This window comes from Enterobacter asburiae (assembly GCF_024599655.1).
In the GTDB taxonomy this organism is placed as follows: domain Bacteria; phylum Pseudomonadota; class Gammaproteobacteria; order Enterobacterales; family Enterobacteriaceae; genus Enterobacter; species Enterobacter asburiae_D.
Map to the genome: position 1 here is coordinate 2,973,272 of NZ_CP102247.1, position 112,832 is coordinate 3,086,103.

A 112,832-nucleotide genomic window follows, 5' to 3' on the forward strand; every position below is an offset into this window, starting at 1 on the left:
TACGGCGTGCTGGCGCTGATGACCAAAGTGGTTGCCGGCTCTAACCTGCAGGACATCATTAAGCTGGGCAGCTTCGTTGTCGCCTCTTATCTGGGCCTGGGCATTATGTTCGTGGTGCACGGCATCCTGCTGGGCGTGAACGGCGTCAGCCCGCTGAAATACTTCCGTAAAGTCTGGCCTGTGCTGACCTTCGCCTTCACCAGCCGTTCCAGCGCAGCCTCTATTCCGCTGAACGTTGAAGCGCAAACCCGTCGTCTGGGCGTGCCTGAATCCATCGCCAGCTTCTCTGCCTCCTTTGGTGCCACCATTGGTCAGAACGGCTGTGCGGGTCTGTACCCGGCGATGCTGGCGGTGATGGTTGCGCCAACCGTGGGTATCAACCCGCTGGATCCGGTTTGGATTGCCACGCTGGTCGGGATTGTTACCATAAGCTCCGCAGGCGTTGCGGGTGTTGGCGGCGGTGCAACCTTCGCCGCGCTGATTGTGCTGCCTGCGCTGGGTCTCCCCGTGACGCTGGTCGCGCTGCTGATCTCCGTTGAGCCGCTGATCGACATGGGTCGTACCGCGCTGAACGTGAGCGGCTCCATGACCGCCGGTACGCTGACCAGCCAGTGGCTGAAGCAGACCGACAAAGCGATTCTGGAAAGTGAAGACGACGCCGAGCTGGCGCACCGTTAATCACTTTAGAAATAAAAAAACCGCCTGATGGCGGTTTTTTTATGGCTGTTATTCTTCAACCTCTTCATCCTGGCGGATCTGCATCGCCCACCGCTGCGCCGATTCCGGCACCGTAAACGTGGGTGAACGACGGAAGTGTTCGCCGATCAGCACAAAGGCCACATATTTCCCCCGCAGCTGCCAGACATCGCGAAAACCCTCCACTTTCAGGGCATGGTCAGGCGGCGCGGGCTCAACGCGGGGCACATAGCTAATAACCTGGCGGTTTTGTTGACGAAGAGGTTTCATAAGCGACTGGTTCACTAAAGCAAATTCTTGAAGCAGGAAAATTCTATGATAGCCGATCCTGCTGCCTTCCGTCGCGCTCCGAGTGGGTGGGATGGCTCCTTTCGCTAATGACGGCATGTGAAAACTCTTAGTTCGCGAGCCATCTCGCGACATTGTTCTATCCTTAATAGGGTTTTTAGCAATGGATAAAGGAGAAGCGTGCAATGTCGAACAAAGATAAAACACATCAATCACCGATTCATGGCACTGAGGAATCTCAACCGGGTATGGACTCTCTCGCCCCTGCTGACGGCTCTCACCGCCCCTCCCCTGGCCCTTCCGCACCGGGCGAACAGCCTACCGCGCCGGGAAGCGTGAAATCGCCGGACACGGGAAACGAGAAGCTGAAATCGCTTGAGCCACACCGTAAAGGCGGCGAAGGTTTTGCGCTCACCACCAATCAGGGCGTGCGCATTGCTGACGATCAGAACTCCCTTCGCGCAGGCGCGCGCGGGCCAACCCTGCTGGAAGACTTTATCCTGCGGGAAAAAATCACCCATTTCGACCATGAGCGCATTCCGGAACGCATCGTTCACGCGCGCGGTTCCGCTGCGCACGGCTACTTCCAGCCATACAAGAGCCTGAAAGCGATCACCAAAGCGGACTTCCTCTCCGACCCGGACAAAATCACTCCGGTATTTGTGCGCTTCTCCACCGTACAGGGCGGCGCCGGTTCGGCAGATACGGTTCGGGATATCCGCGGCTTTGCCACCAAGTTTTATACCGAAGAGGGTATTTTCGATCTGGTGGGCAATAACACCCCGGTGTTCTTCATTCAGGACGCGCATAAATTTCCTGACTTTGTCCATGCGGTAAAACCGGAGCCCCACTGGGCCATACCGCAGGGACAAAGTGCGCACGACACCTTCTGGGACTACGTCTCCCTGCAGCCTGAAACCTTACACAACGTGATGTGGGCGATGTCAGACCGCGGCATTCCGCGCAGCTATCGCACCATGGAAGGGTTTGGCATCCACACCTTCCGTCTGATCAACGCCGAGGGTAAAGCCACGTTTGTGCGCTTCCACTGGAAGCCGGTGGCGGGTAAAGCCTCGCTGGTATGGGACGAGGCGCAGAAGCTGACCGGGCGCGATCCGGACTTCCATCGCCGCGAGCTGTGGGAGTCCATTGAAGCGGGCGACTTCCCGGAATACGAACTGGGCCTGCAGCTCATACCGGAAGAGGACGAATTTAAGTTTGATTTCGATCTTCTTGACCCGACGAAGCTGATCCCGGAAGAGCTGGTGCCGGTTCAGCTGGTGGGTAAAATGGTGCTCAACCGTAACCCGGATAACTTCTTTGCCGAGAACGAACAGGTCGCGTTCCACCCTGGGCATATCGTACCGGGGCTGGATTTCACCAACGATCCGCTCTTGCAGGGACGTTTGTTCTCGTATACCGATACGCAGATCAGCCGTCTTGGCGGACCGAACTTCCACGAAATTCCAATTAACCGCCCAACCTGCCCGTACCACAACTTCCAGCGCGACGGGATGCACCGTCAGGATATTGATACCAACCCGGCTAACTATGAGCCGAACTCCATCAACGATAACTGGCCGCGTGAAACCCCTCCCGGGCCGAAACGCGGTGGATTCGAATCGTACCAGGAGCGTATCGACGGCAACAAAATTCGCGAGCGCAGCCCGTCGTTCGGCGAGTATTACGCCCACCCTCGCCTGTTCTGGAACAGCCAGACGCCGATTGAGCAACAGCACATTATCGGCGGCTTCAGCTTTGAGCTGAGTAAAGTGGTGCGTACCTACATTCGCGAGCGGGTGGTCGATCAGCTGGCGCGCATTGATATTCAGCTCGCCCAGAGCGTTGCGGATAACCTGGGTATTACGCTGACCGATGAGCAGCGTAATCTTGCGCCGCCGAAAGAGGTTAACGGCGTGAAGAAAGATCCGTCCCTGAGCCTGTATGCCGTGCCGGGTGGCTCGATTAAAGGCCGCGTGGTCGCCATCCTGCTGAACGACAACACCCGCGCCAGCGACGTGCTGGGGATCATGCAGGCGCTGAAAACCCAGGGCGTGCATGCGAAACTGCTTTATTCCCGCATGGGGGAAGTGACCGCCGATGACGGCTCCGTGCTGCCGGTGGCGGCAACCTTTGCCGGGGCGCCATCGCTGACCGTCGATGCGGTGATTGTGCCGTGCGGGGATATTGACAGCCTGCTGAATAACGGTGACGCCGTGTATTATCTGCTGGAAGCCTATAAGCACCTTAAACTGATCGCGCTGTCCGGCGACGCGCGACGGTTTAAGGCGCAACTGAAGGTGGCCGATCAGGGTGAGGACGGTATTGTCGAGGGCGACAATGTTGACGATGCGTTTATGACGAAGCTGTTTGATTTGCTCGCGGCGCACCGCGTCTGGTCACGCAGCAGTAAGATTGACCTGATCCCGGCGTAAAAACCATTCCCGGTTGTGCGGCCTGATGCCCTCACCCCGCCCCTCTCCCACGGGAGAGGGAGAAAACAATAAAAACGGTAACCCAGGTTACCGTTTTGCTTTTACCTCGCCACCCGGCACCTCTTACAGATCCCCAAACGTCCCCAACCGATACCCACGCTCGGCAATCGCATACTTCAGCGACGCCGACGTCAGCACGTCCAGCTCCGCCAGACGCGGCCAGCAGTAGGCGCTTTTCCGCACGGTATTATCGACAAAAGCAGGATGCGCCATGACCTCCAGCGACTTTTCCCCCCGCGCGGCGGAATCATCCAGCACCTTCAGGAACAGCGCTTCGTCGATCTCGTCGCCGTAAAATGCGCTGCTGAACCCCTCTGTGGTTGTCACGTCGCAGGCGGGCACACCACTCGCCTCACGATCCACGCGCATCGCCACGCCTTTGCGCTGAGCAAACTCCGCGACAATCGGGAAAATCACCGGGATCATGTGCACGTGGTGATGGCTGTCGATGTGCGTCGGCGCCTTACCAAACACATCAACAAAGCGGTTGAACTGACGCTCCAGCTCGCCGGCAATCTCTTCAAGCGGCAGAGCATCCTGCTCCGCCAGTTCCCAAATCCACTTGCCCAGCTGTCCGTCGCGCGTCAGGCCCGGCATTGGCGAAAGCGGCATCCCGAGCGTCAGCACAAAATGCATGCCGACGCTCAGCTCCGGCACCTCGCGGCTCAGCTGCGCCGCGTGTTCAACCGCCTCACCATTCACCAGTGCCGTGGTAGAGGTCACAACACCCCGACGACAGGCTTCAATAATGCCGTAGTTCTGGCCTTTCGAGAGGCCAAAATCATCAGCATTAACGATCAGCAGGTTTTCCATTGCGCGTCCTCTTAGTGGTGTTTGAACTTCAGCTTCTCGATCGTGGCGGCAAAGTTCGGCAACCATTTTTCATGCGCCAGGATCATCTCACTGGCCAGCTGCTCCGCATCGCGGTCGGAATGCACCAGCGGGCTAAGGTTCAGCGCCAGAAGCACGTCATTGAGCTCGCCGCTCAGCGCCGCATTGCTTGCCGCCACTTCAAAGCCTTTGATGGTGTGGATTAGGCCCATGACCTTATCATCGAAATGGGTGATGCGTGGATGCGGTTTAGCGCCATCGCGTCCCAGGATGCAGGTCATCTCAACCGCCCAGTCCGCCGGGATATTGTCGATATGGCCGTGGTGCGGCACGTTGACATAGTGCTCCGCCTGCTTGTCGTTGTAGATGGCGTTAATCACCTCGCACGCCGCATCGGAGTAGTAGGCCCCGCCGCGCTGCTCCAGCTCTTTCGGTTTGACGTTCAGGTTCGGATCTTTATACAAATCGAACAGCTGCTTCTCGACTTTCTGAACGATCTGCGCGCGCGCGCCGCCCTTATAGTACTCGCCCATTTCGATGGCCAGCATCTCTTTCTGCTTGAAGTAGTAAAGCAGGTACGAGCACGGCAGCAGGTTCAGCGAGCGGATCAGCCCTTCGCTGAACGGCAGGTCAAAGATGTTTTTCACCGATGCCGCCGTCAGGCGACCGGAAGCCACGCCGCCGAGCAGTTCGGCAAAGCGCGATTTTCCGTTCACGATAACGTCTTTAATGAACACCATGTGGTTCAGGCCGAACAGGTCGATAGAGAGATCGTCGCTGTCGGTCAGCGCCAGCACGTCGCGGATAAACATCTTCATACCGATCGGAATATTACAGACGCCGATAAAGCGTTTGAAACCGGTATGACGATAGACCGCCTCGGTCACCATCCCGGCCGGGTTGGTAAAGTTAATCACCCACGCGTTCGGGCAGATCTCCTGCACGTCTTTGACGATGTCGAAAATCACCGGAATGGTACGCAGACCTTTGAACAGGCCGCCCGCGCCGTTAGTTTCCTGCCCGAGATAGCCGTGGCTCAGCGGAATACGCTCGTCCAGCTCTCGCGCTTTCAGCTGACCCACGCGCAGTTGGGTGGTGACGAAATCTGCATCTTTCAGCGCCAGACGGCGGTCCAGAGTTTTATGCACGGTCAGAGGCACGCCCGCTTTCTCCACCATGCGCTTGCACAGGTCGAAAATAATATTCAGCTTCTCCTGGCCTTCCTCAACGTCCACCAGCCATAATTCGCTGACCGGTAATTCATGATAACGTTTCAGGAAACCTTCAAGTAATTCCGGGGTATAGCTGCTGCCGCCACCAATGGTTACGACTTTTAATTTCTTCTGCATAATATCTCCCTTAGCGTATCAGGTTAATCGCCTGCAAGGTATAGCGTACTCTTCCCGCTATTTGGGCAAGCCATTAAAGCAATATTTGTGGCGGGTAATCCGCCGAAAGTTAATTAATTACCGTTAAATTTTTCCGGTAACTGTTCGGTGTGAATGAAGTCAGTTTCTTAAAGGTCTTAATAAACAGGCTGGGACTGCTGTATCCTGACTCGTACGCAATATCGGTAACAGAGTAGTTGGTAATTTCCAGCTGTTTCTTGGCAAAATTAATGCGGATTTCATTAATAATTTGCACGGGTGTTTTACGATAATAGCGCTGCGTCGCACGGGTCAGATATTCCTGGGATTTTCCCGACAGGGACACCATATTTTCCAGCGCATTTTCGCTGAACTGGCCTTTATCGTGCATCAGCTCAACGGTGCCGCGCAGCCATTGCGGAATATCATCCGTCACCTGCTGCTCTTCACGATGGTGGCGCAGCCGGTTCATCACGTAGAAGGTCACCGTTTCAATAAACTCATCAAATTCATTGTCGCGGAAGTTAAGCGAGGCGATAACCGTTTCAATCCAGGTCATAAACTCGTTTTTGACACGATAGACCTGGGAGGCCACGAAGCAGAACGGCACCAGCGGCAGATAGTGCTTCTCAAAGAAGCGTCTGCTGACGCCCACATTCAGAATACGGGTGGCACCAAATTCGTAAAAGCTCTGGTGATAAGACCCCATCGGCAGGAAGACAAAATCTCCTCGCTCAAGCAGGACGCGCTTACCGTTGATCTCCTGGTAGTAGCGGCCGGTCAGAACAATCGTGAATTCGTAGTAGTCATGCTGGTGCAGACCACTGGCGCTCTCCGTTTTGTTGTAGATAACCACGTGAAAATTTTTGCCGTTAAACAGCTGCTGCTCAAGTGCGGTTTTAATTTCCATCGTGCTGACCTCCTGCTACTCAGTCTGACTTAGTGCATTTTCTCGTGAAGCTCAATGAGCTCCGCCACCAGCTCACGCGCCAGCATCGAGGTCATCAGGTGATCCTGCGCGTGGACCAGCACCAGGCTGACCTTCATCTTCCCTTCGCCCTGGTCGCTTTCAATCAGCTTTGTCTGCACCAGGTGCGCTTCGTTGAGCGCCGTGCGGGACTGTTCCATCATGGTTTTCGCGGCGACGAAATCCCCCTGCTTGGCCTGCTTCAGCGCGGCATAGGCCAGGCTTCGGGCCTGTCCCGAGTTGATGATAAGCCCCATCACCACTTCTTCGAGATCGTTCTCGACGGCTTCGTCTGCGACAATACTATCCAAATCTAACATTTTTAAGCTCCTTGTGGCTGGCGCGGGCTTCCCCGCGCCGGTCAATCTTAGAATTTCAGTGAGAGGGCGATATCCTCTTCGCTCTCTTCTTCATCAATAATGGTGGCTGCTTTGTTGGCAATCGCCACAAACGGCATGTACAGCAGGGTAGCAATCCCGAGGTTGAATATCGCCAGCAGGAAGGCCGCGACGCTGCCGTTGGTGTTGAAGAAGGCACCCAGGCCCGCCGGCATGGTCCACGGCGCAATGTTGGTGACCGGTGGAATAATGCCCAGGTAATACGCCGTCAGGGTAATGGCGGCCAGCAGCGGCTGAATCAGGATGAACGGAATGAACATTACCGGGTTCATGATGATTGGCAGACCGAACAGAATCGGTTCGTTAATCTGGAAGATGCCTGATGGCAGCGCCAGCTTCGCGACCTGACGATAGTCGGCACGACGAGAGACAATAAAGACCGCGATGATCAGACCCAAGGTCGCCCCGGTACCGCCCAGGAAGATATAGGAGTCAAGCATCGGCTTCGCCCACACATGGAAGGTTTTACCCGCTGCCAGCGCCGCGTCAACGGAGCCGTACTGCTGGTAAAGCGCAACGTTTTCCAGTGCCCAGGGGGTCATAATTCCGCTGTCCAGCGCGGCCAGTGCCAGTGAACCATGCACGCCAAAGAACCACAGCAGAGAGGTGAAAATCACATACGCCCAACCGACCACGCCACCCATCGACGCCAGCGGCGTAGAGATAGAGTCCATGATGATCTGGTGGAAGTTTGTGCCCCAGTGGGAGAGCGCCCAGGCGATAATCCCCATGATGGAGAGAATAATGAAGCCTGGAATCAACGCGGAAAATGAACGAGATACGGAAGCCGGTACGCTATCCGGCAGGCGGATAACCCAGTTGCGACGGATAATAAAGGTGAACATTTCTGCCACCACCAGGCCGATAACAATACCTGAGATGATGTTGGCCCCACCCAGCCAGTTGGCGCCAACGGCATAGGCTTCACCCACGCTATATGGCGTCACGGTCATAAAAGCGGCGATGGATAATAACCCGGCAGCCAGCGGATCCACTTTACGCTCTTCTGCCAGTGCCATCCCAATAAAGAAAGGCGCCATCAGCGACATAATCCCCAACGTACCGTTATAGACGTTGCCGCCGATGGCTTTAAAACCATTAAGGGTTTCAATAGTGGAAGCGTCTAACCGAATTCCTAATGAATAAAAGAAGGAACCTTCACCAAAGCTCAGAAAAACGTTGTTAATTAAAACGAACATGGCCCCGGCCAGCGTCAACGGCATTAATTTAATAAAGCCGTTTTTGATGGCGTTAACGTGAGGCTGCTTTCCTATTTTAACAGCAAAAGGAAGGAGTACCTTTTCAAGTGAAGCGATGACTTTACTCATAGGAAAATACCCTTAAATGCCGTAACGCATGTTACGGCGTATTGTGTGTGAAATAACTCTTTGACGGGAAAAATAAAAATTAATTAGCAGCTTTTTTAATTGCTGCCACAGCAGCTTTAAGAACACCTAAACCATCAATCTTGCCGTACAGCCCCGAGTCGATCACTTCGACCGGTTTATTCGGTAACAGTCGTTGAATTTCGGGCAACATATAGGCAATTTGCGGCCCCAGTAAAACGACATCGGCTGTCTGGCCTTTTTCGCCCGCCAGCGTCTCTGGAAACGCTTCAATCACCACAGGGACTTCATACTTTTCAGCCTGCGCACGCATCTTTGACACCAGAAGCGACGTAGACATGCCCGCTGAGCAGAACAGGTAGATATGTTTCTTTTCCATCGTGATTTCCCTCTTGTATGACTACCTGCCATCGCGCTATCACTCGACTCGCTGTCCCGGCAGACAGGTAGCTTGCGTACTGTTGTTTATCGTTGGAGTGAGTATACGCAATGGTACAGACAGGGGATAATTCTGGATAGGCTCAAATTGTCTCTCATTGACCTGGCTTGTTGACTCCCTTCACATTTCGGGCAAATAATTCGCGCAAAGAAATAAGATTTTCTGATACATAAAAAAACCGGCCCGTGGGCCGGTTTGTTAACATCTTCAGGCAAGCAGGGTTACTGCGCCTTAGGTGCCTGTGGATCGGTGTCGTATTCAGCACAGGTCTGATAGCCGGAGTTGATCACATGACCGGTATCATCCAGGGCGACGAAGTAGGTTTCTGCCTTACCATCACGTTGACCCAGGATATAGGTCTGGCAGGTTCCCTTCGCATGAATCATGGTCACTTCAGAAGAAGGTTTACCGGCAATCGCAGCCACCTGCGAACGGGTCATCCCTTTTTTGACGTCTTTTACTACGGGCTGCGTAAACTGATCCTTGGTGCGATCGTAAGCCGTACACCCTGCCAGCATAGTCAGTACCGCCGCTGCGCTAAGAATTCCTGCTACGTTCTTGTTCATATTCCGTCCTCTTGTTTATCAGCGTGTTATCTAAGCATGGGATAAAAAGTACTATTGTTCAACTTTGTGAATTACGCCAGACGAATTTCGGAAAATTCTAATAAAACAACGATAACCTGCTAAATCGGCGCAAATTAGCGCACTCGAAACTGTGATCCTTGTCGTTTCTCGCCCAAAGGGTTAGTTTTAACAGCTAACACATTCTGTTTATGTACTGCATATGGAGGGCGTGATGGCTCTGCAACAAGAGATTATTCAGGCACTGGGCGCGAAGCCTACGGTAGATGCACATGAAGAGATCCGCCGCAGCGTGGATTTTTTAAAGTCGTACTTAAAAAAGAACGCGTTCCTGAAATCCCTGGTGCTGGGCATCAGCGGCGGCCAGGATTCTACCCTGACCGGTAAACTCTGCCAGATGGCGATTTCAGAGCTTCGCGAAGAGACGGGCGATGAGACACTGCAGTTTATCGCGGTGCGCCTTCCTTATGGCGTACAGGCGGACGAGCAGGATTGCCAGGATGCGATTACCTTTATTCAGCCTGACCGCGTGCTGACCGTGAATATTAAGGGCTCCGTGCTGGCAAGCGAGCAGGCGCTTCGCGAAGCGGGCATTGAGCTGAGCGATTTTGTCCGCGGCAACGAGAAAGCCCGCGAGCGCATGAAAGCGCAGTACAGTATCGCCGGGATGACCAAAGGCGTCGTCGTCGGCACCGACCATGCGGCAGAAGCGATCACCGGTTTCTTCACCAAATACGGCGACGGCGGCACCGACATTAACCCTATCTTCCGTCTCAACAAGCGTCAGGGTAAGCAGCTGCTCGCCGCGCTGGGCTGTCCTGAGCATCTTTATAAGAAAGCGCCGACGGCGGACCTTGAAGACGATCGCCCTTCCCTGCCGGATGAAGCGGCCCTTGGCGTCACCTATGACAACATTGATGATTATCTGGAAGGTAAAAAGCTGGATGAAGGTACCGCGAAAATCATCGAAGGCTGGTATCTGAAAACCGAGCACAAGCGCCACACGCCCATTACGGTGTTTGACGACTTCTGGAAGAAATAGCCAACATTTTTGCCCAGCGGCGCTTCGCTTGCAGGGCCTACGGTTTCGCGCTGTTGTAGGCCGGGTAAGCGCAGCGCCACCCGGCTCTTTTTTAACCAAACCGTCTCTGCTACACTGTATACCTGAACAGTATATGGAGCAGTATGTGAGCAGGCGTCAATCCGCCCCGCGTCTTGAGTTTGAAGCGGCGGCTATCTACGAATATCCCGAACACCTTCGCCCCTGGCTTGAGGCGCTGCCTAAACAGCCGGGCGTGTACATCTTTCACGGCGTAAGCGACACCCTGCCGCTTTATATCGGCAAGAGCGTGAACATTCGCAGCCGGGTGTTATCCCATCTTCGTACGCCGGACGAGGCCGCCATGCTGCGCCAGTCGCGACGCATTACCTGGTTCCAGACGGCGGGAGAAATGGGCGCGCTGCTGCTGGAGGCGCGGTTGATAAAAGAACAACAGCCGCTGTTCAATAAGCGCCTGCGCCGCAACCGTCAGCTCTGCTCCCTGCAGATCAACGATGGCAAGCCGCAGGTCGTCTACGCGCGCGACGTCGATTTTTCTCATGCCCCGAATCTCTATGGGCTGTTCGCCAATAAGCGCGCCGCACTCCAGGCGCTGCAAACGCTGGCGGACGAGCGACAGCTTTGCTACAGCCTTTTGGGTCTGGAGGCAACCACCCGCGGACGCGCCTGTTTTCGATCCGCGTTGAAGCGCTGCGCTGGTGCCTGCTGCGGGAAAGAGAGCGTTGAGGCGCATCACGCCAGGCTCCTTAGCGGTCTGGCGGCCATTAGCGTAAACTGCTGGCCGTGGGAAAGCGCCGTTGCGCTAAAAGAAGTGGGCGAGGCAATGACCCAGTATCACATCGTCAACAACTGGCTCTGGCTGGGCGCCGTCGACGACATCAGCGATGCGGCTACCCTGCTGCGCACGCCAGCCGGATTTGACCACGATGGCTACAAAATCCTCTGTAAACCGGTCCTGGCCGGAAAGTTTGAGATAGTTGTGCTCAATGACCCGGCAGCCACGTGATTTCGCTGAACAATAAGGTGCCCTGAGCCTCCAGCAGACGCAGCGTATGGGCCCCCTCCTCCCAGCTGGCGCCCTGATCGGCCGTCAGCAGTTTATCCCCCAGCTGCCACGCCCCGCTCAGCACAAACGCCACGCCCCCGCGTGAGCCAAAGGTGGTAAAGGTTCGGTCAGCAACGCGCACCTTCGCCTGGCAGCAGTCGCGCCGGGTCATGATGTTAAAGTCCATCGCCATCCGCCCATCACAAAGCAGCGCTTTCACCGGCAAATCGCCGGCAAAACTGTAGGGCTGATGATGCTTCAGGGTATGGAAGAACGCCTGGCCCGCATCCAGCGTCACCTCTCCCCCTTCCAGCAGGGTAATCACCCGATCGACACCGGGAAACGAGGAGAATTCGCCGTTGCTGGCGATAGTCGCGATACTGGCACGCCAGTGAAAATCGCGCGTCGCGGGAGGGAAGCAGCAAATCTCACGCGTTTCGCCAGCACCATTGCGCCAGAGGCTGACCGGCATCTTACGGATATCAAAGAACTCCATCACCACTCCTGAATGGCACAACCCGTGCCAGGGCAAGGATATCGCTATCGTTGCTGTCTTGTTTGTTATCGTTGGGTATTCACAGAAACAGTATCGGCAGCAGAGCGGACAGGCCTTAGCGGAACGTTAATAAAAATTCTAACGCCATGACTCTGCAAACATTCTCTGAAGCAACTACAGGAGGATACCGCGCTGGCGGCGGCAGGCAAGAGGGCAGGAAAGAAAAACCGCCGGTCCTGTCCACAGCGGTTGCGCTTTTGTGGACAGGATCCCGGCGGTCTTAAGAGTGTGAACCGATTATTCGGTTGGTGCTGGCATTTTACCTTTCATCGCCGGACGTTCTGTCAGACGCTTCTCAAAATTCGCATTAAATTGTTTTTTCTGTTCCGGAGTCAGAATGTTGTAGATCTTGTTCTGGGTTTCCATGTGAGCCAGCATGCGCGCTTTGTGCTGCTCGGCCATTTTGTCGATCTGCGCTTCGGCTTTCGCCTTATCGAAGCTGTCGCTGGCGATGATGTCATGCATCGCACGGCGCTCTTCAAGCGGAGGACGTTTCATCTGGTCGCGTTCACCTTTTCTGATGTCGCGGATCTGCTGCTTCTGCGCATCCGTCAGGTTGAGATCCTTAAACATCATCATCTCGTTGTGCATACCCGGACCTTTATGATGCATCATCATTTTGCCTTCAGCAGGCGCGGCAGTCGTAGTGGTCGCAGTATCTGCGGCGAACGCCATGCTGGTAGCGCCCAGAGCCAGGGTAGAAGCAACAAACAGTGCAGTAAACTTACGCATAATTTATTTCCTTTCTTTCAGTTATTCTTCGGCGCTATGCCGTGTTGACGAGATTAACTTTACGGGGTTTATCGTCAATTAGTCAGAGCAACGGTAAAACAATGAAAGTGTAAAAAACAAATTTTCGTCAAATGTGGAGGAAATAAGGATAAAGCGTGGAGAGTTGCAACAAAAAATATTCAATGCGATGATTTTAAAGAAATTTAGCAGAAGTATAGCGAAGTGCAGATCAATAATAAAGCAATTCACCAGGAATATTCTGCAAAACAAGCGCAAGCGCTTTAATCGTTAAGAAAAGTTTTTTGCTTCCCCCTCCCGGATGATGAGAGGGGAAAGGTTCAGGATATTTTTTCCAGCATCAGCCCGGCCCGCAGGCCAAACGCGACGGTGGGGTTAGGGAATAAGACATACTCGGTGGTTTTCTGCACCTCGTAACGTTCCTCGCCATCCTCAGCCAGCAGCGCCCCTTTGCGGAACGGGGTGAAGTTCAGGGTGTGCGCGGCCATGTGGAGCAGGAAAGCATCGCTGCGGCGCGTGATCTGCTGTACGACACGATAGCGCTCAACGGGCTGATGCGTGTGCTCGGGAGCCTTTCCTCCCAGCAGCGCCCGAAGGGCGAGATGCGTAGGCGCAAAGCGGGTCAGATCGTTCTGGCCAAACGGTAGCGCTTTTCCCAGCTCCAGCGTGCAGGCCAGCGCAGCGAAACGTTCACAGGTGAAATGGGTAAACGTTCCGCCCGGCGACTGATGAAACACCAGCGCCTCCAGCCCGGCGTCACCCAGCCAGCTCAGGAACGCTTCATCCCACGGCTGACTGCGCTGCGGCAGAACGCCGAAGCGAACGTGGTAGGACGCGCGGATTGCCGTATGCAGATCCAGATGCCAGCGCGCCGGTCCCGCGGCGGCAAAAAACGCGGTAACGACGTTCTCCAGCCACTCTGCCCGCGCCGTTTCATCGCTCTGAGGAAACTGCGACCAGCGGCCGCCGAACATGCGGTTAATGTCGCTCACCAGATACCGTTTGTTTTGCGCCAGCGCAGGGGGATTGCCGAGCACCACCAGCACGCGGCACTTCAGGGCGATCTCATTGCGGTACAGCGCACGCAGCAGCATATCAACAATCTCAACGGGCGCGGTTTCATTCCCGTGGATACCCGTTGAAAGCAGCAGCGAGAGATCGCTTTTTACGGTCGGCGTCAGCTCAAGCACCCCGCGCCCCAGCCACCGCCAGCGAAATGAGGGGCCGTCCCCCTCTTTCTGTTCCGGCGTCTCATCGGCCAGGGTCAGCGCCAGTAAATTGTCCATATCCACTCCTTTAGCGCTGGAACGGGTAAACCGATCCCAGCTGCAGGATTGTCGATAACGCGTCCAGCGCCTCGCGCCCTTCACGCAGAAGCTGCGGGTCAACCAGATCCGCTTGCGTCAGACGATCGCGATAGTAGCGATCGACCCAGTCATTCAGCCGCGTAAAGAGCGTATCGTTCATCATGACCGCTGGGTTCACTGCCTGCATTTCGTCCTGGGTCAAGACCACGCGCAGACGCAAACAGGCTGGACCACCGCCGTTGGCCATGCTTTCGCGCAGGTCAAACACGCGCAGCTCGTCAATCGGGTTATCGGCCTTGACCAGCTCCGTCAGGTAGCGCCACACGCCTTTGTGATCCCGGGACTCCTGCGGCAGGACCAGCATCATGCTGCCATCGTCACGGCTGAGCAGCTGGCTATTGAACAGATACGTTTCTACCGCGTCCTGCACGCTCACCGCCTCCGTGGGCACCTGGATTGGCGTGAAGCCGCGTACGCGCTCATGCAGCGTGGCGAGCAGCGTCTCCTGATGGGCAAACGCCTGCTCGTGGCAGAACAGCACCTGGCGGTTAGAGACGGCAATCACGTCGTTATGGAACACGCCCTGATCGATCACATGCGGGTTTTGCTGGGCAAAAATCACCTGGGAAGGATTGACCTGGTTCAGGCGGGCAACCGCCTGGCTGGCCGCCAGCGTCTGACGAGCAGGATAACGGGTTGGCGCGGCGTGGCCCCCCTCTTCTCGCCCGTAGATAAACAGCTGCAGGCTCGGGTCGCCATAGTCGCCCCCCAGGCGGTTATGGTTGGCCGCGCCTTCGTCGCCAAACATCGCCACCTGCGGCAGGGCCTGATGCACCTCGAAATGGGCGTCATGGTTGAAAATGGCGCGCAGCACGCGCTCGGTGGTTTCCGCTTCGGTGGCGCGGTGGAATTTATTGTTCAGGTTCGCCACCGTCAGATGAACTTTGCCATCCAGCGTGTCGGCTGACGGCGCGACGGTCGCGGCGTTTGCCACCCACATAGAAGAGGCAGAGCTTGCCGCGGAGAGCAGGTGCGGCGTCTGCGTACCCGCTTTTTCAACCACCTGCTCATCAGTACCGCTAAAACCGAGCTGACGAAGGACTGCCACGTTCGGTCGTTCCTGCGGCGGGATCACCGCCTGCGGGAAACCGGCATCCGCCAGCGCCTTCATTTTTAGCAGCCCCTGCTTCGCCGCCAGCTTCGGGTTCGAGACCTGAAAACGGTGCTTCGTCGAGGCTTCATTCCCAAAAGAGAGACCGGCATAGTGGTGCGTCAGCCCCACCAGCCCGTCAAAGTTAACCTCACGCGCTTTCATGACGATCCCCTCCGGTAAAATCCAGCCCCGGATTAAGCGTCTCCGGCAGCGTCAGCGCCGGGGTTTCCAGGCTCGCCATCGGCCACGCGCAGTAATCGGCGGCATACCACGCGCTGGCGCGATGGTTGCCCGACGCGCCCACGCCGCCGAACGGCGCGGTGCTTGCCGCGCCGGTCAGCGGTTTATTCCAGTTTACAATCCCGGCGCGCGCTTCCAGCAGCAGTTGGTCAAACTTCTCGCGATGCGGTGAGATCAGCCCGCTCGACAGGCCATAGCGGGTGTTATTCGCCATCGCAATGGCCGCATCGAAATCGTCATAGCGCCAGACGCACAGCAGCGGGCCAAAGACCTCTTCATCCGGCACGTTGCTCGCGCCGCTCATCTCCACGATGCCCGGCGTCAGCAGCGAGGCACCCGGCTGAACCTGCTTCGGCTCCAGCAGGGTTTTCGCGCCGCGCGCGACGTGGTTCTGCCAGGCCTTCAGCACGTTCAGCGCGGCCTGTTCGGAAATCAGCCCGCCGATAAACGGCTGCGGGTCAGCATCCCACGCGGCAGGCACCAGACGCGCGCTCACTTCTACCAGACGCTTCAGGAAGGCATCCCCCTGCGCGCCGCGCTTGACCAGCAGGCGGCGGGAGCAGGTACAGCGCTGTCCGGCGGTGATAAAGGCGGACTGAATCGTCAGGTGCACCGCGGCGTCGATATCGTCAGGATCTTCCACAATCAGCGGGTTGTTGCCGCCCATCTCCAGCGCCAGAATTTTCTCCGGCTGCCCCGCCAGCTGGCGGTGCAGCTGATAGCCCGTACCGGCGCTGCCGGTGAACAGCAGGCCGTCGATATCGCTCAGCGCGCTCAGCGCCTGACCGGTTTCCCGCCCGCCCTGCACCAGGTTCAGCACGCCCGGCGGCAGGCCAGCCTGTTCCCACAGCTTAACCACCGCCTCGCCGGTGAATGGCGTGAGCTCGCTCGGTTTGAAAATAACGGTATTGCCCGCCAGCAGCGCAGGCACAATGTGGCCATTCGGCAGGTGTCCCGGGAAGTTATACGGGCCAAACACCGCCAGCACGCCGTGCGGACGGTGGCGCAGCGTGGCCGCGCCGTCCGGCATGTCGGTATGCTGTTCGCCGGTGCGGGTGTGGTACGCCTTAATCGAAATGGCGATTTTGTTGATCATCGCCGTCACTTCGGTTGTGGCTTCCCAGCGCGGTTTACTGGTTTCAGACGCGATGATGCGCGTCAGTTCGGCCTTGTTTGCCTCCAGCAGCCCGGCAAACTTTTCAACAATTTCCTGGCGCACGGCGAAAGGCTGTTTTGCCCACGCCGGAAACGCGCGGCGAGCGGCCTGGCAGGCCTGTTCTACCTGCCCGATGCTGGCGTCATGCCCCTTCCAGAGCACCTCTTTTCCAACCGGATTGGTTTTTACGCGCTCTTCGCCTTCGCCCGTGACCCAGTCACCGTTAATCCATAATGTCATGCTGTTTTCTCCTCAGGGCAGAGACGCACCAGGCGAACCGTATCGCCGGCGTTACATTTCAGGGCATCCAGTTCTGCAGCCGTCAGCACCAGACGTTCACATTTCGGGTTGGTACGCACCAGCATGGCGCGGAAATTGGCGTAATTTTCGTTCGACACCAGACAGGCGGGCCAGTCACCCGGCGCGGGCTGACCTTCAGAGACCTCAACCAGACGGCTTTTACGGATCGCGCGCACGCGGTCGATGTCGCACTCAAGCGTTGGGCCGCCGTCAAAGATGTCGACATAGTTCCGGTAGCGGAACCCCTCTTTCTCCAGCACCGCGCGGGCGGGCGCGGTCTGGGGATGGACTTCGCCAATCACCGCCTGCGCTTCCGGGCTGAGGAAATGGGTATAGATAGGATGCTTCGGCATCAGCTCGGCAATAAAGGCTTTCTGGCCGGTGCCGCAGAGATAGTCCGCCCGGCTGAACTCCATCGAGAAGAAGCGCTCGCCCAGGCTCTCCCAGAACGGCGAGTAGCCGGTGTCGTCGATCACGCCGCGCATCTCTGCGACCACTTTTTCGTTAAAGCGATCGCGGAAGGCGGCCATAAACATAAAGCGCGATTTGGAGAGCAGGTAGCCGTTGCCCTCTTTGCGCCACGCCGGGTCGAGGAACAGCGTGCAGAGCTCGCTGGCGCCCGTGTGGTCATTGCAGAGAAACAGCGTGGGCAGCGCGTTATAGACGTTCAGCTCTTTCGAGGCGTGAACCATAGTGCCGACGCGGTAGTTGTACCACGGGTCGTTAAGCCCGACGGCCACTTCAATGGCGCAGATCCCGGCCACGGTCCCCGTGTCGGTGTCTTCCAGCACGAACACATACCCCTGTTCGCTTTTTGGCAACGTCCCCTGCCAGGTTTGCAGGGCGCGCTCAATGCGCGCCGACAGCGTTTTTTCATCGGCAGGAAGCGAGGTCAGCCCGCCTCCCGTCTTACCGGCAAGCTGCATGAGCCCGGCGATATCGCCACGCTCAACGGGACGGATGACCATCATGATGACACCCCGGATTTCACTTTTTCACACGCCAGCGCAAAACGGTCCAGACCGGTTTGCACCTCTTCCTCGCTGACGATCAGCGCAGGCGCGAAACGCACCACGTTGGCACCGGCAATCAGCACCATCACGCCCACTTTTGCCGCTTCCTGTGAAATAAGTTTAGCTTTCCCGGCAAACTCGGCGGTGAGCTCGCAGCCGATTAACAGCCCCAGACCGCGAATTTCTTTAAACAGCCCCGTTTTGCCGTTGATGGCATTAAGGCGCTCGACAAACCAGTCGTGACGCTGCTTAACGCCCTTCAGCACCTCAGGCGTGTTAATGATGTCGAGAACCTGGCCGGCGACGGCGGTTGCCAGCGGGTTGCCGCCGTAGGTGGTGCCATGGGTGCCCACGGTCATCACGCTGGCGAATTTATCGGTGGTCAGCATCGCCCCAATCGGGAAGCCGCCGCCCAGCGCTTTGGCGGTCGACAGCACGTCCGGCGTCACGCCGTAGTGCATATAGGCATACAGCTCGCCGGTGCGGCCCACGCCGGTCTGTACTTCGTCGAAAATCAGGACCGCGTCGTGGCGATCGCACAGCTCGCGCAGCCCCTGCAGGAAGGCTTTTTGCGCCGGAAGCACGCCGCCCTCGCCCTGCATCGGCTCGACGATCACCGCGCAGGTGGTGTCGTTAATCAGCTCGCTGGCGGACTGCAGATCGTTATAGATGCCGTGGCGAATATCCGGCGGCAGCGGGGCGAAATCCTGCGAGTAGGAAGGCTGGCCGCCCGCGCTGACGGTAAAGAGCGTGCGCCCGTGGAAGGCATTTTTAAACGCCACGATGCCGCTCTTATGGGTACCAAATTTATCGTGCGCATATTTGCGCGCCAGCTTCAGCGCCGCTTCGTTGGCTTCCGCCCCCGAGTTACAGAAAAAGACTTTTTCGGCAAACGTCGCGTCGATCAGTTTTTTGGCCAGGCGCAGCGCAGGCTCGTTGGTAAAGCCGTTGCCGGTATGCCAGAACTTCGACGCCTGGTCATTGAGCGCCTGACGGAGCGCAGGGTGCGCATGACCCAGCGCGTTGACCGCAATCCCACCTGCAAAGTCGATATACTCTTTACCCTGCTGATCCCACAGGCGCGAGCCTTCCCCACGAACCGGAATAAAAGCCGCCGGAGCGTAAACCGGCATCATCCATTCATCGAAATTTTCACGCGTAATTGACAGAGACATAGCGACCTCATCCGGTAAATAAAAAGTTATTTGAATGTTAAATAATTGAGTGTTTGCACTGTGAATGTAGATTGCAGCCTTCGTGCCAGCCAGCGATAAAAATGCATAAACGGGTTGGGGTAACAGAATATCAACAAGTTACGATATGGAGTTATTCACTGTTAGTGCATAAAAAGTGAATATTTTTACGACAAGCGGCGCTTTGCCGCATGAAAATCAGAAAGAGTATGCACAGGCCAAATATAATTCTGGAATTGTGATCGCTCGCGAAATTTATCGGTCATTTACGCCCTGTTTGAGGGCGAGGCGCGTCAGAATGGTGCAAATATTGCACCACCGGCATTATCTGTCGCAGTTATTGGTCTAACCCGGTAACAGTTGACGCAAATTCTGCTACCATCCATGCACTATTCACCTTGCACTGGCAGCGACTATGAAATTTGTCTCTTTTAATATCAACGGCCTGCGCGCCCGCCCCCATCAGCTTGAAGCTATCGTTGAACAACATCAGCCAGATGTGATCGGCCTGCAGGAGACCAAGGTTCACGACGACATGTTCCCCCTCGAAGAGGTGGCGAAACTCGGCTACAACGTCTTCTATCATGGGCAGAAAGGCCATTACGGCGTTGCGCTGTTGACCAAAGAGACGCCAGTTTCCGTGCGCCGTGGGTTTCCCGGCGATGACGAAGAAGCACAGCGCCGCATCATCATGGCGGAGCTGCCTTCCCCGCTGGGTAACATCACCGTGATTAATGGTTACTTTCCCCAGGGCGAAAGCCGCGACCATCCGACCAAATTCCCGGCCAAAGCCAAGTTTTATCAGGATCTGCAGAACTACCTGACCACCGAACTGAACAAAGACAATCCGGTGCTGATCATGGGTGATGTGAACATCAGCCCGACCGATCTGGATATTGGCATCGGTGAAGACAGCCGCAAACGCTGGCTGCGCACCGGGAAATGTTCTTTCCTGCCGGAAGAGCGCGAGTGGATGCAGCGCCTGCTGGACTGGGGCCTGGTGGATACCTTCCGTACCGCTAATCCGGAGACGCAGGACCGCTTCTCCTGGTTTGACTACCGCTCAAAAGGCTTTGACGACAACCGCGGCCTGCGTATCGACCTGCTGCTGGCCAGCTCACCGCTGGCAGAGCGCTGCATCGAAACCGGGATCGACTACGAGATTCGCAGCATGGAAAAACCGTCTGACCATGCGCCGGTGTGGGCTAAATTCAAGCTGTAATGACGCGTGAACATTCGAAAAATCGCTTTCCTGTGCGCCCTTCTGGGCGCATTTATTCTGACGTTTGTCATGCTTCCTCCAGGCACGCTCTCCCTGGAAGGGATTAAAACCCACCAGCAGGCACTCCTCTCCTATGTTGACCACTCGCCGCTGCGAAGCGCGCTGATCTTTTTTGCGCTCTATGTGGCGGTCTCCGCCCTGTCGATCCCCGGCGCGGCGATCCTCACCCTGCTGGGCGGGGCGTTATTTCCCCTGTGGGAAGGCACCGTGCTGGTCTCGTTTGCCTCCACGCTCGGGGCCACGCTTGCGATGCTCGCCAGCCGATATCTGCTGCGCGAATGGGTCCAGCGGCGGTTTGCTCAGCAGATGAAAACGGTGAACGCCGGTATGGCGCATGACGGCGCGGGCTATCTTTTTGCCCTGCGCCTGATGCCGCTGTTCCCGTTTTTCCTGGTGAATTTGCTGATGGGGCTGACCCGCATTGGCATATATCGCTACTGGTGGGTCAGCCAGGTCGCCATGCTGCCCGCGACGGTTGTCTTTCTGAACGCCGGGCGCGAGCTGGGGAAAGTGGCGTCGCTACGCGATATTTTGTCGCCGGGCATGCTAATCGCCTTTACACTACTGGGGTTATTGCCGCTGGCCACGCGCCGGCTGTTTTCCCGTTATCTCCCGTCTGCTAAAAAGTGAGGCATTATGCGCCGTGTGCGTTTTTGCGCGTTTCTGACCGGTCTGCTGCTGGCAGCCCCCCTGTGTGCCGCCGAGGGCTGGCACGCAATCCAACAACAGGCCAAAGGCCAGACCGTCTGGTTTAACGCCTGGGGCGGCGATCCGGCGGTCAACCGCTACCTTGAGTGGGTCAGCGGTGAGATGCAAACGCACTACGCCATTACCCTCAAAATCGTCCCGCTGGCGGATGCCGCCGACGCGGTAAAACGTATTCAGACCGAAGCCGCGGCAGGGCGTAAGACCAACGGCTCGGTCGACCTGCTGTGGGTCAACGGCGAAAACTTCCGCACGTTAAAAGAGGCGAACCTGCTGCAAACCGGATGGGCGCAGACGTTGCCAAACTGGCGCTATGTCGATACCCGTAAACCCGTCACGGAAGATTTTGCGATTCCCACCGACGGGGCGGAATCGCCGTGGGGCGGCGCGCAGCTGACCTTTATCGCCCGCAAAGCCAGCATGCCGACGCCGCCGGAGGATCCTCAGGCGCTGCTGGCCTACGCGCAGCAGCACCCGGGCAAGGTCAGCTATCCTCGCCCGCCCGATTTTACCGGCACGGCATTTCTTGAGCAGCTGCTTCTGACGCTCACCGATCGCCCTGAGGCGTTACAAAAAGCGCCCGATGCAACGTTTGAGCAGGTGACGGCGCCGCTCTGGGCCTACCTCGATAAGCTGCACCCGCTGCTGTGGCGCGAAGGCAAAGACTTCCCTCCTTCCCCTGCGCGGATGGATGCCCTGCTTGCCAGCGGCAGTCTGAACCTGTCGCTGACCTTTAACCCGGCGCATGCGCAGCAGAAAGTGGCGAGCGGCGAACTGCCTGCCGACAGCTACACCTTTGGTTTCCATAGCGGAATGCTCGGCAACGTCCATTTTGTGGCTATCCCGGCCAATGCCGGCGCGAGCGCAGGTGCGAAAGTGGTCGCTAATTTCCTGCTGTCGCCGCAGGCGCAAATCCGCAAGGCCGACCCGGCCGTCTGGGGGGACCCGAGCGTACTGGATGCGAAAACGCTGCCCGAAGGTGACGCGAAACAGCTGCGGGCCCATACGCCTCAGGGGCTGCCGCAGGTGCTTGCCGAGCCGCAGTCCGCCTGGGTGAACGCGCTGGAGCAGGAATGGCTGCGTCGTTACGGCACCCGCTGAGCGGGCTTGTCTGGCTGGCAATGGCGGTGATTTATCTGCCGCTTCTGCCTGCCAGCGTCATGCTGTTCTCACCGGCGTTTTCCGTGACAAACTGGCAGCAGCTGCTGAACGACCCGCAGCTGCCCCAGGCGACCGTCGCCACGCTGGTCTCAACGCTCATCGCCACGCTGGGGGCGTTGCTGATTGCCCTTTTCCTCATCTGCCTTTTGTGGCCCGGTCAACGCTGGCGACGCCTCTCTACCCGTCTGCCGTGGCTACTGGCGATCCCTCACGTGGCGTTCGCCACCAGCGCGTTGCTGCTGTTTGCCGAGGGCGGTCTGTTTTATCAGGTCTGCACCGTCTGTTCGCCGCCGTTTGACCGCTACGGTGCCGGGCTGGGCCTGACGCTCGCGGTCAAAGAGAGCGCGTTCGTGCTGTGGGCCATTTACGCCGTTCTGCCGGAACAACGGCTCGCGCAGCAGAAGATCGCCCTGCAAACTTTTGGCTACGGACGTATTCAGACGCTCAGCTGGCTGATCCTCCCGGCGATCGCCCCTGTCCTCGGCGCGGTGATGCTGGCCGTGCTGGCATGGTCACTCTCGGTCGTGGATGTGGCGATCGTTCTCGGGCCCGGCAACCCGCCCACCCTGGCCGTGCTGGCCTTTCAGTGGCTAAGCCAGGGCGACGCCGAGCAGCAGGCAAAAGGGACGCTGCTGTGCCTGCTTCTCCTTATGATGCTGGCCGCGCTTGCCGCCCTCGGGTACGGCCTCTGGAAAGCATGGCGTCGCACGATCCCGGACCTCGCGGGGACGCGCCCCCGGTCTCCACTCGTCCTGCCTGAGCGGGCATTCAGCGGATTACTTCCCGCGTGCGGCATCCTGTGCGCCGCGGTACTGCTGATGCTGGCGCAAGGAGGCGACGTGGGTCCCGTGGGGACCAGCCTCTCCTTCGGCCTGCTGTCGAGCCTGATCGCCCTCATCGTCATTTTTCTCTGGCTGGAATGGGGACCGCAGCGCGGCGCAGCGTGGGTGTGGTCACCGCTCGCCCTTCCGGCGCTGCCGCTCGTCACCGGGCAATATTTTATTGCTTTGCGTCTGGGACTCGACGGGCACTATGCCGCCGTGCTCTGGAGCCATCTGCTGTGGGTGTTGCCGTGGATGCTGCTGGTTCTGCAGCCCGCCTGGCGGCGGATCGATCCCCGGCTTATCCTTACCGCCAGAACGCTCGGCTGGCGACGGGCGAAAATATTCTTACTGCTGAAATGCCCCCTGCTGGTGCGCCCTGCGCTGCTGGCCTTTGCCACGGGCTTTTCCGTCAGCATGGCGCAATACATGCCGACGCTCTGGCTTGGCGCGGGGCGTTTCGCCACGCTGACCACCGAAACCGTCGCGCTCAGCAGCGGGGGCAGCATCCCCGTTCTCGCCAGCAGGGCGCAGGGATTGCTGCTGGTCACGGGCACGGTGTTCGGTCTTGCCGCCCTGTTATCCCGGCTCGCGGGCCGCTACCGTCAAGGATTACGATAATGCTGAAGGTAAACCATCTCACCATCGAACCGCTTTTCCGCGAGGTCAGTTTTTGCGTTCCCCGCGGGGAGATCGTTACCCTGATGGGGCCGTCCGGCAGCGGCAAATCGACCCTTTTTGCGTGGATGGTCGGCGCGCTGTCAGGCGATTTTCAGGCCCGGGGCGAACTGTGGCTCGACGCGCGTCGCTGCGACGGTCTTCCCGTTGAATCCCGCGGGCTGGGCATCCTCTTTCAGGACGCGCTGCTGTTTGAACAGTTCAGCGTCGGGCAAAATTTGCTGCTGGCGCTGCCTGAGCGGATCGTCGGGCGCGCGCGGCGGGACGCGGTCGAGCAGGCGCTGGATTCCGCCGGGCTGAGCGGTCATTACGCCAGCGATCCGGCCACCCTCTCTGGCGGGGAGCGTGCTCGGGTCAGCCTGCTGCGGGCCCTGCTCGCAGAGCCGCAGGCGCTGCTGCTGGACGAACCGTTCAGCCGCCTCGATAAAACGCTGCGCACGACGTTTCGGACATGGGTATTTGACGCCGTCCGCGCGCGCAACATCCCGGCGGTGCTGGTCACGCACGATGAGGACGATATTCCACCCGGCGGCGAGCTGATTGAGATCTCTCGCTGGCAATAATGTGCTAACGCAATGTTTTCCATTTCCGGAGAGACGACAATGCCCCCCTCTTTTACTGACGTCAGGTTATTCGATGAAACGTGTTTCTCAACTGACCGCGCTGGCCCTGCTTTGCGGCCTCGCTTCCTTTTCCTCTCTGGCGGCTGATATGGCCAACGCGATGACGCTGTCTCAGCTTCAGGCGCAGCACGGCACGCCTGTCGACACCCGCCCCAGCGCGTTTTACAACGGCTGGCCGCAGACCCTCAGCGGCCCCTCCGGGCATGAACCCGCCGCACTCAACCTTGCTGCCGCCTGGCTGGGCGCAATGAGCGACGAGCAGATTGCGAGCTGGGCAAAACAGCATCAGCTTACGCCTGCGACGGCCATCGCCCTGTACGGTGACGAGAACGACAACCAGGCGGTGAAGTCCCGCCTGGAGAAAGCCGGATACCGCCACGTCTCGCTGCTCAGCGACGCGCTGCAGACGCCCGACCGCCTTCAGCGCCTGCCTCACTTTGAACAGCTGGTTTACCCGCAGTGGATCCACCGCCTCCAGCAGGGTAAACCCGTGACCGCCGCACCGTCGGGTGACTGGAAAGTGATTGAAGCCGCCTGGGGCGCACCGAAGTTTTACCTGCTGAACCACATTCCCGGCGCGGGCTACATCGACACCAACGAGGTGGAAAGCGAGCCGCTGTGGAATAAAGTCTCCGACGACCAGCTGAAAGCGATGCTGGCGAAGCACGGGATCCGTCACGATACCACCGTCATTTTGTATGGCCGTGACGTTTACGCCGCCGCGCGCGTGGCGCAGATAATGCTGTATGCGGGCGTGAAGGATGTGCGCATTCTCGACGGCGGCTGGAAGGCGTGGTCAGATGCAGGCCTGCCGGTTGAACGCGGCACGCCCGGTAAAGTAACGCCAGCCCCCGATTTCGGCGCGCCGATCCCTGGCCAGCCGCAGCTGATGGTCGATATGGAGCAGGCGCGCGGGATGCTGCACCGTCAGGATGCCTCCCTGGTCAGCATTCGTTCGTGGCCGGAGTTCATCGGCGAAACCAGCGGCTACAGCTACATCAAGCCAAAAGGTGAAATAGCCGGTGCCCGCTGGGGTCACGCGGGCAGCGACGCGACCCATATGGAAGACTTCCATAACCCGGATGGCACCATGCGCAGTGCGGACGATATCGCCGCCCAGTGGAAGCGCTGGAATATTCTGCCGGAACAGCACGTCGCGTTTTACTGCGGCACCGGGTGGCGGGCGTCAGAAACCTTTATGTACGCCCGGGCGATGGGCTGGAAGAATGTTGCCGTCTATGACGGCGGCTGGTACGAATGGAGCAGTCACCCGCAAAACCCGGTCACTACCGGCGCGCGCGGGCCAGAGAGTGCGCTCTAAGGGTTGAGTGACTTCAGCGTCACATAGCCGCTCCAGATGCGCGTTGTGGTGGTCAGCCAGCACAGCGCGCCGAATACCCACGCGAATAGCGCAAAGTGCGCCGGGAAGAGGCAGCACAGCACGAACAGCGCGATGGTCTCCGTCCCTTCCGTTAATCCACCGATGTAATAAAACGACTTGTGCGCATAGCCGGGGTTGTCGATGTCGTGCTTCGCGGCCAGCACGGCAAACGCCAGAAAGCTGCTTCCGGTACCGATAAACGCAAACAGCAGCCAGGCGGCCGCCAGCGCATTTTCTGCGGGAGCCGCGAGCGCAAAGCCAAACGGAACCAGGGCGTAGAACAGAAAATCGAGCGCGATATCGAGAAATCCCCCCGCATCGGTCAGCCCTCTCCTCCGCGCCAGCGCGCCGTCCAGGCCATCCAGCAGGCGATTAAGCACGATGGCGACCAGCGCCGCCGGATACCAGCCGAGGGCCAGAAACGGCAGCGCCAGCACGCCGACGGCAAACCCGGTCAGGGTGACTCTGTCGGGCGTGATGCCCGGCTTATCCAGCGCGGAAACCAGACGATTCAGAGCGGGCTTAACCCGCGGGTGCAGGTGACGGTCAAGCATGGGGAGTCTCGTTAAACGTGGCGCACAGCCCCTGCGCCGGAATATCCAGCGCGGTGTTAAAGCGGGCGGAGAGATTCTGAAACGCAATGAGCGCCGTCATCTCGGTGATGTCCTCGTCCGTGAAGTGGCGTTTCAGCGCCGTTCTGATAGCCTCATCCGCCCGGGGCGGCGTGGCGGTTACCGCCTCGGCGTAGGCCAGCGCCGCGCGCTCCTGCTCGGTGAACAAGGCAGAGTCATGCCAGTTGCCCACGGCCTGAACCTTATCCAGCGCGCCGCAGCGCTCGGCCAGCCGCAGGCTGTTGGCATCAATACAGAAAGCGCAGTGACAGAGCTGGGATACCCGCGTCATGAGCAGCGAACGAAGCACGGGCGTCAGGCGCGCGCGACGGCGCTCCAGAAAACCGACAAACAGCGCCACCAGCCAGAACAGACGCGGCATGCGCCCCCACCAGCGGGTGGGATTCAGCACCGCGCCAAAATGCTTTTTCTGCATGGCGGCAATCGGTTTAAGGCTGGTGGGAAGGGATTCGAGGGGGGCAACCCAGGCGGTGGTCTCTTTCACCTGATTCTCCTGATTACTGGACTCTGAGAAAGGGCACGATAATATGTCTTTTTTCGCTATCAATTATTGACGACCATGCTGAAAACACTCGATGTCGTTGCCGCCATCATCGAAAAAGACGGCAATATTTTACTGGCGCAGCGCCCTGCCCATGCCGACCAGCCGGGAATGTGGGAATTTGCAGGCGGTAAAGTCGAGGCCGGTGAAACCCAGCCAGAAGCGCTTATCCGCGAGCTGCGTGAAGAGTTGGGCATTGACGCCCTGCCGGGGCAATACGTGGCAAGCCACCAGCGGGAAGTTTCGCAGCGGTTGATCAACCTGCATGCCTGGCACGTTCCTGCTTTTCGCGGCGAGCTCACGGCGCACTACCACAGCGCGCTCGCGTGGTGTACGCCGGAAGAGGCGTTTGGCTACGCCTTAGCCCCCGCGGATATTCCGCTGCTGGAAGCGTTTATTGTTTTACGCGACGCCAGACCAGCGGGTTTGTGCTGATGGCGCGCTCGTCGCGCTGGCACTGCAGCAGAATACCGTCCGCTTTCACAACGGCCCCTTCCGAGTAGTTCTGATTCTGATAGATACAGCACTGATTGCAGGGTTGCACCGTTTGATTCTGGCCGCTGGAGCTAAACACTTCCGGCGGCACATTCACCTCCACGTCCGGGCGAATGCGGTCAGCCTGCGCGCCTGCGGTAAAGATCAAGCATAACGCGGTGAGTAGATAACGTTTCATAGACACATCTTCCTGTAGTTCCTTGATAAAGACTATAACGGTAAACCCGAGCGGAACCTTTAATTTATCTCTTCATCGCTTTTGGTTATGACGCCCGCGCTCTCATTAATTTCCCTTTCGGCATACATTTCTGCTTGCCTCACAAAGCGGTACGGGTGGTATAGTCAAAAAAACAACACAAATCGCATAAGTAATACACATAAAATACGATAAGAGGTTCTTATATCTATGGATCAGACACGCTCACTGGAAAGTTTCCTTGCCCATGTTCAACAGCGCGACCCGCACCAAAGCGAGTTCGCGCAGGCCGTACGAGAAGTTATGACCACCCTGTGGCCCTTCCTTGAACAAAACCCGCGTTATCGCCAGATGTCGCTGCTTGAACGCCTTGTCGAGCCAGAGCGCGTAATCCAGTTCCGCGTGACGTGGGTTGACGATCGCAATCAGGTACAGGTTAATCGTGCGTGGCGCGTACAGTTTAACTCGGCCATTGGCCCGTTTAAGGGCGGCATGCGTTTTCATCCGTCCGTAAACCTGTCGATTCTGAAATTCCTCGGCTTCGAGCAAACCTTTAAAAACGCGCTCACCACGCTCCCGATGGGCGGCGGGAAAGGCGGCAGCGATTTCGACCCGAAAGGCAAAAGCGAAGGCGAAGTGATGCGCTTCTGCCAGGCGCTGATGACTGAACTCTACCGCCACCTTGGTCCTGACACCGACGTGCCTGCCGGTGATATCGGCGTGGGCGGACGTGAAGTGGGCTTTATGGCCGGGATGATGAAAAAGCTCTCCAACAACAGCGCCTGCGTCTTTACCGGCAAGGGGCTGTCGTTTGGCGGGAGCCTGATCCGCCCGGAAGCGACCGGATACGGCCTGGTTTACTTCACCGAGGCCATGCTCAAGCGCCACGGTTTAGGCTTTGAAGGCATGCGCGTCGCGGTGTCCGGCTCCGGTAACGTGGCCCAGTACGCGATTGAGAAAGCGATGCAGTTTGGCGCTCGCGTGGTGACCGCCTCTGACTCCAGCGGCACGGTGGTGGATGAAGCGGGCTTCACGGCAGAGAAACTGGCGCGCCTGTGTGAAATCAAAGCCAGCCGCGACGGTCGCGTGGCGGATTATGCCCGGGAGTTTGGCCTGACCTACCTCGAAGGTAAACAGCCGTGGGGCGTGCCGGTGGATATCGCCCTCCCATGCGCCACGCAGAACGAGCTGGATGTTGAAGCCGCGCGTACATTGATTAGCAACGGCGTAAAAGCGGTGGCCGAAGGGGCGAACATGCCGACCACCATCGACGCGACGGACCTGTTCCTGGAAGCGGGCGTGCTGTTTGCTCCGGGCAAGGCTGCTAACGCGGGCGGCGTGGCGACCTCTGGCCTCGAGATGGCGCAAAACGCCGCGCGTCTCGGCTGGAAGGCGGAGAAAGTGGATGCGCGCCTGCACCATATCATGCTGGATATTCACCATGCCTGCGTGGAGTACGGCGGCGAGGCATCGCAAACCAACTACGTGCGCGGAGCGAATATTGCCGGGTTCGTGAAGGTGGCGGATGCGATGATTGGGCAGGGTGTGATTTAAGGTTTCGCTGCGTTCTCGCCCTTGTAGGCCCGGTAAGCGTTAGCGCCACCGGGCTTTTTTCCGGCCGCAGAGCTGCTTTTCGCCGGGTGGCGGCTGCGCCTTACCCGGCCTACGGTTTAAGAGGCTGCCGCGCTCTTTTTCTTTTTAAACGGTTTCTTCGCGCCGCTACCGGGTGCAACCATCCCTCTGAACGTTTTCACCGGCGTGCTGCGCGCCTGATCGATCAGCTGATAAAGCGTCACGACCAGCGGCTGCATAAAGTCCTGGTAGCGGCACTGCTTCTCGCTGATCTGCGTCAGCACCGATTCCCAGTGCGCGGTCATGTCCGGCCTGGCGGCCAGCTCCGGCAGAGAGTGGATTAGCGCGCGTCCCGGCTCCGTTGAGTGGATGTAGCGTCCCTTTTTCTCCAGGAAGCCGCGCTTAAAGAGCAGCTCGATGATCCCCGCGCGGGTAGCTTCCGTCCCCAGACCGTCGGTGGCGCGCAGGATCTTCTTCAGATCTTTATCCTGCACAAACCGGGCGATCCCGGTCATCGCCGACAGCAGCGTCGCATCGGTGAAATGGCGCGGGGGCTGGGTCTGACGTTCAACCACTTCGCCCTTCTCGCACAGCAGTTCGTCATCTTTAGCGACCACCGGCAGCGGCGTGCCGTCGTTTTCTTCGTCGCGCTCTTTATTCCCCAGCAGCGTGCGCCAGCCTGCCTCTGCGAGGAAACGCGCTTTGGCGATAAATTTGCCTTTGGCAATCTCAAGCTCAATCACGCACTTGCGGAATACGGCGTCCGGGCAGAACTGCATCAGGTACTGACGGGCGATCAGGTTATAGACCTTCGCTTCGTTATCCGTCAGGTTGACGCTGCTGGCGCGCGCCGTCGGGATAATCGCGTGGTGGGCATCCACCTTTTTATCATCCCAGCAGCGGTTATGGGTGTCCGGGTTTACCGCCGGCTGCGGGAGCAGATCCGGCGCGTGCACGCCGATGGCGTTCATCACCGAGTGGCGTCCGGCAAAGTGCTCTTCCGGCAGATAGCGGCTGTCCGAACGCGGATAAGTGATGAGCTTATGGGTTTCGTAGAGCTTCTGACAGATATCCAGCACGTTCTGCGCGCTCAGGCCAAACTTTTTGGCCGCCTCAATCTGCAGGGCCGACAGCGAAAACGGCAGCGGCGCGGGTTCTGATTCCCGTTTATCGTTATAGCTGGTGACGATTGCGGGCTGCCCGGTAATGCGGTTAACCACATGATCGGCCAGCGGACGATGGAGCAGGCGCCCCTCTTCATCCTGGTACGATTCGCAGGCATCGCTCGGCTGCCAGACGGCGGTAAAGCGTTCGTCTTTAGGCGTGACGATATGCGCTTTCACCTCAAAGAAATCTTTAGCGACGAAGTTCTCAATCTCTTCGTCACGACGCACCACCAGCCCCAGCACCGGCGTCTGCACGCGGCCCACGGAAAGTACGCCCTGATAGCCCGCGTTGCGCCCAAGAATGGTGTAGGCGCGGGTCATGTTGATGCCGTACAGCCAGTCGGCGCGGGCGCGGGCTAAAGCCGAGACGCACAGCGGAATAAACTCGCTGTTGGCGCGCAGGCGCGAAATTGCCCGCTCGACGGCCTGCGGGTTGAGGTCGTTAATCAGGCAGCGCTGCACCTGCTGGCGCTTTTCCGGCGCCAGCTCAAGATAGTCCAGCACCTCATCCACCAGCAGCTGACCTTCCCTGTCCGGGTCACCCGCGTGCACGATTTCAGCGGCGTCATGGAGAAAGCGCTTGATCACGTTGAGCTGTTTGGTGACCGAAGGCCGGGGCTGCAGGCGCCATTTTTCCGGCACGATGGGCAGATCGTTCAAATTCCAGCGGGCGTAGCGGCTGTCGTAGACATCCGGCTGCGCCTGCTCAAGCAGGTGACCAATACACCAGGTGACCACCTGCCCGTTACCGCATTCGATAAAGCCGTCACCTTTGCGATGCGGTTTAGGCAGCACGTCGGCGATGGCGCGGGCCAGGCTCGGCTTTTCGGCAATAAACAACCGCATCGAATTAACGGATCTCAATCATCGGTCGACCACCGCGCGCGGTCACCAGCTCGCCGATCGCCGTCAGGGTGATGCCGAACTCGGCGGCAGTGGCCTGTACCTCGGCTTCGGATTCCGGCGTGACCGCCAGCAGCAGGCCGCCGGAGGTTTGCGGATCGCACAGCAGGTTGCGCCACTCCTCAGGCATCTCGCCCATCAGGTGACCGTAGCTGGCGAAGTTGCGCTGAGTACCGCCCGGGACCGCGCCCTGAGCAATATACTCCTCCACGCCCGGCAGCTTCGGCACGTCCTGATACCAGACCTGCGCCTGCACGCCCGCGCCCTGACACACTTCAGAGAGGTGCCCCAGCAGACCAAAACCGGTGACGTCGGTCATCGCCTTCACGCCGTCGATATTGGCAAACGCCGCACCGGCGAGGTTCATCTGGCACATGACTTCCGTTGCCAGACCTTTGTGCTCCGGTTTCAGCAGGGATTTTTTCTCAGCCGTAGTCAGCACGCCAATGCCCAGCGGCTTGGTAAGGAACAGTTTGCAGCCCGCCTGCGCGGTGCTGTTGCGCTTCACGCGTTCGGTCGGCACCACGCCGGTGACGGCCAGACCGAAGATCGGTTCGGGCGCATCAATAGAGTGACCACCGGCCAGCGCAATCCCCGCCTGCTGGCAGGCAAAACGACCGCCATCAATCACTTCACGGGCCACTTCCGGCGGGATGGTGTTGATCGGCCAGCCCAGAATGGCAATCGCCATGATCGGCTTACCGCCCATGGCGAAGATATCGCTGATGGCGTTGGTAGCCGCAATGCGACCGAAGTCGAACGGGTTGTCGACAATCGGCATAAAGAAGTCAGTGGTGCTGATAATGCTGGTGCCGTTACCTAAGTCATAAACTGCAGCATCGTCACGCGTTTCATTGCCGACAAGCAGGTTCGGGTCGACAAACTTCGCCTGTTCACTGTGCAGGATGGTCTCCAGCACTTTCGGGGAAATTTTACAACCGCAACCGGCTCCGTGGCTGTACTGCGTTAAACGAATGGTTTGCTCGCTCATGGACGTCTCCTGTCATCTCAATCGCGCTATGGTAGCGCTCATTCCATAAAGAGGTAAGTATGACTGTCTGAATTCTGCGGCAGATGCTCAGAATCCAGACAGTTTAGCGTGCGTTATCAGAAACGGCTGACGAAAGGCGTGGTGTCCGGCACGCTGATGGTGCTGGAGGCTTTAAGCTGTGGGGTGCCGAGATAGAGGAAGCCGACAATTTTATCGTGCTCGCCACAGACGAACCCATCACGCACGACCGAACTTTCGGTCAGCGGCCCGGTGCGCCAGATGCCATTGAAGCCCTGCGCGACGGCGGCCATCTGCATTGCCATCACCGCGCAGCCTGCGGACATTTCCTGCTCCCAGACCGGCACCTTATGGTCAGCCTGGCATTTCGCCACGACAGCGATAATCATCGGGGCGCGGAACGGAGCATTGCGCGCCTTGTCGATACCTTTCTCATCCTGCCCGGCGGCAACCGCGCCCTGCTCCAGCAGTTGGCTAAAACGATCGCGGCCTTCGCCTTCAATCACAAAGAAGTGCCACGGCTGCAGCGTACCGTGATCGGGGGCACGCATGCCGGCACGCAGAATGTTCTCCAGCTGCTCGCCTGCCGGGGCAGGTTCGGCCAGACGGGAAGCGCTACGGCGGTTAACAAGCAGTTCGAGTGCGTCCATTGGTTAACTCCTTTCTTGAAATTTACTCACAAAATTAACACGGCGGCAGATTTTGTTACAGCCTGGCAGGCGATTCCTGCTGACAAGTGGCGGTTGGGTCATTACGATAACCCAACATTACCGTCCAGTGGCGACGGAAACAGTCATTTTCTGGTTAGGGAGAATACATGCGAACCCTTTGGCGAATCTTTGCCGGTTTCTTTAAATGGACGTGGAGACTGCTCAACTTCGTCCGCAACCTGGTGATGAACATCTTCTTCATCTTCCTGGTTCTGGTTTGCGCGGGCATCTGGATGCATATCAGCAATGCGAATCAGGCGCAGCATTCAACGCGCGGCGCGCTATTACTCGATATCACCGGCGTTATTGTTGATAAGCCGTCCACCAGCAGTCGCCTGAGCGTGATTGGTCGCCAGCTGTTTGGCGCAACCTCAGATCGTCTGCAGGAAAATTCCCTGTTTGATATCGTCGATACCATCCGCCAGGCCAAAGACGACCGTAACATCACCGGGATCGTACTGGATCTGAAAGATTTTGCCGGAGGCGATCAGCCTTCAATGCAATACATCGGTAAAGCGCTGCGCGAATTCCGCGACAGCGGCAAGCCGGTGATTGCCGTGGGCGACAGCTACAGCCAGGGACAATATTATCTGGCGAGCTTCGCCAATAAAATCTGGCTCTCCCCGCAGGGCACGGTGGATCTGCACGGCTTTGCCACCAACGGCCTGTACTACAAATCTCTGCTCGACAAGCTGAAGGTCACCACCCACGTCTTCCGCGTCGGCACGTATAAATCAGCCGTCGAGCCGTTTATCCGCGACGATATGTCCCCTGCCGCCCGTGAAGCGGACAGCCGCTGGATTGGCGAGCTGTGGCAGAACTATCTGGGCACCGTTGCCGCCAACCGCCAGATTACGCCTGAGCAGGCGTTCCCGGGCGCAAAGGGCGTGCTGGAAGGCCTGCGTAAGGTTGACGGTGATACCGCGAAATATGCGCTGGATAACAAACTGGTTGATGCCCTGGGCACCAGCGCCGAGATTGAAAAATCCCTGAGCAAGCAGTTTGGCTGGAGCAAAGAGGATAAAAATTACAGCGCCATCAGCATGTATGATTACTCGACGAAAAAGCCGGATGACAGCGGTGACAGCGTAGCCGTGGTGTTTGCCAACGGCGCCATCATGGACGGTCAGGAGACCCCGGGTAACGTGGGCGGAGATACTACCGCGTCACAAATCCGCGATGCTCGCCTGGATCCGAAAGTGAAAGCGATTGTCCTTCGGGTGAACAGCCCTGGCGGCAGCGTCAGTGCCTCTGAAGTGATCCGCGCTGAACTGGCCGCGGCGCGCGCCGCCGGCAAGCCGGTCGTCGTATCCATGGGCGGAATGGCCGCCTCCGGGGGTTACTGGATCTCAACGCCAGCCAACTACATCGTGGCTAACCCAAGCACGCTGACCGGCTCGATTGGCATCTTCGGGGTGATCAACACCGTGGAGAACAGCCTGGATTCCCTGGGCGTGCATACCGATGGGGTGGCCACCTCTCCGCTGGCGGATGTGTCGGTGACCAAATCTCTGCCGCCGGAAGTCTCTGAAATGATGCAGCTCAGCATTGAGAACGGCTATAAACGCTTTATCACCCTGGTCGCGGACTCGCGTAAAAAGACGCCTGAGCAGATCGACCAGATCGCACAGGGCCACGTCTGGACCGGCCAGGATGCGAAGAGCAACGGTCTGGTGGACAGCCTGGGCGACTTCGATGACGCGGTGAAGAAAGCCGCCGAGCTGGCGAAGCTCAAGCAGTGGCATATCGAGTATTACCAGGACGAGCCGTCGTTCTTCGATATGGTCATGGACAGCATGTCCGGCTCGGTACGCGCCATGCTGCCGGAGGCGATGCAGGCTTACCTGCCTGCGCCGGTTGCCACGGCGGCGAAAGCGATGAAGGCGGAAAGCGATAAGCTCGCGGCCTTTAACGATCCACAGAGTCGTTACGCGTTTTGCCTGACCTGCGCTAACGTCCGTTAAAAACCGTCCCCTCTTCCCGCGAAGAGGGGATTTTTTTCTTTTGAAGAACAAGAACTCACTACCATGCAGAAGAAATCGATTTATGTAGCCTACACCGGCGGTACCATCGGTATGCAGCGCTCTGAAAACGGCTATATCCCTGTCTCCGGCCACCTGCAGCGTCAGCTTGCGCTGATGCCAGAATTCCACCGTCCGGAAATGCCTGACTTCACCATCCACGAATACGAGCCGCTGATGGACTCCTCCGACATGACGCCGGAAGACTGGCAGCACATCGCGGATGACATTAAAGCCCATTACGACCAGTACGACGGCTTCGTGATCCTGCACGGCACCGACACCATGGCGTTTACCGCCTCGGCGCTCTCCTTCATGCTGGAGAACCTGAGCAAGCCGGTTATCGTCACCGGGTCGCAAATCCCGCTGGCTGAGCTGCGCTCAGACGGGCAGATCAACCTGCTGAACTCCCTCTACGTTGCGGCGAATTACCCGATTAACGAAGTGTCGCTGTTCTTTAACAACCGTCTGTATCGCGGCAACCGCACAACCAAAGCTCATGCCGACGGTTTTGACGCCTTCGCCTCCCCTAACCTGCAGCCGCTGCTGGAGGCCGGGATTCATATCCGTCGTCTGGGCACGCCGCCTGCGCCGAACACCGCCGGCGAGCTGATTGTGCATCCGATTACTCCGCAACCGATTGGCGTGGTTACCATCTATCCGGGTATCTCTGCGGACGTGGTGCGTAACTTCCTGCGTCAGCCGGTGAAAGCGCTGATTTTGCGCTCCTACGGCGTCGGCAATGCGCCGCAGAACGGCGAATTCCTGAAAGAGCTTCAGGAAGCCAGCGAGCGCGGAATTGTGGTCGTGAACCTGACCCAGTGCATGTCCGGAAAGGTCAACATGGGCGGCTATGCCACCGGTAACGCGCTGGCGCATGCGGGTGTTATCAGCGGCTTCGATATGACCGTTGAGGCAACGCTGACTAAACTTCACTATTTACTGAGTCAGGATCTGGACATTCAGTCCATTCGCAGCGCGATGATGCAAAACCTGCGTGGCGAGCTGACCCCGGACGAATAAGGAGTGCTCATGAAGCAACGCGCCCTGCTACTGGTCGATTTGCAAAATGATTTCTGCGCGGGCGGTGCGCTGGCCGTCGCCGAAGGTGACAGCACCGTTGACGTGGCAAACACGCTGATGGACTGGTGCAAAGCCCGCGGCGAAGCGGTTGTTGCAAGCCAGGACTGGCACCCGGCGAACCACGGCAGCTTTGCCAGCCAGCACGACGTCGAGCCTTTCACTCAGGGGGAACTCGACGGGCTGGCGCAAACCTTCTGGCCGGATCACTGCGTACAGCAGACGGAAGGCGCGGAGCTACATCCGCTCCTGAATCAGAAAGCCATCGACGCGGTGTTCCACAAAGGTGAAAACCCGGCTATCGACAGCTATAGCGCGTTTTTTGATAACGGGCATCGCCAGAAAACGGCGCTGGACGCGTGGTTACGTCATCACGAAATCACGGAGCTGATTGTGCTGGGCCTGGCGACGGATTACTGCGTGAAGTTTACCGTTCTGGACGCGCTCCAGTTAGGTTACACCGTCAGCGTCATCACCGACGGCTGCCGCGGGGTGAACATTCACCCGCAGGACAGCGCTCAGGCGTTTATGGATATGGCTGCGGAAGGCGCGACGCTGTATACGCTCGAAGACTGGCTGGAGACGCAGGCGTAAGTCTTTTAAGCCGGGTGGCGGCTGCGCCTTACCCGGCCGACCTTTCCCCGTAGGCCGGGTAAGGCGCAGCCGCCACCCGCAATTCCCCTCTCCGATCCCCATAAAGTGAACTCCCTCGCATCCTTAGCGAAGCGGCAATGCTATTCTCTTTAGGCTGTTTTTTCGCCACGCCTTTTCCGTGGCGTGGTTAATTTTATTAAGTCAAAGAGGAACTTGTATGAAACGTTTGCCCTTGCTGGCAGCATTACCCCTGCTTTGCGCGTCAGTTGCCTCCGCCAGTACCCTGATGTCAGTGGGCTACTTTAACGGGGGTGGCGATGTCACCGCCGGACCGGGTGGCGATATCAATAAATTAGACGTTCGCCAGATCACCCACCTGAACTACTCGTTTGGTCTGGTCTATAACGACGAAAAAGACGAAACCAACGCTGCGCTAAAAGATCCGGCGAAACTGCATCAGATCTGGCTATCGCCAAAAGTCGCTGCCGATCTGGCCCTCATCCCTACCCTGCGTAAGCAAAACCCGAACCTCAAAGTGCTGCTTTCCGTTGGCGGCTGGGGCGCGCGTGGCTTCTCTGGTGCAGCGGCAACCAAAGAGACGCGCGCGGTGTTTATCCGCTCCGCGCAGGAGATTGTCGACAAATACGGCCTGGACGGGATCGATCTCGATTGGGAGTATCCGGTCAACGGTGCCTGGGGTCTGGTCGCAAGCCAGCCCGCCGACCGGGATAACTTCACCGCCCTGCTGAAAGAGATGCGTACGGCGTTCGGGCATAAAAAGCTGGTGACCATTGCGGTAGGCGCGAATGCGGAAAGTCCGAAAAGCTGGGTGGATATTAAAGCCATCGCGCCCCTGCTCGACTACATCAACCTGATGACCTACGACATGGCGTACGGTACGCAGTACTTCAATGCCAACCTGTATGACTCCAGCACCTGGCCGACGGTGGCTGCCGCAGACAAATACAGCGTGGATTTTGTGGTGAATAACTATCTGGCCGCCGGGCTGAAGCCGCAGCAGATGAACCTCGGGATTGGTTTCTATGGCCGCGTACCGAAACGCGCCGTTGAGCCGGGTATCGACTGGACGAAACCGGATGCGCAAAAAAATCCGGTTACCCAACCCTACTTCGGGCCTCAGGAGATCGGGTTGTTCAAGTCACTCGGCTATGACCTGACCAAAGATACCTACGTGAAGTACAACGATATCGTGAAGAAGCTGTTGAACGATCCGCAGAAGCGCTTTACCGAGCACTGGGACGACCAGGCGAAAGTGCCGTGGCTCTCGGTGAAGGGTGCCGATGGCAACGCGCTGTTCGCGATTTCGTATGAGAACCCGCGTTCCGTTGCGATCAAAGCGGACTACATCAAAGAGAAAGGTCTCGCCGGAGCTATGTTCTGGGAGTACGGGGCTGATGACAACAATCAGTTAGCGAAGCAGCTGGCGGAGTCGCTCGGTATCCCGCATAAGTAGTAAGACAATCAAGCCCTCTCCCCGTGGGAGAGGGTTGGGTGAGGGCATCAACCCGCACCGTTATTGCATTTTCATCGTCGCAATCGGCTTCGGCGTGATGCCGAAGTCTTCTTTCAGCTCGCGCTTGCTCTTCATCACCATCTGGCCTTGAGTGTCGATGGTCATGTGCTGCGCGTCGGTGTTATTGCGCGCCTGCCACAGCATCACCAGCTGCAGGCTGTTCTCTTTTTGCTCCGGCGTCAGCGCGACGCCATCGGGCCATTTTCCCAGCTCTACGGCGGTCACCAGACGCTGATAAATCTCCGGCGTCATACCGCTAATCATGTCATCAATATTCACAATCCCGCCCTTTTAAAGGAATAATTTGCTGAATCGTTTTTTCAACCCTTCACCTGGTCGCCGTTTTCGTCGTCAGTGAAGCTCATTGAGGCTGAGTTCACGCAAAAACGCTCGCCCGTGGGCTGAGGGCCATCCGGGAAGACGTGCCCAAGGTGCGCATCGCAGTTGCCGCAGCGAATTTCCGTGCGCACCATGCCGTGCGACGAGTCGGTCAGGTAGCGGATGGCCTCATCGCTCACCGGCTCGTAGAAACTCGGCCAGCCGCAGCCAGAATCAAATTTCGTTTGTGAGTTGAACAGCGGCGCATCACAGACCAGGCAGTGGTAGACGCCGTCTCGCTTGTTGTGCAGTAAACGCCCGGTGAACGGCGGTTCCGTCCCGTGATTCTGCGTCACGTAAAACTGCATTTCTGTGAGGTTTTTTTTCAAATCTTCAGGGTTACGTTGGTTCGACATATGCTTACATCTCGCTGTAGAAACAGACATCTTTTAACCCGGATTCTAACAAAACATTAACACCCTTGCGTGCACTTTTGATCTAAACTTATGTGTCGCGAAAAGGCGGTCAGGCAATTGTGATCATGCTCACATTTTTATCCTGCGAGGCCTTTAAAATCCCGGCGCAGCCCCCATATGGGTGCAAGCTCAAAGGGAAAGTGAGGCGAGTCAGTCGCACAAACGTTAGTCACAGGATTGATTTGTCGCAATGATTGACACGATTCCGCTTGACGCTGCGTAAGGTTTTTGTAATTTTACAGGCAACCTTTTATTCACTAACAAATAGCTGGTGGAATATATGACTATCAAAGTAGGTATCAACGGTTTTGGCCGTATCGGCCGTATTGTTTTCCGTGCTGCTCAGAAACGTTCTGACATCGAAATCGTTGGTATCAACGATCTCCTGGACGCTGAATACATGGCGTACATGCTGAAGTACGACTCAACTCACGGTCGTTTCGACGGCACCGTTGAAGTGAAAGACGGCCACCTGGTTGTTAATGGCAAAACCATCCGCGTTACTGCTGAAAAAGACCCAGCTAACCTGAAATGGAACGAAATCGGTGTTGACGTTGTTGCTGAAGCAACCGGTATCTTCCTGACCGACGAAACTGCACGTAAACACATCACTGCGGGTGCGAAGAAAGTTGTTCTGACTGGTCCTTCCAAAGACAACACCCCAATGTTCGTTCGTGGTGCAAACTTCGAAACTTACGCTGGCCAGGATATCGTGTCTAACGCATCCTGCACCACCAACTGCCTGGCACCGCTGGCTAAAGTTATCAACGACAACTTCGGCATCATCGAAGGTCTGATGACTACCGTTCACGCAACCACCGCTACTCAGAAAACCGTTGATGGCCCGTCTCACAAAGACTGGCGCGGCGGCCGTGGCGCGGCTCAGAACATCATCCCATCCTCTACCGGTGCTGCTAAAGCTGTAGGTAAAGTACTGCCAGAACTGAATGGCAAACTGACTGGTATGGCGTTCCGCGTTCCAACTCCTAACGTATCCGTTGTTGACCTGACCGTTCGTCTGGAAAAAGCTGCTTCTTATGAAGAAATTAAGAAAGCAATCAAAGCTGCTTCCGAAGGCGCAATGAAAGGCGTTCTGGGCTACACCGAAGACGACGTTGTATCTACCGATTTCAACGGCGAAATCTGCACTTCAGTATTCGATGCTAAAGCTGGTATCGCACTGAACGACAACTTCGTTAAACTGGTATCCTGGTACGACAACGAAACCGGCTACTCTAACAAAGTACTGGACCTGATCGCTCACATCTCCAAATAAGTTGAGATGAGTGCTTGATCCAAAAAGGCGACTTCGGTCGCCTTTTTTTATTTATAAGACAGAGGATTGCTTAATGATTAATAAAATTTTTGCACTTCCGGTAGTCGAACAACTTACCCCTGTGCTCTCCCGCCGTCAGATTGACGGTGCCGACGTTATCGTCGTTGACCATCCGCGCGTCAAAGCGTCCGTGGCGCTGAACGGCGCCCACCTGCTTTCCTGGAAACCGGAAGGCGAAGCCGAAGGTTTGTGGCTGAGCGATGCGACCTCCTTCAAAAAAGGGGCGGCTATTCGCGGTGGCGTGCCGATCTGCTGGCCGTGGTTCGGCCCGTCCGCACAGCCGGGTTTGCCGTCTCACGGTTTTGCCCGCAACCAGCAGTGGACGCTGAAAGCGCATAACGAAGATGACAACGGCGCAGTGCTGACCTTTGAGCTGCAGGCTAATGATGAAACCCGCGCCCTCTGGCCGCACGATTTCACCCTGTACGCCCGCTTTAAGCTGGGTAAAACCTGTGAAATCGAACTGGAAGCCCACGGTGAGTTCGAAACCACCGCCGCCCTGCACACCTACTTCAACGTGGGTGATATCAGCGCCGTGAAGGTGAGCGGTCTTGGCGATACCTTTATCGACAAAGTGGATAACGCCAAAGAAGGTAAACTGAGCGACGGCGTACAGACGTTCCCTGACCGTACCGACCGCGTCTACCTGCACCCGGAAGCGTGCAGCGTGATCCACGACGGCGCGCTGAACCGCGCAATTGAAGTGGTCCATCATCATCACAGCGACGTGGTGGGCTGGAACCCGGGTCCGGCGCTGTCCGTCAGCATGGCCGACATGACGGATGAAGGGTATAAAACGTTTGTCTGCGTGGAAACCGCCTGCGTGAGCACGCCGCAAAAAGCGAGCGACGAAAAACCGTCTCGTTTAGGGCAGACAATTAAGATTGTGAAACGCTAAGGCATTTCACCTCCCCCGCTTCACTGCACCACATTAAAGCAAACGGGGCGCAAGCGCCCCGTTTTAATGCATGAATTGCACGATAGTAGTGCGCAATCAGAACTTGTAGCTCACGCCGACAGAGAAAATACCCGCCCAGGATTTGTCGACCATCGGGCTATCCTTCACTTCGTCGCTCAGTCGCTCATAGCGGCCGGTACCGTACACGCTCCAGTCGCCAAGGAAGTTGTAGCTCGCGGTCAGCTCCAGGTAAGGATCCCAGCCGTCATCTGCACTATAACTTTTCAGACCACTGCGGCGGGACTCGTTTTTAGAGACGCCATAGTAGTAGTCGTTGTAGTTCTCGCTGTTGTATTGCACACCGATACCCGGCGTCAGAGTCAGCCCACCGTTGGTATAGCGGTACAGCCACGCCAGATCCCAGATAAAGCCGTTGCTGTTATCCAGCGTATCACCCGCCAGGGCCGTACGCAGGAAGCCATACTGGGTGTTATGCACGTATGAGAGCCCGGCCATCATCGAGCTTTTACGCTTGTCGAGCTGGCGAAGCGCGTGGCTGTCGCTGTCACCCGGCTTGAAGTGCGTTGGATCGTAGTAGGCCATGATGGAGAGCTTATCGGCCTTATCGTTCCAGAGATAGTAGCCGCCGCCGAGCCCGCGGAACCAGACGTTATCGCCTTCATAGGTGATAACGGGAACAGGATACACATCACGGTCATACTGTTTGTACGGGCTGTTAATGACGCCAACACCCGCGCCAACCGTCCACTGACTTTCCGCCTGTGCGGTGTTCACTGCGGTCGCGGCAAGGATGCCCAATGCCAGAAGTTTGAGTTTGGTCACAATCCATTCTTTCCTGTAGTCAAATAATCAGCGGATGAAGTGTAACCGCCATTCCCGTACATCCCAAAATTTTTTGCCTGCTAATCAGTCTGATTAACCCGTTATTTTTAACTTTTCAGATGACAGCCCGCTTTCATTTATATGACCACTGAATGAAAAACGTGCATTTGTCTTATAACGACAGTGGAAATTTTTGGATGAGTTATTGATATGTCATTGAAAGTAGATTTTCTGGGCATGCAAGTTTTGCAAATGCCATCTACGCTTTAATTTAAGAAGAGTTTTCCTGAACACCTGCGGTTCTTAGCGTCTGACCTGGCACACAGGTTGCTGCTCTGGCAGTGAGGTGCGAGAGATTCTCTTCCGGGAGCCTCCACTACTCATACGAACGGCTCTTATCCTGTGCTAAAAAACGAAAGGACGGCATGCCATGAATATATTCGATCACTATCGCCAGCGCTATGAAGCTGCCAAGGACGAAGAGTTCACACTGCAGGAGTTTCTTACCATCTGTCGGCAAGATCGCAGTGCCTATGCCAATGCGGCAGAACGGCTATTAATGGCTATTGGTGAGCCAAACATGGTTGACACTGCCCTGGAGCCTCGGCTTTCCCGTCTCTTTTCGAATCGGGTGGTCGCCCGATACCCGGCGTTTGAAGAGTTCTATGGTATGGAAGATGCCATCGAACAGATTGTCTCCTATCTGAAGCATGCCGCTCAGGGTCTGGAAGAGAAGAAACAGATCCTCTATTTACTTGGCCCGGTGGGTGGCGGTAAATCCTCGCTGGCTGAACGCCTGAAGTCGCTGATGCAGCGCGTGCCTATCTATGTACTGAGCGCCAACGGTGAACGCAGCCCGGTGAACGACCATCCGCTGTGCCTGTTCAATCCGCAGGAAGATGCGCAGATTCTGGATAAAGAGTATGGCATTCCGCGTCGCTACCTTGGCACCATCATGTCGCCGTGGGCGGCAAAACGCCTGCACGAGTTTGGTGGCGATATCACCAAGTTCCGCGTGGTGAAAGTCTGGCCATCTATCCTTGAACAGATCGCCATCGCCAAAACAGAACCCGGTGATGAGAACAACCAGGACATCTCGGCGCTGGTGGGTAAAGTCGACATCCGCAAGCTGGAAAACTTCGCGCAAAACGATCCGGATGCCTACGGTTACTCAGGCGCGCTGTGCCGCGCGAACCAGGGGATTATGGAATTCGTCGAGATGTTTAAAGCACCGATTAAAGTGCTGCATCCTCTGCTGACGGCGACCCAGGAAGGCAACTACAACGGGACGGAAGGTATCTCCGCCCTGCCGTTTAACGGGATTATTCTCGCCCACTCGAACGAATCTGAATGGGTGACCTTCCGTAATAACAAAAACAATGAGGCCTTCCTTGACCGCGTGTACATCGTCAAGGTGCCTTATTGCCTGCGGATCTCCGAAGAGATCAAAATTTACGAGAAACTGCTTAACCACAGTGAGCTGGTGCATGCCCCCTGCGCGCCCGGCACGCTGGAAACGCTGTCACGCTTCTCCATCCTTTCGCGTCTGAAAGAGCCGGAAAACTCCAGCATCTATTCCAAAATGCGCGTCTATGACGGTGAAAGCCTGAAAGATACCGACCCGAAAGCGAAATCGTATCAGGAGTACCGCGATTACGCTGGCGTCGATGAGGGGATGAACGGTCTGTCCACGCGTTTCGCGTTTAAGATCCTCTCCCGCGTCTTTAACTTCGACCATGCGGAAGTGGCGGCCAACCCGGTTCATCTGTTCTACGTGCTGGAGCAGCAAATCGAACGCGAGCAGTTCCCGCAGGAGCAGGCTGAACGCTACCTTGAGTTCCTCAAAGGTTACCTGATCCCGAAATACGCCGAGTTCATTGGCAAAGAGATCCAGACGGCCTACCTGGAATCCTATTCAGAATACGGGCAGAACATTTTCGACCGTTATGTCACCTATGCTGACTTCTGGATCCAGGATCAGGAGTACCGCGACCCGGATACCGGCCAGCTGTTTGACCGTGAATCCCTGAACGCGGAGCTGGAAAAAATCGAGAAGCCTGCCGGGATCAGCAACCCGAAAGACTTCCGTAACGAGATTGTGAACTTCGTCCTGCGCGCAAGAGCGCATAACAACGGGCGCAATCCGAACTGGACCAGCTACGAGAAGCTGCGCACGGTCATTGAGAAGAAAATGTTCTCCAATACCGAAGAGCTGCTGCCGGTGATCTCGTTTAACGCCAAAACCTCAACCGATGAGCAGAAAAAGCACGACGATTTTGTCGACCGTATGATGGAAAAAGGCTACACCCGCAAGCAGGTCCGCCTGCTCTGCGAATGGTATCTGCGCGTGCGTAAATCGTCTTAAAACAAGTGCCCGGTAGCGGTTAGCGCTTGCCGGGCCTACAAAATGCAAGTTGGCAAATGCAGTACGGGGGGCATATGACCTGGTTTATTGACCGGCGTCTTAACGGCAAAAACAAGAGCACGGTGAACCGCCAGCGCTTCTTGCGTCGTTATAAAGCGCAAATTAAACAGTCTATCTCCGAGGCCATCAACAAACGCTCGGTGACCGACGTCGACAGCGGCGAGTCTGTCTCCATCCCCACCGATGACATCAGCGAACCGATGTTTCATCAGGGGCGAGGCGGCCTGCGCCATCGCGTACACCCAGGTAATGACCACTTCGTTCAGAACGACAGAATTGAGCGCCCTCAGGGCGGCGGCGGTGGTTCAGGAAGCGGTCAGGGACAGGCCAGCCAGGACGGTGAAGGCCAGGACGAATTTGTCTTCCAGATTTCGAAAGATGAATATCTCGACCTGCTGTTTGAAGACCTGGCGCTGCCGAATCTGAAAAAGAATCAGCATCGTCAGCTTAATGAATATAAAACCCATCGCGCGGGCTATACCGCCAACGGCGTGCCCGCCAATATCAGCGTCGTGCGTTCGTTGCAGAATTCGCTGGCGCGACGAACGGCGATGACGGCGGGCAAACGGCGCGAACTGCGCGAGCTGGAGAGCAGCCTGAAGGTCGTGGAAAACACGGAACCGGCGCAACTGCTGGAAGAGGAGCGCCTGCGTAAAGAGATTGCAGAGCTGAGGGCGAAGATCGAACGGGTACCGTTTATCGACACCTTTGACCTGCGCTACAAGAATTACGAAAAAAGGCCTGAACCCTCCAGCCAGGCGGTGATGTTCTGTCTGATGGACGTGTCAGGCTCGATGGACCAGGCCACCAAGGATATGGCGAAGCGTTTTTATATTCTGCTCTACCTGTTCCTGAGCAGAACCTATAAGAACGTGGAGGTGGTCTATATCCGCCACCACACTCAGGCGAAAGAGGTGGATGAACATGAGTTCTTCTACTCGCAGGAGACCGGCGGAACCATCGTATCAAGCGCCCTGAAGCTGATGGATGAAGTGGTGAAAGAGCGTTACGACCCGTCGCAGTGGAATATTTATGCCGCGCAGGCGTCGGACGGTGATAACTGGGCCGACGACTCACCGCTGTGTCACGAGATTCTGGCGAAGAAAATTCTGCCGGTAGTGCGTTACTACAGCTATATCGAAATCACCCGTCGCGCGCACCAGACCCTGTGGCGGGAGTATGAACATCTGCAATCGATGTTCGATAATTTTGCCATGCAGCATATCCGTGACCAGGATGATATTTATCCGGTCTTCAGAGAGCTTTTCCACAAGCAATCTTCTACCAGCAACGCATAACCCAACAGCCAGCGAACCCGCTGGCTGTTTTCTTTCGACCCCGCTCATCCCGTGCTAATGTAGAACGCTGCATACTGGATTATCACCGGGAAATCGTTATGACTGACGACGTTATTGGGGCAGGAACCCACCAGCAACTGATTACCTTACTCACCGAGCAGGGCGCGCGGTTTCGCGTCATGGAGCACGAGGCGGTCGGGAAATGTGAAGCGGTAAGTGAAATTCGCGGGACCGATCTGCGGCAAGGCGCTAAGGCCCTGGTCTGCAAGGTGAAGGGAAACGGTGTAAAAAAACACGTTCTGGCGATCCTCGCCGCCGATCTGCAGGCTGACCTGAGCCAGCTTGCCAGCCATTTTGGCGGGCTGAAGGCTTCCCTCGCCAGCCCGGCCGAGGTCGATACCCTGACGGCCTGCGTTTTCGGCGCTATCCCGCCCTTTAGCTTCCATCCTGATTTGGCACTGGTTGCCGACCCGCTGCTGTTCGAGCGTTTTGACGAAATCGCGTTTAATGCCGGCCTGCTGGAGAAATCCGTGATTATGGATACCCAGGATTACCTGCGCATCGCCCGTCCTGAGCTTGTGAACTTCCATAAAGCATAACCGCTATGGCTGGCGACCCTGTCAGCCTTTTCTTTCCAGGAACAGCACGGAGGCGACGAGAATAACGGCAATAGCGAAAAACGATGAGGAGATAATCAGCGTTTCAACAAACATGTGATCGTTCATGATGGCGACCCCTTTTGCGATATCTGCCTCCGTTTTAATCCGCGTAAATGACAAGGTTATGACAACAATAAAATCTTTTTAAAGCTGTCCTGCGTCGCGTTTGCGCGTACTGTAAGCAGGTTAATTATTTTGGCAAGGATTCCCTATGTTTGACCCTACTCTGCTCATTCTCCTGGCACTCGCCGCGCTCGGCTTTGTCAGCCATAACACCACCGTCGCCATCTCGATTCTGGTGCTGATTATTGTTCGCGTGACCCCGTTAAATAGCTTTTTCCCGTGGATAGAAAAACAAGGCCTCACCATCGGGATCATCATTTTAACCATCGGGGTAATGGCACCCATCGCCAGCGGTACGCTGCCCGCCTCAACCCTGCTGCACTCGTTTGTAAACTGGAAATCGCTGGTAGCGATCGCGGTGGGGATTTTTGTTTCGTGGCTGGGCGGACGCGGCGTTACGCTGATGAGCAGCCAGCCCTCGATAGTGGCGGGTCTGCTGGTGGGCACCGTTCTGGGCGTGGCGATCTTCCGCGGCGTTCCGGTGGGGCCGCTGATTGCGGCAGGCCTTGTCTCTCTGTTTATCGGGAAGTCGTAGTCAGGCTGGCCATATAGCGCGCCGGCGTCTGGCCCAGTCCCTTTCTGAACATGGTGATAAACGCGGTGGTAGAGTCATATCCCAGTGACTGTGCCACCTGCTGTACCGATTTCCCACTAATCAAATGCTGTAACGCCACGATCAGCTGCAGCTGGTGACGCCAGCGGCGAAAGCTTAAGCCGGTCTCTTTCACCACCAGCCGCGCCAGGCTGCGTTCGCTCATGGCGAAGTGGCTCGCCCACTGCGCCAGCGTCTGCCAGGCGGCAGGCTCTTCCGCCATTTTCTCGCTCATCAGCCGAATTTTAGGATGGGGCGACACGGGCAGCTGCAGATGCTCCTGACGCTGGAGCGGCAGCTCGTCAAACAGGACGTCCACCAGGCGCGATGTGGCCGCAAGAGGCAGCTGTTCACGCGATTTTTCCGCCAGGGATAAAATCAGCTCCCGCACCAGAGGAGAGATTTTCAGGGTGCAGCAGCGCTCGGGCAAGCTTGCCGCCCCCGGCTCAATGAACAGAAAGCAGAGCTGCGCGCCCGGCGTAGCCCTGTTGCTGTGCGGCATTTGGCCGGGGATCCAGACGGCGTACTGGGGCGGGACCATCAGCATGGCATTTTCCACTTCGCAGGTGATCGCGCCTCCGAGGGCCAGAATTAGCTGCCCCTTACGGTGATGATGTCGGGGAATATATTGTTCCTCCGCCACCACGCGGATGCGAAACGCGACGGCCGCATCGTGCTGGCTATCGGGATCATAGCCGTCCAGTCCCAGACCAATCATCAGTTTGTCCGATTTTAGCGATAAACTGTCATTTTAGCCTGATTTCAACCGCTGAGAAAATCGGTATTGTGTGCCCTCGCTTGAACGTATGAGAACATAATGACTACTGCTATTCGCACCTCAGGAAAACACGGCGCGCTGTTGATTGCAGGCATCCTGATGATTGCCACTACGCTTCGCGTCACCTTTACCGGCGCAGCCCCGCTGCTCGACACTATTCGTCTTGATTATGGCTTAAGCACGGCGCAAACCGGTCTGCTGACCACCCTGCCCCTGCTGGCTTTCGCCCTCATCTCGCCGCTCGCCGCAGGCGTTGCCCGACGTATCGGCATGGAGCGCAGCCTGTTTATCGCTCTGCTGCTGATTTGCGCTGGAATTGCACTTCGCTCGCTGCCTTCCGCCGCGCTGCTTTTCATCGGAACCGCGGTCATTGGCTGCGGTATTGCGCTCGGGAACGTGCTGTTACCCGGATTAATTAAACGTGACTTCCCGGGCCAGGTGGCACGACTCACCGGGGCCTATTCCCTGACGATGGGCGTCTCGGCGGCGTTTGGATCAGCGATGATTGTTCCCCTGGCGCAGGGGAACGCGGGCTGGCATGGCGCCCTGCTGATGCTGATGGCGTTTCCGCTGGTCGCGCTGCTGCTCTGGTTACCCCAGTGGCGTCAGAAACACGTTGCAGCGGTAACGAGCGCTGGCGCGCTGCATAATCGCGCCATCTGGCGCTCGGCCCTCGCCTGGCAGGTGACGCTCTTTTTGGGGATTAACTCGCTGATTTACTACGTGATCATCGGCTGGCTGCCGGCGATATTGCTTAGCCACGGCTACAGCGAAGCGCAGGCCGGATCGGTGCACGGGCTGCTGCAGCTGGCCACGGCCGTGCCGGGGCTTGCCGTGCCGCTGGTCCTCCACCGTCTGAAAGATCAGCGGGTCATTGCAGGCGCAGTGGCGCTGCTGTGCGCGGTAAGCGCGGCGGGGCTGTGGTTTATGCCTGACATGGCGGTGATGTGGACGCTGGTGTTTGGCTTTGGTACAGGGGCAACGATGATCCTCGGCCTGACGTTCATCGGGTTGCGCGCCAGCTCCGCGCACCAGGCCGCGGCGCTCTCCGGCATGGCGCAGTCGATTGGCTATCTGCTCGCCGCCTGCGGCCCTCCGCTGATGGGTAAAATTCACGATAGCGCGGGAGACTGGCGGATACCGTTACTGGGCTGCGCCCTGGCCGCCGTGATAATGGCTGTTTGCGGCGTGCTCGCCGGGCGAGATCGGGAGATCGCGCCCCGTTAAATCCAGAGGCAGACCACCGGGTCTGCCTTTTCTTACCCGCGCGCAGAATTGTAGGCCGGGTAAGCGCAGCGCCACCCGGCAAGAGAAGCGACGACGTTATGAATCGCGCGCCGCGCGCAGCATCGCCTGCACCAGCACGACCGGGCGTCCTTCCAGCGCACTACGCTCATGCTGGAATAAGGTGATCACGAAGAACGGGTGCGTAACCAGTTCTGCGGCGCGAATTTCCCCCTGTTCGTCCCAGCCCGTAACGTGCATATCACCGCTTTCCAGCGCCTGTGCAAATTCTGGCGACACGCCATAGTTACAGTGATACCCCTCTTCAATTTCCGGCTTGCCGTACGCTTTTGCGATCAGCGTATTTTTGCGCAGCTCAATGGCATCGGTTTTCTCCACCAGCGAGCAGGCCAGCGGCGCAATCACCATGGTGCCTTCGCTATCCGTCTCAGCATGTGCCGCATCAGCCCAGCCCAACACATTGCGGGCATACTCAATCAGCGCATGCTGGAATCCGCCGCAGGTGCCAAGGAACGGAATGCCGTTTTCACGGGCGTAGCGCGCGGCGATAAAAGCGGCCTCGGTGTTTTTATAGGGGCTGGCGGGAACCAGCCAGATGGCATCGTAGCCCACCAGATCTTCAGGGCTTGTCAGCTCCGTGGTGGCAAGCCAGTCGTAATCGGCGGTGAGGTCAAGGACTGCGGCGGCGTCGTCAATGGCCAGCGGGATCGCCTGATGCGCAATAACACTGGGATTGTAATCGCCAACCAGCGCAATGCGCAGCGTCGTTTTAACCGGGAGGTGTTCCATGAAAGGTTCCTTATGCCAGAGTATTATCAGATAACATAAGGAACCTCAGACTACCGATCTTCTGCAATTATCACAATACCTTAAATTGGGAGGGTGGAATCATGATTCAATGCAAACGCGTGTACGAACAGGCAGCTCCGGACGACGGCTATCGGGTGCTGGTGGACAAGCTGTGGCCGCGCGGGGTCAAAAAAACGGACCTCGCGTATGATGAATGGTGCAAAACGCTCACGCCCTCGAATGAACTTCGCAAGGCCTTCCATAGCGAAACCATTGATTTCGCCGCCTTCAGTAAGGCCTATCGGGAAGAGCTGGCGCAGCACGCTGACGAGGGAAGGCGTCTGGCGACGCTGGCGAACAGGCAGACCGTCACCCTGCTCTTTGCTGCCAAAGACACGAAGCAAAATCACGCCCTGGTATTAGCCGACTGGCTGCGCCACCTGTGATCAGCCGATCGTCAGCTCATCGAGGATTTGCGGCGCTTCATCGGGGGTGAGCGGCATCAGATGTTCGGCACGGACAAACGCAAAGCCGTGCTGATTGTCAAAGGCGTAAACATCACCCGTCACCAGCCAAAGCGCGCGATCCGCAGTTGCGGGGAGTTGCGTCATCACGCCGTTGACCGGGTTAACGAAACGCAGGCCGGGCTGGCACAGGCCAAACAGCTCAACAGATTTACCAATATTGCGACGGCCTGACGCCGTGCGGGCACCCACGATCATCGCCATGCTGCCCGGTTTAAGCTGAAACATACTTCTCTCACGATAACGGTAGCCAGGGACTGGCTAAGAATAATCCTAAAGAGAAGTGTATCGCAGGCAATATACGTCTGTCACCTGGTGGGTTGCGGATGATCGCGACGGTAGAGCGTCCATTCATCAATCACTTCGCCCCCCGGGAGTTTGCACTCCGTGCGTACGCCCTGCGGGCTTTGAACCGGGATCTGTTCTCCGCCTTTCTCCAGACAGTACACGGAGGCCGGGTTCGCCATACCGATAGCGTGCGGCGGTTTCGGGGCATCGGGTGGGGTCGTTTTAGCGGTGCAGGCAGCCAGGGGAAGCGCCAGCGCCAGAAGCAGATATCTCATCTCATTGATCCTTTTCACATCATTACAGTCTAAGGGTAACGGCTCATCGCCGCTTTCTCCATGATTTCTCCATTTTAACTGCACTTTTCAACACTATAGTGAGGCGTGTTCTCGATATGACCAGAGAACATCATTCCGTAATCAAGATGTCTTTGCCCCGGTCTCAACAACGGGGCCTTTTTTCTCTCCTGCAGCCCTCTCCCTGCATATATTAAATTTTCTATATTCATGTTTTACTATGCCTGAAGTCTAAAAACTCAGCATAACATGCAGATGCAGACGTCTTCTGCCTGGGAGTCATTCTACGTCATGTCGGATATTATCCTTGCCCGTGTTTCAGAAACCCTCGCCACTGAACAATCCCTTGAAGGTCTCGTTCGCCAGCTGCTGGAGATGCTGGAGATCGTGACGGACATGGAGTCGACTTACCTCACCAAGGTAGATATCGAAGCCCGACTGCAGCATATCCTTTACGCCCGCAACAGCAAGCAGATGACAATCCCGGAGGGACTGAGCGTTCCGTGGGATGAAACCTTGTGCAAGCGCGCGCTGGATAGCGACACCGTATTCAGCAACGACGTTCCCGAACGCTGGCCGGAGTGCGAGGCGGCGAAAGCGCTCGGTATCACGACCTATATGAGTATTCCTGTCCATCTTGCGGATGGTTCGCTCTACGGAACGCTCTGCGCCACCAGCACGGCCAGAAAGCCGCTTAGCGAGCGCGGTGAACAGGTTCTGAAGCTATTCGCCGGGCTGATTGCCCAGTCCATTCAGAAAGAGTCGCTGGTGACCCAGCTTCGCGAAGCCAATGCGGCCCTCATCGCGCACTCTTACACGGATGCCCTTACCGGTTTACCCAACCGTCGCGCCATTTTTGAAGACCTGACCACGCTGTTTTCGCTGGCACGGCACCTTAAACGTAACACCGTCATCGCGTTCATCGATCTGGATGATTTTAAGCTGATTAACGATCGCTACGGCCACGAGGCTGGCGACCAGTTCCTGATTGAAGTGGGTAAGCGTTTGACGGAAGAAAAAAAGCAGGACGATATCATTGGCCGGCTGGGCGGCGATGAGTTTCTGGTGGCGTCGTTGAGCACATCCCACGATGAAGGGGATACCACAGAGATAACCCTGCTCAAAACGCGTCTCAGCGCCTGTATTGCCGGTGAATACTGGCTGGGTAGCATCAACCTTATCTACCCCGGTGCCAGCCTCGGCGTTATCGAAGTGGACCCTCGGGTAACCGATCCGGACAGCGCATTACGCGACGCGGATGTCGCGATGTATCAGGATAAGAAAGGAAAAAGCAAAACACGCTTTCTCACTATGGATTAACCCCGTACACTCTACGGCGTTATAGAAACCGAAACAGGTGATGGTATGAGAATAGGGATCCTCTTCCCGGTCGTTATTTTTATAACGGCGGTGATTTTTTTAGCGTGGTTTTTTGTCGGTGGTTACGCGGCGCCGGGGGCATAAATGAGAAAAACGACCCTCATTATGCTGATCGTTGCCCTCGCGGCGTTTGCCGGCACGCAGCTTGGCTGGTGGTAAACCCGCCATGTAAAAAAGGCCGCCATCTGGCAGCCTTTTTTAACGCGTTAAGGATCAGCTTTTGATTTTTCTGTAGATAAACAGAACAACCAGCGCACCGATCACCGCAACGGCGAAGCTGCCGAAGTTAAAGCCATCGACTTTGCCAAAACCGAACAGCGTACTGATCCAGCCGCCAACTACCGCGCCGATAATACCCAGTATTACGGTGACGATAAATCCACCGCCATCTTTGCCCGGCATGATCCACTTCGCCAGAATACCCGCAATAAGCCCAAAGATAATCCAGGATAAAATTCCCATAACTTTCCTCTCTGTATGGTTTTTGTCATTAAATCAACGACACAAAAAAGAATAGCACAGGATTTCAGAAAGGAAATTTGTGATAGGCATCACAATGAGAGAGTGCGCAATTATTCATCAACAAAAAGGGCGCGCCACATAAACTGTAGGGTTGCATCTTTTGTTGAGAAAGATTATCTTTCTCAACACTGAATAGTTGAGCGAAACACTCAGGTATTCAGTACGACATTGCTCACATTGCTTCCAGTATTTCTTGCCCACTTTTAAGTGGGCTTTTTTTTTTCATACCCCAACAAACGCGTATCGGTTACGTCCTGCGCGTTTTGCCTGGTAGAGCGCCTGGTCAGCGGCAATAATGATATTCTGCTGGCTGCCCGCGATGTCGACCGCTCGCGCGGTAGAAATTCCGACGCTTACCGTCACCCGCCCGAAGGGGCTGAAAGCATGTGCGATTTGCAGAGAAAACACGTTGCGTATAATCGTCTGCGCCAGTCGAAGCGCCTCCTGGATATCCGTATCCGGCAATATCAGCGCAAACTCCTCTCCGCCATATCGCGCCACAATCTGATTATCGCGGGTAAGGCTCTTCCTGAGACTGTTTCCCAGCAGCGCCAGACACCGGTCCCCTTCCGGATGGCCGTAGTTATCGTTGTATTTTTTGAAGAAGTCCACGTCCACAATCAGTATCGAAATCGGTGCGTCATGCGCGGCACAAATCGCGATTTCCGAGAGGATTTTTTCATCAAAAATACGACGGTTGTAAAGCCCGGTTAGCGCATCCTCAGAAGCGATAATCTTCAGCGCCTTGTTATCTCTGGTTTTTCTGGATAAGTCGGAATACAGGAAGTATGACGCGACGATGAGTACCGCAGTGAAAACGAAAATGAGTACCGCCAGCTGAATGGCCTGCTTGCGCCACGGAGCGAGGGCCTCATCAATGCTGACGGCCACGGTGGTGACCAGCCCGTAGCGTCGGTTTTTTTCATAGGCATAAATGCGTTCGATTTTATCAAACCGCGAAATGGAACTGGCTATCCCGGTATTTTGTACCTTGAGGTATTTCCTGAAGAGCGGTGAATCAGAAACGATCGTGCCGATATAGGTATTTTTAAAAGGATAACGGACCAGCAGCACGCCTGACTCGGTTGTTAAGCCAATGACCCCCGCGTGACCAATATTAATCTGCCCGTAGAGCGCGAGAAAATTCTCGATCCCCAGCGTCACCACCACAACACCATTGAATGCCCCGGTGTGGGTTTCAAGGCGGCGACTAATGGTGATGACCCATTTGCCATTGGTTCTGCTGACTACGGGCTCGCCAATAAAAATCTGCTGATTGTTATTTTCTTTGTGATAGATAAAAAACTCTCTGTCCGAGCCTTTGCGCGGGCCCGTAAACGTTTCGTGTAATGCGGTAAAGATATCGCCCCTGGCATCGTAAACAACCACATTATTAATCTGGGAAAGAAGATTGTCCTGATTATTTATCATCCACTGAATATGGGTCGCCTGTTGCGGCGTCATGCCATAAATTTCGATTATGTCGGAAACGGTAGTAATTAACATTTCACTCTGGCGCATAATCCCTTCGGTATAGACATCAAGGGTATGGCTCAGGTTAGCGACGCTGGTATTAATTTGCTGGATTGACTGCTGCCTGGACGTTGCAATTTGGACGGCAAGCGACAGCGAGATGATCAATGAGACAATGATGACGGTAATGGTTGTTGTGTAAAAAGTATTTTTCACATGCACGAGCTTTTCCACCTTATCACGCCTGACATCCCTGGCTGACAACTCTTGTCACTGTAACAAAGCTCAGGATAAGAGGAAAATGAATTGCACTTAAGCGTACAACAGAGGCTCGTCTTAATTTCGTTTTACAAACTTACCGTCTCCCGGGGCTTAGATAAAATGACTTTAATAAATTCGATATAGGAGACGGGCTTACCAAAATAATAACCCTGCAACAGGGTAATCTCATTACGGTTGAGATACTCCAGCTGCGCTTTCGTTTCTACGCCTTCAGCCACAATGCGCAATGAGAGTTTTTTCGCCAGGTCAATGACGCAGTCCAGCAGGATCGTTGAATCCTTTTCATCTGAAACCCGGTTCACAAAGCTTTTATCAATTTTAATATAATCAATGGCAAGCGCATTAAGGCATGAAAGACCTGAATAGCCTGTACCAAAATCATCCAGCGCAATGACAAAACCGGCGTTATGCAGCATGTTAAGGTTTTTCACCAGGTGAGGATTATCGATCAGCGGTTCACGCTCGGTCACCTCGAGAACCAGTTTGACTTCTTTGCCCTGAAATCCCTTTCCGAAGACGCGACAGTCACCAATGAAGGAAGGTGCATTGATGTGTCTGGCGCTGACGTTCACCCCGATATGAAACCCGTCCGGTAGCTTAGGCAAAAGCGGCTTAAGCTGTGTCACGACCTTCGCCATCAGCCCTTTGGTTAGCGGAATAATCAAACCGCTACGTTCGGCAATAGGAATAAAAACATCCGGTGGGATAAAGCCTGACTTTGGATGCTTCCATCTTGCCAGGACTTCAACGCCATACAGCCCGCCGGTATCGCCGTTCACGATCGGCTGGTAATACGGCACGATCTCCCCCTGCAAAATGGCCTTACGTAAATCGTCTTCAAATGAGGTGCTTTTCCCCTTGTAACGGCGGATCAAAATGCCCACCGCCACCGATAGCGCAAGAATAAGCAGTATCAGGCTCCATCCCTGTTGCAGCAGCCGCGTCAGGCTAAAAAAGGCAGGAGGTTGCCAGGCCAGGCTAAAGGGGAATTGCGTTGAGGCCGTAATCGCCCCCGCCCAGGAGGCGGCTTTCCAGCCGGTAATATCACCCTTGCGCCCAAGCATGCTTTCGCCGACAACCAGCCCCAGATCTACGCTGTTTGATGCGCTCGCGATAACGTCCCGCAAATGTGCATCACTCACGCTGACGATGACGCGCCCTGCCGCAACCGGCATCTGGAAAATAAGCACCGGAATGCCGTTCACCAGCCGATTGCCGGGTAACAGCATCAGTTTTTCGACAGGTAGCGTCTCCGGATGAATAATCAGCACGCCATTCCCGGGAAGGGATGTACAGATAATTTTACCCTGCTGCTGAATCATGATGGCGCGCAGATGCGGTTTTAGCGCGGCCTCTGTCCCCAGCGCCAGCTGTCCGCTACGGGTACACCCTTCGGCCGCAACATACTTCGCCGTGTTGGCCGCGCTGACGGCCTCAGCCAGAATGTTTTCTATTTTTTGGGTGCTTGCCGTGGCGGTATGACTATTATTAAGCTTCGCCATCTGCCATAGCTGCCAGTTAATAATCAGAATGCCGCTCAGAAAAAGAAACAGAGCGCTAAGAATAGGGATCATCACGTTGCGCACGATGTTTTCCTTAATAGAAAAAGCAAGCATGAATGTTCTGGGAGAAGAGCCTGTGCTAACCCGGTAATGCTTATAACAATGAAAATAGCTTAGCTGAGAATTGTCTTAAAAAACTGATGCTTTCGTATGAGTTCACCTGCCCGAATTTACTCACATGACGTGACTATCAGGCTTGTGCCTTGCCCTGGCTGTGTTAAGATTTGTGAAATCAGGGAGCGGACAGGATAACCGGGAAATGAAAAAGCTCATTGCCGTTGCGATCGTTTCAACGCTTCTGGTCATTCTGTCTCTTTATGCGGTCAATGCTGTTATCGTGGGGCAGCAGAAGAGCAAACAGCGTGAGATATCCCATACCCTATTACGTTATTCAGAAGACCTGTCCCAAAGCGTGGCGATGGCCCTTAAAAGCATCACTACGCAGGGATGTGATAAAACCAGCCTTGATAGCTACAGGCAAATAACGCTGAATAACTATTATTTTGACGATATCGGTTTTATCGAGAAGGGAAAAATAGTCTGTACTGCCTTTTGGGGTAAACTTGCAGCACCCGTTGCGCTTCCTGCAGAACTGCATAAAACGCCGAGAGGCTTTCTTCTGGCGCAGTTTTCCAGAAAAGATTTTTTCACGGGCAATGCGGCAATTTATAATAATATTATTATCTTCACCACCCGCTATGCTTACGATAAATTCACCCCGGTTACGGCAAGCTATTCTCTGAGTACCACGACCAAAGACTTCGGCAGAGTCTTTTTTTCAACCGTCCCTGAGTTAACGCAGCAGAGCTGGCTGCATTCGAAGCTGTTTACCCTGACCCTGACGCAGTGCAGCGCCCTCTGGGACCTGTGCGTCATCGTGAAGCATCACGACGCCGGGCTGGCCTCGTTACCCCCGTTTATCTTTTCCTTTCTCGCCGTCATTCTCTATTTTATCTGGGTCGCGATAACGTTATTTATCTTCCGCATCTATGAAGACCGTTTCTCTCTGGAACGCACGCTGATCAAAGCCGTCATCACCAATACCATCAGCGTTAACTACCAGCCTATTATCCGCATTCACGATCAAAAAATCGTGGGCGTCGAAGTTCTGTCGAGATGGCGCGATCAAAAGCACGGGGACGTCTCTCCGGAGCTGTTTATCCCATTAATTAAAAAGATTGGTCTGTATAAAAAATATTACAGTAATATTATCGAGAAATCCCTTTCAGATATTGCCCCACTGGCGATTAAACACCAGCTGATCGTCTCCATTAACGTTGGGCGGACGGAAATTGAAGATGGGCAGTTTATTAACATTTTGCGCCGTGAATGTTTAGCCAATCACCTTCCCCTTTCCCTGATGAAGGTCGAACTTTCCGAGAAAGCCGTTTCCACGGCAGATATCCTCGAGGGGTTTTGTCAGGAGCTCAAATCGCTCGGCGTTAAAATATCAATAGATGATTTTGGCGTGCAAAATTCAAACCTCGCCCGCCTGTCGCTGCTTGAATATGATGAGATCAAAATCGATAAGTCGCTGGTGGACGGCATCAGCGAGCATTATAAGCAAAATATCTTTGCTATCTTCAGCGATGCCCTCGCAAGATTAAATAAGACCCTTGTTTTCGAGGGCGTGGAAAATGAAATTCAATATCGCTTTATTGCGAGCCGATATCCCGATGCGCTGATTCAGGGATGGTATTTTTCAAAAGCACTCACCCGCAGCGAGCTGGCGAAGCGACTCACCGGGGTCGCACCGTAACCAGAAGCCTTGCGTATCCATTTTTTTCCAGTCGGGCATTTCCATTTTTTACGCAAAAACATATAGTCGTCACAATCAGACGGTAGATTACCCTGAAGCACACTCATATTTTGGTTAAAAACGTGAAATTATCCTTACTGTTCCCAGTGGTACTCTTTTGTCTGACCGTTATTTTCGCGCTGTTCATCGACGCCCCCGCTTCGCATATTCTGCGGAAAAAATGCATGTGGTCCGATAGCGTGATGCTGAGCTGTATTGCTAAGCATCAGCATAACGGTTTTTAAAGCAGACTATTCATTTCCCCACTGATTGAGGAAATTCGCAATATCATCAATGCGACCCGCACGGATCCCGGCTTCAGCGGCCATCTCCTGCTGAGCCTCCTCGCTGATTTCCTCATTATTCGATAAACGGGTGAGCAGCAGCTGGAAATAATGCGCCAGCGCGTCGAGTTCTGACTCCGCGACTTGCTCTGCGGCTTCCGTCGCATACTCATCGGCAATGTCATAATATTTCAGTGGGATATCGTTGTTCATAACTGTCTCGTCATTAACCTGTAAAGGTAAAGCCATCAGTATATCGGACGCCTTACCTCAACCAAAGCATTGCTTCAGATGAGTAACGCAAGCAGCGCTGCGAGCGCGGGCGCGGCCTGTACATACAAAATTTTTCGGCTGGCGGTGGCTGCGCCAAAGAGCCCGGCGACCAATACGCAGGCCAGGAAGAAGATGGCCACCTGAATCCCCTTTTCGCCGAGCCAGAGGCTCCAGAGCAGACCGGCCGCCAGAAAACCGTTATACAGCCCCTGATTTGCGGCCAGCATGCGGGTGTCGCGCGCAAAGTCGGGACGCAGATTAAAGGCCTTGTGCCCGGTTTTGGTGTTCCACAGGAACATTTCCAGCACAAGGATATAGAGATGAATTAACGCAACAACCGTGATAAGAACCGTGGCTAACATCGTGCTGTCTCCCGCAGGCAGAGGCAAAAAAAACGGGAACCCTCAGGCCCCCGCTCTTGTTTAACCCAGAATCTGGATTACATGTTCGCGATAATCGCGTCGCCAAACTCTGAACATTTCAGCAGTTTAGCGCCTTCCATCAGACGTTCGAAGTCATAGGTAACGGTTTTCGCGTTGATCGCGCCTTCCATACCTTTAACGATCAGGTCTGCGGCTTCGAACCATTCCATGTGGCGCAGCATCATCTCTGCGGACAGGATGATAGAGCCTGGGTTCACTTTGTCCTGGCCTGCGTATTTTGGTGCAGTACCGTGGGTCGCTTCGAACAGGGCGCACTCGTCACCGATGTTCGCGCCAGGGGCGATACCGATACCGCCAACCTGCGCTGCCAGGGCGTCAGAGATGTAGTCACCGTTCAGGTTCATACAGGCGATTACGTCGTATTCAGCAGGACGCAGCAGGATCTGCTGCAGGAACGCATCGGCGATCACATCTTTAATGATGATCTCTTTGCCGGTGTTCGGGTTCTTGATCTTCTGCCATGGGCCGCCGTCGATCAGCTCACCGCCGAACTCTTCGGTCGCCAACTGGTAGCCCCAGTCTTTGAACGCGCCTTCGGTGAACTTCATGATGTTGCCTTTGTGAACCAGAGTCACAGAGTCACGGTCGTTAGTGATTGCATATTCGATGGCTGCACGCACCAGACGTTTAGTACCGTCTTCAGAGCATGGCTTGATGCCGATACCGCAATGCTCAGGGAAGCGAATTTTCTTCACGCCCATCTCTTCGCGCAGGAATTTAATCACTTTTTCTGCGTCAGCAGAGTCCGCTTTCCATTCGATACCCGCGTAGATGTCTTCTGAGTTTTCGCGGAAGATAACCATATCGGTCAGTTCAGGGTGCTTAACCGGGCTAGGGGTGCCCTGATAGTAACGAACCGGACGCAGACACACGTACAGGTCCAGCTCCTGACGCAGTGCCACGTTCAGGGAACGGATACCGCCGCCAACTGGCGTGGTCAGTGGGCCTTTAATAGCAACGCGGTAGTCGCGGATCAGATCCAGCGTTTCTGCTGGCAGCCAGACGTCCTGGCCATAAACTTGAGTAGATTTCTCACCGGTGTAAATTTCCATCCAGGAAATTTTACGCTCGCCTTTGTAGGCTTTCTCAACAGCGGCATCAACCACTTTCAGCATTGCCGGGGTAACGTCTACACCGATACCGTCACCTTCGATGAACGGGATAATCGGATTGTGAGGAACGTTAATCTTGCCGTTTTGCAGGGTGATCTTTTTACCTTCCGCCGGAACAACTACTTTGCTTTCCATTAACCTCTCCTTCGAGCGCTTCTGGTTGTTACTGATCTTATGTTAATAAATTGTAATGAGCCCTTCGATAGTACCTGATTGTCCTGCGCCATGAAAGGTCTTCGTTATTAGGCTATAATGCGGCAATTGATAACGCCTGAAAATACCATGAAGAAAACTTCTTTTACAAAACACCGGGTTGAGCGATTCAGCTCGCGACAACCCGCCAGAAGACCGCAGGAAACCCAGCCGAAGCGGGTTATTTTGTTCAATAAACCCTACGATGTTTTGCCGCAGTTTACCGATGAAGCCGGGCGCAGCACGCTGAAGGACTATATTCCCATTCAGGGCGTCTACGCAGCCGGGCGTCTGGACCGCGACAGTGAAGGCCTTCTGGTCTTAACCAACGACGGCGCTTTACAGGCGAAGCTCACGCAGCCCGGAAAACGTACCGGTAAAATTTACTTCGTCCAGGTGGAAGGCGAGCCGGATGACGCGACGCTGGCAGCGCTACGCAGCGGGGTGACGTTGAACGACGGCCCAACCCTGCCGGCAGGTATTGAACGCGTGAATGAACCGGAGTGGCTGTGGCCGCGCAACCCGCCGATTCGCGAACGCAAATCCATTCCGACAAGCTGGCTCAAAGTTACCCTTTATGAAGGCCGCAACCGCCAGGTTCGCCGCATGACCGCGCACGTCGGCTTCCCTACCCTGCGTCTGATTCGCTACGCTATGGGTAGCTACACCCTGGAAACGCTGGCAAACGGCGAATGGCGCGACGTTACCCCTTAAGGAGTCACTATGTTTAAACCTCATGTCACGGTTGCCTGCGTGGTCCACGCCCGGGGTAAATTCCTTGTTGTCGAAGAGAGCATCAACGGCAAAGCGCTGTGGAACCAGCCTGCCGGACACCTTGAAGCCAATGAGACCCTGCTGCAGGCAGCGAAACGCGAGCTGTGGGAAGAGACCGGCATCCACGCTGACCCCCTGCACTTTATCCGTATGCACCAGTGGATCGCGCCGGATCACACCCCGTTCCTGCGTTTTTTATTCGCCGTGGAGCTTAGCGAAACGTGCGCCACTGAGCCGCAGGATGACGATATCGACCGCTGTCTGTGGGTCACCGCCGACGATATCCTGAACGCGCCAAACCTGCGCTCGCCGCTGGTTGCGGAAAGCATTCGCTGCTGGCAGTCTGCTGGCCGCTTACCACTGGATGTCATCGGCGCATTTAACTGGCCGTTTACAGAGGGTGTCAATGGTGGGGGGGCGTGATAGAATACGCCGCCTTGAAGTTCAATGTCGTGAGTATTCCATGTCAGATAACAGCCAGAAAAAAGTGATCGTCGGCATGTCCGGCGGTGTCGATTCCTCCGTTTCCGCCTACCTGTTGCAGCAACAGGGCTATAAGGTGGAGGGCCTGTTCATGAAGAACTGGGAGGAAGATGATGGCGAGGAATACTGCACCGCCGCTGCGGATCTCGCCGACGCGCAGGCCGTATGCGATAAGCTCGGCATTGAGCTGCACACCGTTAACTTTGCCGCAGAATACTGGGACAACGTTTTTGAACTGTTCCTGGAAGAGTACAAAGCAGGCCGTACGCCGAACCCGGATATTCTGTGCAACAAAGAGATCAAATTTAAAGCCTTCCTGGAATTCGCCGCGGAAGATCTGGGCGCAGACTACATTGCGACCGGTCACTACGTGCGTCGTGCAGATGTGAATGGCAAAAGCCAACTGCTGCGCGGTCTGGACGGCAACAAAGATCAGAGCTACTTCCTCTATACGCTGAGCCACGAGCAAATCGCCCAGAGCCTGTTCCCGGTCGGGGAGCTGGAAAAGCCGCAGGTGCGTAAAATCGCCGAAGAGCTGGACCTGATCACCGCGAAGAAAAAAGACTCTACCGGCATCTGCTTCATCGGCGAGCGCAAATTCCGCGATTTCCTGGGACGTTACCTGCCTGCACAGCCGGGTAAAATTGTCACCGTCGACGGGGAAGAGATTGGCCAGCATCAGGGGCTGATGTACCACACGCTCGGACAGCGTAAAGGACTGGGTATCGGCGGGACCAAAGAAGGCAGTGAAGATCCGTGGTATGTTGTCGACAAAGACGTCGAAAACAATATTCTGGTTGTTGCCCAGGGTCACGATCATCCGCGTCTGATGTCCGTTGGCCTTATCGCGCAGCAGCTCCACTGGGTCGATCGTGAGCCGCTGAAAGGCACGCTGCGCTGCACGGTGAAAACACGCTACCGTCAGACCGATATTCCTTGCACCATTACCGCGCTTGATGACGATCGCATTGACGTGCGTTTCGACGAGCCGGTCGCCGCCGTCACCCCGGGTCAGTCCGCTGTCTTCTACAGCGGTGAGATCTGCCTGGGCGGCGGGATCATTGAACAGCGCCTGCCGCTGCCTGCTGTTTAATACGATTGCACACATAAAGGAGACCGTGTGGCGAAGAACTACTATGACATCACCCTGGCGCTGGCGGGAATTTGCCAGTCAGCCCGTCTGGTGCAACAGCTGGCGCATCAGGGTCATTGCGACGCAGATGCCCTGCACGTTTCACTGAACAGCGTTATCGATCTCAACCCCGGCTCGACCCTGGGCGTGTTCGGCGGCAGTGAAACCAATCTTCGTCTCGGTCTTGAAACTCTGCTTGGCGTGCTTAACGCCAGCAGCCGTCAGGGATTAAACGCGGAGCTGACCCGCTACACGTTGAGCCTGATGGTGCTGGAGCGTAAGCTAAGCGCAGCAAAAGGCGCGCTCAATACCCTGGGCGATCGTATTGCCGGGTTACAGCGTCAGCTCGACCATTTTGACCTGCAGTCCGAAACGCTGCTCAGCGCCATGGCCGGCATTTATGTTGACGTCATCAGCCCGCTGGGCCCGCGTATTCAGGTCACCGGATCCCCTGCCGTTCTGCAAAGCCCGCAGGTACAGGCAAAAGTGCGCGCGTCCCTGCTGGCAGGGATCCGCGCCGCCGTGCTGTGGCACCAGGTTGGCGGTGGCCGCCTGCAGTTAATGTTTTCTCGTAATCGCCTGACCACTCAGGCAAAACAAATTCTTGCTCATTGTTAACCTCCCGGAGTTGCGAATTATGGAATTATCCTCACTGACCGCCGTATCCCCTGTCGATGGACGCTACGGCGATAAAGTCAGCGCGCTGCGCGGGATCTTCAGCGAATATGGTTTGCTGAAGTTCCGTGTTCAGGTTGAAGTACGCTGGCTGCAAAAGCTGGCCGCCCAGGCAGCAATCAAGGAAGTTCCTGCTTTTGACGAAAAGGCAAACGATTACCTTGATAAAATCGTTGCCGAGTTTAGCGAACAAGACGCCGCGCGCATTAAAACCATTGAACGCACCACCAACCACGACGTGAAAGCGGTTGAGTACTTCCTGAAAGAGAAAGTGGAAAGCGTCCCTGCGCTGCATGCCGTGTCTGAGTTCATTCACTTCGCCTGTACCTCTGAAGACATCAACAACCTCTCTCATGCGCTGATGCTCTCCACCGCGCGTAAAGAGGTGGTGCTGCCTTACTGGCGTAAAATCATCGACGCGGTAAAAGCGCTGTCCGTGGAATACCGCGACATTCCGCTGCTCTCCCGTACCCACGGCCAGCCAGCCACCCCATCCACGATGGGTAAAGAGATGGCGAACGTCGCGTACCGTATGGAGCGCCAGTACCGTCAGCTGGAGCAGGTTGAGATCCTCGGCAAAATCAACGGCGCGGTCGGTAACTATAACGCCCACATCGCCGCCTACCCGGAAGTGGACTGGCACCAGTTCAGCGAAGAGTTCGTGACCTCTCTGGGCATTCAGTGGAACCCGTACACCACCCAGATTGAGCCGCACGACTATATCGCCGAACTGTTTGACTGCATCGCGCGCTTCAACACCATCCTGATCGACTTCGATCGTGACGTGTGGGGCTACATCGCCCTGAACCACTTCAAGCAGAAAACCATCGCCGGTGAAATCGGCTCTTCCACCATGCCGCACAAAGTCAACCCAATCGACTTCGAAAACTCCGAAGGCAACCTGGGCCTGGCGAACGCCGTGCTGCAGCATATGGCGAGCAAACTGCCGGTATCCCGCTGGCAGCGCGACCTGACCGACTCCACCGTACTGCGTAACCTGGGCGTGGGCATTGGCTACGCGCTGATCGCGTATCAGTCCACCCTGAAAGGCGTGAGCAAACTGGAAGTGAACCGTGACCGTCTGCTGGACGAGCTGGATCACAACTGGGAAGTGCTGGCGGAGCCAATCCAGACCGTGATGCGCCGTTACGGTATCGAAAAACCGTACGAGAAGCTGAAAGAGCTGACCCGCGGCAAACGCGTTGACGCCGAAGGCATGAAGCAGTTTATCGACGGTCTGGCCCTGCCGGAAGAAGAGAAAACGCGCCTGAAGGCGATGACCCCGGCGAACTATATTGGCCGCGCCATCACCATGGTCGACGAGCTGAAGTAACGCCCCTCTCCCCCTTTTCGCCCGAAAAGGGGGATGCTTTTCCCCGGTTTACTCAATGTTTATCCCCACAACAACATAATCAGCGTTAAACTATTCATACCAATTATTTAGGGAGAAGAGATGATGCGCGTACTGGTTGTTGAGGATAACGCATTGCTACGCCATCACCTGAAGGTACAGCTTCAGGAGATGGGACATCAGGTGGACGATGCTGAAGATGCAAAAGAAGCCGATTATTATCTCAATGAACACCTGCCGGATATCGCCATTGTCGATTTAGGCTTGCCTGACGAAGACGGTCTGTCGTTAATTCGCCGCTGGCGCAGCCACGATGTCTCCCTGCCGGTTCTGGTTCTGACCGCCCGTGAAGGCTGGCAGGATAAGGTTGAAGTGCTCAGCGCGGGTGCGGATGATTACGTCACCAAGCCGTTTCATATTGAAGAGGTGGCGGCGCGCATGCAGGCGCTGTTACGCCGCAACAGCGGGCTGGCTTCACAGGTTATTTCCATCCCGCCTTTCCAGGTCGATCTCTCCCGCAGGGAATTAGCGATCAATGATGAAGTGATCAAGCTCACCGCCTTCGAATACACCATTATGGAAACGCTGATCCGTAACAATGGCAAAGTGGTGAGCAAAGATTCCTTAATGCTCCAGCTCTATCCTGATGCTGAACTGCGCGAGAGCCATACCATTGACGTGCTGATGGGACGTTTACGTAAGAAAATTCAGGCGCAGTATCCGCAGGATGTGATTACCACCGTCCGCGGTCAGGGCTACCTGTTCGAATTACGCTAAATGAAACGGATTTTACGCCACATCCTGCCCCTCTCGCTGCGGGTTCGTTTCTTACTGGCAACAGCCGCCGTCGTGCTGGTGCTGTCGCTCTCCTACGGCATGGTCGCCCTGGTGGGCTACAGCGTCAGCTTTGATAAAACCACCTTTCGGCTGTTGCGTGGCGAAAGCAATCTGTTTTATACCCTGGCGAAGTGGGAAAACAACCGAATCACCGTCGAAATGCCGGAAAACCTGAATCAGCAGAGCCCGACGCTGGCCCTGATTTATAACGAAAAGGGAAAGTTACTGTGGGCGCAGCGCGACATCCCCTGGCTGGTCAAAAGCATTCGTCCGGAGTGGCTTAAAACTAACGGGTTTCATGAGATTGAAGCCGATCTCAATACCACCAGCACGCTGATCCGCGAAGATCGCTCTATGCAGCAGAAGCTCAATGAAATTCGCGCTGATGATGCCGAGACGGAGATGACGCACTCCGTGGCGATCAATATTTACCCTGCGACAATGAACATGCCGCAGCTGACCATTGTGGTGATCGACACCATTCCGGTTGAGCTAAAACGCTCTTACAAGGTCTGGAGCTGGTTCGTGTATGTTCTTGCCGCCAATCTGCTGCTGGTGATCCCGCTGCTTTGGGTAGCGGCCTGGTGGAGCCTGCGGCCAATTGAATCTCTTGCCCGCGAGGTACGCGAGCTGGAAGAACATCATCGCGAGAAGCTGAACCCGGAAACGACCCGTGAGCTCACCAGCCTGGTGCGTAACCTCAATCGCCTGCTGAAAAGCGAACGCGAACGCTACGATAAATACCGCACCACCCTTACCGACCTGACCCACAGCCTGAAAACCCCGCTGGCCGTGATGCAAAGTACCCTGCGTTCCATGCGCAGTTCGAAGCTGAGCGTCGACGATGCCGAGCCGGTGATGCTGGAACAGATCAGCCGTATTTCACAGCAAATTGGCTATTACCTGCATCGCGCCAGCATGCGTTCCGGCAGCGCCCTGCTGAGCCGCGAGCTGCACCCGGTAGCCCCGCTTCTGGATAACCTCACGTCCGCCCTCAACAAGGTGTATCAGCGTAAAGGTGTGAACATCAGCCTCGATATCTCGCCAGAGATAAGCTTTGTGGGTGAAAAAAATGACTTCATGGAAGTGATGGGTAACCTGCTGGATAACGCCTGCAAATACTGCCTGGAGTTCGTGGAAGTGTCTGCGCGCCAGACGGAAACCGAGCTGCATATTATCGTTGAGGATGATGGCCCGGGGATCCCGCGCAATAAGCGTGACGTGGTGTTCGATCGCGGTCAGCGCGCCGATACGTTACGTCCAGGCCAGGGCGTAGGATTAGCCGTCGCGCGCGAGATTGTCGATCAGTACGACGGAAAAATCGAAACCAGCGAAAGCCTGCTGGGCGGCGCCAGAATGGAGGTCATTTTTGGTCGCCAGCAGCCCACATCGAACGATAGTTAACCCGTTATGTGAAAAATGCGAGGATCTCGCAGCCGGGGGGCTGAGCTTCCGTTATAATCCGAGTCAGTAAGAGCCTGCGGAATAAAAAAATTATGGATTATCACTTAACACTTAACTGGCCCGAGTTTATTGAACGTTACTGGCAGAAACGCCCGGTGGTTCTGAAGCGCGGGTTCAGCCATTTTGTCGACCCCATCTCGCCTGACGAACTGGCCGGTCTGGCCATGGAAAACGAAGTCGACAGCCGTCTTGTCAGCCACCAGGACGGGAAATGGCAGGTTAGCCACGGTCCTTTCGAAAGCTACGATCACCTCGGTGAAAACAACTGGTCGCTGCTGGTGCAGGCGGTCAACCACTGGCACGAGCCAACTGCCGCCTTAATGGGTCCGTTCCGCGCCCTACCCGACTGGCGCATGGACGATCTGATGATCTCCTTCTCCGTACCTGGCGGCGGCGTGGGTCCGCACCTGGACCAGTACGACGTGTTTATCATTCAGGGTACGGGCCGCCGCCGCTGGCGCGTGGGCGAAAAAGTGCCAATGAAGCAGCACTGCCCGCATCCGGATCTGCTCCAGGTTGACCCGTTTGAAGGGATTATCGACGAAGAGCTGGAGCCGGGTGATATTCTCTACATTCCGCCGGGATTCCCTCACGAAGGCTACTCCCTGGAAAACTCACTCAACTACTCCGTCGGGTTCCGCGCGCCAAGCGGCCGCGAGATGATCAGCGGTTTTGCCGACTACGTTCTGCAACGCGAGCTGGGCAGCTATCGTTACAGCGACCCTGATGTGCCTGCGCGCGAGCATCCGGCGGATATTCTGCCAGAGGAACTCGATAAGCTGCGCGGCATGATGCTGGATCTGATTAACGAGCCGGAGCACTTCAAACAGTGGTTTGGTGAGTTTATCAGCCAGTCTCGTCACGAGCTGGACGTTGCGCCGCCGGAGCCGCCTTATCAGGCTGACGAGATTTACGATGCGCTTCAGCAGGGCGATAAGCTGGCGCGTCTGGGCGGATTGCGCGTGCTGCGCATTGGCGAGGAGGTGTTCGTCAACGGCGAGAAGCTGGACTCTCCGCACCGTCCGGCGCTGGAAGCCATTGCCAGCCATCTGGTGCTGACTGCCGACACCTTTGGCGATGCGCTGGAAGACCCGTCCTTCCTCGCAATGCTGGCCGCGCTGGTCAACAGCGGGTACTGGTTCTTTGAGGACTGAGTCGTGATATTTGCCGGGTGGCGGCTTCGCCTTACCCGGCCTACAAAAGCACGATCCCGTAGGCCCGGTAAGCGTAGCGCCACCGGGCGTTTTTATCTCCGCTCCCCCGCTGCAAAATCCTCGATCTCTCCCGCCCAATCCGCAGGATACAACCCTTCCCGTACATCGCGATGAAACGTTGAATACGGCCAGTCGCTGACTTTGCTGACATAGCCATGCTTCACCGGATTGATGTAGACGTAATCCATATGCCGCCGGTAGTCCTCTTCGTTACGGACGGTGTGCTCCCAGAAGCGTGGCTGCCATATATGGCGCATGTCGATGTTGCGGCTAAATGTCTTTTTGATGTCGCGCCAGCGGGCCGAAAAGTCACTGTCGCCTTCCGGTAAGGTCCAGATACAGTGCATATGTTCAGGAAGGATTACCCAGGCGTTTATGGTAAAGGGCTTTGCATGTTTAACCGTTGAGGTGGCAGCACGCAGGCTGTCGATATGACGGGTAAGCAAATCGCTCTGGCGGTTTTGCAGGTTGACGGTGAAGAACCAGGTTCCACCCGGGACGTAGTGGCGACGATAGTTTGACATGGGCATTCCTTGCCTTAATGCCGGGTGGCGGCTGCGCCTTACCCGGCCTACATTATGTTCGTAGGCCCGGTAAGCGTAGCGCCACCGGGCATTTTCTTACCGCTTCGCGGTCAACTCCGCTATCCGCACAATCACCTTCACCGCTTTTTCCATCCCCTCCAGCGTCACAAACTCATGCTTGCCATGATAGTTGTAGCCACCGGTAAACAGGTTCGGGCACGGCAGCCCCATAAACGACAGCTGAGAACCGTCGGTGCCGCCGCGAATTGGCTTCAGCTGCGGTTCAATATCGCAGTCGCGCATCGCCTGCTGGGCGATATCGAGAATATGCGGATGCGCCATCACCTTCTCGCGCATATTGTAATAGCTGTCTTCAATGATCAGCTCAATATAGCAATCAGGGTGTAACCCTTTGCCCACCTTCTTGGCGATCTCCATCATCTTACGCTTGCGCGCCTCAAAGGCTTTGCGGTCGAAATCGCGGATGATGTAGTGCATCTGCGCGCTGTCCACGGTGCCTTTGATGCTGGTCAGGTGATAGAACCCTTCATACCCGTCGGTCTGTTCAGGACTCTCTTCCGCCGGGACTTCCGCATGAATGCGTGACGCCAGCGACAGCGCGTTCACCATGACGCCTTTCGCCGAACCGGGGTGAACGTTGTTGCCGACAATTTTGATCGTGACGGACGCGGCGTTAAAGTTTTCATACTCCAGTTCACCGACGCCCCCACCGTCAACGGTATAGGCCCACTGCGCGTTAAAGGCCTCCACGTCGAAGTGCTTCGCGCCCTTGCCGACCTCTTCGTCCGGCGTAAAGGCCACGCGGATATCCCCGTGCGGGATATTTTTCTCTTTCAGCACCGCCAGCGCGGTCATGATCTCCGCAATGCCCGCCTTGTCATCCGCCCCCAGCAGCGTTTTGCCGTCGGTGGTGATCAGCGTCTGGCCCAGCAGCTGGTGCAGCACCGGGAACATCACGGGCGAGAGCACTTCATCGCCAATACCCAGCGCAATGTCGCCGCCGCGGTAGTTTTCCACAATCTGCGGGTTCACATGTTTACCGCTAAAATCCGGAGAGGTGTCGACATGGGAGATAAAGCCAATCGCCGGAATATCGCCCTGGACATTCGCCGGCAGCGTTCCCATCACAGTGCCTTTCTCGCTTAACGTGACGTTGACCAGCCCCATGGTGTCAAGCTGCTCTTTGAGCAGGTTTAACAACTTCCACTGGCCTTCGGTGCTCGGCACCTGGCGAACACCCGGCTTAGATTGGGTATCCAGCGAAACGTACTGTAAAAAACGCTCAAGTAATTTATCCATGCAGTCACCCTCACTTTTTGTGACAACATTATCAATAAGCATCAAAACGCAAATATTGCGTCAGGTCACTTTTATCCCGCAAACGAGAATATTTTCCGTTTATATCGTTATGCGTTAATAAATGTAGCTTATGAATCAGTGACAAGGATTGGCGATTGCAGGGGATTGCCGTAGAATGTCCGCCCTCATTACGAGTCACCAAGGTGGTTACACACAAACCCCGCTTCAGTCTGCTGCCTGAGGCGTCTATATGGGACAGCGCAAAAATTGAATACACAATCCCGTTCACGTTCACCGCTGGTGCAACTGGAACGAATTCGTAAAAGCTTTGATGGCAAAGATGTCATTTCCGACCTCACGCTCACCATCAATGACGGTGAGTTTCTGACGCTGCTTGGCCCCTCTGGCTGCGGCAAAACAACCGTACTGCGCCTTATCGCCGGGCTGGAAAGCGTCGATAACGGCCATATCCATCTTGAGAACCAGGACATCACCCGGGTTCCCGCCGAAGATCGCCACGTCAATACCGTCTTTCAGAGCTATGCCCTGTTCCCGCACATGACCGTATTTGAAAACGTGGCGTTTGGTCTGCGGATGCAAAAAACGCCGGCGAACGAGATCGAACCTCGCGTCACCGACGCCCTGCGCATGGTGCAGCTTGAGACGTTTGCCCAGCGTAAACCCCAGCAGCTTTCAGGCGGCCAGCAGCAGCGCGTGGCCATCGCCCGCGCCGTCGTCAACAAGCCTCGCCTGCTCCTGCTGGATGAATCCCTCTCGGCGCTGGATTACAAGCTGCGCAAGCAGATGCAGAACGAGCTCAAAGCCCTGCAGCGCAAGCTCGGCATTACCTTTGTCTTCGTCACCCACGATCAGGAAGAGGCCCTGACCATGTCTGACCGCATCGTGGTGATGCGCGACGGCAAAATCGAGCAGGACGGCACGCCGCGCGAAATCTACGAAGAGCCGAAAAATCTGTTTGTCGCCAGCTTCATTGGCGAGATTAATATCTTCGACGCCACGGTGATTGAGCGTCTGGACGACCAGCGCGTGCGCGCCAGCGTCGAAGGACGCGAATGCAATATCACGGTGACTTTCCCCGTCGAAAAGGGACAAAAGCTCAACGTTCTGCTGCGCCCGGAAGATCTGCGCGTCGATGAAATTCACGGCAATACCGAGGCCGAAGGGTTAATCGGCTATATCCGCGAGCGCAACTACAAAGGGATGACGCTGGAGTCCGTTGTCGAGCTGGAGAACGGCAAGATGGTGATGGTCAGCGAATTCTTTAACGAAGACGACCCTGACTTCGACCACTCTCTCGACCAGAAAATGGTTATCAACTGGGTAGAAAGCTGGGAGGTTGTGCTGGCTGATGAAGAACGCAAGTAAATTCCAGAATGTGGTGATCGCCACGATCGTCGGTTGGCTTGTGCTGTTTGTCTTTTTACCCAACCTGATGATCGTTGCCACCAGCTTCCTGACCCGCGACGACGCTAGCTTCGTTTCGCTGGTCTTTACGCTGGACAACTACGCGCGCCTGCTCGATCCGCTCTATTTTGACGTGCTGCTGCACTCGCTCAATATGGCGCTGATTGCCACCCTTGCCTGTCTGGTGCTGGGTTATCCCTTCGCATGGTTCCTCGCGGGCCTGCCGCAAAAGGTGCGGCCCCTGCTGCTGTTTTTACTGATTGTTCCCTTCTGGACGAACTCGCTCATCCGTATTTATGGCCTGAAGATCTTCCTCAGCACAAAGGGCTATCTCAATGAGTTTCTGCTGTGGCTCGGGGTGATTGATACGCCGATCCGCATCATGTTTACCCCGAGCGCGGTGATTGTCGGCCTGGTCTATATCCTGCTGCCGTTTATGGTGATGCCGCTCTACTCCAGCATCGAGAAGCTGGATAAACCGCTGCTGGAGGCGGCAAAAGATCTGGGCGCTAACAAGCTGCAGACCTTCATCCGTATTATTATTCCGCTGACCATGCCCGGCATTATTGCGGGCTGTCTGCTGGTAATGCTCCCGGCGATGGGTTTGTTCTACGTGTCGGATCTGATGGGCGGCGCGAAAAACCTGCTGATCGGTAACGTCATCAAGAGCCAGTTCCTCAACATCCGCGACTGGCCGTTCGGCTCGGCCACCAGCATTACGCTGACGGTGGTGATGGGCCTGATGCTGCTGGTCTACTGGCGCGCCTCGCGCCTGCTGAATAAAAAGGTGGAACTCGAATGATCGGTCGACTGCTTCGCGGCGGTTTTATGACCGCCATTTATGCCTGGCTCTATATCCCGATCGTTATTTTGATCGTGAACTCGTTTAACAGCTCGCGGTTCGGGATTAACTGGCAAGGGTTTACGACCAGCTGGTACAGCCTGCTGATGAACAACGACAGCCTGCTGCAGGCCGCTCAGCACTCGCTGACGATGGCGATCGTCTCCGCCACCTTCGCGACGCTGATTGGCTCGCTAACCGCCGTGGCGCTGTACCGCTACCGCTTTCGCGGCAAACCGTTCGTCAGCGGCATGCTGTTTGTGGTGATGATGTCGCCTGACATCGTGATGGCCATTTCGCTGCTGGTGCTGTTTATGCTGCTGGGCGTACAGCTTGGCTTCTGGTCGCTGCTGTTTTCCCATATCACCTTCTGTCTGCCGTTTGTGGTGGTGACCGTTTTCGCGCGTCTGAAAGGGTTCGACGTGCGCATGCTGGAGGCGGCGAAAGATCTGGGCGCCAGCGAGATGACCATCCTGCGAAAAATCATCCTGCCGCTGGCGATGCCTGCCGTGGCGGCCGGATGGCTGCTTAGCTTCACCCTGTCGATGGATGACGTGGTCGTGTCCTCCTTCGTCACAGGGCCGAGCTATGAAATTCTGCCGTTGAAGATCTATTCCATGGTGAAAGTCGGCGTTTCACCTGAGGTGAACGCGCTGGCGACCATTCTGCTGGTATTGTCGCTGGTTCTGGTGATCGCCAGCCAGGTTATTGCTCGTGATAAAACAAAATCTCAGGGGACAATGAAATGAAAAAAATGCTCGCCGCTGCGGCGCTGGTGCTTGGCATGGGTGCCGCGCACGCTGATGACAGCAAAACGCTCTACTTCTACAACTGGACCGAATACGTGCCGCCGGGCCTGCTGGAACAGTTCACGAAGGAGACGGGCATCAAGGTGATCTACTCGACCTACGAGTCGAATGAAACCATGTATGCCAAGCTGAAAACGTACAAAGACGGCGCGTACGATCTGGTCGTTCCTTCCACCTACTTTGTCGACAAAATGCGCAAAGAAGGCATGATCCAGAAGATCGATAAAACGAAGCTGACCCATTTTTCAAACCTCGATCCGAAGATGCTCAACAAGCCGTTCGACCCGAATAACGACTACTCCGTTCCGTATATCTGGGGTGCGACCGCTATTGGCGTGAACAGCGAGGCCGTCGATCCGAAATCGGTGACGAGCTGGGCCGACCTGTGGAAACCGGAATACAAAGGGAGCCTGCTGTTAACCGACGACGCGCGTGAAGTGTTCCAGGTGGCGCTGCGCAAGCTGGGCTATTCGGGCAACACGACGGATCCGAAAGAGATCGAAGCGGCGTATAACGAGCTGAAAAAGCTGATGCCTAATGTGGCGGCGTTCAACTCTGATAACCCGGCTAACCCGTATATGGAAGGCGAAGTGAATCTGGGGATGGTGTGGAACGGCTCCGCGTACGTGGCCCGCCAGGCCGGTACGCCTCTTGAGGTGGTCTGGCCGAAAGAAGGTGGGATCTTCTGGATGGATAGTCTGTCGATTCCTGCCAACGCGAAAAACGTGGATGGCGCGCTTAAGCTGATTAACTTCCTGCTGCGCCCTGACGTGGCGAAACAGGTCGCCGAGACGATAGGCTACCCCACGCCAAACCTCGCGGCACGCAAGCTGCTGAAGCCTGAGGTAGCTAACGATAAATCGCTCTACCCGGATGCCGAAACCATCAGCAAGGGTGAATGGCAGAACGATGTCGGCGACGCCAGCCGCCTCTACGAAGAGTATTACCAGAAATTGAAAGCGGGCCGATAAACGGTATCGCGTTCTTCCTCGCGCCGCCTGTACGGCGTGAGGAAGGATTAACTGACCGCATTCTCCCCGGCCCAGACCGTCGCCTTTCTCATCGCCTCAACTACCTCCTCATCCGACAGCCCCAGCGCCTGGCGAACTCTGGTCGCCTCGTCCCACTGCTGCTGTTCATAGTACCGGCAAAGGCTCACCATATCGGCTAACCTTCCCTCCTGGTGACACAGCGCATTGCTCACGCTCTGCGGCACCGCAATTTGCTTCATCAACTCGGCCATCGGCACCTCAAGGAGGGTATCGAGCAGAGAAAACAGGCCACACATGAAGGCATTTTCAGCCAGCGCCGGTTCTTTCATCGTCTCAGCTATCAGCTCACAGAACTTGCCGCGCATCATACTCAACGGGTAAAGCTCGCTGACGGTGTCATTGCCCGCACTGGCGAGGACCACGACGGCAACAAACCGCCTCAGCTGGTTTTCCCCGAGGTATCTGAGCACTTCACTCAGGGTTAACTTACTGAAATTACATGCACCGATATGTTTAAATGCGGTGTGTTTCATGTAGCGCATGATCTTCCAGGACAGCGTGAGGTCGGTTTTAATCAACGACTCGACGATCCGAAAATCAGGCTTATTGCGCCCAACCTCCATTTGCAGCCGAAAAATTGCCAGCTGATTTTGCGATAGCCGTTTATATTTAATGACCTCCGGACGGCAGAAAAAATAGCCCTGAAACAGCGAGAATCCCTCTTCCCTGTATTGGTTGAATTCCTCTTTAGTCTCAATTTTTTCAGCGAGATATTTAATATGCCCGGTCAGATGTTTACGTTCTTTCAGATACGCTTTAATTTGCGCTAAGGAATAATTCCTGACGTCAAATTTCAGTATAGAAATATAGGGTAAAAAAGCATCCCATTCTGGAGCAAGGGTGAAATCATCAAGCGCAAACTGATAGCCGTGCGCATTCATCTCCCTGACGGCCTGCAGCAGTTCAGCCCCTGGCACAGCATCTTCAAGGATCTCAATGACCACGCTCTCTTTATCCAGCGCTTCTCCGCTGCGGTCAATGACCATTCGCGACGGAAAATTAATAAACGACGTATGCGCCCCGGCGATGCGCTGGGAAGGCACGCATAAAAACTGATCGGATATCATTCTGGAGGTGGCATATTCCGCCGACACGTCCGGAAAACGGTTTGTCATCCCATCTCTGAAGAGCAGCTCATAGGCCACCGTATTCATTTCAGGGTTAAAAATGGGTTGTCGCGCAATAAATCCGTACATATCCCATCCTCCTCTACAACTTTATTATTTATTAGCATCCTCTTTCTACACGACGATAACGAGCATTATCGAGCACTATTTTGATTGAATGCACAAAATAAAAGCATCCACACTAATTAACGGGATTTATATGTTCAGGATTTAAATTAAATATACCTGGCGATCTACAGAAAGAGGAAAAAATATCCGATAAGGAATAGGTGCCTGCCCGACATGCACAATATTACGGGAGAAGAGAATGAAAGACGCCATGGTCCGAAGACAAAAAATAAGAGTCAAGACGTTGATGCTATTGTCCATTTTCCTCACCGTGACGGTGGGCTTTACGGCAACGATCGGGTTTATGATGTGGCAGTGGATGGCGCAGCAGGAGGTTCTGGCCAAAAAACATATCCGCCAGATTGCCGAGGTGCAATCGATGCAGGTCAGCAAACAGCTGGATTCTGCCCTGACTGCCGCCCGGGACATGGGCAACAGCGCCCTGGCGCTGCGCGAGGCGGGGGTATCCGATCGCCAGAGCCTGAACCAGCTGCTCATTCACTATCTGTCGGCTCATCCACAGTTTCTCTCTATGTCGATGGCCTTTGAGCCCAACGCGTTCGACGATAAAGATGCCGCCTGGGCCGGTCAGAGCGGTGAAGATCCTGCCGGGCGCTATGCCCGCTACGTTGACCGGGATGCCACCGGCAAACCGGCATTACACCTGCTGACGGACATCGAAACCCCCGGCAGCGGTGATTACTATCTGCTGCCGAAACAACGGCATAAAGATGTGATCATCGAGCCCTATATTTATCCCTACAACGGCGTGGACGTGATGCTCACCTCGATTGCCGCCCCCATCATGCGCGACGGTCAGTTTCTGGGCTCGGTCACCTCTGATTTCTCCCTCGCCACGCTGCAATCGACCATTGGAGCGATTAAACCGTGGAACGGCACAGGCTACGCCCTGCTCCTCTCCGCGGGTAATAACGTGGTATCCAGCCCGGACAAGCGAGCGGCAGGCAAGCCTTACGCCGGTCAGATTACCGGTCATGACGTCACCCGGGTAAGCGATCCGCTGCTGAAGGAGGACGTGTTCATCACCTGGCAGGACATCGCCGTCGGTAACAGCCAGACGCCGTGGAAACTCGCCATTATCACGCCGGTCAGCGAAGTGATGGCCGAAGCGCGCGCATTTTTACTGAAAGCCATCGTCCTGATGGTATTAAGCATCGTGGCTGTTAGCCTGGTCATGGCGCAGATCTTTACCCGCAAAGTTGACCGTCCGGTGGGGGGTGAACCTTCGGAAGCCGCCGGGATCGCCCTGGCCGTCGCCCGGGGGGATCTGAACAACCCCATCCCGGTGCGTTCCGGGGATACCCACAGCATTTTTTATGCCCTGCACACGATGCAGATGCAGCTCAAGCGCATCGTCGACAATATCAGCGAAGCCAGCCATTCCGTACACGGCGGCACCAGCGAAATTTCGGCGGGCAACCTTGACCTCGCCTCGCGAACCGAAGAACAGGCGGCTGCGATTGTTGAAACGGCAGCCAGCATGGAAGAGATTTCGGTCACGGTGAAAAATAACGCCGACAACGCCCATAAGGCGACCACGCTGACCGATCGCGCCGCGAGCCTCGCCGGGCATGGCGAAACGCTGGTAAACGACGTGGTCGTGGTGATTGGGGAGATTGATGAGAGCGCGCGTAAGATCGGTGAGATTAACAGCATTGTCGATGGCATCGCCTTCCAGACCAATATCCTGGCGCTGAATGCTGCCGTTGAAGCGGCGCGAGCTGGCGAACAGGGGCGCGGCTTCGCGGTTGTCGCAGGGGAAGTGCGCAATCTTGCCCAGCGAAGCGCCAACGCGGCAAAAGAGATCTCTCAGCTGATTGCCGAGTCCTCAGGCCGCGTAAGCAAAGGCGTTGAGCTGGTCAATGAAACCGGGGTGATGATGAAACAGGTGATTGAAGCGGTATCGCATGTGCATCTGGTTATCAACGATATCGTTCAGGCGCTGGACGAGCAAAATCGGGGGATTAGCCAGGTCAGCACCGCCGTTAACCAGATGGACAGTACAACCCAGCAGAACGCCTCACTGGTTCAGCAGATCTCCGCGGCGGCACTCTCGCTGGATGAGCAGGCTAAATCGCTCGAGAAGACGCTGGCGTTCTTCCATTCATAACTAAACGGGCACCCGCTTGACGGGTGCCCGTTTTCTCTCTTACCGCTACAGCCCTTTCAGCAGCTTGTCGACAAACTCCGGGACGACCGTGCTTGCCAGACCGTAGTGTTTCTCTTCAAACTCGCTGCCCACCTGGCTTGGCTCAAGGTTCAGTTCAACCGTATGCGCACCGTGCAGTCGCGCTTCGTGGACAAACCCCGCCGCCGGGTAAACATGACCGGATGTGCCGATGGCGATAAACACGTCGGCCATCGCCAGGGCGCTGTAGATCTCATCCATGCCCAGCGGCATTTCGCCGAACCAGACCACGTGCGGACGCAGGCGCGACGGGAACTGGCAGCAGTGGCACTTATCCTCTGGCAGCACGTCTTCTTTCCAGTCCAGCACCTGGCCGCTCCAGGCGCAGCGAACCTTGAGCAGCTCGCCGTGCATGTGAATGATGTTCTTGTTACCGGCCCGCTCGTGCAGGTTGTCGATATTCTGCGTGACCAGCAGAAAACGATCGCCGAGCTCCTCTTCCAGCTTTGCCAGCGCCAGATGCGCCGCATTCGGCGCAACTTCAGGCTGCTGAAGCTGACGACGGCGGGCGTTGTAAAACGCCTGCACGAGATCCGGGTCGCGGGCAAAGCCTTCCGGCGTGGCCACATCCTCCACCCGGTGCTCTTCCCACAGCCCGTCCGCCGCGCGGAAGGTTCGAATTCCTGACTCGGCGGAGATCCCCGCCCCGGTCAGCACCACCACTCTGGGTTTATCCATCGCTTCTGGCATCATTCTGTCTCTGAAAAAGATCCGCTGGCGCAAGCGCTCACGCAAGCGGCGTTTGTTTTTGCGAAAACGGCTGAGTCGACCCTGGCGACGCGACAGCATAGAAACCTCGTAAACTAATCGGTGAGATGAAGGAATGCGGCTCCGCGCATGCCTCCTGCGTCCCCGTGTCGCGCGCGTTCAATACGCGGCACGCGGGCAACCGGCAATAAATGTCGGGGCAAACGCCCGGACAACCGTTCCGTAATCGCGGTAAAGTTTGAAAGCCCTCCTCCTATCACCAGCAGATCCGGGTCGACGATGGTGAGAATATTTCCCAGACATACCGCCAGCAGATCCAGATAGCGCTCGACGTGCTCACGCGCCTGCGCATCACCTTGCTCCCACAGGGTAATGATTTGAGGGGCCTCAAGTTTCTGATGATAGAAGTGTTCGTAAAGCCATGCAAACCCGCGGCCGGAGAGATAGTTCTCAATACAGCCGTGCTGGCCGCAGCCGCAGCGGGTCAGCGGGAAATCGCGCCCCACGACTTCCAGGGCATCCACCGGGAGACGGATATGACCAAATTCGCCGGTGATGTAGCTTCGCCCGGTAATGGGCTTGCCGTTGATGACAATCCCCCCGCCGACGCCGGTACCGAGGATCAGCCCCATCACCAGCGGATACTGACGGAACTCATCGTCCCAGGCTTCGGAGAGCGCAAAGCAGTTGGCATCATTGTCTAAACGCACGTCGCGTTCAAGGAGGGCAGAGAGATCGGCGCGGAGAGGTTTACCGCTGGCGGCAGGCACGTTGGCGGCATACAGCGTGCCGTCGTCCGTTTCGGGCATACCCGGAATGCCGATGCCGACGCTGCCTTTGACGCCAAAGCGTTCATCGGCTTGCGCCACCAGCGCGGCAATCGCGGTTAAAAATTCGTCGTAGCTTTCGCGCGGCGTGGGAACGCGGGTTTCCCACTGCAGCTTGAGGTCTTTATCAAACACGCCGAGCGCAATCTTGGTGCCGCCAATATCAAATCCGTAATACATAACGCATTCCTCTTTTAACCTGGCGGCCCGAAAGCCGCTAGATCATGACGTAATTACTGGCCACTTAATACCCTCGCCGGATCAATTCGGCTTGCGCGACGCGCCGGATACCAGCTTGCCAGCAGACTCAGTAAAAGTGCTGTAACCAGCACATAAAAAACGTCCAGCCAGTGCAGTTCAGACGGCAGGAAGTCAATAAAGTAGATATCACCCGACAGGAACTGGTGGCCGATAAGCTTTTCGATCCCGTTGATAATCGGCGTCAGCTGCAGGGAAACCACCACGCCAATCACCACGCCGCACAGGCTGCCGAACAACCCCGCCAGCAAACCGTACCAGACGAAGATGGCGCGAATAAGACCGTCTTTCGCCCCCAGCGTACGCAGCACGGCGATGTCGCCGCTCTTGTCCTTGACCGCCATCACCAGCGTGGAGACGATATTAAAGCACGCCACACCAATCACCAGCACCATCGCCAGATACATAATCGCGCGGATCATCTGGATATCACGGTACATATACCCGTAAGTGCCGATCCAGCTCTTGATATAGACATAGTTATTGGTCACGCTGCCCGCGTCGCGTACCAGCTTGTTGGCGTTAAAGACGTCGTTCACCTTGATGGCAATGCCCGTCACGCTGTCGCCCATATCGAGATACTGGCGCGCATCTTCCATCGGCACCATCGCAAAGCTGTGATCGAGCTGACCGCTCAGCTGAAGAATACCGGTGACGTGCAGGCGCACGCGCTTAGGCTGCTGCAGCTTGTGGTCTGCGCTGGCGTTCGGGATCATGATCGACACCCAGTCGCCCTGCTTCACCTTCAGGGCATCGGCAACGCCTTTACCCATGATGATCTGCTGCTCACCGGCCTTAAAGTTGGCCCACGCGCCGTTCTGCACATAGTTTGGCAGCGCGCTGAGACGCGCTTCCTGGGCGGGGTTGACCCCTTTTACCTGAATGGCGCGCAGGTTTACCCCGCTCTCCACCAGCCCGGTAAAGTTGATGTAGGGCGCGGCCGCGGCAATGCCCGGCACTTTTTCAACTTTGTTGAGCGCATCGCTCCAATTTGTCCACGGCTGGTTAACCGGCTCGATCTCCCCGTGCGGCACCACCGCCAGAATGCGGTTATTCAGCTCGCGCTCAAAGCCGTTCATGGCGCTTAAGCCCACAATCAGCACCGCCACGCCCAGCGCAATACCGATGGTCGAGATGACGGAGATCAGCGACACCATGCCGCCGCGACGGCGGCCGCGGCTAAAACGTAAACCGATGAGTAACGATAACGGTGACGCCATTACTCTGCTCCCATCAGGGTCAGTTCCGCGTTCAGATGGCCGTCGCGCATCTCAAGCTGACGCCCCATGCGTTTTGCCAGCTGCAGATCGTGGGTCACGACCAAAAACGCGGTGCCCTGCGAGGCGTTCAGCTCGCCCAGAAGCTGGAAAATACTGTCCGCATTGCGGGCATCCAGGTTACCGGTAGGCTCATCCGCCAGCACCAGACGCGGGTTGTTGACCAGCGCACGGGCAATCGCCACGCGCTGGCGCTCGCCGCCGGAAAGCTCAGAGGGACGATGGTTACCGCGATGGCCCAGCCCTACCGCTTTCAGCATGTCGCTGGCGCGAGCGTTAATTTCTGCCGGTTTCTTTTTGCCAATCAGCAGCGGCATCGCCACGTTTTCCAGCGCCGTGAAATCCGGCAGCAGGTGGTGGAACTGGTAGATAAAGCCCAGCTCGCGGTTGCGCAGCTCGGCCTTCGCCGCGGAGGACATTTTGCTCATCGGCTGGCCGGAGAAAATTACGTCACCTTCGGTTGGCGTATCCAGCCCGCCCAGCAGATGCAGCAGCGTACTTTTGCCCGAGCCGGAGCTGCCGACAATCGCCATCATTTCGCCTTCGCCCACGCTGAAGCTCACATTGTGCAGCACGTCGGTTTGCACAGTGCCTTCCTGATAGCGTTTGGACAGGTTGTCGCATTGCAACAGGATCTTATTCATAACGTAAAGCCTCAGCGGGTTGAGTGGCGGCGGCGCGCCAGGAAGGATAAAGCGTAGAAAGCAGCGCAATGGCCATCGCGGCCAGCGCAATACCGACCACCTGCAGCGGCTCGATAGCCACCGGCAGCGCCGCGCCGTCAAGCAGCGCGCCGATGATCGGCATTAAGTTATTAAGCTGGCTGGCAAGCAATGCCCCCAGCACGGCACCGAGCAGCGCGCCGATGATACCGGCACTGGCCCCCTGCACCATAAACACCGCCATGATCTGGCGCGGCGTGAGCCCCTGTGTTTGAAGAATGGCGACTTCGCCCTGCTTCTCCATCACCATCAGGCCCAGCGAGGTGATGATGTTAAATGCGGCCACGGCCACGATCAGGCTCAGCAGCAGCCCCATCATGTTTTTTTCCATCCGCACAGCCTGGAACAATTCGCCTTTGCGCTCGCGCCAGTCCTGCCATTTGGTGCCGTCCGGCAGTTTTTGCTGGCTGAGGGTATCGACCTTCAGCGGCGCGTCGAGCCACAGGCGCCAGCCGGTGATGTTCCCTGCCGGGTAGCGCATCAGGCGTGAAGCATCCTGAATGTTAACCAGCATCTGGTAGCCATCGACTTCGCTGTTGGCGGCAAAGGTACCAATCACGTTGAACAGGCGCTGGCTTGGCAGGCGCCCCATCGGCGTAAACTGGCTGGCAGAAGGCACCATCACGCGCAGCTGATCGCCACGGTTGACGCCAAGCTGGCCGGCAAGCTGTTCACCCAGAATCACGTTGTATTTTCCGGCTTCCAGATCGGTCTGCTTCACGTTAACCAGATACGGCGTCAGCGGATCGTTTTGCGCCGGGTCAATACCCAGCATCACGCCGACCGCCACGCTGCGGGCGCTTTGCAGCACCACGTCGCCGGTCGTCAACGGCGCAACGCGCGTGACGCCCTGTAACTTCGCCGCGCTTTCCGGCAGCTGTTGCGGGTTAACCGAACCGTTGGATGATGAGAGAACGGCCTGCGGCATCAGCCCCAGGATATTGTTTTGCAGCTCGCGTTCGAAGCCATTCATGACGGAAAGCACCGTCACCAGTGCCATCACGCCAAGCGTAATGCCAATAGTCGAAAGCCAGGAGACAAAGCGACCGAAGCGGTCCGCGGCGCGCCCACGCATGTAACGTAAGCCTATGAAGAGTGCGACAGGTTGATACATGAAATCCGTCTGTTTGCTGATAGCAGACCCACGAGTATATAAGCGAATCCGTTAAGCGTAAATGACTGAAACAGTAAGCTTTGGTAATCATTTTTCCGAAAAATTCAGATAAATCAGGGTGCTATTGTCTGAATACTCGCCTCGCAACCTCCACCTTTTCCGAAAAACCTCCTGATACAGACTGTTACCCATTACATCCTGGTGTCGTTTTACAACAATTGCTCGTTCGTTTATGGCAATAAGGTAGTGGCGAACAATGAAGCAAAAAGCATTATGGATTAACCAGATAAAAGGGCTGTGTATCTGCCTGGTGGTTATCTATCATTCGGTTATCACGTTTTATCCGCATCTGATCGGGCTGCAACACCCGCTCTCCGGCCTTCTCGCCAAATGCTGGGTCTATTTTAACCTCTATCTCGCACCGTTTCGTATGCCGGTCTTCTTCTTTATCTCCGGCTATCTGATCCGTCGTTATATTGACGAGGTGGACTGGCGAACCAGTCTCGACAAGCGGATCTGGAGCATTGTCTGGGTTCTGGCGCTGTGGGGCGTCCTGCAATGGCAGGCGTTGACCCATCTGAACGCCTGGCTGGCGCCCGAGCGTGAGCTTGCCACCTCGTCGAACGCGGCCTACGCCGACTCGTTCTCAGGCTTTGTGCTGGGGATGGTCACCGCCAGCACCAGCCTGTGGTATCTGTATGCTCTGGTGGTCTACTTCACGCTGTGTAAACTGCTGAGCCGCTGGAAGCTGCCGGTACTGGCACTGCTGGCGCTGGCAAGCATCGCGATTAACTTCCTGCCGCTGCCGTGGTGGGGAATGAACAGCGTGGTACGCAACATGATCTACTACAGCCTCGGGGCGTGGTATGGCGCAGAGCTGATGGCGTGGATGAAAAGCGTCAACCTGCGCCGCATCTGGCTGGCAACCGGCGCTTTCGCCGCCGTCTCCGTGGTGCTGTGGTTTGCTAACGTTCCGCTGCTGCTATCACTGCTGTCGATTGTGCTGATCATGAAGCTGTTCTACAGCCTCGAGCAGCGCTATGCCGTTCACCCGAACAATCTGCTGAACGTGATTGGCTCAAACACCATTGCGATTTATACCACCCACCGTATCCTGATTGAGGCCTTTAGCCTGTTCCTGATTGGCGAGATGAATGCCGCCTCGTGGCCGGTCTGGGCAGAGCTGGGCTTAATTCTGGTCTACCCGTTTGCCAGCCTGCTTGTTTGTTCCCTTGCCGGGCTCGGGGTGCGTAAAATCTCTACCGCGCTGTTTGGGGACGTTTTCTTCTCTCCTCCGTCTACGCTGACCCTGTCACCTTCAACGCGTTAATGCCCTCTCCGCCCCCGTTTCGGGGGCGTTTAGCCCTGCCGTGCGGTTACGATTTGCTTATGTAAAACGATCGAGGATAATAAAGACATTGCGTATCAGTGATATGCCCCAATACTGTTGGTATATCCATAAGAGACTCTGACATAGCCATGCCTGAACACTATCGTTATTCCTTACCTGTCAAAGCGGGCGACCAGCGCCAGCTGGGTGAACTCACGGGCGCGGCGTGCGCCACGCTGGTGGCGGAAATCGCCGAGCGTCATCCAGGCCCGGTGATTCTGGTTGCCCCGGATATGCAAAACGCCCTGCGCCTGCACGATGAAATTCGCCAGTTCACCGATAGCCTGGTGTTCAGCCTGGCCGACTGGGAAACGCTGCCGTATGACAGCTTCTCTCCGCATCAGGAGATTATCTCCTCGCGCCTGTCGACGCTCTATCAACTCCCGACCATGCAGCGCGGCGTGCTGATTGTGCCGGTAAATACCCTGATGCAGCGCGTCTGTCCGCACAGCTATCTGCACGGTCACGCGCTGGTGATGAAAAAAGGCCAGCGCCTGTCCCGTGATGCCCTGCGCGCGCAGCTTGACGGTGCCGGCTATCGCCACGTCGACCAGGTGATGGAGCACGGGGAATACGCCACCCGCGGCGCGCTGCTCGATCTTTACCCGATGGGCAGCGACCAGCCGTATCGTCTGGACTTTTTCGATGATGAAATCGACAGCCTGCGCGTATTCGACGCCGACACGCAGCGCACGCTGGAAGAAGTGGAGTCCATCAACCTGCTGCCCGCGCATGAGTTCCCTACGGACAAAACCGCTATCGAACTGTTCCGCAGCCAGTGGCGCGATAGGTTCGAGGTGAAGCGCGACGCGGAACATATTTATCAGCAGGTCAGTAAAGGCACGCTTCCTGCCGGGATCGAATACTGGCAGCCGCTGTTTTTCAACGAGCCGCTGCCCGCCCTGTTCAGCTACTTCCCGGCGAACACGCTGATTGTTAACACCGGGGATATCGACGCCAGCGCCAGCCGTTTTGAAAGCGAAACCCGCGCCCGCTTTGAAAACCGTGGCGTTGACCCAATGCGTCCGCTGCTGCCGCCGGAAGCGCTGTGGCTGCGCACCGACGAGCTCAACGCCGAGCTGAAGCGCTGGCCGCGCATGCAGCTGAAAACCGATTCGCTTGCCGATAAGGCCGCCAACACCAACCTCGCCTTCCGGACGCTGCCGGACCTGGCCGTTCAGGCGCAGCAGAAATCCCCGCTGGATAATCTGCGCAAGTTCCTGGAGTCCTTTACCGGCCCGGTGGTGTTCTCCGTAGAGAGTGAAGGCCGCCGCGAAGCGTTAGGCGAACTGCTGGGACGCATTAAGGTGGCACCGAAGCGCATCCTGCGTCTGAGCGAAGCGACCGGAAACGGTCGTTACCTGATGATTGGTGCCGCCGAGCACGGGTTCATCGACACGCTCAACAACCTGGCGCTGATTTGCGAAAGCGACCTGCTGGGTGAGCGCGTCGCGCGCCGCCGTCAGGACAGCCGTCGGACCATCAACCCGGACACGCTGATCCGTAACCTGGCCGAGCTGCATCCTGGCCAGCCGATTGTCCACCTGGAACATGGCGTTGGGCGCTATCAGGGGATGACCACGCTGGAAGCGGGCGGCATCAAAGGTGAATACCTGATGCTGACCTACGCTAACGATGCCAAACTGTATGTCCCGGTCTCCTCCCTCCATCTGATCAGCCGCTACGCGGGCGGTGCCGAAGACAATGCGCCGCTGCACAAGCTGGGCGGCGATGCCTGGGCGCGCGCGCGCCAGAAGGCTGCGGAAAAAGTGCGCGACGTGGCAGCCGAGCTGCTGGATATCTACGCCCAGCGCGCGGCCAAACAGGGCTTCGCCTTTAAGCATGATAAAGAACAGTACCAGCTGTTCTGCGACAGCTTCCCGTTTGAAACCACGCCGGATCAGGCCCAGGCCATCAACGCCGTGCTGAGCGACATGTGCCAGCCGCTGGCTATGGACCGCTTAGTCTGCGGCGACGTCGGCTTCGGTAAAACCGAAGTGGCGATGCGCGCCGCCTTCCTTGCGGTCGAAAACAACAAGCAGGTTGCGGTGCTGGTGCCGACTACCCTGCTCGCTCAGCAGCACTTCGACAACTTCCGCGACCGTTTCGCCAACTGGCCGGTACGTATCGAGATGCTGTCGCGTTTTCGCAGTACTAAAGAGCAGACCCAGATCCTCGAACAGGCAAGCGAAGGCAAAATTGATATTCTGATCGGCACCCACAAGCTGCTGCAAAGCGACGTGAAGTGGAAAGATCTGGGACTGCTGATCGTCGACGAAGAGCACCGCTTTGGGGTGCGCCACAAAGAGCGCATCAAAGCGATGCGCGCCGACGTCGATATTCTGACCCTGACCGCGACGCCTATCCCGCGAACCCTGAATATGGCGATGAGCGGCATGCGCGATCTGTCGATTATCGCCACGCCGCCGGCGCGCCGTCTGGCGGTAAAAACCTTTGTCCGCGAGTACGATAATCTGGTGGTGCGTGAGGCCATTCTGCGTGAAGTGCTTCGTGGGGGACAGGTCTACTACCTCTACAACGACGTGGAAAATATCCAGAAAGCGGCGGACAGGCTGGCGGAGCTGGTACCGGAAGCGCGCATTGCTATCGGTCACGGGCAGATGCGCGAGCGCGAGCTGGAACGGGTGATGAACGACTTCCACCACCAGCGCTTTAACGTGCTGGTTTGCACCACCATCATTGAGACCGGGATCGACATTCCGACGGCGAACACCATCATCATAGAACGCGCGGATCACTTTGGTCTGGCGCAGCTTCACCAGCTGCGAGGCCGCGTCGGCCGTTCGCACCATCAGGCGTACGCCTGGCTGCTGACGCCGCATCCGAAAGCGATGACCACCGACGCGCAAAAGCGTCTGGAAGCCATCGCCTCGCTGGAAGACCTCGGCGCAGGCTTTGCGCTGGCCACGCACGATCTCGAGATCCGCGGTGCCGGCGAGCTGCTGGGTGAAGACCAGAGCGGCTCCATGGAAACCATCGGCTTCTCGCTCTATATGGAGCTGCTGGAGAACGCGGTCGATGCCCTCAAGGCCGGGCGCGAGCCGTCGCTGGAAGATCTCACCAGCCAGCAGACCGAGGTCGAGCTGCGTATGCCTTCCCTGCTACCGGACGATTTCATTCCGGACGTGAATACCCGCCTCTCATTCTACAAACGCATCGCCAGCGCGAAGAAGGAGAACGAGCTGGAAGAGATCAAGGTTGAGCTGATCGATCGCTTTGGTCTGCTGCCCGATGCGGCAAGAAATTTGCTGGACATCGCGAGACTACGCCAGCAGGCGCAAAAGCTGGGGATCCGCAAGCTCGAAGGCAATGAAAAAGGCGGCGTGATTGAATTCGCCGAGAAGAATCACGTCAACCCGATGTGGCTGATCGGCCTGCTGCAAAAACAGCCGCAGCATTTCCGTCTGGATGGTCCAACCCGTCTGAAATTTACCCAGGAGCTGACGGAGCGCAAAACCCGTATGGACTGGGTGCGTAACTTCATGCGTCAGCTGGAAGAGAACGCAATCGCATAACCTCCATTCCCCCTGTTAGCCCAGCGCTACGGGGGGACAATTTACAAACTCTTTGCACTTCACCCGATCTTCCCGACACACCCATTCGCCATAATTATGTTTAACCCCTTATAAAACAATAACCTTATCATTTACATGGATTATGGTGATGATGACCTCTTCGCGTTTTACTCGCTGGATGACCCTGTTTGCGCTGGCAGCCACCGTCGCGGTTGCGCTTCCCGCTCGGGCAAACACCTGGCCCCTTCCCCCTCCCGGCAGCAAGGTGGTGGGTGAAAACCGCTTTCATGTGGTTGAAAACAATGGTGGTTCACTGGAAGCGATTGCCAAAAAATATAACGTCGGTTTTCTGGCCCTGCTGCAGGCGAACCCCGGCGTCGATCCGTATGTCCCGCGCGCGGGCAGCGTACTGACCATCCCGTTACAGACTATTCTGCCGGACGCCCCGCGCGAGGGGATGGTGATAAACCTGGCAGAGCTGCGCCTGTACTATTACCCGCCGGGTAAAAACGAAGTGACGGTCTACCCTATCGGTATTGGTCAGCTGGGCGGCGACACGCTGACGCCGACGATGGTCACCACCGTCTCGGATAAACGCGCGAATCCAACCTGGACCCCGACGGCCAACATTCGTGCCCGCTATAAGGCCCAGGGGATCGATCTTCCTGCCGTGGTGCCGGCAGGCCCGGATAACCCGATGGGGCACCACGCGATCCGCCTGGCGGCATACGGCGGTGTTTACCTGCTGCACGGAACGAACGCGGACTTTGGCATCGGCATGCGCGTCAGCTCCGGCTGTATTCGTCTGCGCGATGACGATATCAAAACGCTGTTTAACGTCGTTACGCCGGGAACCAAAGTGAATATTATCAATACGCCGATTAAAGTTTCAGAAGAGCCCGGCGGCGTGCGCCTGGTTGAGATTCACCAGCCATTATCGAAAAACATTGGCGACGATCCGCAGACGCTGCCCATTAACCTGAATGCCGCGATGGTAAGCTTTAAAACGAATGCCAATACCAATAGCGTGGTAATGGAGCGCGCGATGGAAGCCCGGTCAGGTATGCCGACCGATGTCACCCTGCATCACAACGTCGTCCCGCAGTCGATGTAAATCAGAAATAAAAAAACGCCCTGCTCAGCAGGGCGTTTTTTATTGCAGTGGCATAAATGAGGGTTTATGCCCGGCTTATTTGTAGATGACAGCCGTGCCGTGCAGGGTGTTAGGACCGGTCACGGAGGTGATGCGGTAAGATTTTGCACCCATCTCTTGCGCTTTTTGCGCCAGCTGATCTTCCAGGGAACTCAGGTTAGTACCGGCAGAGGCAGAGATTGTCCCAACTTTATGCTGGTCAGCAGGGGTGGATTGCACCTGTACAGCAGCAAAGCTTGCGAAAGAGAGTGAACTCAGAACAGCGGCAGCGATGAGAGTTTTTACGTTTTTCATGATGTTTACCTTTAGCAGATGAATTTGGAGGTCGTTAATCATTTAGTTAACGATCGATAGGTAAATCATAAATGTGATCCAGGTCACGCGTCAACATAATTTTATAACGAGCGTTAACTTAATTTTAAAAGTGTTATTTTTCATACATATATGATTAATTTATTTTTAAGCATTCTGCACTGGTGGTGGGTTGCGTTTATTTTTATAATGGTCATTCACCAAACCAACAGAGGACCACCGGCAAATGACAACCGATGTCACGAGTTGTGCGAAGAAAAGCCGTGGCCGACCAAAAGTGTTTGACAGGGATGCAGCGCTTGATAAGGCCATGACTCTCTTCTGGCAACATGGGTATGAAGCAACCTCGCTTTCCGATCTGGTAGAAGCCACCGGAGCCAAAGCGCCGACGCTGTATGCCGAATTTACCAATAAAGAGGGGCTGTTCAGGGCGGTGCTGGACAGATACATTTCGCGCTTTGCGGCGAAACACGAAGCCCAGCTGTTCTGTGAAGAGAAAAGCGTTGAACAGGCGCTTCGCGACTATTTCACCGCCGTCGCGACCTGTTTCACCAGTAAAGAGACGCCTGCGGGCTGCTTTATGATTAACACCTCTGCCACCCTTGCGGCGTCCTCTAAAGAGATTGCCAATACGGTGAAATCACGGCATGCGATGCAGGAGGAGACGCTCAGCGCATTTCTGGCGCAGCGCCAGCAGCGCGGTGAAATCCCTGCGCAGTGCAACCCTCAGCTGCTGGCGCAATACCTGAGCTGTATTTTGCAGGGGATGTCGATCAGCGCCCGTGAAGGGGCCACGCTGGAAAAACTGCAGCATATTAGCGAAACCACGCTGCGGCTGTGGCCTGAGCTACTGAAAATCTGACGCAAAAAAAAAAGCTCCTCAGCCTGAGCGCATGAGGAGCTAAATTCAGAGAACATCTTTTTTACACTTTGTTATTCAGAACCAGCTGGCCATTTCCATCCAGTGGAATTTGCGTGCCTGGGTCTTTATCCATGCGGATTTTGCCCTGCTGATCGCCAATTTTGTACGTCACGTCATAGCCCAGCATTTTTTCCGACTTGTCATAGACGGTTTTGCAGCGTTGCTGAGTCGTGGTGTAGGTATCATTATCCTGCATCGCGCCCTGCACCTGGTTACCGGCATAGCCGCCACCCAGCGCGCCGACCACGGTCGCCACGTCTTTACCCCGGCCGCCGCCAAACTGGTGACCAATCACGCCACCCGCTACCGCACCCAGAACAGAACCGGCAATGCGGTTTTCATCCTGTACCGGACGACGGTGCGTCACGGAGACGTTGCGGCACTCCTGACGAGGGGTTTTCACGGTTTCTTTAATCGGTGTAGCAGAAACCACCTGTGCATACTGCGGGCCGCGATCTAATACGTTGAGACTGGCAACGGCAGCCACACCTAACGCAGCCGCGACGCCAATCCCTATACCCGCCAACATTGATTTATTCACGGGACTTCCTCCTTTGTTGCTATTGGTAACAATTTTGCAATGGAGGCGACGCTTCGCCAATAAGATAAAGGATCAAAAAAGGGGCGTTGAGAGGAGATATATTGTATTTAGGAGAACTCTTAAGCAGTCAAACTGTGATCTACAGCATGAAATGCTAAAAACTCCCTCCGGAGGGCCCGGAGGGAGTGGAAGATTAGTGCAGCTTCAGACGAGGACGGATCACGCGGTTGATTCTGCCCACCAGCATCATCAGCCCGGTTTTGAAGTAGCCGTGCAGGGCAATCTGGTGCATACGGTACAGGGAGATATACACGAAGCGGGCAATGCGCCCTTCTACCATCATTGAGCCGCGCATCAGGTTGCCCATCAGGCTGCCGACGGTAGAAAAGTTTGACAGCGACACCAGTGAACCGTGGTCTTTGTAGACATAGGCTTTCATTGGCTTGCCTTTGTACTGCGCCAGAATGTTGTGCAGCACCAGGCTTGCCATCTGGTGAGCGGCCTGCGCGCGCGGCGGCACGAATCCACCTTCAGGACGCGCGCAGGAGGCACAGTCACCGATAGCAAAGATTTCAGGGTCACGCGTGGTTTGCAGCGTTGGCTCGGTTACCAGCTGGTTAATGCGGTTCGTTTCCAGACCGCCGATCTCTTTCATAAAGTCAGGCGCTTTGATACCTGCCGCCCAGACCATCAGATCCGCTTTGATATACTCGCCGTCTTTGGTGTGCAGACCGCCTTCGTCGGCGCTGGTCACCATGGTTTGCGTAAGCACCCGCACGCCCAGCTTGGTGAGCTCATTGTGCGCCGCACCGGAAATTCGCGGAGGCAGCGCAGGCAGGATGCGTTCACCGGCTTCAACCAGCGTGACGTTCAGCGCTTCGTTAGTTAACCCTTTGTAACCGTAGCTGTGCAGCTGTTTCACCGCATTGTGCAGCTCCGCAGACAGCTCAACGCCGGTCGCGCCGCCGCCGACAATGGCGATATTAACCTTGCCGTTCGCACCCATATTGCTGGTGTACTTCAGGAACAGGTTCAGCATTTCCTGATGGAAACGTCGCGCCTGGTGCGGGTTATCGAGGAAGATACAGTGCTCTTTCACGCCCGGCGTGTTGAAATCGTTGGAGGTACTGCCCAGTGCCATGACCAGCGTGTCGTACGCCAGTTTACGCTCGGGAACCAGCAGCTCCCCTTTTTCATCGCACAGCTCTGCCAGGGTGATGGTTTTGCTTTCACGGTTGATGTCCACCACCGAGCCCAGCTGGAACTGGAAATGATGGTTGCGCGCGTGCGCCAGATAGCTGAGCGCGTCCACGCCCTCATCCAGAGAGCCGGTCGCCACTTCGTGCAGCAGCGGTTTCCACAGGTGGCTGTGGTTACGATCCACCAGCGTAATTTTGGCTTTTTTACCGCGACCCAGCTTCTTGCCCAGCTGTGTAGCCAGCTCCAGCCCGCCAGCACCACCGCCTACAATCACTATCTTTTTCAATGGCGTAGTCAACGTGACCCCCTCAAATTATTAACCAATTGTTAATTAAAAGTTATAAAAATAACCCTTAATTAACAACAGGTTACAGCACTGAAACCATTCAGGTGCATTGAGAATAACACGTCAGGCGCATTGGTCATACCAAAATTGATATGCATCAAGTTTTGATGGCTTAAAAGTAGACAATTCTGGTCAAAAAGAAAGCCCGGAACGCTTTCGCGGCCGGGCTTTGGGGCTGCGGGTAATTGATTAACCCAGCGTTTTAAACGCTTTGATACGCTGCAGATGCGGAGAGATGTTTTTGAACTTGTGGGTCTGTTCTTCGTCCCAGACGATCTCATAGTAATGATGCAGCAGTTCTGCTGCCCGATGGCTGTTGAGCGCTTCATCATTACGGGAAAGGATCACCAGGCAGCGGTCGCGGTTTTTCTCACGAAAATTGCTGACGCACTTGGTCGCAATATCGACATACTCTTCCGGGCGGTCAATTTTACCTTCCATGTTCTCGTTCGGGAACAGGTTAGGATTGAACACCACCTGGCGAATGTCGCACAGGAAGCCAATGCGCTCCGCCCAGTAGCCGCCCAGCCCCACGCCGCAGATCAACGGGCGATCGTCGACGTTAAGCTGCAACATCTTATCCACCTCTTTGAGCAGATGCTGCATATCATGCTTCGGATGACGCGTGCTGTAGCTGATCAACCGTACATCCGGATCGATAAACTGCAGCTGCAGCACCTTCTCATGATTACCAGGACTGTTTGAGTCAAAACCGTGTAAATAGATGATCATCGTCTTCTCACCACGCTACGCCTTCCGGGAGGGTTTACAGGCTGGCTTTATGTGCCTGCCAGCGCTCATTCAGGTCTTCAAGCCGGGCGTTGACCGTCTTCCAGCGCGCCGAATCCATCAGCTCCTGACAGCTAAATGAACCTTTATGATACAATTGTGTAACACGCTCTGCATTGATCGGCGACAGGTTATCCAGCACGCTAACGGCCCCTTTACGATTATTGCAGACCAGGATCATATCGCAACCTGCATCCAGCGATGCCTGACCGCGTTCAGCGTAGCTGCCCATGATCGCGGCCCCTTCCATCGATAAATCGTCAGAGAAAATCACGCCGTTGAAACCGAGTTCCTGACGCAGAACGGTTTTCAGCCAGTGCGGAGAACCGCTCGCCGGACGCGGGTCGACGTCGCTGTAAATGACGTGCGCGGGCATAATGGCATCCAGCTTGTTATCGGTGATAAGCGACTGGAAAACCGACATATCTTTGGCGCGGATCTCCGCTTCCGGGCGCGGATCGCGCGGGGTCTCTTTGTGAGAATCCGCCGTCACAGCCCCGTGCCCCGGGAAGTGTTTCCCGGTGGTTTTCATCCCGGCATCGTGCATGCCGTCGATGAACCGGGTCGCTACTGCCAGCGCAATACGCGGATCGTCATGGTATGAGCGCTCGCCAATGGCAGCGCTGATATGCCCTACATCCAGCACCGGGGCAAAGCTGATGTCGATATCCATGGCAATCATTTCGCTGGCCATCAGCCAGCCGGCCTCCTGCGCCAGTTTTCCACCCTCTTCCGTGCCGAGCAGCGCGGCAAAAGACTGGGCGGCGGGCAGGCGGGTAAAACCGTCGCGAAAACGCTGCACGCGTCCGCCTTCCTGATCGACTGCTACCACCAGATGATTGCGCGACGCGGCGCGGATCTGACGCACCAGCTCACGCAGCTGCGCCGGATCGTGATAGTTGCGGGTAAACAGGATCAGGCCACCCACCAGCGGATGCGCCAGAATTTCACGCTCCTCCGCATCCAGCTCAAACCCTTCTACATCCAACATGACTGGACCCACATCCACCTCTCTTATCCTTTAGTTTGTAACTGACGCCAGGCATCGTCTGCCAGCGCAATAAATTGTTTGTCTCTGGACTGCCGATAGCGCATTTCAAACCAGCCAGCCATTAGCATGACGACCCAGGGTCGCCAGCGTCTGACCTGACGCGTAAGCGCATCGGGGTCAATATGTGCCACCCGGGCATAGCCCCTGATGAGCATTTGCCGCGCGGCGTCACTCTCCGTCCAGACTGCCGCCAGCTCCAGCGCCACATCGCCATCTCCGGCATACTCCCAGTCGATAAGCCTGATGCCCGCTGGCGTATGAACAATATTCCCGGCATGAACATCCATGTGCAGCGGCGCGAGCCGAATCGGCTGCGGCTCGCCCGTTTTACGCAGCCGCTTGAGATGTGCCAGCCATACTGGGGTACGCCTGTCAGGAAGGGCTTGCTGCCAGTAATGTTCAAGCAGCGGGAATAACGTAATTCGCCATCCCAGACGTGGCTGCCGGTGCAGATGATACAGCATCGCCGCAAGCTCCGGCGTGTCCGGCAGCGCGCTTTTAACGTCACCGTCCAGATAGTCGACGGCCATCCACCCCTGTCTGAAAAAACGAGGGGCAGGCACGAGATCTGACGGAAGACGTCTCAGGGCACGAAACTGACGACGGAAATGGGAGGCAGGAGCAAAGGGGTCGTGATTTTGCCGCAAGACCAGACGTCGTTCGCCCTGCTCTATAATGCAACTCGCGCCGCCAAGCCCGGAGTGGGCCTGCGGCGCGATTAGGCGGTACTGAGGAAAATAGCGCGTCAGAATCTCTTCACGCGTGCCGTCATTGTTGCGTAACCGCACCTTTACCTGACCAGATAATTTCGCCTGTCTGAACCAGCATCAGCTGCATCTGCAGGGCTGGCGTATTCACGTTACCGGTGGCGTTAGAGTAAAGCACATACTGTGCGCCAACGTTACGGGCGATGCCGATCGCTTTGCTGCGTGTGCCGAGGCTATCCTGCGGCGACAGGCCCAGCTGCTGTTTGGCTACCGCGAGCTGCTGAGCCGAGACCAGCGTAAACTTGCCGTTGTTAGCCAGGGCATTGCGCAGGGTTTCCGTCGCTTCACCCGCGTTCAGCGAACCGTTGGTACGGTTGTTGACGCTGTCGACCAGCAACACGCTGCCCGCCGTCACGCCCTGCGCCTGCAGCATTTTGCCTACCATCGGCTGCATTGCCCCGTTCCAGTCGTAATGGCGCACGCGCGGCGTGGGCTGTGACGTCTGGTCCGGATGCTCAATCGGGCCTGGCTGCGCCGGAATAGATGGTACAGACGGCACGGTTGGCTGCTGCTGCGTTGGCGGTGTCGGCTGTTCAGTACCCGGTTTAGCCTCTTCCACAGGCGCAGGCTGTTCAGTTCGGGTCACACACCCTGCGAGAAACAGAGCGAAAGCGGTCACGAGCGCATAGCGGCTCAAATTTTTAATCAAGGTTCACCCCTCAGAGATAAAGATAAAGTCTCACCTTATGCGCACCCAGATAGTTGGCGCTGCCATAGAGCGTTACCGACGACCTGGCCGGAATGGTGACGCTGCGCGGCGCCTCCAGCGGATGCATTTCAAGACCTCTTACGTCATACCAGAAAAAACGGTAGTGAACCGTTACTGGTTCATGTCTTTCATTAAAGAGCGTAGAGGAGGCAGATGAGTTGATTTCACTGATGGTCAACGCGGGCTGTTGCGCCGTGATGCCCGCGGCAAGCACGGAGGATTCCATGACCAGCGTCTGTTCATCATTCACGGGGATCGCCGGACGCGAGCTGCACCCCACAATCATCATCGTCATTACCAGCGCTGCAATACGCCCTTTAAACATGTTAAAGACCTTTATGTGCCAGCATCGGCCCCAGAGGACGTCCACCCAGCAGATGCATGTGAATATGATAAACTTCCTGGCCACCATGACGGTTGCAGTTCATGATCAGACGGTAACCGTCTTCTGCAATCCCTTCCTGTTCAGCGATTTTCGCGGCCACCGTCAGCATACGACCTAATGCCACTTCATGCTCGGTTTTTACGTCGTTTACAGTCGGAATCAGAATATTGGGAATGATAAGGATGTGCGTCGGGGCCTGAGGGGAAATGTCCCGGAAAGCCGTCACCAGTTCATCCTGATAGACGATATCCGACGGAATTTCGCGGCGGATAATTTTACTGAAAATCGTTTCTTCAGCCATGACCTTTTCCTTTTTTGTTTAATCTGGCGCAATGCGTCCGCTGTAAACACACTCCGGGGATCGGTGTGTGACACAATTCAAGAGTATGAGCGAGTTTCTCCTGTCCTTTCAACCTCCTCCCTCGATTTCTTTCCTGAATGTTCATCAGCTGAGCGAAGAGTGACCGCTCGTATGCCTCAACGGGCTGAAACATTATTTCAGTTGTGGTCGACACATTTGTTTACAGCATTAATAGCAATGCGTATATTTCGCATTTGCATTTTCATGCGCATTTTCAACATAGAAAACGACGCCAGCCCGTTTCTGCGGGACTGACGCATACCCTCTACACCGTTAATAAGGGTTTGATAATGTCTTTCATTAATCACACCAGGGATGGGCAACATCAGCCTGTCGCAACGCCTTCGTTGCTGGCAGTCTGCATTGCTATGGCATTGACGCCAGCCACCGCTTTCGCTGCATCAACAGCCGAAGATACCGTCATCGTAGACGAAGGTTTTGACAATACACAGGATCCTTCCGCAAACCAGGCTCAGGATTACAGCGTAAAAACCACCACCACCGGCACCAAACTGTTGCTGGTTCCCCGCGATATCCCGCAGTCCGTCAGCGTGATTAGCCAGCAGCGCATGGCCGATCAGAACCTGCAGTCCATCGGTCAGGTGTTAACCAACACCACGGGCGTTACGGCGCAGGTGCAGGACAGCGATCGTACCGTGTTTTACTCACGCGGGTTCTTCGTTAGCAACTACGCCTATGACGACCTGCCGACCTCCATCAGCGAGGTGTGGAACTTTGGTGATACCGCCGCCGATACGGCGATCTATGACCGCATCGAAGTGGTGCGCGGCGCAACCGGCCTGATGTCCGGTACGGGCAACCCGGCGGCGTACGTCAATATGGTACGTAAGCATGCGGACAGCAATGAATTCAAAGGGAATGTCTCCGCCAGCTACGGCAGCTGGGACAAGCAGCGCTACGTGCTGGATTTGCAGGCGCCGCTGGTAGAGTCCGGCAAGGTACGGGGCCGCCTGATTACGGGTTATCAGGATAACGACAGCTTCGTGGATAACTACCACTACCGGAAAAAATTCCTCTATGGCGTGATGGACGCGGACATCACCGACAGCACCGCCCTCTCTGTGGGATATGAATATCAGGAAAGCCATACCGCCGACCCAACCTGGGGCGGACTGCCGACCTGGTACAGCGACGGAAGTAAAACCGATTACAATCGTAGCCAGACCGTCGCGCCTGACTGGGCCTACTCGGACAAGGACAGCACCCGCATCTTCGCTAATCTGACCCAGCGTTTCGATAATGGCTGGGAAGCGCACATTAACGGCATGCATGCTGAAACCAACTTCGACTCTAAGCTGATGTATATGTCCGGTTATCCGGATAAAGAGACCGGCGCGGGCATGGTGGGCTACGGCGGCTGGAACCGTGGCGAACGTAAACAGGATGCAGTGGACGCTTTCCTGCGTGGCGGTTTCGAACTCTTTGGCCGTCAGCACGAAATGATGTTCGGCGGCAGCTTCAGCCGTCAGCGTAACCATTACGACAACTCAATGCCTGACGCGGTTTATGGCATGGTTGATGTGGGTAACTTTAAGAACTGGAACGGGAACATTGCCGACCCGCAGTGGACGCCGTGGAAGCTCTACAGCCAGGACGACATCCGCCAGTCCTCAGCGTATACCTCCGCCCGCTTCTCGCTGGCTGACCCGCTGCATCTGATCCTCGGCGCGCGTTATACCAACTATAATATTCGCTATAACCCGGCGGGCTCCCCGGACACCCGTCTGGAAAGCACTAAAGATGACGTTACGCCGTACGCAGGCCTGGTCTACGACATCAATGAAGACTGGTCGACCTACGTCAGCTATACCTCCATCTTCCAGCCGCAGGACAAGCGGAACGCCAGCGGACGCTATCTCGACCCCACCACGGGCAAAAGCTACGAAGCCGGTGTGAAGGCAGACTGGTTCAATACCCGTCTTACCACCTCGCTGGCGATTTTCCGCATTGAGCAGGATAACGTAGCAAGCAACACGTATACCTACATGCCGAGCGGTGAGTCGATCTATCAGTCGCTGGACGGCGTAGTGAGCAAAGGGATTGAGTTCGAGCTGAACGGCGCGTTGACCGATAGCTGGCAGCTGACCTTCGGCGCGACTCGCTACATTGCTGAAGATAAGAATGGCAACGCCGTCAGCGCCGATCAGCCGCGCACGACCATGAAACTGTTCACCCGTTATCAACTGCCTATGCTGCCAGCCCTGACCGTAGGCGGTGGCGTAAACTGGCAAAACAAAGTGTGGACGGATGTGGATGGCGCTCCGGCTGGCCGCAACCGTGCGGAGCAAGGCAGCTACGGGCTGGTTAACCTCTTTAGCCGCTATCAGGTCACCAAAGATTTTGCCGTTCAGGCGAACGTCAACAACCTGTTCGACAAAGAGTATTACGATTACGTCGGCTCTTATGTGGTTTATGGTGCGCCGCTGAACGTCTCGGTGAGCGCGAGCTACGACTTCTGAGTGGCAGAAGCCCGGTGGCGCTACGCTTACCGGGCCTACCCATCACCCAGGCCGGGTAAGGCGCAGCCGCCACCCGGCACCATAAACCGCAGGAATAAAAAAGGCAGCCATTCGGCTGCCTTAGTCTCCCCAGGTCACAACTTAGTTGCTGCGGATGTACTCATCCATTTCGGTTTTCAGGTTATCGGATTTGGTACCGAAGATTGCCTGTACACCAGAACCTGCAACAACTACGCCCGCTGCGCCCAGTTTTTTCAGACCCGGCTGGTCTACTTTCGCGACGTCGGCAACGCTCACACGCAGACGAGTGATGCACGCGTCCAGGTTAGTGATGTTCTCTTTACCACCGAACGCTGCGACCAGTGCCGGAGCCATTTCGCTGGTAGCGCCTGCTTTGCTGTCTTCTGTCGCATCTTCACGGCCTGGAGTTTTCAGGTCCAGTGCTTTAATCAGCACGCGGAAGATGGTGTAGTACGCAACCGCATAGCACGCACCCACGATTGGGAACAGCCACAGTTTGCTGCTGTTACCGGACAGAACGATGAAGTCGATCAGGCCGTGAGAGAAGGACGTACCGTCACGCATACCCAACAGAATACAGATTGGGAACGCCAGGCCCGCCAGAATCGCGTGGATAATGTACAGGATCGGCGCAACGAACATGAAGGAGAACTCGATCGGCTCGGTGATACCGGTCAGGAACGAGGTCAACGCTGCGGAGATCATGATACCGCCCACTTTTGCACGGTTCTCTGGCTTAGCAGAGTGCCAGATAGCAATCGCAGCGGCTGGCAGACCGTACATTTTGAACAGGAAGCCACCAGACAGTTTACCTGCAGTTGGGTCGCCCGCCATGTAACGTGGGATATCGCCGTGGAATACCTGACCTGCTGCGTTGGTGAATTCACCAATCTGCATCTGGAATGGAACGTTCCAGATGTGGTGCAGACCAAATGGCACCAGGCAACGCTCGATGAAGCCGTAGATACCAAACGCTACAACCGGGTTCTGGTAAGCAGCCCACTGAGAGAAGGTCTGGATAGCGGAGCCGATTGGTGGCCAGATGAAGGACAGGATCACGCCAGTGAAAATCGCTGCCAGACCAGAGATGATCGGAACGAAACGCTTGCCCGCGAAGAAGCCCAGATACTCAGGCAGCTTGATGCGATAGAAGCGGTTAAACATATACGCTGCAATCGCACCGGAGATGATACCGCCCAGAACACCGGTGTCTGCAAGGTGTTTCGCGGCGATCTCTTCTGCCGGTAAATGCAGAACCAGCGGCGCAACCACAGCCATGGTTTTCACCATGATGCCGTAGGCAACCACTGCAGCCAGCGCAGAAACGCCGTCGTTATTGGTGAAGCCCAGAGCCACACCGATCGCGAAGATCAGTGGCATGTTAGCAAAGACAGAACCGCCTGCTTCGGCCATCACGTGGGACACTACGGCTGGCAGCCAGCTGAAGTTAGCAGAACCGACACCCAGCAGGATACCTGCGATAGGCAGTACGGATACTGGCAGCATCAGCGATTTACCGACCTTTTGCAGGTTAGCAAATGCATTCTTAAACATAATTGAGAGTGCTCCTGAGTATTTGTGCTTTTTTTACGCTTTCACGCATTGGCCCGGGGGGAGTACCGTGCCGTGGACAGGACATCTAAGCGCCCTTTATTTATTACACAGAGTAAAATAATTCCCTCTGAGTTTGTTTGACGGCTATCACGTTTCAGCTTAAGGCGGTCGAAAAACTTTCAGTTATTTACAAAAAGCATGTCCGGATGTGTCTAAAAACACCCTCACCGCCCCAAATGAGGCGGTGAACTTTACTCGCTTTACTTATTAATTACGAGCCTAAAAAAAACAGGTGTATCAGACAGATTGCAGGCGGGCGGGGTCGATATGGAACAGCGTGGAGAAGTTTTCCGTCGTCACGCGGGCCAGCTCATCGATGCTGACGCCCTTCAGTACGGCCATGTACTCAGCCACATCTCTCGTCATAGCGGGCTGGTTCTCTTTACCGCGATGCGGTACCGGTGCGAGATACGGAGAATCTGTCTCCACCAGAATGCGATCGAGCGGAACATAGCGTGCAGCATCACGCAGCTGCTCAGCATTACGGAACGTCACGATCCCCGAAAACGAGATATAAAACCCTAAATCAAGCAGCTTACCCGCCGTTTCTCTGTCTTCTGTGAAACAGTGTAGTACGCCACCGCAATCCGTCACGTTTTCTTCCCGGAGGATCGCCAGGGTATCCGCACGCGCGTCGCGGGTGTGGACGATAACCGGCTTGTTCAACTCCCGGCCAATGCGAATATGGTTGCGGAAGGACTCCTGCTGGCGCGGTTTGGTTTCCGGCGTGTAAAAATAGTCCAGCCCGGTCTCGCCCATCGCCACCACGCCCTCTTCTGCTGCAAGTCGGCGCAGATCCTCAACGTCGTACGCCTCGTCCTGATTCAACGGGTGCACGCCGCAGGAGAACACCACGTTATCGCGAACGCCCACCAGCTTACGCATGGAGCGGTATCCCGGCAGCGTGGTTGCTACCGCAAGACAGAATTTCACATCGCGGGCAGCGGCTTTTGCCAGCACGTCATCCACGTTTTTATGCAGGGATTGATAATCCAGGCCATCAAGATGGCAGTGTGAGTCGACTAAAAACATAATGTCTCTCTCAGAGATGGGAAACCGGCGGTGTGACGCCGGGTTGCAGGTAATGTTCGATACGCAGTAACTGGTCGGTCAGTAAAAGCTCGCGATTAAGACCCGTCACGGTTAAAAGCTGTTCACGACTCTGGCAAATTTCATGGAGCATCGCGTGAAGAATCTTCCCTGAGAGGCGGTTCGCCAGCGTATTCACCAGCAGCCACGCATCCGGGTTGGTCAGAAGCGTTGCCCCCTGCTGGATTTTGAGCGCATCCAGCAGCAAGGAGGCCAGCCAGTGCAGACGCTCAACGGCCCGATCGCTGTTAAGCGCAGGCAGTAAACTTAGCCAGTCGTGACTGTTCAGTGAAGCGTCGACGGCCTGGCAGAGCGTTTCTCGCGCTGACCAGACGTCAGGCTGCAGTAATGCCAGCGCCGCAGCAGGCGCGCCGCTGCTCAGACGCAAGGCGGTCAGCGCGCTCTCAGGTGACGTTGTCACCTCACGCTCAAGCCAGCTCAGCGCCCACGATTCCTGGGGCACCGCCAGGTGATGGAGACGACAACGGCTGCGCAACGTCGCCAGCAATCGTCCCGGGTCACGGCATGAGAGGAAAAACCACGTTTTAACCGGCGGCTCTTCCAGTGTTTTAAGCAGGGCGTTAGCCGCAGCCTCGGTGAGCAGCGTGGCGTCTTTAAGCCAGACCACTTTAGCGCCGCCCAGTCGCGCGTGTTCATACAATTTTTCACCGACTTCACGCACGGCATCAATACCGAGCGCGCTTTTGCCCTTCTCAGGCTCGAGGGTGTAGTAGTCAGGATGCGTGCCCGCCTGCATCAGCTGGCAGCCACGGCATTTACCACAGCTCTTGTGCCCTTCCGGCTGCTGACACATCAGAAAACGGGTGATGGCATAAATCAGCGCATCATCACCCATCCCCGGCAATGCCTGAATCAGTAACGCATGATGCCCCCGACCCGCCTGATAGCTGCCGATCAGCTGTTCAAAGTGTGGGCGCAACCATGGATACCATTTCATGCCTGCTGCTCCTGCACCCACTGCGTAATGGTATGCTGAATGTCACGCGTGACGTCGTCCAGGGACTGCGTCGCATCGATGGTACAAATTGAGCTGTCCTGTGCGGCCAGCTCAAGATAGCGCGCGCGGGTGCGGTTAAAGAAATCAAACGACTCTTGTTCAATGCGGTCCAGCTCGCCGCGCGCGCGGGCACGCTTGAGGCCCACTTCCGGCGTCACATCCAGATAGAGCGTCAGGTCGGGGCGAAAATCACCCAATACGGCATTACGCAGCGTGGCCAGCATTGTCTGGTCGATACCGCGTCCTCCGCCCTGATACGCCTGAGTCGACAGATCGTGACGGTCGCCGATCACCCACTTACCCTCGGCCAGGGCAGGTTTGATAATCGTCTCAACCAGCTGAACGCGCGCCGCGTAGAACATCAGCACTTCGGCTTTGTCAGTGATAACTTCGTCGCCGACGGATTTGATATCCAGCACCAGGCTGCGCAGCTTTTCAGCCAGCTGCGTGCCGCCCGGCTCGCGGGTAAATACCATGTCCGCCACGCCAAGCGCTTTGAGCGTATCCACCACCACGTTGCGGGCGGTGGTTTTACCTGCCCCTTCGAGTCCCTCAATGACAATGTATTTACTGCGCATTTTTTTCCTTAAGTGCCTTCAGATAGTCCTGAACAGAGCGATTGTGGCTGGCAAGGTTGGTGTTAAAGGTATGCCCCCCTTTTCCATCAGCCACAAAATAGAGATACGGTGTTTTAGCCGGATGCGCGGCGGCTTTGAGCGACGCTTCGCTCGGCGTGGCGATCGGGCCCGGCGGTAAACCGCTAATCACGTAGGTATTATACGCCGTTGGCGTCTCCAGATCTTTTCTTGAGATCTTGCCGGTATAGCTCTCACCCATGCCGTAGATAACGGTAGGGTCGGTTTGCAGACGCATGCCGATGCGCAGACGGTTGATAAATACTGACGCCACCCTATCGCGCTCGGCGGCAACGGCTGTCTCTTTCTCAACGATCGAGGCCATGGTCACAAACTGATTCTGATCGCTGTAAGGCAACCCTTCCATTCGCCCCTCCCAGGCGGCATCCACGGCGGCGACCATTTTTTTGTGCGCCCGCTTCAGGATGGCTACATCGGTCGTGCCTGCCGTGTACATCCAGGTGTCTGGCCAGAACCAGCCTTCCACCCATTCCGGATGTTCAAGCTTCAGCGCGTCAGCCACCGTCTGATAGCTATCGTCTTTTAACGTATGTTTGATATACGGCGCATCACGCAGCTGTTTAAGGTAATCGCTCAGGCGCATCCCTTCTACAAACCGCAGGGGGAACTGGGCTTCTTTGCCGCTTTCCAGCAGCTGCAGCATCTCCCTGACGGTCATTCCCGGCGTAAAGCGATAGGTACCGGCTTTGAAATGTGACAGCTCAGGCTCCACGCGCAATAGCCACTGGAATACTCGTGGACGATTGATAATCTTGTCGCCATAGAGCTGTTCCCCCAGCGCCTGACGGCCGGTTCCCGCTTTCAGGGTAAAGATCGTTTCGTCTTTAACCAGGATCTTGCTGTCCGCCAGCTGGCGAACTTTCCATACGCCAGCTCCGCCAGCGACGCCCAGCGCAACGATGAGGATAAGGACAAAGCGCAACATTTTTTTCATGACTATCTGGTTTGCTCACATATCGGGGCTAAAAACTGAAACAGTTCGCGCGAAGACCAGCGTTGTTGGCCATACGCACTGACGGGTACAACAGGCATCAGCGCATTGCAGATGATGACTTCATCTGCGGTCTGTAGCGCGGCTTCTCCTGCGCTAACTTCGACAACGCGAAAGCCAGAGCGTGCCAGCTGTTGCAGACAAAACTGACGCATTAACCCATTTACGCCAGCGTGTTCCAGCGACGGAGTGAATACCTCTTCCCCCTGCCGCCAGAGTAAATTAGCCGCACAGCATTCCGTAATGAACCCTTCGCTGTCAAGAACCAGCGCCTCATCGGCGTCCGTCTGTTCAAGATGAGTACGAATGAGCACCTGCTCCAGGCGATTGAGATGCTTAAGCCCGGCCAGCATCGGGTTTCGTCCCAGCCGTACCGGGCTCAGCGTCAGCGTGACGCCGCCTTCTCGCCAGCGAGAGTAATGCGCGGGATAAGCAGAAACGGAGAGAATACGCGTTGGGTTGATACACGATGCGGCGCTGTAACCCCGGCCACCACTGCCGCGGCTGATGATAACCTTGAGTACGCCGCTGGCCTTCCCGGTTGCCAGCTGGCACATTTCCTGGCGCAGTGTGTCCCAGTGCGTAAAGGGGATCATGAGCTTTTCACAGCCATGCTGCAGGCGTCGAATATGCGCCTCCAGCAGGCAGACATCGCCATCCAGAATGCGCGCCGTCGTAAAGCAACCATCACCGAACTGTATCGCCCTGTCGCTGGCAGGCAGCGTGTCCTGCTCAAGGCCATTGATTAAAAACATGGTGGCTCCTTATGCGTGGGCATTTAGTCTGGCAGGATGTCATGCAGCCGACAAGAAGATTAGGCTTAATAAAAAAGGCCCGGCAAGCGGACCTTTTTAAACGCTATCGGGACGTCAGGATCAGATCTTTTTGAAGATCAGAGAGCCGTTGGTGCCGCCGAAGCCGAAGGAGTTACACAGGGTGTACTCCATACCGCTAACCTGACGCGCTTCGTGAGGAACGAAGTCCAGATCGCAACCTTCATCCGGGTTATCCAGGTTGATGGTTGGCGGAACAGCCTGATCGCGCAGCGCAAGGATGGAGTAGATTGACTCTACTGCACCCGCCGCACCCAGCAGGTGACCGGTCATGGACTTCGTGGAGCTCACCATTACGCGGCTGGCAGATTCGCCGAAGATAGACTTAACCGCCTGAGCTTCAGCTTTATCACCTGCTGGCGTAGAGGTGCCGTGCGCGTTCACGTAGCCAATTTGTGCTGGGGTAATACCCGCATCACGAATCGCGTTTTCCATCGCCAGCGCAGCACCCGCGCCGTTCTCAGGAGGAGACGTCATGTGGTAAGCATCGCTGCTCATGCCGAAACCAACGATTTCAGCATAAATTTTCGCACCGCGTTTTTTCGCGTGTTCGTACTCTTCCAGCACGATCATGCCCGCCCCGTCGCCCAGCACGAAGCCGTCACGGTCTTTATCCCACGGACGGCTCGCCGCCTGCGGGTTATCATTACGGGTAGACAGCGCACGCGCCGCACCAAAACCGCCAACACCCAGCGGAGTACTGGCTTTTTCAGCACCGCCCGCAACCATAGCATCTGCATCGCCGTACGCGATAATGCGCGCGGCCTGGCCGATGTTATGTACGCCAGACGTACAGGCGGTCGCGATAGAAATGCTTGGCCCACGCAGGCCGAACATGATGGTCAGGTGACCCGCCACCATGTTAACAATCGTGGACGGAACGAAGAACGGGCTGATCTTACGCGGGCCGCCATTCATCAAAGATGTATGGTTTTCCTCGATCAGGCCAAGACCGCCAATCCCGGAGCCGATAGCGGCGCCGATACGGGTTGCGTTCTCTTCCGTAATCTCAAGGCCAGAATCCTGCATGGCCTGAACGCCAGCGACAATTCCATATTGAATGAAGGCATCCATCTTGCGCTGTTCTTTGCGCGAGATGATCTCTTCACAGTTAAAATCCTTTACTAAGCCAGCAAATTTCGTTGCATAGGCGCTAGTATCGAAATGGTCGATTAGGCTGATGCCGCTCTGACCGGCAAGGAGAGCTTTCCAGGTGGACTCTACGGTATTGCCGACAGGAGACAACATGCCAAGTCCGGTCACAACTACACGACGCTTAGACACGTTTGTCCTCCAGGGAGGGATAAAAAAAGAGATTCGTGGGACTAAAAAAGATAAAACTCAGGCGGTCGAATGACCGCCTGGAGATGTTCACTTACGCCTGGTGACCGTTGATGTAATCAATGGCAGCCTGAACGGTGGTGATCTTCTCAGCTTCTTCGTCCGGAATCTCAGTATCAAACTCTTCTTCCAGAGCCATTACCAGCTCAACGGTGTCAAGAGAATCTGCGCCCAGGTCTTCAACGAAGGAAGCGGAGTTCACAACTTCTTCCTGCTTAACGCCCAGCTGTTCGCCGATAATTTTCTTAACGCGTTCTTCGATAGTGCTCATACTCTTAAATTTCCTATCAAAACTCGCTTTCGCGATGGTTTTCGTAGTGTATAAAATGTTGAAAAATTTGCAACTAAATCCCGGCAGTTCTTACCACGATTTTACGTTATTTTGAGGCCATTCGCCCTAATAACGCAAATATTTTTCATCGTGGTTAAACCATATACATCCCGCCGTTGACGTGGAGGGTCTCACCAGTGATGTAACCCGCTTCGTCAGAGGCTAAAAATGCAACCGCGCTGGCGATTTCTTTAGGGTCGCCAAGACGACCCGCCGGAACTGCCGCCAGCGTACCCGCACGCTGCTCTTCAGTCAGCGCACGCGTCATGTCCGTTTCAATAAAGCCCGGAGCAACAACGTTTACCGTAATACCGCGGGACGCAACTTCACGCGCCAGCGACTTACTGAAACCAATCAGACCTGCTTTCGCCGCAGCGTAGTTAGCCTGACCAGCATTTCCCATGGTACCAACCACAGAACCGACAGTGATAATACGACCATGACGCTTTTTCATCATAGCGCGCATTACCGCTTTTGACAGACGGAATACAGATGACAGGTTGGTTTCGATGATATCGTTCCACTCGTCGTCTTTCATTCGCATTAACAGGTTATCGCGAGTGATCCCGGCATTGTTTACCAGAATATCCACTTCGCCAAACTCTGCGCGAATATTTTCCAGAACAGATTCGATAGATGCAGGTTCAGTCACATTCAGTACCAGACCTTTACCGTTTGCACCCAGATACTCGCTGATGGCCTGAGCGCCATTCTCGCTGGTTGCTGTACCAATCACCTTCGCGCCGCGCGCAACCAGTGTTTCAGCAATTGCACGCCCGATACCGCGGCTTGCGCCAGTGACCAGGGCGATTTTTCCTTCAAAACTCATGGTATTCCTCTTTTATTGCGAGAGTGCCGCTGACATCGCTTCCGGCTCGTTAATCGCCGAGGCTGTCAGGGTGTCAACAATACGTTTTGTCAGACCGGTGAGGACTTTACCTGGGCCGACTTCATACAGATGCTCAACGCCCTCCGCTGCCATAAACTCAACGGTTTTAGTCCACTGTACCGGGCTGTAGAGCTGGCGAACCAGTGCGTCACGGATAGCTTCCGGCGTGGTTTCGCATTTCACATCGACGTTATTCACAACGGAAATCGTCGGTGCGTTAAACGTAATTTTTTCGAGCTCAACCGCCAGTTTCTCGGCAGCAGGCTTCATCAGCGCACAGTGAGACGGCACGCTGACCGGCAGCGGCAGCGCACGCTTAGCACCGGCTGCTTTACAGGCCGCACCCGCACGTTCAACCGCTTCTTTATGACCGGCAATAACTACCTGGCCCGGCGAGTTGAAGTTTACCGGAGAGACAACCTGGCCTTCAGCAGATTCTTCACACGCTTTTGCAATTGCAGCGTCATCCAGACCGATGATGGCAGACATGCCGCCCGTGCCTTCCGGCACCGCTTCCTGCATGAATTTACCGCGCAGTTCAACCAGACGTACCGCGTCAGCAAACGCGATCACGCTGGCACACACCAGCGCAGAGTATTCCCCCAGGCTGTGACCCGCGAGCAGCGCTGGCGCTTTACCGCCCTGCTGCTGCCAAACGCGCCACAGCGCAACGGACGCGGTCAGCAGCGCTGGCTGAGTCTGCCAGGTTTTGTTCAATTCTTCGGCCGGACCCTGCTGGGTCAGCGCCCATAAATCATAACCCAGTGCATCAGAAGCTTCACGGAAAGTCTCTTCAATAACCGGATAGTGTGCTGCCATTTCAGACAACATCCCAACGGTTTGAGAGCCCTGGCCCGGGAACACAAAAGCAAATTGCGTCATTTTTTATTCCTTATCCTAGAAACGAACCAGCGCGGAACCCCAGGTGAACCCGCCACCGAAGGCTTCAAGCAAGACCAGCTGGCCCCGTTTGATTCGTCCATCGCGTACCGCTTCATCAAATGCGCACGGTACCGACGCCGCAGAGGTATTGCCGTGACGATCCAGCGTCACCACAACGTTATCCATCGACATGCCGAGCTTTTTAGCGGTCGCGCTGATGATACGCAGGTTCGCCTGATGCGGCACCAGCCAGTCGAGCGCGGAGCGCTCAAGGTTATTCGCTTCCAGCGTTTCATCAACGATGTGCGCAAGCTCAGTCACCGCCACCTTGAACACCTCGTTCCCTGCCATAGCCAGGTAAATCGAGTTGTCCGGATTAACGCGATCGGCGTTAGGCAGAGTCAACAGTTCGCCGTAGCTGCCATCAGCATGCAGATGCGTCGAGATGATACCCGGCTCTTCGGACTGCCCCAGCAGCACCGCGCCCGCACCATCACCAAAAATAATGATCGTTCCGCGATCGGTTGGGTCGCAGGTGCGCGCCAGCACGTCAGCACCGATCACCAGCGCATATTTAACGGCACCGGATTTCACGTACTGATCGGCAACGCTCAGCGCATAGGTGAAGCCTGCGCACGCGGCAGCGACGTCAAACGCCGGGCAGCCTTTGATGCCGAGCATGTTCTGCACCTGGCACGCCGCGCTTGGGAAAGCATGCGTGGCAGACGTCGTGGCGACCACGATCAAACCAATCTGTTCTTTATCAATGCCCGCCATTTCGATAGCACGCTGTGCGGCTTCGTAACCCATGGTCGACACGGTTTCGTCTGGCGCGGCAATACGACGTTCACGGATACCTGTGCGCGTGACAATCCACTCGTCAGACGTATCTACCATTTTTTCCAGATCGGCGTTGGTACGCACTTGTTTTGGCAGGTAGCTGCCGGTACCTAAAATCTTCGTATACATGTAAGCTCAGTCACTTTTAGCTAATACAGATTCCAGGCGAGCGGCAATCCGCTGAGGGACTTGTCGCTGCACCGCCTGCACTGCCTGTTCAATCGCGACAGCAAATGCTCGCTGATTGGCGGCGCCATGACTCTTAATCACGATGCCGCGCAATCCTAACAGACAGGCGCCATTATACTGGTCGGGGTTGAGGTGACTGAATCGCCGCGTCAGGCTCTTTTGTAACCAACGCTTCAATAAAATTAGCCACCAGGCGCTTTTTTTGCCTTCTCCCTGCGATTTCAGCAGAGAAAGAAACATGCGCACGACCCCTTCCATGGTCTTCAACGTGACGTTTCCGGTGAAGCCATCGCACACCAGAACATCCGTTTTACCCGTCAACAACTCATTGGCTTCGAGATAACCAATATAGTTGATGGAGGGAACCTGTTTGAGCAATTCAGCCGCTTCGCGAATGCTGTCCAGGCCTTTGGTCTCTTCTTCACCAATGTTCAGTAACGCAACACGGGGAGTGTTGATCCCGACGACTTCTTCTGCCAGCACCGATCCCATCACGGCAAACTGAGCCAGCATAGTACTATCACAGTCGACGTTAGCGCCCAAATCGAGCACCACCGTTTTGCCCTTCTGCTGATGCGGTAACACCGTCACCAGCGCCGGACGCTCAATACCTTCAATAGGTTTGAGCAGTAATTTCGACAGCCCCATCAGCGCGCCGGTATTCCCCGCGCTGACGCAAGCCTGGGCTCGCCCTTCTTTCACCAGCTCCAGCGCTATCCGCATAGAGCTGCCACGACTATTGCGAATAGCCTGCGAGGGTCGGGCATCACTGGCAATAACTGACTGCGCAGGAATAATCTGCAGACGCGAACGTTGTTCAAAGTCAGCTTTTGCGAGTAATGGCGTGATTGCGTCGGGATTACCGACTAAAAGAAGTGTGAGTTGCGAATTAGAATTCAGTGCCTGCAATGCTGCAGGCACTGTCACGGAAGGGCCAAAATCTCCCCCCATGACATCTAACGCCAGGGTTAGACGTGTCAAGGTATCGTCGCAGCCTGGTTCGGTAAATTCCCCGTTTGCACGGGGAAATCCTCACTAAGCCTAATCACGCTTGCGCGTGATTACTTAGTGATAACCTTGCGGCCGCGGTAGAAACCGTCAGCGGTGATGTGGTGACGCAGGTGTTTCTCACCAGAAGTCTTGTCTACAGACAGGCTGGTAACTGCAGTCAGCGCGTCATGGGAACGACGCATGCCACGTTTGGAACGGGTTGGTTTATTCTGTTGTACGGCCATGGACCTTACTCCTCAATTACTTACGCTTTAAGCTGGCTAATACGGCAAATGGGTTTGGTTTTTGCGCTTCATCAGGCAGTTCCCCAAAGACCATGTCCGCCTCGGACACTTCACAGTGTTCAGAATCATGCACCGGAACCACTGGCAAGGTGAGGATGATTTCATCTTCAACCAGAGCCAGAAGATCGATTTCACCGAATTCGTTAACCTCAATCGGCTCATACGCTTCCGGGAGTGCTTCAGCCTGTTCGTCAGAACGAACCGGACTGAAACAATACGTTGTGTGAACATGCTGTACAAACGGTTTCCCGCAACGCTGACACTCGAGCGTTACCGTCACCTTTGCATCACCGGTTAAAACGGCGAGACGCTGGTTGTCGATAGCGAACGACATGGAGCATTCTACATCACTGTCCACACTGACTACGGATTCGGCAATACGCTCAGCCTGATCGGAAGTATAGATACCTTCGTAATCGAGGCGTTTTTGAGCCGTACGAACCGGATCAAGAGTCAGGGGTAATTTTACCTTTTGCATAGGGCGCGCATATTAACTTTGTAACGTCATAGAGTCAAAGAAAAAGGCAACCAGAGCTGCCTTTTGCCAATTATTCGCACACATTGCGGCCTGTAGTTTAAAATGGCTGGCATCGATACGCTATATCTGGTGATAAAAATATGCCAAATCTCGTCCTTGCTTCCACTTCTCCCTACCGCCGAACGCTGCTGGAAAAACTCGGGATCCCGTTTGAATGCGCCGCGCCAGAGGTTGATGAGACGCCACAGCCGGGCGAGTCGCCGCGTCATCTGGTGACGCGTCTTGCTAAGGAGAAAGCGCAGTCGCTGGCCGCACGCTATCCTTCGCATTTGATTATAGGCTCCGATCAGGTTTGCGTGCTGGACGGCGAAATCACCGGCAAGCCCCATACGGAGCAGAACGCCTGCCAGCAGCTTCTGCGTGCGCGAGGCACGATCGTGACCTTTTATACGGGCCTGGCGCTCTATAACTCCGCCACCGGCCATCTGCAAACGGAGTGCGAGCCGTTCGACGTACACTTCCGCCATCTCAGCGAGCAAGAGATCGTGGATTATGTGCGTCGGGAACGACCGCTGAACTGTGCGGGGAGTTTTAAAAGTGAAGGCTTGGGGATTGCGCTGTTCGACAAGCTGGACGGTCGCGATCCCAACACGCTGGTGGGGTTACCGCTGATTGCCTTGTGTCAGATGTTAAGACGAGAAGAGTGTAATCCGCTGACCATGTGACTGGGACGCTGCGGCCTGATGCCCTCACCCCGGCCCTCTCCCACAGGGAGAGGGAGCAAACATTAAAAACGGCAACATTCGTTGCCGTTTTACGTTTACCTTAGCCGCGCAGAACCTTAAGACAGCGTTTCAACTGCTCGTCCAGCGGCGCTTCAATACGGATGATTTCACCAGTGTTTGGATGGGTAAACTTCAGCGCTGCCGCGTGCAGGAACAGACGCGACAGTCCCGTCCCCGCCAGCTGCTTATCAAACTCGCGGTCGCCATAGCGGTCATCAAAGGCGATTGGGTGCCCTGCAAACTGCGTATGCACGCGGATCTGGTGGGTACGACCGGTCACCGGACTACAGCGCACCAGCGTGGCAAACTCATAGCGTTCTTCAACTTTAAAGCGCGTCTCAGACGGTTTCCCTTCCTGGCTCACGCGGACAATGCGTTCACCGCTTTGCAGAATGTTCTTCAGCAGCGGCGCCTGCACCACTTTTACATGGGACTGCCACTGACCGCGAACCAGCGCCAGGTAATCTTTCTGCATCCCTTTTTCACGCAGCTGTTCATGCAGAGAACGCAGCGCAGAACGCTTTTTCGCCACCAGCAGTACGCCTGAGGTGTCACGGTCAAGACGGTGCACCAGTTCAAGGAAGCGCGCTTCCGGGCGCAGGGCTCGCAGCCCTTCAATCACGCCGAAGCTCAGACCGCTACCGCCATGGACAGCCGTTCCTGACGGTTTATTGAGCACCAGAATGTGGTCATCTTCGTAAAGGATCACATCACTTAAGGCCGCCACTTTCTGTAGCTTCGGTGAAACGGTCTCTTCTTCACGTTCCGCAACGCGCACCGGCGGAATACGCACTTCATCGCCCGCCTCGAGTTTGTACTCGGGCTTCACGCGTTTTTTGTTAACCCGCACCTCGCCCTTGCGCAGGATGCGGTAAATCATGCTCTTTGGCACA

Annotated in this window: 113 protein-coding genes (2 of these 113 running past the window's edge); 46 read left to right on the forward strand and 67 right to left on the reverse strand. The window is 56.0% G+C overall.

Going from position 1 to position 112,832, the window contains the following annotated elements; all coding sequences use genetic code 11:
• Nucleotides 1-678 carry the 3' end of an L-cystine transporter gene (locus NQ230_RS14145; RefSeq protein WP_029740442.1) on the forward strand. It extends 714 nt beyond the left edge of the window, so the window shows 678 of its 1,392 coding nt (coding positions 715-1,392); its start codon lies beyond the left edge, outside the window; its stop codon occupies nt 676-678.
• A gap of 48 nt (nt 679-726) precedes the next feature.
• Here NQ230_RS14145 and cedA read toward each other — a convergent pair whose 3' ends face one another.
• Nucleotides 727-966, reverse strand: coding sequence for a cell division activator CedA (gene cedA, locus NQ230_RS14150; RefSeq protein WP_008500668.1), 240 nt, complete (start codon nt 964-966; stop codon nt 727-729).
• Nucleotides 967-1,169: 203 nt separating this feature from the next.
• Here cedA and katE point away from each other — a divergent pair, with 203 nt between their 5' ends.
• Nucleotides 1,170-3,419, forward strand: coding sequence for a catalase HPII (gene katE / locus NQ230_RS14155; protein ID WP_257258041.1), 2,250 nt, complete (start codon nt 1,170-1,172; stop codon nt 3,417-3,419).
• 123 nt (nt 3,420-3,542) lie between these two features.
• On the opposite strand, the gene chbG is transcribed toward katE, so the two are convergent.
• The 7 genes from chbG to osmE all read right to left on the reverse strand — a co-directional run bounded on the left by chbG (nt 3,543) and on the right by osmE (nt 9,393).
• On the reverse strand, nt 3,543-4,292 hold the full coding sequence (gene chbG / locus NQ230_RS14160) for a chitin disaccharide deacetylase (protein ID WP_121423433.1): 750 nt from the start codon (nt 4,290-4,292) through the stop codon (nt 3,543-3,545).
• Between the two features lie 11 nt (nt 4,293-4,303).
• Nucleotides 4,304-5,659: a 6-phospho-beta-glucosidase gene (locus NQ230_RS14165; RefSeq protein ID WP_257258042.1), complete on the reverse strand. Its 1,356-nt coding sequence runs from the start codon at nt 5,657-5,659 to the stop codon at nt 4,304-4,306.
• A 109-nt stretch (nt 5,660-5,768) separates the two neighbouring features.
• On the reverse strand, nt 5,769-6,587 hold the full coding sequence (gene chbR / locus NQ230_RS14170; RefSeq protein WP_047648049.1) for a transcriptional regulator ChbR: 819 nt from the start codon (nt 6,585-6,587) through the stop codon (nt 5,769-5,771).
• Between the two features lie 29 nt (nt 6,588-6,616).
• Nucleotides 6,617-6,964, reverse strand: a complete 348-nt coding sequence (gene chbA, locus NQ230_RS14175) for a PTS N,N'-diacetylchitobiose transporter subunit IIA (protein WP_121423432.1) — start codon at nt 6,962-6,964, stop codon at nt 6,617-6,619.
• Nucleotides 6,965-7,011: 47 nt separating this feature from the next.
• The gene (chbC, locus tag NQ230_RS14180) at nt 7,012-8,370 is read right to left on the reverse strand and encodes a PTS N,N'-diacetylchitobiose transporter subunit IIC (protein WP_121423431.1); all 1,359 of its coding nucleotides are present in this window, start codon (nt 8,368-8,370) and stop codon (nt 7,012-7,014) included.
• Between the two features lie 79 nt (nt 8,371-8,449).
• Complete coding sequence (gene chbB / locus NQ230_RS14185) at nt 8,450-8,767, reverse strand: PTS N,N'-diacetylchitobiose transporter subunit IIB (RefSeq protein WP_008500676.1); 318 nt, start codon at nt 8,765-8,767, stop codon at nt 8,450-8,452.
• A gap of 281 nt (nt 8,768-9,048) precedes the next feature.
• Nucleotides 9,049-9,393: an osmotically-inducible lipoprotein OsmE gene (gene osmE / locus NQ230_RS14190; RefSeq protein WP_010430142.1), complete on the reverse strand. Its 345-nt coding sequence runs from the start codon at nt 9,391-9,393 to the stop codon at nt 9,049-9,051.
• Nucleotides 9,394-9,625: 232 nt separating this feature from the next.
• Here osmE and nadE point away from each other — a divergent pair, with 232 nt between their 5' ends.
• Together nadE and cho are read left to right on the forward strand one after the other, a co-directional pair.
• A complete protein-coding gene (gene nadE / locus NQ230_RS14195) occupies nt 9,626-10,453 on the forward strand; it encodes an NAD(+) synthase (protein WP_023335358.1) in 828 nt (275 codons plus the stop codon).
• Nucleotides 10,454-10,586: 133 nt separating this feature from the next.
• Nucleotides 10,587-11,477 (forward strand): excinuclease Cho, encoded by an 891-nt coding sequence (gene cho / locus NQ230_RS14200; protein ID WP_371745414.1) that lies wholly within the window; start codon nt 10,587-10,589, stop codon nt 11,475-11,477.
• Here cho and ves read toward each other — a convergent pair.
• The 7 genes from ves to astC all read right to left on the reverse strand — a co-directional run bounded on the left by ves (nt 11,455) and on the right by astC (nt 19,166).
• Complete coding sequence (gene ves, locus NQ230_RS14205; RefSeq protein ID WP_257258044.1) at nt 11,455-12,012, reverse strand: environmental stress-induced protein Ves; 558 nt, start codon at nt 12,010-12,012, stop codon at nt 11,455-11,457. The genes cho and ves overlap by 23 nt on opposite strands.
• A 297-nt stretch (nt 12,013-12,309) precedes the next feature.
• Nucleotides 12,310-12,804 (reverse strand): ATP-independent periplasmic protein-refolding chaperone Spy, encoded by a 495-nt coding sequence (gene spy, locus NQ230_RS14210; protein ID WP_213821718.1) that lies wholly within the window; start codon nt 12,802-12,804, stop codon nt 12,310-12,312.
• 338 nt (nt 12,805-13,142) lie between these two features.
• Complete coding sequence (gene astE / locus NQ230_RS14215; protein ID WP_121423427.1) at nt 13,143-14,108, reverse strand: succinylglutamate desuccinylase; 966 nt, start codon at nt 14,106-14,108, stop codon at nt 13,143-13,145.
• A gap of 10 nt (nt 14,109-14,118) precedes the next feature.
• Nucleotides 14,119-15,444, reverse strand: a complete 1,326-nt coding sequence (gene astB, locus NQ230_RS14220) for an N-succinylarginine dihydrolase (RefSeq protein ID WP_121423426.1) — start codon at nt 15,442-15,444, stop codon at nt 14,119-14,121.
• Nucleotides 15,431-16,918 (reverse strand): succinylglutamate-semialdehyde dehydrogenase, encoded by a 1,488-nt coding sequence (gene astD / locus NQ230_RS14225; RefSeq protein ID WP_121423425.1) that lies wholly within the window; start codon nt 16,916-16,918, stop codon nt 15,431-15,433. The genes astB and astD overlap by 14 nt, the downstream gene beginning before the upstream one ends.
• Entirely contained in the window at nt 16,915-17,949 is a 1,035-nt protein-coding gene (gene astA / locus NQ230_RS14230; protein ID WP_121423424.1) for an arginine N-succinyltransferase, read from the reverse strand. Before astA ends, astD begins: the two co-directional genes overlap by 4 nt.
• Entirely contained in the window at nt 17,946-19,166 is a 1,221-nt protein-coding gene (gene astC / locus NQ230_RS14235) for a succinylornithine/acetylornithine transaminase (RefSeq protein WP_121423423.1), read from the reverse strand. Before astC ends, astA begins: the two co-directional genes overlap by 4 nt.
• A 433-nt stretch (nt 19,167-19,599) precedes the next feature.
• Here astC and xthA point away from each other — a divergent pair, with 433 nt between their 5' ends.
• The 6 genes from xthA (at nt 19,600) to NQ230_RS14265 (ending at nt 25,775) form a co-directional block, all read left to right on the forward strand.
• Nucleotides 19,600-20,406 (forward strand): exodeoxyribonuclease III, encoded by an 807-nt coding sequence (gene xthA, locus NQ230_RS14240; RefSeq protein WP_121423422.1) that lies wholly within the window; start codon nt 19,600-19,602, stop codon nt 20,404-20,406.
• Between the two features lie 6 nt (nt 20,407-20,412).
• Complete coding sequence (locus tag NQ230_RS14245) at nt 20,413-21,096, forward strand: TVP38/TMEM64 family protein (protein ID WP_121423421.1); 684 nt, start codon at nt 20,413-20,415, stop codon at nt 21,094-21,096.
• A gap of 15 nt (nt 21,097-21,111) precedes the next feature.
• Nucleotides 21,112-22,272, forward strand: coding sequence for an ABC transporter substrate-binding protein (locus NQ230_RS14250; protein ID WP_371745459.1), 1,161 nt, complete (start codon nt 21,112-21,114; stop codon nt 22,270-22,272).
• The gene (locus tag NQ230_RS14255; protein ID WP_121423419.1) at nt 22,245-23,774 is read left to right on the forward strand and encodes an ABC transporter permease family protein; all 1,530 of its coding nucleotides are present in this window, start codon (nt 22,245-22,247) and stop codon (nt 23,772-23,774) included. Before NQ230_RS14250 ends, NQ230_RS14255 begins: the two co-directional genes overlap by 28 nt.
• Nucleotides 23,774-24,394 (forward strand): ATP-binding cassette domain-containing protein, encoded by a 621-nt coding sequence (locus tag NQ230_RS14260; RefSeq protein ID WP_121423418.1) that lies wholly within the window; start codon nt 23,774-23,776, stop codon nt 24,392-24,394. The genes NQ230_RS14255 and NQ230_RS14260 overlap by 1 nt, the downstream gene beginning before the upstream one ends.
• A 73-nt stretch (nt 24,395-24,467) precedes the next feature.
• Entirely contained in the window at nt 24,468-25,775 is a 1,308-nt protein-coding gene (locus NQ230_RS14265; protein ID WP_121423417.1) for a sulfurtransferase, read from the forward strand.
• On the opposite strand, the gene NQ230_RS14270 is transcribed toward NQ230_RS14265, so the two are convergent.
• Together NQ230_RS14270 and NQ230_RS14275 are read right to left on the reverse strand one after the other, a co-directional pair.
• Nucleotides 25,772-26,389, reverse strand: coding sequence for a CDP-alcohol phosphatidyltransferase family protein (locus tag NQ230_RS14270; RefSeq protein WP_121423416.1), 618 nt, complete (start codon nt 26,387-26,389; stop codon nt 25,772-25,774). The two genes, NQ230_RS14265 and NQ230_RS14270, sit on opposite strands and share 4 nt — an antisense overlap.
• Nucleotides 26,382-26,951, reverse strand: a complete 570-nt coding sequence (locus NQ230_RS14275) for a carboxymuconolactone decarboxylase family protein (protein ID WP_121423415.1) — start codon at nt 26,949-26,951, stop codon at nt 26,382-26,384. Before NQ230_RS14275 ends, NQ230_RS14270 begins: the two co-directional genes overlap by 8 nt.
• Nucleotides 26,952-27,026: 75 nt before the next feature.
• Here NQ230_RS14275 and NQ230_RS14280 point away from each other — a divergent pair, with 75 nt between their 5' ends.
• The gene (locus NQ230_RS14280) at nt 27,027-27,443 is read left to right on the forward strand and encodes a pyrimidine (deoxy)nucleoside triphosphate diphosphatase (protein WP_121423414.1); all 417 of its coding nucleotides are present in this window, start codon (nt 27,027-27,029) and stop codon (nt 27,441-27,443) included.
• On the opposite strand, the gene NQ230_RS14285 is transcribed toward NQ230_RS14280, so the two are convergent.
• Nucleotides 27,403-27,681 (reverse strand): DUF1496 domain-containing protein, encoded by a 279-nt coding sequence (locus tag NQ230_RS14285; RefSeq protein WP_115874800.1) that lies wholly within the window; start codon nt 27,679-27,681, stop codon nt 27,403-27,405. The two genes, NQ230_RS14280 and NQ230_RS14285, sit on opposite strands and share 41 nt — an antisense overlap.
• Before the next feature lie 228 nt (nt 27,682-27,909).
• On the opposite strand from NQ230_RS14285, the gene gdhA reads away from it, so the two are divergent.
• Nucleotides 27,910-29,253 (forward strand): NADP-specific glutamate dehydrogenase, encoded by a 1,344-nt coding sequence (gene gdhA, locus NQ230_RS14290; protein WP_023335339.1) that lies wholly within the window; start codon nt 27,910-27,912, stop codon nt 29,251-29,253.
• 116 nt (nt 29,254-29,369) lie between these two features.
• On the opposite strand, the gene NQ230_RS14295 is transcribed toward gdhA, so the two are convergent.
• The 3 genes from NQ230_RS14295 to NQ230_RS14305 form a co-directional block, all read right to left on the reverse strand.
• A complete protein-coding gene (locus tag NQ230_RS14295; protein WP_213821700.1) occupies nt 29,370-31,283 on the reverse strand; it encodes a DNA topoisomerase III in 1,914 nt (637 codons plus the stop codon).
• A gap of 4 nt (nt 31,284-31,287) precedes the next feature.
• A complete protein-coding gene (gene selD / locus NQ230_RS14300) occupies nt 31,288-32,331 on the reverse strand; it encodes a selenide, water dikinase SelD (protein ID WP_008500702.1) in 1,044 nt (347 codons plus the stop codon).
• 116 nt (nt 32,332-32,447) lie between these two features.
• The gene (locus NQ230_RS14305) at nt 32,448-32,999 is read right to left on the reverse strand and encodes an NAD(P)H nitroreductase (RefSeq protein WP_257258045.1); all 552 of its coding nucleotides are present in this window, start codon (nt 32,997-32,999) and stop codon (nt 32,448-32,450) included.
• 167 nt (nt 33,000-33,166) lie between these two features.
• On the opposite strand from NQ230_RS14305, the gene sppA reads away from it, so the two are divergent.
• The 4 genes from sppA (at nt 33,167) to chiD (ending at nt 38,228) form a co-directional block, all read left to right on the forward strand.
• A complete protein-coding gene (gene sppA / locus NQ230_RS14310) occupies nt 33,167-35,023 on the forward strand; it encodes a signal peptide peptidase SppA (protein ID WP_121423410.1) in 1,857 nt (618 codons plus the stop codon).
• Between the two features lie 63 nt (nt 35,024-35,086).
• A complete protein-coding gene (gene ansA, locus NQ230_RS14315) occupies nt 35,087-36,103 on the forward strand; it encodes an asparaginase (protein ID WP_008500705.1) in 1,017 nt (338 codons plus the stop codon).
• A gap of 9 nt (nt 36,104-36,112) precedes the next feature.
• Nucleotides 36,113-36,754, forward strand: coding sequence for a bifunctional nicotinamidase/pyrazinamidase (gene pncA, locus NQ230_RS14320; RefSeq protein WP_193939933.1), 642 nt, complete (start codon nt 36,113-36,115; stop codon nt 36,752-36,754).
• Between the two features lie 217 nt (nt 36,755-36,971).
• Nucleotides 36,972-38,228, forward strand: coding sequence for a chitinase ChiD (chiD, locus tag NQ230_RS14325; protein ID WP_213821694.1), 1,257 nt, complete (start codon nt 36,972-36,974; stop codon nt 38,226-38,228).
• 60 nt (nt 38,229-38,288) lie between these two features.
• Here chiD and NQ230_RS14330 read toward each other — a convergent pair whose 3' ends face one another.
• Complete coding sequence (locus tag NQ230_RS14330) at nt 38,289-38,552, reverse strand: YeaC family protein (RefSeq protein WP_196239757.1); 264 nt, start codon at nt 38,550-38,552, stop codon at nt 38,289-38,291.
• Between the two features lie 56 nt (nt 38,553-38,608).
• A complete protein-coding gene (gene msrB, locus NQ230_RS14335; protein ID WP_024908573.1) occupies nt 38,609-39,022 on the reverse strand; it encodes a peptide-methionine (R)-S-oxide reductase MsrB in 414 nt (137 codons plus the stop codon).
• Between the two features lie 340 nt (nt 39,023-39,362).
• On the opposite strand from msrB, the gene gapA reads away from it, so the two are divergent.
• Both gapA and NQ230_RS14345 read left to right on the forward strand, forming a co-directional pair.
• On the forward strand, nt 39,363-40,358 hold the full coding sequence (gene gapA, locus NQ230_RS14340) for a glyceraldehyde-3-phosphate dehydrogenase (protein WP_023311257.1): 996 nt from the start codon (nt 39,363-39,365) through the stop codon (nt 40,356-40,358).
• A gap of 73 nt (nt 40,359-40,431) precedes the next feature.
• Nucleotides 40,432-41,316: a D-hexose-6-phosphate mutarotase gene (locus tag NQ230_RS14345; protein ID WP_193939937.1), complete on the forward strand. Its 885-nt coding sequence runs from the start codon at nt 40,432-40,434 to the stop codon at nt 41,314-41,316.
• A 96-nt stretch (nt 41,317-41,412) separates the two neighbouring features.
• Here the strand turns inward: NQ230_RS14345 and NQ230_RS14350 are convergent, their stop codons facing one another.
• On the reverse strand, nt 41,413-42,159 hold the full coding sequence (locus tag NQ230_RS14350) for a MipA/OmpV family protein (RefSeq protein WP_121423406.1): 747 nt from the start codon (nt 42,157-42,159) through the stop codon (nt 41,413-41,415).
• Between the two features lie 430 nt (nt 42,160-42,589).
• On the opposite strand from NQ230_RS14350, the gene yeaG reads away from it, so the two are divergent.
• The 3 genes from yeaG to NQ230_RS14365 all read left to right on the forward strand — a co-directional run bounded on the left by yeaG (nt 42,590) and on the right by NQ230_RS14365 (nt 46,481).
• On the forward strand, nt 42,590-44,524 hold the full coding sequence (gene yeaG / locus NQ230_RS14355) for a protein kinase YeaG (RefSeq protein WP_008500713.1): 1,935 nt from the start codon (nt 42,590-42,592) through the stop codon (nt 44,522-44,524).
• A gap of 74 nt (nt 44,525-44,598) precedes the next feature.
• Nucleotides 44,599-45,882 (forward strand): YeaH/YhbH family protein, encoded by a 1,284-nt coding sequence (locus tag NQ230_RS14360; RefSeq protein WP_024908577.1) that lies wholly within the window; start codon nt 44,599-44,601, stop codon nt 45,880-45,882.
• A gap of 98 nt (nt 45,883-45,980) precedes the next feature.
• A complete protein-coding gene (locus NQ230_RS14365; RefSeq protein WP_029739834.1) occupies nt 45,981-46,481 on the forward strand; it encodes a YbaK/prolyl-tRNA synthetase associated domain-containing protein in 501 nt (166 codons plus the stop codon).
• A gap of 21 nt (nt 46,482-46,502) precedes the next feature.
• Here the strand turns inward: NQ230_RS14365 and yoaI are convergent, their stop codons facing one another.
• Nucleotides 46,503-46,607: a small membrane protein YoaI gene (gene yoaI, locus NQ230_RS14370; RefSeq protein WP_010430055.1), complete on the reverse strand. Its 105-nt coding sequence runs from the start codon at nt 46,605-46,607 to the stop codon at nt 46,503-46,505.
• Nucleotides 46,608-46,752: 145 nt separating this feature from the next.
• Here yoaI and NQ230_RS14375 point away from each other — a divergent pair, with 145 nt between their 5' ends.
• Complete coding sequence (locus NQ230_RS14375) at nt 46,753-47,199, forward strand: DUF441 domain-containing protein (protein ID WP_121423405.1); 447 nt, start codon at nt 46,753-46,755, stop codon at nt 47,197-47,199.
• Here the strand turns inward: NQ230_RS14375 and NQ230_RS14380 are convergent.
• On the reverse strand, nt 47,183-47,974 hold the full coding sequence (locus NQ230_RS14380; protein WP_159513908.1) for an AraC family transcriptional regulator: 792 nt from the start codon (nt 47,972-47,974) through the stop codon (nt 47,183-47,185). The two genes, NQ230_RS14375 and NQ230_RS14380, sit on opposite strands and share 17 nt — an antisense overlap.
• A gap of 99 nt (nt 47,975-48,073) precedes the next feature.
• Between NQ230_RS14380 and NQ230_RS14385 the strand changes: the two genes are divergently transcribed.
• Entirely contained in the window at nt 48,074-49,261 is a 1,188-nt protein-coding gene (locus NQ230_RS14385) for a CynX/NimT family MFS transporter (RefSeq protein ID WP_193939939.1), read from the forward strand.
• 96 nt (nt 49,262-49,357) lie between these two features.
• On the opposite strand, the gene NQ230_RS14390 is transcribed toward NQ230_RS14385, so the two are convergent.
• Complete coding sequence (locus tag NQ230_RS14390; protein ID WP_032657944.1) at nt 49,358-50,068, reverse strand: CTP synthase C-terminal region-related (seleno)protein; 711 nt, start codon at nt 50,066-50,068, stop codon at nt 49,358-49,360.
• Nucleotides 50,069-50,169: 101 nt separating this feature from the next.
• Here NQ230_RS14390 and NQ230_RS14395 point away from each other — a divergent pair, with 101 nt between their 5' ends.
• Nucleotides 50,170-50,514 (forward strand): DUF488 domain-containing protein, encoded by a 345-nt coding sequence (locus NQ230_RS14395; RefSeq protein ID WP_193939941.1) that lies wholly within the window; start codon nt 50,170-50,172, stop codon nt 50,512-50,514.
• On the opposite strand, the gene NQ230_RS14400 is transcribed toward NQ230_RS14395, so the two are convergent.
• Together NQ230_RS14400 and NQ230_RS14405 are read right to left on the reverse strand one after the other, a co-directional pair.
• Nucleotides 50,515-50,820 (reverse strand): nuclear transport factor 2 family protein, encoded by a 306-nt coding sequence (locus NQ230_RS14400; protein ID WP_045401563.1) that lies wholly within the window; start codon nt 50,818-50,820, stop codon nt 50,515-50,517.
• A gap of 80 nt (nt 50,821-50,900) precedes the next feature.
• The gene (locus NQ230_RS14405) at nt 50,901-51,155 is read right to left on the reverse strand and encodes a putative hemolysin (protein WP_219323834.1); all 255 of its coding nucleotides are present in this window, start codon (nt 51,153-51,155) and stop codon (nt 50,901-50,903) included.
• A 309-nt stretch (nt 51,156-51,464) separates the two neighbouring features.
• Between NQ230_RS14405 and NQ230_RS14410 the strand changes: the two genes are divergently transcribed.
• Nucleotides 51,465-52,493 (forward strand): sensor domain-containing diguanylate cyclase, encoded by a 1,029-nt coding sequence (locus NQ230_RS14410; RefSeq protein WP_213821758.1) that lies wholly within the window; start codon nt 51,465-51,467, stop codon nt 52,491-52,493.
• A gap of 45 nt (nt 52,494-52,538) precedes the next feature.
• Entirely contained in the window at nt 52,539-52,637 is a 99-nt protein-coding gene (locus NQ230_RS14415; protein ID WP_029739841.1) for a YoaK family small membrane protein, read from the forward strand.
• 129 nt (nt 52,638-52,766) lie between these two features.
• Here NQ230_RS14415 and NQ230_RS14420 read toward each other — a convergent pair whose 3' ends face one another.
• From NQ230_RS14420 to pdeG, 3 genes are all read right to left on the reverse strand, one after another.
• Nucleotides 52,767-53,015, reverse strand: a complete 249-nt coding sequence (locus tag NQ230_RS14420) for a GlsB/YeaQ/YmgE family stress response membrane protein (RefSeq protein WP_006174788.1) — start codon at nt 53,013-53,015, stop codon at nt 52,767-52,769.
• Nucleotides 53,016-53,297: 282 nt separating this feature from the next.
• Nucleotides 53,298-54,782, reverse strand: a complete 1,485-nt coding sequence (locus NQ230_RS14425; protein ID WP_371745416.1) for a sensor domain-containing diguanylate cyclase — start codon at nt 54,780-54,782, stop codon at nt 53,298-53,300.
• A gap of 113 nt (nt 54,783-54,895) precedes the next feature.
• Nucleotides 54,896-56,416, reverse strand: a complete 1,521-nt coding sequence (gene pdeG / locus NQ230_RS14430; protein ID WP_257258046.1) for a cyclic di-3',5'-guanosine monophosphate phosphodiesterase PdeG — start codon at nt 56,414-56,416, stop codon at nt 54,896-54,898.
• Between the two features lie 235 nt (nt 56,417-56,651).
• Between pdeG and NQ230_RS14435 the strand changes: the two genes are divergently transcribed.
• Complete coding sequence (locus NQ230_RS14435) at nt 56,652-58,151, forward strand: EAL domain-containing protein (protein ID WP_257258047.1); 1,500 nt, start codon at nt 56,652-56,654, stop codon at nt 58,149-58,151.
• Nucleotides 58,152-58,441: 290 nt separating this feature from the next.
• Here the strand turns inward: NQ230_RS14435 and NQ230_RS14440 are convergent, their stop codons facing one another.
• The 3 genes from NQ230_RS14440 to icd all read right to left on the reverse strand — a co-directional run bounded on the left by NQ230_RS14440 (nt 58,442) and on the right by icd (nt 60,437).
• A complete protein-coding gene (locus tag NQ230_RS14440; RefSeq protein ID WP_121423397.1) occupies nt 58,442-58,687 on the reverse strand; it encodes a DUF2543 family protein in 246 nt (81 codons plus the stop codon).
• Between the two features lie 74 nt (nt 58,688-58,761).
• Nucleotides 58,762-59,109 carry a DUF1304 domain-containing protein gene (locus NQ230_RS14445; protein ID WP_213821685.1) on the reverse strand — a complete coding sequence of 116 codons (348 nt, stop codon included), beginning with the start codon at nt 59,107-59,109 and terminating at the stop codon, nt 58,762-58,764.
• A gap of 77 nt (nt 59,110-59,186) precedes the next feature.
• Nucleotides 59,187-60,437: an NADP-dependent isocitrate dehydrogenase gene (icd, locus tag NQ230_RS14450; protein WP_063142859.1), complete on the reverse strand. Its 1,251-nt coding sequence runs from the start codon at nt 60,435-60,437 to the stop codon at nt 59,187-59,189.
• 117 nt (nt 60,438-60,554) lie between these two features.
• Here icd and rluE point away from each other — a divergent pair, with 117 nt between their 5' ends.
• From rluE to NQ230_RS14490, 8 genes are all read left to right on the forward strand, one after another.
• On the forward strand, nt 60,555-61,208 hold the full coding sequence (gene rluE, locus NQ230_RS14455) for a 23S rRNA pseudouridine(2457) synthase RluE (protein WP_213821639.1): 654 nt from the start codon (nt 60,555-60,557) through the stop codon (nt 61,206-61,208).
• Between the two features lie 9 nt (nt 61,209-61,217).
• Nucleotides 61,218-61,691 carry an NUDIX hydrolase gene (locus NQ230_RS14460; RefSeq protein WP_121425917.1) on the forward strand — a complete coding sequence of 158 codons (474 nt, stop codon included), beginning with the start codon at nt 61,218-61,220 and terminating at the stop codon, nt 61,689-61,691.
• 40 nt (nt 61,692-61,731) lie between these two features.
• On the forward strand, nt 61,732-62,844 hold the full coding sequence (mnmA, locus tag NQ230_RS14465) for a tRNA 2-thiouridine(34) synthase MnmA (protein ID WP_032657963.1): 1,113 nt from the start codon (nt 61,732-61,734) through the stop codon (nt 62,842-62,844).
• Between the two features lie 27 nt (nt 62,845-62,871).
• Nucleotides 62,872-63,501 (forward strand): high frequency lysogenization protein HflD, encoded by a 630-nt coding sequence (gene hflD, locus NQ230_RS14470; protein ID WP_013097081.1) that lies wholly within the window; start codon nt 62,872-62,874, stop codon nt 63,499-63,501.
• Nucleotides 63,502-63,520: 19 nt separating this feature from the next.
• Entirely contained in the window at nt 63,521-64,891 is a 1,371-nt protein-coding gene (purB, locus tag NQ230_RS14475) for an adenylosuccinate lyase (RefSeq protein WP_008500757.1), read from the forward strand.
• Between the two features lie 123 nt (nt 64,892-65,014).
• Nucleotides 65,015-65,686: a two-component system response regulator PhoP gene (gene phoP, locus NQ230_RS14480; protein ID WP_028019015.1), complete on the forward strand. Its 672-nt coding sequence runs from the start codon at nt 65,015-65,017 to the stop codon at nt 65,684-65,686.
• Complete coding sequence (gene phoQ, locus NQ230_RS14485; RefSeq protein ID WP_159513891.1) at nt 65,687-67,150, forward strand: two-component system sensor histidine kinase PhoQ; 1,464 nt, start codon at nt 65,687-65,689, stop codon at nt 67,148-67,150.
• Between the two features lie 92 nt (nt 67,151-67,242).
• The gene (locus NQ230_RS14490) at nt 67,243-68,364 is read left to right on the forward strand and encodes a ribosomal protein uL16 3-hydroxylase (protein WP_257258048.1); all 1,122 of its coding nucleotides are present in this window, start codon (nt 67,243-67,245) and stop codon (nt 68,362-68,364) included.
• A gap of 92 nt (nt 68,365-68,456) precedes the next feature.
• Here NQ230_RS14490 and NQ230_RS14495 read toward each other — a convergent pair whose 3' ends face one another.
• Entirely contained in the window at nt 68,457-68,948 is a 492-nt protein-coding gene (locus NQ230_RS14495) for an REP-associated tyrosine transposase (protein ID WP_257258049.1), read from the reverse strand.
• A gap of 96 nt (nt 68,949-69,044) precedes the next feature.
• Nucleotides 69,045-70,268, reverse strand: coding sequence for a peptidase T (gene pepT, locus NQ230_RS14500; RefSeq protein WP_257258050.1), 1,224 nt, complete (start codon nt 70,266-70,268; stop codon nt 69,045-69,047).
• 237 nt (nt 70,269-70,505) lie between these two features.
• Between pepT and potA the strand changes: the two genes are divergently transcribed.
• The 4 genes from potA to potD are packed head-to-tail and all read left to right on the forward strand — an operon-like array spanning nt 70,506 to nt 74,314.
• Nucleotides 70,506-71,654, forward strand: coding sequence for a spermidine/putrescine ABC transporter ATP-binding protein PotA (gene potA, locus NQ230_RS14505; protein ID WP_257261345.1), 1,149 nt, complete (start codon nt 70,506-70,508; stop codon nt 71,652-71,654).
• Nucleotides 71,638-72,495 carry a spermidine/putrescine ABC transporter permease PotB gene (gene potB, locus NQ230_RS14510; RefSeq protein ID WP_257258051.1) on the forward strand — a complete coding sequence of 286 codons (858 nt, stop codon included), beginning with the start codon at nt 71,638-71,640 and terminating at the stop codon, nt 72,493-72,495. Before potA ends, potB begins: the two co-directional genes overlap by 17 nt.
• Nucleotides 72,492-73,283 carry a spermidine/putrescine ABC transporter permease PotC gene (gene potC / locus NQ230_RS14515; protein ID WP_121425911.1) on the forward strand — a complete coding sequence of 264 codons (792 nt, stop codon included), beginning with the start codon at nt 72,492-72,494 and terminating at the stop codon, nt 73,281-73,283. The genes potB and potC overlap by 4 nt, the downstream gene beginning before the upstream one ends.
• The gene (potD, locus tag NQ230_RS14520; RefSeq protein WP_121425910.1) at nt 73,280-74,314 is read left to right on the forward strand and encodes a spermidine/putrescine ABC transporter substrate-binding protein PotD; all 1,035 of its coding nucleotides are present in this window, start codon (nt 73,280-73,282) and stop codon (nt 74,312-74,314) included. The genes potC and potD overlap by 4 nt, the downstream gene beginning before the upstream one ends.
• Nucleotides 74,315-74,361: 47 nt before the next feature.
• On the opposite strand, the gene NQ230_RS14525 is transcribed toward potD, so the two are convergent.
• The gene (locus tag NQ230_RS14525) at nt 74,362-75,591 is read right to left on the reverse strand and encodes an EAL and HDOD domain-containing protein (protein ID WP_121425909.1); all 1,230 of its coding nucleotides are present in this window, start codon (nt 75,589-75,591) and stop codon (nt 74,362-74,364) included.
• 238 nt (nt 75,592-75,829) lie between these two features.
• Here NQ230_RS14525 and NQ230_RS14530 point away from each other — a divergent pair, with 238 nt between their 5' ends.
• Nucleotides 75,830-77,761: a methyl-accepting chemotaxis protein gene (locus NQ230_RS14530; protein ID WP_257258052.1), complete on the forward strand. Its 1,932-nt coding sequence runs from the start codon at nt 75,830-75,832 to the stop codon at nt 77,759-77,761.
• 45 nt (nt 77,762-77,806) lie between these two features.
• Here the strand turns inward: NQ230_RS14530 and cobB are convergent, their stop codons facing one another.
• The 5 genes from cobB to lolC are packed head-to-tail and all read right to left on the reverse strand — an operon-like array spanning nt 77,807 to nt 82,745.
• On the reverse strand, nt 77,807-78,628 hold the full coding sequence (gene cobB / locus NQ230_RS14535; RefSeq protein WP_121425907.1) for a Sir2 family NAD+-dependent deacetylase: 822 nt from the start codon (nt 78,626-78,628) through the stop codon (nt 77,807-77,809).
• A 14-nt stretch (nt 78,629-78,642) separates the two neighbouring features.
• Nucleotides 78,643-79,554 (reverse strand): N-acetylglucosamine kinase, encoded by a 912-nt coding sequence (gene nagK, locus NQ230_RS14540; protein ID WP_048979230.1) that lies wholly within the window; start codon nt 79,552-79,554, stop codon nt 78,643-78,645.
• 53 nt (nt 79,555-79,607) lie between these two features.
• Nucleotides 79,608-80,852 carry a lipoprotein-releasing ABC transporter permease subunit LolE gene (lolE, locus tag NQ230_RS14545; protein WP_257258053.1) on the reverse strand — a complete coding sequence of 415 codons (1,245 nt, stop codon included), beginning with the start codon at nt 80,850-80,852 and terminating at the stop codon, nt 79,608-79,610.
• Nucleotides 80,852-81,553: a lipoprotein-releasing ABC transporter ATP-binding protein LolD gene (lolD, locus tag NQ230_RS14550; protein ID WP_010429765.1), complete on the reverse strand. Its 702-nt coding sequence runs from the start codon at nt 81,551-81,553 to the stop codon at nt 80,852-80,854. Before lolD ends, lolE begins: the two co-directional genes overlap by 1 nt.
• On the reverse strand, nt 81,546-82,745 hold the full coding sequence (lolC, locus tag NQ230_RS14555; protein ID WP_032668182.1) for a lipoprotein-releasing ABC transporter permease subunit LolC: 1,200 nt from the start codon (nt 82,743-82,745) through the stop codon (nt 81,546-81,548). The genes lolD and lolC overlap by 8 nt, the downstream gene beginning before the upstream one ends.
• 256 nt (nt 82,746-83,001) lie before the next feature.
• Here lolC and NQ230_RS14560 point away from each other — a divergent pair, with 256 nt between their 5' ends.
• The 3 genes from NQ230_RS14560 to ldtC all read left to right on the forward strand — a co-directional run bounded on the left by NQ230_RS14560 (nt 83,002) and on the right by ldtC (nt 88,785).
• Nucleotides 83,002-84,075 carry an acyltransferase family protein gene (locus NQ230_RS14560; RefSeq protein WP_257258054.1) on the forward strand — a complete coding sequence of 358 codons (1,074 nt, stop codon included), beginning with the start codon at nt 83,002-83,004 and terminating at the stop codon, nt 84,073-84,075.
• Nucleotides 84,076-84,224: 149 nt separating this feature from the next.
• Nucleotides 84,225-87,671 carry a transcription-repair coupling factor gene (gene mfd, locus NQ230_RS14565; RefSeq protein WP_257258055.1) on the forward strand — a complete coding sequence of 1,149 codons (3,447 nt, stop codon included), beginning with the start codon at nt 84,225-84,227 and terminating at the stop codon, nt 87,669-87,671.
• A 148-nt stretch (nt 87,672-87,819) separates the two neighbouring features.
• Nucleotides 87,820-88,785, forward strand: a complete 966-nt coding sequence (ldtC, locus tag NQ230_RS14570; RefSeq protein ID WP_257258056.1) for a L,D-transpeptidase LdtC — start codon at nt 87,820-87,822, stop codon at nt 88,783-88,785.
• 75 nt (nt 88,786-88,860) lie between these two features.
• Here the strand turns inward: ldtC and bhsA are convergent, their stop codons facing one another.
• Nucleotides 88,861-89,118 carry a multiple stress resistance protein BhsA gene (gene bhsA, locus NQ230_RS14575; protein WP_032639138.1) on the reverse strand — a complete coding sequence of 86 codons (258 nt, stop codon included), beginning with the start codon at nt 89,116-89,118 and terminating at the stop codon, nt 88,861-88,863.
• Between the two features lie 244 nt (nt 89,119-89,362).
• Here bhsA and NQ230_RS14580 point away from each other — a divergent pair, with 244 nt between their 5' ends.
• Nucleotides 89,363-89,998, forward strand: a complete 636-nt coding sequence (locus NQ230_RS14580; protein ID WP_029739866.1) for a TetR/AcrR family transcriptional regulator — start codon at nt 89,363-89,365, stop codon at nt 89,996-89,998.
• A gap of 61 nt (nt 89,999-90,059) precedes the next feature.
• Here NQ230_RS14580 and NQ230_RS14585 read toward each other — a convergent pair whose 3' ends face one another.
• The 8 genes from NQ230_RS14585 to hinT form a co-directional block, all read right to left on the reverse strand.
• Nucleotides 90,060-90,599, reverse strand: a complete 540-nt coding sequence (locus tag NQ230_RS14585) for a glycine zipper 2TM domain-containing protein (RefSeq protein WP_008500779.1) — start codon at nt 90,597-90,599, stop codon at nt 90,060-90,062.
• 193 nt (nt 90,600-90,792) lie between these two features.
• Nucleotides 90,793-92,097 (reverse strand): NAD(P)/FAD-dependent oxidoreductase, encoded by a 1,305-nt coding sequence (locus NQ230_RS14590; RefSeq protein WP_257258057.1) that lies wholly within the window; start codon nt 92,095-92,097, stop codon nt 90,793-90,795.
• 237 nt (nt 92,098-92,334) lie between these two features.
• Nucleotides 92,335-92,877, reverse strand: a complete 543-nt coding sequence (gene ycfP / locus NQ230_RS14595; protein WP_008500781.1) for an alpha/beta hydrolase YcfP — start codon at nt 92,875-92,877, stop codon at nt 92,335-92,337.
• A gap of 34 nt (nt 92,878-92,911) precedes the next feature.
• Nucleotides 92,912-93,937: a beta-N-acetylhexosaminidase gene (gene nagZ, locus NQ230_RS14600; protein WP_257261346.1), complete on the reverse strand. Its 1,026-nt coding sequence runs from the start codon at nt 93,935-93,937 to the stop codon at nt 92,912-92,914.
• A gap of 11 nt (nt 93,938-93,948) precedes the next feature.
• Nucleotides 93,949-94,773, reverse strand: a complete 825-nt coding sequence (gene thiK, locus NQ230_RS14605) for a thiamine kinase (protein WP_257258058.1) — start codon at nt 94,771-94,773, stop codon at nt 93,949-93,951.
• Entirely contained in the window at nt 94,754-95,398 is a 645-nt protein-coding gene (gene lpoB, locus NQ230_RS14610) for a penicillin-binding protein activator LpoB (RefSeq protein WP_103791505.1), read from the reverse strand. The genes thiK and lpoB overlap by 20 nt, the downstream gene beginning before the upstream one ends.
• A 13-nt stretch (nt 95,399-95,411) precedes the next feature.
• Complete coding sequence (locus tag NQ230_RS14615) at nt 95,412-95,786, reverse strand: YcfL family putative periplasmic lipoprotein (protein ID WP_121425900.1); 375 nt, start codon at nt 95,784-95,786, stop codon at nt 95,412-95,414.
• A gap of 1 nt (nt 95,787) precedes the next feature.
• Nucleotides 95,788-96,147 (reverse strand): purine nucleoside phosphoramidase, encoded by a 360-nt coding sequence (gene hinT, locus NQ230_RS14620; RefSeq protein WP_006809243.1) that lies wholly within the window; start codon nt 96,145-96,147, stop codon nt 95,788-95,790.
• Nucleotides 96,148-96,497: 350 nt separating this feature from the next.
• Here hinT and fhuE point away from each other — a divergent pair, with 350 nt between their 5' ends.
• Entirely contained in the window at nt 96,498-98,687 is a 2,190-nt protein-coding gene (gene fhuE, locus NQ230_RS14625) for a ferric-rhodotorulic acid/ferric-coprogen receptor FhuE (RefSeq protein WP_121425899.1), read from the forward strand.
• Between the two features lie 141 nt (nt 98,688-98,828).
• On the opposite strand, the gene ptsG is transcribed toward fhuE, so the two are convergent.
• From ptsG to yceD, 14 genes are all read right to left on the reverse strand, one after another.
• Nucleotides 98,829-100,262: a PTS glucose transporter subunit IIBC gene (ptsG, locus tag NQ230_RS14630; protein ID WP_121425898.1), complete on the reverse strand. Its 1,434-nt coding sequence runs from the start codon at nt 100,260-100,262 to the stop codon at nt 98,829-98,831.
• 297 nt (nt 100,263-100,559) lie between these two features.
• Complete coding sequence (locus NQ230_RS14635) at nt 100,560-101,354, reverse strand: metal-dependent hydrolase (protein ID WP_257258059.1); 795 nt, start codon at nt 101,352-101,354, stop codon at nt 100,560-100,562.
• A gap of 10 nt (nt 101,355-101,364) precedes the next feature.
• Complete coding sequence (holB, locus tag NQ230_RS14640) at nt 101,365-102,369, reverse strand: DNA polymerase III subunit delta' (protein WP_121425897.1); 1,005 nt, start codon at nt 102,367-102,369, stop codon at nt 101,365-101,367.
• Nucleotides 102,366-103,007 (reverse strand): dTMP kinase, encoded by a 642-nt coding sequence (gene tmk / locus NQ230_RS14645; RefSeq protein ID WP_029739872.1) that lies wholly within the window; start codon nt 103,005-103,007, stop codon nt 102,366-102,368. Before tmk ends, holB begins: the two co-directional genes overlap by 4 nt.
• Nucleotides 102,997-104,019, reverse strand: coding sequence for a cell division protein YceG (gene yceG, locus NQ230_RS14650; protein WP_121425896.1), 1,023 nt, complete (start codon nt 104,017-104,019; stop codon nt 102,997-102,999). The genes tmk and yceG overlap by 11 nt, the downstream gene beginning before the upstream one ends.
• Before the next feature lie 2 nt (nt 104,020-104,021).
• On the reverse strand, nt 104,022-104,831 hold the full coding sequence (gene pabC / locus NQ230_RS14655; RefSeq protein WP_257258060.1) for an aminodeoxychorismate lyase: 810 nt from the start codon (nt 104,829-104,831) through the stop codon (nt 104,022-104,024).
• A gap of 120 nt (nt 104,832-104,951) precedes the next feature.
• Nucleotides 104,952-106,193, reverse strand: coding sequence for a beta-ketoacyl-ACP synthase II (fabF, locus tag NQ230_RS14660; protein ID WP_023335279.1), 1,242 nt, complete (start codon nt 106,191-106,193; stop codon nt 104,952-104,954).
• A 91-nt stretch (nt 106,194-106,284) separates the two neighbouring features.
• On the reverse strand, nt 106,285-106,521 hold the full coding sequence (acpP, locus tag NQ230_RS14665) for an acyl carrier protein (protein WP_003857954.1): 237 nt from the start codon (nt 106,519-106,521) through the stop codon (nt 106,285-106,287).
• A 154-nt stretch (nt 106,522-106,675) separates the two neighbouring features.
• A complete protein-coding gene (fabG, locus tag NQ230_RS14670; protein WP_028019048.1) occupies nt 106,676-107,410 on the reverse strand; it encodes a 3-oxoacyl-ACP reductase FabG in 735 nt (244 codons plus the stop codon).
• 12 nt (nt 107,411-107,422) lie between these two features.
• Entirely contained in the window at nt 107,423-108,352 is a 930-nt protein-coding gene (gene fabD / locus NQ230_RS14675) for an ACP S-malonyltransferase (protein ID WP_257258061.1), read from the reverse strand.
• A gap of 15 nt (nt 108,353-108,367) precedes the next feature.
• Nucleotides 108,368-109,321, reverse strand: coding sequence for a beta-ketoacyl-ACP synthase III (locus NQ230_RS14680; RefSeq protein ID WP_252453315.1), 954 nt, complete (start codon nt 109,319-109,321; stop codon nt 108,368-108,370).
• Nucleotides 109,322-109,327: 6 nt separating this feature from the next.
• The gene (gene plsX / locus NQ230_RS14685) at nt 109,328-110,362 is read right to left on the reverse strand and encodes a phosphate acyltransferase PlsX (RefSeq protein WP_060568787.1); all 1,035 of its coding nucleotides are present in this window, start codon (nt 110,360-110,362) and stop codon (nt 109,328-109,330) included.
• Between the two features lie 80 nt (nt 110,363-110,442).
• Nucleotides 110,443-110,616: a 50S ribosomal protein L32 gene (rpmF, locus tag NQ230_RS14690; protein WP_003857964.1), complete on the reverse strand. Its 174-nt coding sequence runs from the start codon at nt 110,614-110,616 to the stop codon at nt 110,443-110,445.
• Nucleotides 110,617-110,632: 16 nt separating this feature from the next.
• Entirely contained in the window at nt 110,633-111,154 is a 522-nt protein-coding gene (yceD, locus tag NQ230_RS14695; RefSeq protein ID WP_014883375.1) for a 23S rRNA accumulation protein YceD, read from the reverse strand.
• A 140-nt stretch (nt 111,155-111,294) separates the two neighbouring features.
• Between yceD and NQ230_RS14700 the strand changes: the two genes are divergently transcribed.
• Entirely contained in the window at nt 111,295-111,879 is a 585-nt protein-coding gene (locus NQ230_RS14700; RefSeq protein ID WP_257258062.1) for a Maf family protein, read from the forward strand.
• 100 nt (nt 111,880-111,979) lie between these two features.
• Here NQ230_RS14700 and rluC read toward each other — a convergent pair whose 3' ends face one another.
• Nucleotides 111,980-112,832 carry the 3' portion of a 23S rRNA pseudouridine(955/2504/2580) synthase RluC gene (gene rluC / locus NQ230_RS14705; protein ID WP_219323939.1) on the reverse strand. The gene runs 95 nt beyond the window's last position, so the window shows 853 of its 948 coding nt (coding positions 96-948); the start codon falls outside the window, past its right edge; the stop codon is at nt 111,980-111,982.

What these genes read in the sequence shown, in the direction of transcription:
- cedA (WP_008500668.1), bottom strand. Translation starts at nt 966, where the DNA reads ATGAAACCTCTTCGTCAACAAAACCGCCAGGTTATTAGCTATGTGCCC.
- katE (WP_257258041.1), top strand. Translation starts at nt 1,170, where the DNA reads ATGTCGAACAAAGATAAAACACATCAATCACCGATTCATGGCACTGAG.
- chbG (WP_121423433.1), bottom strand. Translation starts at nt 4,292, where the DNA reads ATGGAAAACCTGCTGATCGTTAATGCTGATGATTTTGGCCTCTCGAAA.
- NQ230_RS14165 (WP_257258042.1), bottom strand. Translation starts at nt 5,659, where the DNA reads ATGCAGAAGAAATTAAAAGTCGTAACCATTGGTGGCGGCAGCAGCTAT.
- chbR (WP_047648049.1), bottom strand. Translation starts at nt 6,587, where the DNA reads ATGGAAATTAAAACCGCACTTGAGCAGCAGCTGTTTAACGGCAAAAAT.
- chbA (WP_121423432.1), bottom strand. Translation starts at nt 6,964, where the DNA reads ATGTTAGATTTGGATAGTATTGTCGCAGACGAAGCCGTCGAGAACGAT.
- chbC (WP_121423431.1), bottom strand. Translation starts at nt 8,370, where the DNA reads ATGAGTAAAGTCATCGCTTCACTTGAAAAGGTACTCCTTCCTTTTGCT.
- chbB (WP_008500676.1), bottom strand. Translation starts at nt 8,767, where the DNA reads ATGGAAAAGAAACATATCTACCTGTTCTGCTCAGCGGGCATGTCTACG.
- osmE (WP_010430142.1), bottom strand. Translation starts at nt 9,393, where the DNA reads ATGAACAAGAACGTAGCAGGAATTCTTAGCGCAGCGGCGGTACTGACT.
- nadE (WP_023335358.1), top strand. Translation starts at nt 9,626, where the DNA reads ATGGCTCTGCAACAAGAGATTATTCAGGCACTGGGCGCGAAGCCTACG.
- cho (WP_371745414.1), top strand. Translation starts at nt 10,587, where the DNA reads ATGGAGCAGTATGTGAGCAGGCGTCAATCCGCCCCGCGTCTTGAGTTT.
- ves (WP_257258044.1), bottom strand. Translation starts at nt 12,012, where the DNA reads ATGGAGTTCTTTGATATCCGTAAGATGCCGGTCAGCCTCTGGCGCAAT.
- spy (WP_213821718.1), bottom strand. Translation starts at nt 12,804, where the DNA reads ATGCGTAAGTTTACTGCACTGTTTGTTGCTTCTACCCTGGCTCTGGGC.
- astE (WP_121423427.1), bottom strand. Translation starts at nt 14,108, where the DNA reads ATGGACAATTTACTGGCGCTGACCCTGGCCGATGAGACGCCGGAACAG.
- astB (WP_121423426.1), bottom strand. Translation starts at nt 15,444, where the DNA reads ATGAAAGCGCGTGAGGTTAACTTTGACGGGCTGGTGGGGCTGACGCAC.
- astD (WP_121423425.1), bottom strand. Translation starts at nt 16,918, where the DNA reads ATGACATTATGGATTAACGGTGACTGGGTCACGGGCGAAGGCGAAGAG.
- astA (WP_121423424.1), bottom strand. Translation starts at nt 17,949, where the DNA reads ATGATGGTCATCCGTCCCGTTGAGCGTGGCGATATCGCCGGGCTCATG.
- astC (WP_121423423.1), bottom strand. Translation starts at nt 19,166, where the DNA reads ATGTCTCTGTCAATTACGCGTGAAAATTTCGATGAATGGATGATGCCG.
- xthA (WP_121423422.1), top strand. Translation starts at nt 19,600, where the DNA reads ATGAAATTTGTCTCTTTTAATATCAACGGCCTGCGCGCCCGCCCCCAT.
- NQ230_RS14255 (WP_121423419.1), top strand. Translation starts at nt 22,245, where the DNA reads ATGGCTGCGTCGTTACGGCACCCGCTGAGCGGGCTTGTCTGGCTGGCA.
- NQ230_RS14260 (WP_121423418.1), top strand. Translation starts at nt 23,774, where the DNA reads ATGCTGAAGGTAAACCATCTCACCATCGAACCGCTTTTCCGCGAGGTC.
- NQ230_RS14265 (WP_121423417.1), top strand. Translation starts at nt 24,468, where the DNA reads ATGAAACGTGTTTCTCAACTGACCGCGCTGGCCCTGCTTTGCGGCCTC.
- NQ230_RS14270 (WP_121423416.1), bottom strand. Translation starts at nt 26,389, where the DNA reads ATGCTTGACCGTCACCTGCACCCGCGGGTTAAGCCCGCTCTGAATCGT.
- NQ230_RS14280 (WP_121423414.1), top strand. Translation starts at nt 27,027, where the DNA reads ATGCTGAAAACACTCGATGTCGTTGCCGCCATCATCGAAAAAGACGGC.
- NQ230_RS14285 (WP_115874800.1), bottom strand. Translation starts at nt 27,681, where the DNA reads ATGAAACGTTATCTACTCACCGCGTTATGCTTGATCTTTACCGCAGGC.
- gdhA (WP_023335339.1), top strand. Translation starts at nt 27,910, where the DNA reads ATGGATCAGACACGCTCACTGGAAAGTTTCCTTGCCCATGTTCAACAG.
- NQ230_RS14295 (WP_213821700.1), bottom strand. Translation starts at nt 31,283, where the DNA reads ATGCGGTTGTTTATTGCCGAAAAGCCGAGCCTGGCCCGCGCCATCGCC.
- selD (WP_008500702.1), bottom strand. Translation starts at nt 32,331, where the DNA reads ATGAGCGAGCAAACCATTCGTTTAACGCAGTACAGCCACGGAGCCGGT.
- NQ230_RS14305 (WP_257258045.1), bottom strand. Translation starts at nt 32,999, where the DNA reads ATGGACGCACTCGAACTGCTTGTTAACCGCCGTAGCGCTTCCCGTCTG.
- sppA (WP_121423410.1), top strand. Translation starts at nt 33,167, where the DNA reads ATGCGAACCCTTTGGCGAATCTTTGCCGGTTTCTTTAAATGGACGTGG.
- ansA (WP_008500705.1), top strand. Translation starts at nt 35,087, where the DNA reads ATGCAGAAGAAATCGATTTATGTAGCCTACACCGGCGGTACCATCGGT.
- pncA (WP_193939933.1), top strand. Translation starts at nt 36,113, where the DNA reads ATGAAGCAACGCGCCCTGCTACTGGTCGATTTGCAAAATGATTTCTGC.
- chiD (WP_213821694.1), top strand. Translation starts at nt 36,972, where the DNA reads ATGAAACGTTTGCCCTTGCTGGCAGCATTACCCCTGCTTTGCGCGTCA.
- NQ230_RS14330 (WP_196239757.1), bottom strand. Translation starts at nt 38,552, where the DNA reads ATGATTAGCGGTATGACGCCGGAGATTTATCAGCGTCTGGTGACCGCC.
- msrB (WP_024908573.1), bottom strand. Translation starts at nt 39,022, where the DNA reads ATGTCGAACCAACGTAACCCTGAAGATTTGAAAAAAAACCTCACAGAA.
- gapA (WP_023311257.1), top strand. Translation starts at nt 39,363, where the DNA reads ATGACTATCAAAGTAGGTATCAACGGTTTTGGCCGTATCGGCCGTATT.
- NQ230_RS14345 (WP_193939937.1), top strand. Translation starts at nt 40,432, where the DNA reads ATGATTAATAAAATTTTTGCACTTCCGGTAGTCGAACAACTTACCCCT.
- yeaG (WP_008500713.1), top strand. Translation starts at nt 42,590, where the DNA reads ATGAATATATTCGATCACTATCGCCAGCGCTATGAAGCTGCCAAGGAC.
- NQ230_RS14360 (WP_024908577.1), top strand. Translation starts at nt 44,599, where the DNA reads ATGACCTGGTTTATTGACCGGCGTCTTAACGGCAAAAACAAGAGCACG.
- NQ230_RS14365 (WP_029739834.1), top strand. Translation starts at nt 45,981, where the DNA reads ATGACTGACGACGTTATTGGGGCAGGAACCCACCAGCAACTGATTACC.
- yoaI (WP_010430055.1), bottom strand. Translation starts at nt 46,607, where the DNA reads ATGAACGATCACATGTTTGTTGAAACGCTGATTATCTCCTCATCGTTT.
- NQ230_RS14375 (WP_121423405.1), top strand. Translation starts at nt 46,753, where the DNA reads ATGTTTGACCCTACTCTGCTCATTCTCCTGGCACTCGCCGCGCTCGGC.
- NQ230_RS14380 (WP_159513908.1), bottom strand. Translation starts at nt 47,974, where the DNA reads ATGATTGGTCTGGGACTGGACGGCTATGATCCCGATAGCCAGCACGAT.
- NQ230_RS14385 (WP_193939939.1), top strand. Translation starts at nt 48,074, where the DNA reads ATGACTACTGCTATTCGCACCTCAGGAAAACACGGCGCGCTGTTGATT.
- NQ230_RS14390 (WP_032657944.1), bottom strand. Translation starts at nt 50,068, where the DNA reads ATGGAACACCTCCCGGTTAAAACGACGCTGCGCATTGCGCTGGTTGGC.
- NQ230_RS14395 (WP_193939941.1), top strand. Translation starts at nt 50,170, where the DNA reads ATGATTCAATGCAAACGCGTGTACGAACAGGCAGCTCCGGACGACGGC.
- NQ230_RS14400 (WP_045401563.1), bottom strand. Translation starts at nt 50,820, where the DNA reads ATGTTTCAGCTTAAACCGGGCAGCATGGCGATGATCGTGGGTGCCCGC.
- NQ230_RS14405 (WP_219323834.1), bottom strand. Translation starts at nt 51,155, where the DNA reads ATGAGATATCTGCTTCTGGCGCTGGCGCTTCCCCTGGCTGCCTGCACC.
- NQ230_RS14410 (WP_213821758.1), top strand. Translation starts at nt 51,465, where the DNA reads ATGTCGGATATTATCCTTGCCCGTGTTTCAGAAACCCTCGCCACTGAA.
- NQ230_RS14415 (WP_029739841.1), top strand. Translation starts at nt 52,539, where the DNA reads ATGAGAATAGGGATCCTCTTCCCGGTCGTTATTTTTATAACGGCGGTG.
- NQ230_RS14420 (WP_006174788.1), bottom strand. Translation starts at nt 53,015, where the DNA reads ATGGGAATTTTATCCTGGATTATCTTTGGGCTTATTGCGGGTATTCTG.
- NQ230_RS14435 (WP_257258047.1), top strand. Translation starts at nt 56,652, where the DNA reads ATGAAAAAGCTCATTGCCGTTGCGATCGTTTCAACGCTTCTGGTCATT.
- NQ230_RS14440 (WP_121423397.1), bottom strand. Translation starts at nt 58,687, where the DNA reads ATGAACAACGATATCCCACTGAAATATTATGACATTGCCGATGAGTAT.
- NQ230_RS14445 (WP_213821685.1), bottom strand. Translation starts at nt 59,109, where the DNA reads ATGTTAGCCACGGTTCTTATCACGGTTGTTGCGTTAATTCATCTCTAT.
- icd (WP_063142859.1), bottom strand. Translation starts at nt 60,437, where the DNA reads ATGGAAAGCAAAGTAGTTGTTCCGGCGGAAGGTAAAAAGATCACCCTG.
- rluE (WP_213821639.1), top strand. Translation starts at nt 60,555, where the DNA reads ATGCGGCAATTGATAACGCCTGAAAATACCATGAAGAAAACTTCTTTT.
- NQ230_RS14460 (WP_121425917.1), top strand. Translation starts at nt 61,218, where the DNA reads ATGTTTAAACCTCATGTCACGGTTGCCTGCGTGGTCCACGCCCGGGGT.
- mnmA (WP_032657963.1), top strand. Translation starts at nt 61,732, where the DNA reads ATGTCAGATAACAGCCAGAAAAAAGTGATCGTCGGCATGTCCGGCGGT.
- purB (WP_008500757.1), top strand. Translation starts at nt 63,521, where the DNA reads ATGGAATTATCCTCACTGACCGCCGTATCCCCTGTCGATGGACGCTAC.
- phoP (WP_028019015.1), top strand. Translation starts at nt 65,015, where the DNA reads ATGCGCGTACTGGTTGTTGAGGATAACGCATTGCTACGCCATCACCTG.
- phoQ (WP_159513891.1), top strand. Translation starts at nt 65,687, where the DNA reads ATGAAACGGATTTTACGCCACATCCTGCCCCTCTCGCTGCGGGTTCGT.
- NQ230_RS14490 (WP_257258048.1), top strand. Translation starts at nt 67,243, where the DNA reads ATGGATTATCACTTAACACTTAACTGGCCCGAGTTTATTGAACGTTAC.
- NQ230_RS14495 (WP_257258049.1), bottom strand. Translation starts at nt 68,948, where the DNA reads ATGTCAAACTATCGTCGCCACTACGTCCCGGGTGGAACCTGGTTCTTC.
- pepT (WP_257258050.1), bottom strand. Translation starts at nt 70,268, where the DNA reads ATGGATAAATTACTTGAGCGTTTTTTACAGTACGTTTCGCTGGATACC.
- potB (WP_257258051.1), top strand. Translation starts at nt 71,638, where the DNA reads ATGAAGAACGCAAGTAAATTCCAGAATGTGGTGATCGCCACGATCGTC.
- potC (WP_121425911.1), top strand. Translation starts at nt 72,492, where the DNA reads ATGATCGGTCGACTGCTTCGCGGCGGTTTTATGACCGCCATTTATGCC.
- potD (WP_121425910.1), top strand. Translation starts at nt 73,280, where the DNA reads ATGAAAAAAATGCTCGCCGCTGCGGCGCTGGTGCTTGGCATGGGTGCC.
- NQ230_RS14525 (WP_121425909.1), bottom strand. Translation starts at nt 75,591, where the DNA reads ATGTACGGATTTATTGCGCGACAACCCATTTTTAACCCTGAAATGAAT.
- NQ230_RS14530 (WP_257258052.1), top strand. Translation starts at nt 75,830, where the DNA reads ATGAAAGACGCCATGGTCCGAAGACAAAAAATAAGAGTCAAGACGTTG.
- cobB (WP_121425907.1), bottom strand. Translation starts at nt 78,628, where the DNA reads ATGCTGTCGCGTCGCCAGGGTCGACTCAGCCGTTTTCGCAAAAACAAA.
- nagK (WP_048979230.1), bottom strand. Translation starts at nt 79,554, where the DNA reads ATGTATTACGGATTTGATATTGGCGGCACCAAGATTGCGCTCGGCGTG.
- lolE (WP_257258053.1), bottom strand. Translation starts at nt 80,852, where the DNA reads ATGGCGTCACCGTTATCGTTACTCATCGGTTTACGTTTTAGCCGCGGC.
- lolD (WP_010429765.1), bottom strand. Translation starts at nt 81,553, where the DNA reads ATGAATAAGATCCTGTTGCAATGCGACAACCTGTCCAAACGCTATCAG.
- lolC (WP_032668182.1), bottom strand. Translation starts at nt 82,745, where the DNA reads ATGTATCAACCTGTCGCACTCTTCATAGGCTTACGTTACATGCGTGGG.
- NQ230_RS14560 (WP_257258054.1), top strand. Translation starts at nt 83,002, where the DNA reads ATGAAGCAAAAAGCATTATGGATTAACCAGATAAAAGGGCTGTGTATC.
- mfd (WP_257258055.1), top strand. Translation starts at nt 84,225, where the DNA reads ATGCCTGAACACTATCGTTATTCCTTACCTGTCAAAGCGGGCGACCAG.
- ldtC (WP_257258056.1), top strand. Translation starts at nt 87,820, where the DNA reads ATGATGACCTCTTCGCGTTTTACTCGCTGGATGACCCTGTTTGCGCTG.
- bhsA (WP_032639138.1), bottom strand. Translation starts at nt 89,118, where the DNA reads ATGAAAAACGTAAAAACTCTCATCGCTGCCGCTGTTCTGAGTTCACTC.
- NQ230_RS14580 (WP_029739866.1), top strand. Translation starts at nt 89,363, where the DNA reads ATGACAACCGATGTCACGAGTTGTGCGAAGAAAAGCCGTGGCCGACCA.
- ycfP (WP_008500781.1), bottom strand. Translation starts at nt 92,877, where the DNA reads ATGATCATCTATTTACACGGTTTTGACTCAAACAGTCCTGGTAATCAT.
- NQ230_RS14615 (WP_121425900.1), bottom strand. Translation starts at nt 95,786, where the DNA reads ATGTTTAAAGGGCGTATTGCAGCGCTGGTAATGACGATGATGATTGTG.
- hinT (WP_006809243.1), bottom strand. Translation starts at nt 96,147, where the DNA reads ATGGCTGAAGAAACGATTTTCAGTAAAATTATCCGCCGCGAAATTCCG.
- fhuE (WP_121425899.1), top strand. Translation starts at nt 96,498, where the DNA reads ATGTCTTTCATTAATCACACCAGGGATGGGCAACATCAGCCTGTCGCA.
- ptsG (WP_121425898.1), bottom strand. Translation starts at nt 100,262, where the DNA reads ATGTTTAAGAATGCATTTGCTAACCTGCAAAAGGTCGGTAAATCGCTG.
- NQ230_RS14635 (WP_257258059.1), bottom strand. Translation starts at nt 101,354, where the DNA reads ATGTTTTTAGTCGACTCACACTGCCATCTTGATGGCCTGGATTATCAA.
- holB (WP_121425897.1), bottom strand. Translation starts at nt 102,369, where the DNA reads ATGAAATGGTATCCATGGTTGCGCCCACACTTTGAACAGCTGATCGGC.
- tmk (WP_029739872.1), bottom strand. Translation starts at nt 103,007, where the DNA reads ATGCGCAGTAAATACATTGTCATTGAGGGACTCGAAGGGGCAGGTAAA.
- yceG (WP_121425896.1), bottom strand. Translation starts at nt 104,019, where the DNA reads ATGAAAAAAATGTTGCGCTTTGTCCTTATCCTCATCGTTGCGCTGGGC.
- pabC (WP_257258060.1), bottom strand. Translation starts at nt 104,831, where the DNA reads ATGTTTTTAATCAATGGCCTTGAGCAGGACACGCTGCCTGCCAGCGAC.
- acpP (WP_003857954.1), bottom strand. Translation starts at nt 106,521, where the DNA reads ATGAGCACTATCGAAGAACGCGTTAAGAAAATTATCGGCGAACAGCTG.
- fabG (WP_028019048.1), bottom strand. Translation starts at nt 107,410, where the DNA reads ATGAGTTTTGAAGGAAAAATCGCCCTGGTCACTGGCGCAAGCCGCGGT.
- fabD (WP_257258061.1), bottom strand. Translation starts at nt 108,352, where the DNA reads ATGACGCAATTTGCTTTTGTGTTCCCGGGCCAGGGCTCTCAAACCGTT.
- NQ230_RS14680 (WP_252453315.1), bottom strand. Translation starts at nt 109,321, where the DNA reads ATGTATACGAAGATTTTAGGTACCGGCAGCTACCTGCCAAAACAAGTG.
- rpmF (WP_003857964.1), bottom strand. Translation starts at nt 110,616, where the DNA reads ATGGCCGTACAACAGAATAAACCAACCCGTTCCAAACGTGGCATGCGT.
- yceD (WP_014883375.1), bottom strand. Translation starts at nt 111,154, where the DNA reads ATGCAAAAGGTAAAATTACCCCTGACTCTTGATCCGGTTCGTACGGCT.
- NQ230_RS14700 (WP_257258062.1), top strand. Translation starts at nt 111,295, where the DNA reads ATGCCAAATCTCGTCCTTGCTTCCACTTCTCCCTACCGCCGAACGCTG.